109 protein-coding genes (2 of these 109 running past the window's edge) are annotated in these 115,343 nt (G+C 53.9%); 48 read left to right on the top strand and 61 right to left on the bottom strand.

What is annotated here, in order from left to right:
• On the bottom strand, positions 1-690 hold the 5' portion of the coding sequence (gene hemQ, locus C5Y44_RS07085; RefSeq protein ID WP_066793689.1) for a hydrogen peroxide-dependent heme synthase. It extends 12 nt beyond the left edge of the window; 690 of the gene's 702 nt are visible here — the first part of the coding sequence; its start codon is at positions 688-690; its stop codon lies off the left edge, out of view.
• 124 nt (positions 691-814) lie between these two features.
• Here hemQ and C5Y44_RS07080 point away from each other — a divergent pair, with 124 nt between their 5' ends.
• Together C5Y44_RS07080 and C5Y44_RS07075 are read left to right on the top strand one after the other, a co-directional pair.
• Positions 815-1,489, top strand: a complete 675-nt coding sequence (locus tag C5Y44_RS07080) for a DUF3000 domain-containing protein (protein WP_105324285.1) — start codon at positions 815-817, stop codon at positions 1,487-1,489.
• Positions 1,490-1,584: 95 nt separating this feature from the next.
• On the top strand, positions 1,585-2,820 hold the full coding sequence (locus C5Y44_RS07075; protein ID WP_105324284.1) for an HRDC domain-containing protein: 1,236 nt from the start codon (positions 1,585-1,587) through the stop codon (positions 2,818-2,820).
• A gap of 10 nt (positions 2,821-2,830) precedes the next feature.
• Here C5Y44_RS07075 and dxs read toward each other — a convergent pair whose 3' ends face one another.
• From dxs to dut, 5 genes are all read right to left on the bottom strand, one after another.
• Positions 2,831-4,732 carry a 1-deoxy-D-xylulose-5-phosphate synthase gene (dxs, locus tag C5Y44_RS07070; RefSeq protein WP_105324283.1) on the bottom strand — a complete coding sequence of 634 codons (1,902 nt, stop codon included), beginning with the start codon at positions 4,730-4,732 and terminating at the stop codon, positions 2,831-2,833.
• 210 nt (positions 4,733-4,942) lie between these two features.
• Positions 4,943-6,250 (bottom strand): class I SAM-dependent RNA methyltransferase, encoded by a 1,308-nt coding sequence (locus C5Y44_RS07065; protein WP_105324282.1) that lies wholly within the window; start codon positions 6,248-6,250, stop codon positions 4,943-4,945.
• A complete protein-coding gene (locus C5Y44_RS07060; protein ID WP_105324364.1) occupies positions 6,247-6,972 on the bottom strand; it encodes a DUF3159 domain-containing protein in 726 nt (241 codons plus the stop codon). Before C5Y44_RS07060 ends, C5Y44_RS07065 begins: the two co-directional genes overlap by 4 nt.
• Positions 6,973-7,149: 177 nt before the next feature.
• The gene (locus C5Y44_RS07055) at positions 7,150-8,178 is read right to left on the bottom strand and encodes a DUF3710 domain-containing protein (RefSeq protein WP_105324281.1); all 1,029 of its coding nucleotides are present in this window, start codon (positions 8,176-8,178) and stop codon (positions 7,150-7,152) included.
• 190 nt (positions 8,179-8,368) lie between these two features.
• Positions 8,369-8,806 (bottom strand): dUTP diphosphatase, encoded by a 438-nt coding sequence (gene dut / locus C5Y44_RS07050; protein WP_105324363.1) that lies wholly within the window; start codon positions 8,804-8,806, stop codon positions 8,369-8,371.
• 188 nt (positions 8,807-8,994) lie between these two features.
• Between dut and C5Y44_RS07045 the strand changes: the two genes are divergently transcribed.
• A complete protein-coding gene (locus C5Y44_RS07045; protein WP_199186003.1) occupies positions 8,995-9,570 on the top strand; it encodes a DUF3093 domain-containing protein in 576 nt (191 codons plus the stop codon).
• Positions 9,571-9,655: 85 nt separating this feature from the next.
• Here C5Y44_RS07045 and C5Y44_RS07040 read toward each other — a convergent pair whose 3' ends face one another.
• Together C5Y44_RS07040 and C5Y44_RS07035 are read right to left on the bottom strand one after the other, a co-directional pair.
• Entirely contained in the window at positions 9,656-9,946 is a 291-nt protein-coding gene (locus C5Y44_RS07040) for a DUF4193 domain-containing protein (RefSeq protein ID WP_066793669.1), read from the bottom strand.
• Positions 9,947-10,199: 253 nt separating this feature from the next.
• A complete protein-coding gene (locus tag C5Y44_RS07035) occupies positions 10,200-11,045 on the bottom strand; it encodes an inositol monophosphatase family protein (RefSeq protein WP_199186002.1) in 846 nt (281 codons plus the stop codon).
• 34 nt (positions 11,046-11,079) lie between these two features.
• On the opposite strand from C5Y44_RS07035, the gene ppgK reads away from it, so the two are divergent.
• From ppgK to C5Y44_RS07015, 4 genes are all read left to right on the top strand, one after another.
• Positions 11,080-11,832 (top strand): polyphosphate--glucose phosphotransferase, encoded by a 753-nt coding sequence (gene ppgK, locus C5Y44_RS07030; RefSeq protein ID WP_105324362.1) that lies wholly within the window; start codon positions 11,080-11,082, stop codon positions 11,830-11,832.
• A gap of 309 nt (positions 11,833-12,141) precedes the next feature.
• Complete coding sequence (locus tag C5Y44_RS07025; RefSeq protein WP_105324278.1) at positions 12,142-13,548, top strand: RNA polymerase sigma factor; 1,407 nt, start codon at positions 12,142-12,144, stop codon at positions 13,546-13,548.
• A 433-nt stretch (positions 13,549-13,981) separates the two neighbouring features.
• Positions 13,982-15,214, top strand: a complete 1,233-nt coding sequence (locus C5Y44_RS07020; RefSeq protein WP_105324277.1) for a 4-hydroxybenzoate 3-monooxygenase — start codon at positions 13,982-13,984, stop codon at positions 15,212-15,214.
• Between the two features lie 39 nt (positions 15,215-15,253).
• Complete coding sequence (locus tag C5Y44_RS07015; protein WP_105324276.1) at positions 15,254-16,312, top strand: biotin/lipoate A/B protein ligase family protein; 1,059 nt, start codon at positions 15,254-15,256, stop codon at positions 16,310-16,312.
• Here C5Y44_RS07015 and C5Y44_RS07010 read toward each other — a convergent pair.
• The 5 genes from C5Y44_RS07010 to C5Y44_RS06990 all read right to left on the bottom strand — a co-directional run bounded on the left by C5Y44_RS07010 (position 16,309) and on the right by C5Y44_RS06990 (position 22,321).
• Positions 16,309-17,490, bottom strand: coding sequence for a polysaccharide pyruvyl transferase family protein (locus tag C5Y44_RS07010; RefSeq protein ID WP_233189885.1), 1,182 nt, complete (start codon positions 17,488-17,490; stop codon positions 16,309-16,311). The genes C5Y44_RS07015 and C5Y44_RS07010 overlap by 4 nt on opposite strands.
• 75 nt (positions 17,491-17,565) lie before the next feature.
• A complete protein-coding gene (locus C5Y44_RS07005) occupies positions 17,566-19,287 on the bottom strand; it encodes an FUSC family protein (protein WP_105324274.1) in 1,722 nt (573 codons plus the stop codon).
• Positions 19,288-19,514: 227 nt separating this feature from the next.
• The gene (locus C5Y44_RS07000) at positions 19,515-20,111 is read right to left on the bottom strand and encodes a DUF4190 domain-containing protein (protein WP_105324273.1); all 597 of its coding nucleotides are present in this window, start codon (positions 20,109-20,111) and stop codon (positions 19,515-19,517) included.
• 180 nt (positions 20,112-20,291) lie between these two features.
• On the bottom strand, positions 20,292-22,073 hold the full coding sequence (locus C5Y44_RS06995) for a DEAD/DEAH box helicase (RefSeq protein WP_105324272.1): 1,782 nt from the start codon (positions 22,071-22,073) through the stop codon (positions 20,292-20,294).
• Positions 22,070-22,321: a DUF3039 domain-containing protein gene (locus C5Y44_RS06990; protein ID WP_066797534.1), complete on the bottom strand. Its 252-nt coding sequence runs from the start codon at positions 22,319-22,321 to the stop codon at positions 22,070-22,072. The genes C5Y44_RS06995 and C5Y44_RS06990 overlap by 4 nt, the downstream gene beginning before the upstream one ends.
• Before the next feature lie 85 nt (positions 22,322-22,406).
• Here C5Y44_RS06990 and C5Y44_RS06985 point away from each other — a divergent pair, with 85 nt between their 5' ends.
• The 6 genes from C5Y44_RS06985 (at position 22,407) to galE (ending at position 28,250) form a co-directional block, all read left to right on the top strand.
• Positions 22,407-22,913, top strand: a complete 507-nt coding sequence (locus C5Y44_RS06985; protein WP_105324271.1) for a DUF3099 domain-containing protein — start codon at positions 22,407-22,409, stop codon at positions 22,911-22,913.
• Complete coding sequence (locus C5Y44_RS06980) at positions 22,914-24,464, top strand: class I SAM-dependent methyltransferase (RefSeq protein WP_105324270.1); 1,551 nt, start codon at positions 22,914-22,916, stop codon at positions 24,462-24,464.
• 25 nt (positions 24,465-24,489) lie between these two features.
• Positions 24,490-24,954, top strand: a complete 465-nt coding sequence (locus C5Y44_RS06975) for a D-aminoacyl-tRNA deacylase (protein ID WP_105324269.1) — start codon at positions 24,490-24,492, stop codon at positions 24,952-24,954.
• Between the two features lie 133 nt (positions 24,955-25,087).
• Positions 25,088-26,092: a sigma-70 family RNA polymerase sigma factor gene (locus C5Y44_RS06970; RefSeq protein ID WP_066841069.1), complete on the top strand. Its 1,005-nt coding sequence runs from the start codon at positions 25,088-25,090 to the stop codon at positions 26,090-26,092.
• A 322-nt stretch (positions 26,093-26,414) separates the two neighbouring features.
• Complete coding sequence (locus tag C5Y44_RS06965) at positions 26,415-27,095, top strand: metal-dependent transcriptional regulator (RefSeq protein WP_105324268.1); 681 nt, start codon at positions 26,415-26,417, stop codon at positions 27,093-27,095.
• A 162-nt stretch (positions 27,096-27,257) separates the two neighbouring features.
• Positions 27,258-28,250, top strand: a complete 993-nt coding sequence (galE, locus tag C5Y44_RS06960) for a UDP-glucose 4-epimerase GalE (protein ID WP_105324267.1) — start codon at positions 27,258-27,260, stop codon at positions 28,248-28,250.
• 6 nt (positions 28,251-28,256) lie between these two features.
• On the opposite strand, the gene C5Y44_RS06955 is transcribed toward galE, so the two are convergent.
• Positions 28,257-29,423, bottom strand: a complete 1,167-nt coding sequence (locus tag C5Y44_RS06955) for a DUF4192 domain-containing protein (protein WP_105324266.1) — start codon at positions 29,421-29,423, stop codon at positions 28,257-28,259.
• Between the two features lie 268 nt (positions 29,424-29,691).
• Between C5Y44_RS06955 and C5Y44_RS06950 the strand changes: the two genes are divergently transcribed.
• Together C5Y44_RS06950 and C5Y44_RS06945 are read left to right on the top strand one after the other, a co-directional pair.
• Positions 29,692-30,666: a proteasome assembly chaperone family protein gene (locus C5Y44_RS06950; RefSeq protein ID WP_105324265.1), complete on the top strand. Its 975-nt coding sequence runs from the start codon at positions 29,692-29,694 to the stop codon at positions 30,664-30,666.
• Between the two features lie 26 nt (positions 30,667-30,692).
• Positions 30,693-33,236: an RNA helicase gene (locus C5Y44_RS06945; protein ID WP_105324264.1), complete on the top strand. Its 2,544-nt coding sequence runs from the start codon at positions 30,693-30,695 to the stop codon at positions 33,234-33,236.
• Here the strand turns inward: C5Y44_RS06945 and C5Y44_RS06940 are convergent.
• On the bottom strand, positions 33,233-33,793 hold the full coding sequence (locus C5Y44_RS06940; protein WP_233189883.1) for a carboxymuconolactone decarboxylase family protein: 561 nt from the start codon (positions 33,791-33,793) through the stop codon (positions 33,233-33,235). The two genes, C5Y44_RS06945 and C5Y44_RS06940, sit on opposite strands and share 4 nt — an antisense overlap.
• A 133-nt stretch (positions 33,794-33,926) precedes the next feature.
• Between C5Y44_RS06940 and C5Y44_RS06935 the strand changes: the two genes are divergently transcribed.
• Positions 33,927-34,892: a hydrogen peroxide-inducible genes activator gene (locus tag C5Y44_RS06935; RefSeq protein WP_105324262.1), complete on the top strand. Its 966-nt coding sequence runs from the start codon at positions 33,927-33,929 to the stop codon at positions 34,890-34,892.
• A 95-nt stretch (positions 34,893-34,987) separates the two neighbouring features.
• Here C5Y44_RS06935 and C5Y44_RS06930 read toward each other — a convergent pair whose 3' ends face one another.
• Positions 34,988-36,034, bottom strand: a complete 1,047-nt coding sequence (locus C5Y44_RS06930; RefSeq protein WP_105324261.1) for a hypothetical protein — start codon at positions 36,032-36,034, stop codon at positions 34,988-34,990.
• A 175-nt stretch (positions 36,035-36,209) separates the two neighbouring features.
• Here C5Y44_RS06930 and hrpA point away from each other — a divergent pair, with 175 nt between their 5' ends.
• Positions 36,210-40,115 carry an ATP-dependent RNA helicase HrpA gene (gene hrpA, locus C5Y44_RS06925; protein ID WP_199186001.1) on the top strand — a complete coding sequence of 1,302 codons (3,906 nt, stop codon included), beginning with the start codon at positions 36,210-36,212 and terminating at the stop codon, positions 40,113-40,115.
• 16 nt (positions 40,116-40,131) lie between these two features.
• On the opposite strand, the gene nrdR is transcribed toward hrpA, so the two are convergent.
• Together nrdR and C5Y44_RS06915 are read right to left on the bottom strand one after the other, a co-directional pair.
• A complete protein-coding gene (nrdR, locus tag C5Y44_RS06920; RefSeq protein WP_066793608.1) occupies positions 40,132-40,587 on the bottom strand; it encodes a transcriptional regulator NrdR in 456 nt (151 codons plus the stop codon).
• A gap of 146 nt (positions 40,588-40,733) precedes the next feature.
• Positions 40,734-41,120, bottom strand: coding sequence for a hypothetical protein (locus C5Y44_RS06915; RefSeq protein WP_105324260.1), 387 nt, complete (start codon positions 41,118-41,120; stop codon positions 40,734-40,736).
• Positions 41,121-41,291: 171 nt separating this feature from the next.
• On the opposite strand from C5Y44_RS06915, the gene lexA reads away from it, so the two are divergent.
• Positions 41,292-42,131, top strand: coding sequence for a transcriptional repressor LexA (gene lexA / locus C5Y44_RS06910; RefSeq protein ID WP_369831076.1), 840 nt, complete (start codon positions 41,292-41,294; stop codon positions 42,129-42,131).
• A gap of 423 nt (positions 42,132-42,554) precedes the next feature.
• The gene (locus tag C5Y44_RS06905; protein ID WP_066793593.1) at positions 42,555-43,349 is read left to right on the top strand and encodes a DeoR/GlpR family DNA-binding transcription regulator; all 795 of its coding nucleotides are present in this window, start codon (positions 42,555-42,557) and stop codon (positions 43,347-43,349) included.
• Positions 43,350-43,401: 52 nt separating this feature from the next.
• On the opposite strand, the gene ptsP is transcribed toward C5Y44_RS06905, so the two are convergent.
• Positions 43,402-45,081 (bottom strand): phosphoenolpyruvate--protein phosphotransferase, encoded by a 1,680-nt coding sequence (ptsP, locus tag C5Y44_RS06900; RefSeq protein WP_105324258.1) that lies wholly within the window; start codon positions 45,079-45,081, stop codon positions 43,402-43,404.
• A 312-nt stretch (positions 45,082-45,393) separates the two neighbouring features.
• On the opposite strand from ptsP, the gene C5Y44_RS06895 reads away from it, so the two are divergent.
• The 3 genes from C5Y44_RS06895 to C5Y44_RS06885 all read left to right on the top strand — a co-directional run bounded on the left by C5Y44_RS06895 (position 45,394) and on the right by C5Y44_RS06885 (position 48,878).
• Positions 45,394-46,359: a 1-phosphofructokinase family hexose kinase gene (locus tag C5Y44_RS06895; RefSeq protein ID WP_105324257.1), complete on the top strand. Its 966-nt coding sequence runs from the start codon at positions 45,394-45,396 to the stop codon at positions 46,357-46,359.
• 42 nt (positions 46,360-46,401) lie between these two features.
• Positions 46,402-48,498 carry a fructose-specific PTS transporter subunit EIIC gene (locus C5Y44_RS06890; RefSeq protein ID WP_105324256.1) on the top strand — a complete coding sequence of 699 codons (2,097 nt, stop codon included), beginning with the start codon at positions 46,402-46,404 and terminating at the stop codon, positions 48,496-48,498.
• A gap of 113 nt (positions 48,499-48,611) precedes the next feature.
• Positions 48,612-48,878, top strand: a complete 267-nt coding sequence (locus tag C5Y44_RS06885) for an HPr family phosphocarrier protein (RefSeq protein ID WP_066793581.1) — start codon at positions 48,612-48,614, stop codon at positions 48,876-48,878.
• 93 nt (positions 48,879-48,971) lie between these two features.
• On the opposite strand, the gene C5Y44_RS06880 is transcribed toward C5Y44_RS06885, so the two are convergent.
• The 3 genes from C5Y44_RS06880 to hflX all read right to left on the bottom strand — a co-directional run bounded on the left by C5Y44_RS06880 (position 48,972) and on the right by hflX (position 52,506).
• A complete protein-coding gene (locus C5Y44_RS06880) occupies positions 48,972-49,472 on the bottom strand; it encodes a GyrI-like domain-containing protein (protein WP_105324255.1) in 501 nt (166 codons plus the stop codon).
• A 67-nt stretch (positions 49,473-49,539) separates the two neighbouring features.
• Positions 49,540-50,823, bottom strand: a complete 1,284-nt coding sequence (locus tag C5Y44_RS06875) for a uracil-xanthine permease family protein (protein WP_105324254.1) — start codon at positions 50,821-50,823, stop codon at positions 49,540-49,542.
• Between the two features lie 87 nt (positions 50,824-50,910).
• Entirely contained in the window at positions 50,911-52,506 is a 1,596-nt protein-coding gene (hflX, locus tag C5Y44_RS06870; protein WP_105324253.1) for a GTPase HflX, read from the bottom strand.
• 104 nt (positions 52,507-52,610) lie between these two features.
• Between hflX and C5Y44_RS06865 the strand changes: the two genes are divergently transcribed.
• The gene (locus C5Y44_RS06865; protein ID WP_105324252.1) at positions 52,611-53,384 is read left to right on the top strand and encodes a hypothetical protein; all 774 of its coding nucleotides are present in this window, start codon (positions 52,611-52,613) and stop codon (positions 53,382-53,384) included.
• A 2-nt stretch (positions 53,385-53,386) separates the two neighbouring features.
• Positions 53,387-53,935, top strand: a complete 549-nt coding sequence (locus C5Y44_RS06860; RefSeq protein ID WP_105324251.1) for a hypothetical protein — start codon at positions 53,387-53,389, stop codon at positions 53,933-53,935.
• On the opposite strand, the gene dapF is transcribed toward C5Y44_RS06860, so the two are convergent.
• Genes dapF through C5Y44_RS06845 form a run of 3 tightly spaced genes read right to left on the bottom strand, consistent with a single transcriptional unit; the run spans position 53,932 to position 56,366 of the window.
• Positions 53,932-54,804 (bottom strand): diaminopimelate epimerase, encoded by an 873-nt coding sequence (gene dapF / locus C5Y44_RS06855; RefSeq protein ID WP_105324360.1) that lies wholly within the window; start codon positions 54,802-54,804, stop codon positions 53,932-53,934. The genes C5Y44_RS06860 and dapF overlap by 4 nt on opposite strands.
• 29 nt (positions 54,805-54,833) lie before the next feature.
• Positions 54,834-55,757 (bottom strand): tRNA (adenosine(37)-N6)-dimethylallyltransferase MiaA, encoded by a 924-nt coding sequence (miaA, locus tag C5Y44_RS06850; RefSeq protein WP_105324250.1) that lies wholly within the window; start codon positions 55,755-55,757, stop codon positions 54,834-54,836.
• Entirely contained in the window at positions 55,758-56,366 is a 609-nt protein-coding gene (locus tag C5Y44_RS06845; protein WP_199186000.1) for a hypothetical protein, read from the bottom strand.
• Positions 56,367-56,548: 182 nt separating this feature from the next.
• Here C5Y44_RS06845 and C5Y44_RS06840 point away from each other — a divergent pair, with 182 nt between their 5' ends.
• A complete protein-coding gene (locus C5Y44_RS06840) occupies positions 56,549-57,880 on the top strand; it encodes a DUF349 domain-containing protein (protein ID WP_105324249.1) in 1,332 nt (443 codons plus the stop codon).
• 18 nt (positions 57,881-57,898) lie between these two features.
• Positions 57,899-59,053, top strand: coding sequence for a GNAT family acetyltransferase (locus C5Y44_RS06835; RefSeq protein ID WP_199185999.1), 1,155 nt, complete (start codon positions 57,899-57,901; stop codon positions 59,051-59,053).
• Here the strand turns inward: C5Y44_RS06835 and C5Y44_RS06830 are convergent.
• A complete protein-coding gene (locus C5Y44_RS06830; RefSeq protein WP_233189878.1) occupies positions 59,050-59,685 on the bottom strand; it encodes a hypothetical protein in 636 nt (211 codons plus the stop codon). The two genes, C5Y44_RS06835 and C5Y44_RS06830, sit on opposite strands and share 4 nt — an antisense overlap.
• A gap of 36 nt (positions 59,686-59,721) precedes the next feature.
• A complete protein-coding gene (miaB, locus tag C5Y44_RS06825) occupies positions 59,722-61,293 on the bottom strand; it encodes a tRNA (N6-isopentenyl adenosine(37)-C2)-methylthiotransferase MiaB (protein ID WP_105324248.1) in 1,572 nt (523 codons plus the stop codon).
• 342 nt (positions 61,294-61,635) lie between these two features.
• On the opposite strand from miaB, the gene gluA reads away from it, so the two are divergent.
• The 4 genes from gluA (at position 61,636) to C5Y44_RS06805 (ending at position 65,023) form a co-directional block, all read left to right on the top strand.
• A complete protein-coding gene (gene gluA / locus C5Y44_RS06820; protein ID WP_105324247.1) occupies positions 61,636-62,364 on the top strand; it encodes a glutamate ABC transporter ATP-binding protein GluA in 729 nt (242 codons plus the stop codon).
• Between the two features lie 43 nt (positions 62,365-62,407).
• Positions 62,408-63,283, top strand: a complete 876-nt coding sequence (locus C5Y44_RS06815; protein WP_105324246.1) for a glutamate ABC transporter substrate-binding protein — start codon at positions 62,408-62,410, stop codon at positions 63,281-63,283.
• A 115-nt stretch (positions 63,284-63,398) separates the two neighbouring features.
• Entirely contained in the window at positions 63,399-64,085 is a 687-nt protein-coding gene (locus C5Y44_RS06810) for an amino acid ABC transporter permease (protein WP_105324245.1), read from the top strand.
• Entirely contained in the window at positions 64,085-65,023 is a 939-nt protein-coding gene (locus C5Y44_RS06805; RefSeq protein ID WP_105324244.1) for an amino acid ABC transporter permease, read from the top strand. The genes C5Y44_RS06810 and C5Y44_RS06805 overlap by 1 nt, the downstream gene beginning before the upstream one ends.
• Positions 65,024-65,031: 8 nt before the next feature.
• Here the strand turns inward: C5Y44_RS06805 and recX are convergent, their stop codons facing one another.
• The 3 genes from recX to C5Y44_RS06790 form a co-directional block, all read right to left on the bottom strand.
• Positions 65,032-65,649 carry a recombination regulator RecX gene (recX, locus tag C5Y44_RS06800; RefSeq protein ID WP_105324243.1) on the bottom strand — a complete coding sequence of 206 codons (618 nt, stop codon included), beginning with the start codon at positions 65,647-65,649 and terminating at the stop codon, positions 65,032-65,034.
• 94 nt (positions 65,650-65,743) lie between these two features.
• Positions 65,744-66,889, bottom strand: a complete 1,146-nt coding sequence (gene recA, locus C5Y44_RS06795) for a recombinase RecA (protein ID WP_066841022.1) — start codon at positions 66,887-66,889, stop codon at positions 65,744-65,746.
• A 227-nt stretch (positions 66,890-67,116) separates the two neighbouring features.
• Entirely contained in the window at positions 67,117-67,332 is a 216-nt protein-coding gene (locus tag C5Y44_RS06790; protein WP_066793526.1) for a DUF3046 domain-containing protein, read from the bottom strand.
• Between the two features lie 96 nt (positions 67,333-67,428).
• Between C5Y44_RS06790 and C5Y44_RS06785 the strand changes: the two genes are divergently transcribed.
• The 5 genes from C5Y44_RS06785 (at position 67,429) to C5Y44_RS06760 (ending at position 70,285) form a co-directional block, all read left to right on the top strand.
• Positions 67,429-67,998 (top strand): biotin transporter BioY, encoded by a 570-nt coding sequence (locus C5Y44_RS06785; protein ID WP_105324242.1) that lies wholly within the window; start codon positions 67,429-67,431, stop codon positions 67,996-67,998.
• Positions 67,998-68,693 carry an energy-coupling factor ABC transporter ATP-binding protein gene (locus C5Y44_RS06780; protein ID WP_105324241.1) on the top strand — a complete coding sequence of 232 codons (696 nt, stop codon included), beginning with the start codon at positions 67,998-68,000 and terminating at the stop codon, positions 68,691-68,693. The genes C5Y44_RS06785 and C5Y44_RS06780 overlap by 1 nt, the downstream gene beginning before the upstream one ends.
• The gene (locus tag C5Y44_RS06775) at positions 68,690-69,307 is read left to right on the top strand and encodes an energy-coupling factor transporter transmembrane protein EcfT (protein WP_105324240.1); all 618 of its coding nucleotides are present in this window, start codon (positions 68,690-68,692) and stop codon (positions 69,305-69,307) included. The genes C5Y44_RS06780 and C5Y44_RS06775 overlap by 4 nt, the downstream gene beginning before the upstream one ends.
• A 529-nt stretch (positions 69,308-69,836) precedes the next feature.
• Positions 69,837-70,031: a hypothetical protein gene (locus tag C5Y44_RS13230; protein WP_146108482.1), complete on the top strand. Its 195-nt coding sequence runs from the start codon at positions 69,837-69,839 to the stop codon at positions 70,029-70,031.
• On the top strand, positions 70,004-70,285 hold the full coding sequence (locus C5Y44_RS06760) for a hypothetical protein (protein ID WP_105324239.1): 282 nt from the start codon (positions 70,004-70,006) through the stop codon (positions 70,283-70,285). The genes C5Y44_RS13230 and C5Y44_RS06760 overlap by 28 nt, the downstream gene beginning before the upstream one ends.
• Before the next feature lie 274 nt (positions 70,286-70,559).
• Here the strand turns inward: C5Y44_RS06760 and C5Y44_RS06755 are convergent, their stop codons facing one another.
• Both C5Y44_RS06755 and arsB read right to left on the bottom strand, forming a co-directional pair.
• Positions 70,560-70,979, bottom strand: a complete 420-nt coding sequence (locus C5Y44_RS06755) for a low molecular weight phosphatase family protein (RefSeq protein ID WP_105324238.1) — start codon at positions 70,977-70,979, stop codon at positions 70,560-70,562.
• Entirely contained in the window at positions 70,976-72,094 is a 1,119-nt protein-coding gene (gene arsB / locus C5Y44_RS06750) for an ACR3 family arsenite efflux transporter (RefSeq protein WP_105324237.1), read from the bottom strand. Before arsB ends, C5Y44_RS06755 begins: the two co-directional genes overlap by 4 nt.
• 80 nt (positions 72,095-72,174) lie before the next feature.
• Between arsB and C5Y44_RS06745 the strand changes: the two genes are divergently transcribed.
• The gene (locus C5Y44_RS06745; protein ID WP_105324236.1) at positions 72,175-72,522 is read left to right on the top strand and encodes a metalloregulator ArsR/SmtB family transcription factor; all 348 of its coding nucleotides are present in this window, start codon (positions 72,175-72,177) and stop codon (positions 72,520-72,522) included.
• A 33-nt stretch (positions 72,523-72,555) separates the two neighbouring features.
• On the top strand, positions 72,556-73,551 hold the full coding sequence (locus tag C5Y44_RS06740; RefSeq protein ID WP_105324235.1) for an ArsO family NAD(P)H-dependent flavin-containing monooxygenase: 996 nt from the start codon (positions 72,556-72,558) through the stop codon (positions 73,549-73,551).
• Positions 73,552-73,935: 384 nt separating this feature from the next.
• Here C5Y44_RS06740 and C5Y44_RS06730 read toward each other — a convergent pair whose 3' ends face one another.
• The 4 genes from C5Y44_RS06730 to pgsA all read right to left on the bottom strand — a co-directional run bounded on the left by C5Y44_RS06730 (position 73,936) and on the right by pgsA (position 76,431).
• Positions 73,936-74,778, bottom strand: a complete 843-nt coding sequence (locus C5Y44_RS06730; protein ID WP_105324234.1) for a PspA/IM30 family protein — start codon at positions 74,776-74,778, stop codon at positions 73,936-73,938.
• A gap of 161 nt (positions 74,779-74,939) precedes the next feature.
• Positions 74,940-75,305 (bottom strand): helix-turn-helix domain-containing protein, encoded by a 366-nt coding sequence (locus C5Y44_RS06725; protein WP_066793481.1) that lies wholly within the window; start codon positions 75,303-75,305, stop codon positions 74,940-74,942.
• A gap of 67 nt (positions 75,306-75,372) precedes the next feature.
• Positions 75,373-75,852, bottom strand: coding sequence for a CinA family protein (locus C5Y44_RS06720; protein ID WP_105324233.1), 480 nt, complete (start codon positions 75,850-75,852; stop codon positions 75,373-75,375).
• Positions 75,853-76,431 (bottom strand): CDP-diacylglycerol--glycerol-3-phosphate 3-phosphatidyltransferase, encoded by a 579-nt coding sequence (gene pgsA, locus C5Y44_RS06715; protein ID WP_105324232.1) that lies wholly within the window; start codon positions 76,429-76,431, stop codon positions 75,853-75,855.
• Between the two features lie 69 nt (positions 76,432-76,500).
• On the opposite strand from pgsA, the gene C5Y44_RS06710 reads away from it, so the two are divergent.
• A complete protein-coding gene (locus C5Y44_RS06710; protein WP_105324356.1) occupies positions 76,501-76,794 on the top strand; it encodes a YciI family protein in 294 nt (97 codons plus the stop codon).
• 114 nt (positions 76,795-76,908) lie between these two features.
• On the opposite strand, the gene C5Y44_RS06705 is transcribed toward C5Y44_RS06710, so the two are convergent.
• From C5Y44_RS06705 to dapB, 7 genes are all read right to left on the bottom strand, one after another.
• On the bottom strand, positions 76,909-78,033 hold the full coding sequence (locus C5Y44_RS06705; RefSeq protein ID WP_105324231.1) for a TerC family protein: 1,125 nt from the start codon (positions 78,031-78,033) through the stop codon (positions 76,909-76,911).
• A 241-nt stretch (positions 78,034-78,274) separates the two neighbouring features.
• A complete protein-coding gene (locus C5Y44_RS06700) occupies positions 78,275-81,361 on the bottom strand; it encodes a DNA translocase FtsK (protein ID WP_105324230.1) in 3,087 nt (1,028 codons plus the stop codon).
• 101 nt (positions 81,362-81,462) lie between these two features.
• The gene (locus C5Y44_RS06695; protein WP_233189876.1) at positions 81,463-82,074 is read right to left on the bottom strand and encodes a TIGR03085 family metal-binding protein; all 612 of its coding nucleotides are present in this window, start codon (positions 82,072-82,074) and stop codon (positions 81,463-81,465) included.
• 53 nt (positions 82,075-82,127) lie between these two features.
• Complete coding sequence (locus C5Y44_RS06690; protein WP_199185998.1) at positions 82,128-84,248, bottom strand: ribonuclease J; 2,121 nt, start codon at positions 84,246-84,248, stop codon at positions 82,128-82,130.
• A complete protein-coding gene (dapA, locus tag C5Y44_RS06685) occupies positions 84,245-85,159 on the bottom strand; it encodes a 4-hydroxy-tetrahydrodipicolinate synthase (RefSeq protein ID WP_105324228.1) in 915 nt (304 codons plus the stop codon). Before dapA ends, C5Y44_RS06690 begins: the two co-directional genes overlap by 4 nt.
• A 74-nt stretch (positions 85,160-85,233) precedes the next feature.
• Positions 85,234-85,983 (bottom strand): FAD-dependent thymidylate synthase, encoded by a 750-nt coding sequence (thyX, locus tag C5Y44_RS06680; RefSeq protein ID WP_105324227.1) that lies wholly within the window; start codon positions 85,981-85,983, stop codon positions 85,234-85,236.
• Positions 85,984-86,730, bottom strand: coding sequence for a 4-hydroxy-tetrahydrodipicolinate reductase (gene dapB, locus C5Y44_RS06675; protein ID WP_105324226.1), 747 nt, complete (start codon positions 86,728-86,730; stop codon positions 85,984-85,986).
• A gap of 86 nt (positions 86,731-86,816) precedes the next feature.
• Here dapB and C5Y44_RS06670 point away from each other — a divergent pair, with 86 nt between their 5' ends.
• Entirely contained in the window at positions 86,817-87,203 is a 387-nt protein-coding gene (locus C5Y44_RS06670; RefSeq protein WP_105324225.1) for a VOC family protein, read from the top strand.
• A gap of 63 nt (positions 87,204-87,266) precedes the next feature.
• Positions 87,267-87,932, top strand: coding sequence for a hypothetical protein (locus C5Y44_RS06665; RefSeq protein WP_105324224.1), 666 nt, complete (start codon positions 87,267-87,269; stop codon positions 87,930-87,932).
• A 69-nt stretch (positions 87,933-88,001) separates the two neighbouring features.
• Here C5Y44_RS06665 and C5Y44_RS06660 read toward each other — a convergent pair whose 3' ends face one another.
• The 4 genes from C5Y44_RS06660 to C5Y44_RS06645 all read right to left on the bottom strand — a co-directional run bounded on the left by C5Y44_RS06660 (position 88,002) and on the right by C5Y44_RS06645 (position 92,800).
• Positions 88,002-90,278: a polyribonucleotide nucleotidyltransferase gene (locus tag C5Y44_RS06660; RefSeq protein WP_105324223.1), complete on the bottom strand. Its 2,277-nt coding sequence runs from the start codon at positions 90,276-90,278 to the stop codon at positions 88,002-88,004.
• Positions 90,279-90,479: 201 nt separating this feature from the next.
• Complete coding sequence (gene rpsO, locus C5Y44_RS06655; protein WP_040354382.1) at positions 90,480-90,749, bottom strand: 30S ribosomal protein S15; 270 nt, start codon at positions 90,747-90,749, stop codon at positions 90,480-90,482.
• 101 nt (positions 90,750-90,850) lie between these two features.
• Positions 90,851-91,777 carry a nucleoside hydrolase gene (locus C5Y44_RS06650; protein WP_105324222.1) on the bottom strand — a complete coding sequence of 309 codons (927 nt, stop codon included), beginning with the start codon at positions 91,775-91,777 and terminating at the stop codon, positions 90,851-90,853.
• A 6-nt stretch (positions 91,778-91,783) separates the two neighbouring features.
• A complete protein-coding gene (locus C5Y44_RS06645) occupies positions 91,784-92,800 on the bottom strand; it encodes a bifunctional riboflavin kinase/FAD synthetase (protein ID WP_105324221.1) in 1,017 nt (338 codons plus the stop codon).
• A gap of 45 nt (positions 92,801-92,845) precedes the next feature.
• Here C5Y44_RS06645 and truB point away from each other — a divergent pair, with 45 nt between their 5' ends.
• Positions 92,846-93,709, top strand: a complete 864-nt coding sequence (gene truB / locus C5Y44_RS06640; protein WP_105324220.1) for a tRNA pseudouridine(55) synthase TruB — start codon at positions 92,846-92,848, stop codon at positions 93,707-93,709.
• On the opposite strand, the gene C5Y44_RS06635 is transcribed toward truB, so the two are convergent.
• From C5Y44_RS06635 to rimP, 9 genes are all read right to left on the bottom strand, one after another.
• Positions 93,706-94,392 carry a 4'-phosphopantetheinyl transferase gene (locus tag C5Y44_RS06635; RefSeq protein ID WP_105324354.1) on the bottom strand — a complete coding sequence of 229 codons (687 nt, stop codon included), beginning with the start codon at positions 94,390-94,392 and terminating at the stop codon, positions 93,706-93,708. The two genes, truB and C5Y44_RS06635, sit on opposite strands and share 4 nt — an antisense overlap.
• A complete protein-coding gene (locus tag C5Y44_RS06630) occupies positions 94,392-95,216 on the bottom strand; it encodes a metallophosphoesterase (RefSeq protein ID WP_105324219.1) in 825 nt (274 codons plus the stop codon). The genes C5Y44_RS06635 and C5Y44_RS06630 overlap by 1 nt, the downstream gene beginning before the upstream one ends.
• A gap of 88 nt (positions 95,217-95,304) precedes the next feature.
• The gene (locus C5Y44_RS06625) at positions 95,305-96,606 is read right to left on the bottom strand and encodes an MATE family efflux transporter (protein ID WP_105324218.1); all 1,302 of its coding nucleotides are present in this window, start codon (positions 96,604-96,606) and stop codon (positions 95,305-95,307) included.
• Positions 96,593-97,555, bottom strand: a complete 963-nt coding sequence (locus C5Y44_RS06620; protein ID WP_105324217.1) for a bifunctional oligoribonuclease/PAP phosphatase NrnA — start codon at positions 97,553-97,555, stop codon at positions 96,593-96,595. Before C5Y44_RS06620 ends, C5Y44_RS06625 begins: the two co-directional genes overlap by 14 nt.
• 8 nt (positions 97,556-97,563) lie before the next feature.
• Positions 97,564-97,998, bottom strand: a complete 435-nt coding sequence (rbfA, locus tag C5Y44_RS06615; RefSeq protein WP_066793406.1) for a 30S ribosome-binding factor RbfA — start codon at positions 97,996-97,998, stop codon at positions 97,564-97,566.
• Between the two features lie 158 nt (positions 97,999-98,156).
• Positions 98,157-100,940, bottom strand: coding sequence for a translation initiation factor IF-2 (infB, locus tag C5Y44_RS06610; RefSeq protein WP_105324216.1), 2,784 nt, complete (start codon positions 100,938-100,940; stop codon positions 98,157-98,159).
• A gap of 90 nt (positions 100,941-101,030) precedes the next feature.
• Positions 101,031-101,294, bottom strand: coding sequence for a YlxR family protein (locus C5Y44_RS06605; RefSeq protein ID WP_088859209.1), 264 nt, complete (start codon positions 101,292-101,294; stop codon positions 101,031-101,033).
• Positions 101,295-101,406: 112 nt separating this feature from the next.
• A complete protein-coding gene (nusA, locus tag C5Y44_RS06600) occupies positions 101,407-102,429 on the bottom strand; it encodes a transcription termination factor NusA (protein WP_105324215.1) in 1,023 nt (340 codons plus the stop codon).
• 68 nt (positions 102,430-102,497) lie between these two features.
• Positions 102,498-103,037, bottom strand: coding sequence for a ribosome maturation factor RimP (gene rimP / locus C5Y44_RS06595; RefSeq protein ID WP_105324214.1), 540 nt, complete (start codon positions 103,035-103,037; stop codon positions 102,498-102,500).
• 38 nt (positions 103,038-103,075) lie between these two features.
• On the opposite strand from rimP, the gene C5Y44_RS06590 reads away from it, so the two are divergent.
• Positions 103,076-103,804: a hypothetical protein gene (locus C5Y44_RS06590; RefSeq protein ID WP_233189874.1), complete on the top strand. Its 729-nt coding sequence runs from the start codon at positions 103,076-103,078 to the stop codon at positions 103,802-103,804.
• Here C5Y44_RS06590 and C5Y44_RS06585 read toward each other — a convergent pair.
• Positions 103,799-105,547 (bottom strand): proline--tRNA ligase, encoded by a 1,749-nt coding sequence (locus C5Y44_RS06585; protein ID WP_105324213.1) that lies wholly within the window; start codon positions 105,545-105,547, stop codon positions 103,799-103,801. The genes C5Y44_RS06590 and C5Y44_RS06585 overlap by 6 nt on opposite strands.
• A 30-nt stretch (positions 105,548-105,577) precedes the next feature.
• Between C5Y44_RS06585 and C5Y44_RS06580 the strand changes: the two genes are divergently transcribed.
• A complete protein-coding gene (locus C5Y44_RS06580; protein WP_105324212.1) occupies positions 105,578-106,267 on the top strand; it encodes a YaaA family protein in 690 nt (229 codons plus the stop codon).
• On the opposite strand, the gene C5Y44_RS06575 is transcribed toward C5Y44_RS06580, so the two are convergent.
• The gene (locus tag C5Y44_RS06575) at positions 106,250-107,389 is read right to left on the bottom strand and encodes a DUF4921 family protein (RefSeq protein WP_233189873.1); all 1,140 of its coding nucleotides are present in this window, start codon (positions 107,387-107,389) and stop codon (positions 106,250-106,252) included. The genes C5Y44_RS06580 and C5Y44_RS06575 overlap by 18 nt on opposite strands.
• Positions 107,390-107,447: 58 nt before the next feature.
• Here C5Y44_RS06575 and C5Y44_RS06570 point away from each other — a divergent pair, with 58 nt between their 5' ends.
• Together C5Y44_RS06570 and C5Y44_RS06565 are read left to right on the top strand one after the other, a co-directional pair.
• On the top strand, positions 107,448-108,290 hold the full coding sequence (locus C5Y44_RS06570; RefSeq protein WP_105324211.1) for a PhzF family phenazine biosynthesis protein: 843 nt from the start codon (positions 107,448-107,450) through the stop codon (positions 108,288-108,290).
• The gene (locus C5Y44_RS06565; protein WP_105324210.1) at positions 108,287-109,474 is read left to right on the top strand and encodes a protein adenylyltransferase SelO family protein; all 1,188 of its coding nucleotides are present in this window, start codon (positions 108,287-108,289) and stop codon (positions 109,472-109,474) included. The genes C5Y44_RS06570 and C5Y44_RS06565 overlap by 4 nt, the downstream gene beginning before the upstream one ends.
• Here the strand turns inward: C5Y44_RS06565 and mqo are convergent.
• Positions 109,471-110,979: a malate dehydrogenase (quinone) gene (gene mqo, locus C5Y44_RS06560; protein ID WP_066840955.1), complete on the bottom strand. Its 1,509-nt coding sequence runs from the start codon at positions 110,977-110,979 to the stop codon at positions 109,471-109,473. The genes C5Y44_RS06565 and mqo overlap by 4 nt on opposite strands.
• Positions 110,980-111,128: 149 nt before the next feature.
• Here mqo and C5Y44_RS06555 point away from each other — a divergent pair, with 149 nt between their 5' ends.
• From C5Y44_RS06555 to C5Y44_RS06545, 3 genes are all read left to right on the top strand, one after another.
• The gene (locus C5Y44_RS06555; RefSeq protein WP_105324209.1) at positions 111,129-112,082 is read left to right on the top strand and encodes an alpha/beta hydrolase; all 954 of its coding nucleotides are present in this window, start codon (positions 111,129-111,131) and stop codon (positions 112,080-112,082) included.
• 15 nt (positions 112,083-112,097) lie between these two features.
• Entirely contained in the window at positions 112,098-113,465 is a 1,368-nt protein-coding gene (gene mtr, locus C5Y44_RS06550; protein ID WP_105324208.1) for a mycothione reductase, read from the top strand.
• 65 nt (positions 113,466-113,530) lie between these two features.
• A complete protein-coding gene (locus C5Y44_RS06545) occupies positions 113,531-114,406 on the top strand; it encodes a GDSL-type esterase/lipase family protein (RefSeq protein WP_105324207.1) in 876 nt (291 codons plus the stop codon).
• Here the strand turns inward: C5Y44_RS06545 and map are convergent.
• Both map and C5Y44_RS06535 read right to left on the bottom strand, forming a co-directional pair.
• Complete coding sequence (map, locus tag C5Y44_RS06540) at positions 114,403-115,266, bottom strand: type I methionyl aminopeptidase (protein ID WP_105324206.1); 864 nt, start codon at positions 115,264-115,266, stop codon at positions 114,403-114,405. The genes C5Y44_RS06545 and map overlap by 4 nt on opposite strands.
• Before the next feature lie 29 nt (positions 115,267-115,295).
• Positions 115,296-115,343, bottom strand: the 3' portion of a protein-coding gene (locus C5Y44_RS06535; protein ID WP_105324205.1) for a penicillin-binding transpeptidase domain-containing protein. 1,764 nt of this gene lie beyond the right edge of the window; only the last 48 of its 1,812 coding nucleotides appear in the window; the start codon falls outside the window, past its right edge; it ends in the stop codon at positions 115,296-115,298.

The following is a 115,343-nucleotide window of genomic DNA, read 5'->3' as shown; positions in this document are numbered from 1 at the left end:
CTCAATTAGCTCGGAAACATCCTGAACACGACGTCCGGTGTGGAAAGGAATTTCATCACGGACATAGAGACGGGCTTCGGTGTAGCGCATGACGTACATCAGATCAACGATGCGGTCGAGCTTTGGCGCCTCGAAAGCGAGGACCCACTCATAGTCGCCCAATGCAAAGGCAGGAACCGTATTGGCGCGAACATCCGCGTATTCACGAGCTGACATGCCATGCTCTGCCAAAATCTTGCGACGCTTTTCTTCTTCGAGAAGGTACCAATCATAGGAACGCACGAACGGGTAGACCGCGATCCACTCCTCTGGCTCTTCGCCCATAATGAAAGAAGGCAAGTGGGATTTATTGAACTCCGCTGGACGGTGCAGCGCGTTGCCAATCCAGGTCACCTCAGAGAGCTGCCCAAGGACAGTGGTGCGGCGGAAATCCGCAAAGACTTTCTGAATATCTGAAAATTCCTCTGCGTGCCACCAAATCATGAAATCTGCACTGTCGCGCATCGCAGTGAGATCGTAGATGCCGCGGATGATGACAGTGCCCGCTTCTTCAACGGACTTAAAAAACCGTTGAGCCTCAGCGATGATGTCTGCACGCTCAGTTCCCAGAGCACCAGCCGGCACCTTAAATACCGCGTGCTGTGAGTACTGCTGCTTAGAATTCAGCGCCTTATAGTCGAGCTTTGCCATGGGAATTGCCCTGCCCTTTCATCAATACGAATAGATACGATATCCATCATAAGTTGGATAATGATGAATTGCACTAAATGTGACACGGCGCGCCTAAACGCAATGACGAACTTTAAACTATAGGTTGAGACTCGTGAGCATTTCCGACGCACCTACCCAGCACACATTTGGCGCCCCCACGCCGATTTTCGGCGATGGCAACGGCACCCAAAACACGGCCGGAGAATCAGAAAAGATGACCCCACCAGCATTTTCCCAAGCTGTTGAATCCATGCACGCAGCACAGCTACGTCCAGAGATCACCTTGGGCACAATTCGACCGCCACAAAAGCTAGCTCCGTTTAGTCACGCGGTTGGACTCGAAGTGGGTAATCATAGCGCTGACGATATCGTCCCGGTCGATACCGATGGCGATGCATTCGGTCGACTCATCCTCCTCCACGATCCAGGAGCGGAAGAGGCATGGGAAGGCGCAATGCGCCTTGTTGCCTATATCCAAGCGGACATGGACTCCGATGTCGCCGGAGATCCAATGCTTCCTGACGTGGCGTGGGAATGGCTAACTGAGTCTTTAGATGAACTCGGAGCAAGCCACACCAATTTGGGAGGCACCGTTACGGCAACGGCCTCTGTTCGTTTCGGCGAAATCGGCGGGCCTCCCCGCGCGCACCAAATTGAGATGCGTGCATCGTGGACCGCCAGCGGCATTGATCTGACCAAGCACGTGGAAGCATTCTCCCGCGTATTAGCGAATGTCGCCGGACTTCCACCTGAGGGCATTACTGAGCTTTCGCGTTAAAGTTCGGCAGCATCGCTGCCTGTTGGCAAAGTAGTTCGCCAACAGGCAGGCCAAATGCACAGGTTTGTTTCAACCTTGGACTACTCTTTGAAGCTATGAGTTCAGCGCGCAGCATTCCCGAAGGTGGGATCCCCACCGTATTTCACACGCGTGCTGGAATTGCTAAAGCCGCGCGCATCCTTGCGCAAGGTTCGGGCCCTATCGCTATCGACACTGAGCGTGCGTCTTCTTTTCGCTACGACGACCGAGCCTTTCTCATCCAGCTTCGCAGGGCTGATACCCCAATTATCCTCATCGCGCCTGAAGGCGTTCGTGAAGCAGTCCGGGAGTGTTTGGCGCCTGTCATCAATGGGCTGGAGTGGGTCGTGCACGCAGCTGCAACAGACCTCACCAGTTTGGCGTGGCTCGGGCTTTATCCAGGCGCCCTTTTTGATACCGAGGTAGCTGGGCGTTTGCTCGGTATCCAAAACCCGAACTTAGCCTTTGTCACCGAAGAATTCCTCGGTATCACTCTCGACAAAGGCTACGGCGCCACGGACTGGTCTCGCTTCCCTTTATCTAAAGCCCAGCTTGCCTACGCCGCATTGGATGTAGAGTCTTTGCTTGAGCTTGCCGATGAAATGACTTATGAACTCGAACAAGATCATAAGACGCGTTGGGCACAAGAAGAATTTCGCGTGATCCGCGAACAATTTGCAGACATTACCGCGCCTGCTCCCCGCCACTGGCACCAATCACGCAGTCTACGTGGCCTTTCAGATCCGATGAGTCTGGCCGTGGCCAAAGCTGTATGGGAAGAACGCGAATACCAAGCACAAGAAACTGACGTAGCTCCGGGGCAGATCATTTCCAATGCCGCCCTAACAGATATTGCTAAGCAGATTCCGCGTTCTATCAATCAGCTGCGACGTATTCCCCAGATGCGTCGGCGTTCCGCGGTGGAGCTCAACGCCTGGGCGAACATTATTAGAGCCGCTGCGGATTCTGATCCACGCACGTGGCCGGAATTGCCCGAAAATCACCACGACTTTCCTAATAAGCAATTCCTGAAAAATAATAACCCTGAGCTTCTTGAGCTCACGAATATGGCGCGTGAGCGCCGCGATGAATTAGCCGAGGAGATCGCGGTTGTTTCTGACTCCCTCGTCAGCGTCTCAACGCTGCGCAATACTGTGTGGGCTATTCACGGTGATAGTGCTAATCCGCACTTTGGCGATCACGCGCAGATTGTTTCCACCACATTTGAGCTCAGAGAATTTTGGCAAACGCAAGGGCTGCGCAACTGGCAAATCCAGCAGCTACAGCCTGTGCTTGCCCCTAGGCTGCTCTAACGTCGCTGCGTTAGTGCAGGTTGTCAACCCATTCGGTTACGGCAGCCGCAATGCCATCGGCATCCATGCCAACTTCTTCTAGTACTTCACCCCGAGAGCCATGCTTCGGGAAAATGCTTGGAAATGCCACACGGCGAAGCGGGGTATCTACTTCAGCAGCAGAGAAAGCTTCATCGAATAGCGAGCCCACGCCTGCGCGCATCATGCCGTCTTCTGCAACCACGACAATATCGTGCTCATCGGCCATTTCAATCAAGGACGGCGCGACTGGGCACAGCCACCGTGGGTCAACGACTGAGACAGCCATGCCCTTATCTTCCAAAATCTGTGCTGCGCTGAGCGAACGAGCCGCCATCGCACCAATAGAAATAACCAAGACCTTCTTTGCCTCAGCATCAGCAAAACGCTCCTGCTCAGACTCAAAGATGATATCGACGCCATCTTCGGTCGTTGCAACTGCATCCATATCCTCCAGCAGGTTGCCCTTCGGGAAACGCACGACTGAAGGTCCCGATTTAATCTCTAAAGATTCTTGGAAAAGCTCACGCAGACGCTGCCCATCACGCGGAGCAGCAACATGAATACCAGGGATAATCGTCGTCAACGACATATCCCACACACCGTTGTGGCTAGCCCCGTCAGAGCCGGTGACGCCTGCGCGGTCTAAAACAATAGTTACGGGTTGTTTCAGCAAAGCAATATCCATCAACAGCTGATCAAATGCGCGATTGAGGAAGGTGGAATAGATTGCAACCACTGGGTGCAAACCACCGAGTGCGAGGCCAGAAGCCGAAGCCATCGCGTGCTGCTCAGCGATGCCCACGTCGAAGAAGCGGTCTGGGAACTGCTCTGCGAAAGGAATAAGCCCAGTTGGTCCTGCCATGGCTGCTGTAATTGCCACGATGTCATCGCGCTTTTTCGCAGCCTCAATCAGCTCTTCAGAAAAGACCGCGGTCCAACCCGGCTGGCTCTTACCTTTAGGCACACCAGTAACAGGGTCAATTGCACCAGTGGAGTGCATTTGGTCCTGTGGTTCATTAACCGCTGGCGCAAATCCGTGGCCCTTTTCAGTAACCACGTGCACGATGATGGGTCCCTCATAATCACGCGCATAGCTCAGCGCATGATCGAGAGCATCCAAATCATGGCCATTGATGGGGCCAATGTATTTCATGCCGAGTTCAGGGAACATCTCAGTAGGCAGAATCGAAGACTTCACGCCTTCTTTGACCGCACGCAGTGCATCAAAAGTCCGGTTGCCGACCCAGCCGAGAGACTTGAGGGTCTTCTTGCCGTGCTCCATAAGCTCGTCATAACCGTGCTGAGCGCGAATTCGGCTGAGGTTTTCCGATAAGCCACCGATAGTTGGTGAATAGCTGCGGCCATTATCGTTGACCACGATTACGGCATTGCGCACTTTATCCGCAGAAATATTATTGAGCGCTTCCCAGCACATGCCGCCGGTTAGAGCGCCATCACCGACTACCGCTACTGCATTTCGACGCGATTCTCCCTTGATACAAAAAGCTTTACTCAACCCGTCGACCACCGAAATAGCCGCGGAAGCATGGGAGGATTCAGTCCAGTCATGCTCTGATTCACCACGGTCGGTGTATCCAGAAAGCCCATCTTTTTGACGCAGGGTATCAAATTGGTCTGCACGCCCAGTCAAGATCTTGTGTACATAAGACTGGTGCGAAGTATCAAAGACAATGGGATCCCGAGGAGAATCAAAAACGCGGTGCAGCGCAATGGTCAACTCCACGACACCGAGATTGGGACCCAAGTGCCCGCCCGTAACTGAAACCTTATCGATGAGAAACTGGCGAATTTCTGCAGCCAGCTCTTCTACTTTGTCATCGGAGAGGTTTTTCAGGTCTTGCGGTGATTTCACCTTATTAAGAATTCCCATGGAGTGTTTAGAATTCCTTTGCTAACGACGGGGCTAATTGAATATGAATGTGAAAATATCACGTTCATCGCGCCATATTGTTGGAAATGAGGCAGTATTTCAGCCAGACGCACGTGCGCGATCTTTTAGGATCTACCGTACCCCGCGCACTTTAGAAAACGTGAATGCGCACCCGACAAATCCTGCGTCTGACCAACTTTATGCTACACCCTAAAGCGCAGCAGCTTCTTCAATGTCCTCATTTTCTTCCACGACACCTGGCTCTAAAAGCGCGATGACCTCAAAGTGGTGTGTTCCAGGGAAAGCATTGACCAAAGTCAGGTGTGCGACCTGGAACCCGTGTTCATTCCAATATCCGATATCACGCGCGAAAGTTGCGGGGTCACAGCCGACATGCACGACGCGCTGTGGAGATACTGAAGCAACCGTAGAAACCACATCTAGACCGGCACCGGTGCGGGGCGGATCCATGACTACTGCCGTTGGACCTGGTAGCTGCGCAGCGACTTTTTCAACGCGCTCGGAGACCACGTCCACGTCATATTGTTCAAGATCTGATTGGTTCAGTGCGGTAGCAGCCGGTGAATAATCCACGGAAATCACCCGTGCTGGTTCCTGCGGTGTGCCAAGGCTGCGCGCAATTGCAGGAACAAATACACCGACGCCGCCATAGAGGTCCCAGCCTAAAGGCTGACGACCAGGCGCTTGTGGGCAGTCTTTGAGGTAGGTACGGATTACTTCCGCATAAGTATCTGGGGCTTTCGCGTGTGCCTGCCAAAAAGCGGTGGCCGGAAAGTGAAAGTGGTGCCCATCGGCCAGTTCTTCCACATCGCCGGTGCCCTCGATAACGGTGGTCACTTTCTCCACCCGACGCCCACGTGGTGCCTTCGAGGTTTCCACCACGTGGCGGTTTCCCTTGCTGTCTAAGACAGCAATAACTTCAGAACCTGGGGTGAAGCGACGTGCATCGGGGCCCACAAGGCCATCGACAAGCCCTGGCGCTAGTTGTGAACACGCTACTTCATGCACGATGTCATTGGAGGTACGCTTCCGCCCACCAGCTCGGCCTTGGCTATCCACCCCAAGGCGCACGCGGGTGCGCCAGCCACGCTGTGGGTTGAGATTGATGGTCTCAACTTCAGGAATCTCAGAAAGCTTAGCTACACGACGCAGCTGGTCAGAGAGCACGTCGAGCTTAATCGCTACCTCCGAAGCCGGATTCAGCTCAGCGAAATCGCAGCAGCCAGCACCAAGCTCAGCAGCAGGGCACGCCGATGGAACCCGATGAGGGCCTGCCTCCACTACGCTTTCTAGCTGCGCATGTGCAAAAGACTTCTTGGCCTTGGTCACGCGAGCTTGAACTACGTCTCCGGGAAATCCGCCCTGGACGAATACCACGCGGCCATCGGGGGCATTGCCTATGCCTTCGCCGCCATGAGCCATGCGGTCAACGGTGAGCTCCAAGCTGTCTCCTGCTTTAAGCAAGCCTTGCTGTTTCGAACTATCTTCTGCGCTCATCGTTCATCCTCTTTATTTACTGTCTGTGTTGTATCGAAATTGTTTGCATCTTCGAACTGGTCGCCATCCGCCTGCTCACCATCCGCCTGCGCGTCTTTCGCTGGAGCTTCTGAAGATACTTTCGGCGTGAGGGTGATTTCACCGCGCTCAACCGCTGCTTCGACGGCCTTATTGGCGCGACGTACCATCCAAATCGTCAGTACAGTGACAACACCGGTCAAAGGCCAGCCCATCAGGATTCGCACAATGCCTAAGGTCGTTGTATCGGAAGAGTTATAAAGGTTATTTTGGACGATAAATCGGGCAATAAAAATAACAACCCAACCAAGTGTTGCAATGGCATATGCACGACGCGCAGGAGTTACTTTCTGCCACGCCATATCCTCGCCATTGATGCCTTTCCATATAACACCAACGACTGGCCATTTAAATAACACGGAGATCAACGCAATAACAGCGAATACCAGCGATGCCCAAATTCCATAGAGGAAGTACCCCTTGGCATCACCCGTGTACCAGGCAATAGCCGCGCAAAAAGCCACACCGATGAAACCTGAAATAGCAGGCTGAATGGTCTCTTTACGAGCAATTCGCCACACCAAAATCACAAATGCGACAGAAAGCGCGGCGACAAGAGCTGGGCCAAGCCCCCACCGACTGTTTACTGGCACGAGCACCACAATCGGCAAGGTCGTCGACACAAGCCCTTGCCAGCCTCCCATCTGTTCGAGCAAAGTTTGCTCTTCGATGGGCTTTTTGGCGACTTTGGTTTTAGAGTGCTCGCCATTTCCTACTGGGTTATTCACCGTTAAATATTTGCCTTCGACATCGTGCTGAAAATTAAAGCACCCAAGGCACGCAGGTATTTAGCTGGCTTGGGTGCAATCAATAGCTTTACTCTACTTGGAGTCGCCATTTCCTTCCGAGTCATCACCGGTAGTGTCATCTGGTTCGGCTGATGTATCAGCATCCTCTGGATCATTTTCAGGGTGGTGCTCAGAATTTTTCGCCGCCTGCGCTGCTGCGTTTCCTCCCAGCATCTGGAAGAGCTGACGGGCAGCTGCTTCCTGGGCAGCTTTATTAGCAGCGCTCGTATCCTGCTGGGATTGCTCCTGAGGCTTATTTTGTTCCTGCTTGCGGCGCTCCATCTCATCTTGCACCTGCTTGACCAACTGCGGAGGCATGGTCACTGGAAGAGAATTCCCCGCCAGAATCGGATCATCGCCGCGGTAAACAAAGACACGCGACGCAACCTCGCGCGCCAGTTCAGTCAAGCCTTCTTCCTTGCCGGTTGGCGCGGCGAGCGTAAGTCGCAGCAACCACCGTGGGCCTTCAATTCCGATGATGCGAATCATGCCGTTGGCGTTTTGGGCAGCAATCTCAGTTCCCCATGGGCCTTCTTCTAATTGCGTAGGCATGCCGTCGCGCTGGATATTTTCTACCAACTCATTGACGGAAGATTCCCATTGCCCAGTCGAGCGTGGGGCTGCAAAAGCTACAGGCGTAATACGACCAAACTCCGTGATGATGTGCAACATCTTCGGGCCCTGCGCGCCCATTTCGACCTGCACCTGCGAGCGCTTAGGCAGCGGGATTTTCATCGACTTCAAGTCCAAAATTCCCGTAGAGAATTCCGAGAAGTCGAAAGTTTCAATATCGACAGAGTCCCCATCAAATGGGCCCATATCCCCATTGATGGCATCGTGGCGATTAACAGTGACGTGTAATCCCTGCGCAGCTGCGGCGTCCCCCGGTGTGTCTGCGGGAGCAGGAGCATCTGCGCTTAAAGACTGTTCAGACGCAGTTGGATTCTCCGCGGCATCCGTGTGCTCAGGAGAATTAGCTCCTGGGGCCGAAGTTTCCTCTTGCTGCTCAGGTTGCTCTGCGTTGTTCTTCTTCTTGTTTTTGCCAAAAGGCCAAAGTGCCATGGTGTTTCATCATCCCTTCGGACGAATTTATGAGTCGAATTCTTCTATTTTTTAAGTTCTGCTTACCCAACCACGTGAGAGAACTTGCGGGTTAGAGGTTCTCAGAAATTAAAAGTATTTCCTTCCAGCCTAACGAAGCTGAAGGATTTTTTAAGGTGGCTAATTGGATTTCAGCCTTTTGACGAAAGTTTTAAACGCCCGTCGATCCGTATCCGCCGTCTCCACGAACAGTGCTGTCGAGCTCTTCGACCTCAACGAAATCAACTAGTTCCACGCGTTGAATGACCAGCTGCGCAATTCGCATGCCACGCGTAATTTCAATGGGCTCCTGGCGGTCGTGATTAATCAGACACACCTTGATCTCGCCGCGGTAGTCAGCGTCGACTGTGCCTGGGGTATTTACGACGCTTAGACCGTGCTTGGCAGCTAGACCCGAACGAGGATGGATGAGACCTACTGTGCCCAGTGGCAAAGCAATAGCAATGCCAGTGCCCACCAAGGCACGTTCCCCAGGCTGCAAGGTTACTGATTCCGCTGCATAAAGGTCCGCGCCAGCATCACCACGGTGGGCACGTTGTGGAAGCGGCAATTCCTTATCCAAGCGCTTAATAGCAACATTGCCCAACAGCTCAGCCCCGGCTGCGGATTCTAGGCCAGAGAGGTGATTGTCATTGATATTTTCGTTCGTATTCACGCTCCACACCCTACCGCGCTTAGCTCTTCGAGTTTCTTTCAAGGACGCTTAACACATCACTAGCGCAGTAACAGGACCGAGGTGGTTCGCGAAAAATATTGGAACAAGTACACTTATGTTTTGTGACTTCATCAGCAAATTCCACCCCCAGCAGCACTCCTTCTTCTAACCAAGCTGGCTCCAATGGCCCCTCTGCCAATGCAACCGCTGAGGTTTTATACCGTGAGCGTCAGTGGGTGCCGTGGTACTGGTGGCTCGGAGCAGCTTTCGTAGCTGCACTAACGGCTGCGACTGTAGGCCTTAACCGCCACGATTTCTGGCCGGTGATTACATTTTTTATCGTCTTCGCCTTGCTAGCGTGGGCGCTAGTATCCATGTCTAAGACGGTCATTACGGTGGAAAAAGATCCCGATAATACTCGCTGGATATTGGTTAAAGGCGCTCAGCTGCCTAGCGATGTAGTCGCGCGCAGCCTAGCGGTTCCAAAGACCGCGCGCCGCAGTGCCCTAGGACCGCAATTAGACCCCGCCGCATTCTTGGTCAGTCACCAGTGGGTGGATGAGCTTGTGATGTTAGTGCTCGATGACCCAGAAGATCCCACTCCTTATTGGCTGGTCAGCTCCAAGGACCCAGAGTCACTTCTTCGCGCTTTTGTTCCTGAGCAAGCAGAACAAGCTATCAAGGACCTGAACGCTTAAGGAAACGTTCCTAAACGCTAAAACATAAAGCAATGGCGGTCGCCCCAGTTGCGGGCGGCCGCCATTGCTTTATTACAAGGAGAAATTAAGCGCAATCGAGGCAGATTGGCTGACCATCTTCCATGTGAGAAAGGCGCTTGTTGGACTGCACGATAAAGCAGGACGAGCAAGTAAATTCGTCCTCGCGGCGTGGAACAACGGTGACGTTGAGTTCTTCACCGGTGAGATCCACTGTTGGTGGTTCGAACGGCTCTACAATCTCGCCGTCGTCGTCCATGCCGTTATTTTCGCCTTCAGCAGCCTTGAGACCTTCTAGGGAGTCAGTCTCTAGCTCGTCTTCAACTCGGCGACGGGGTGCGTCGTAATCGGTTGCCATAGATGTGTCCTTAAATAGGGTTAAACATGCGGTTTACGTTTCGTCGATCGCGCATACTAAGGCACATTTTGTCATCTGTCATTCTCGCTGCTTTGAAAAAGCCCGATCACTACCCCCGTCACGTATCTTTACAGCCGATTTAACGCCACTACCAGCAATTTCTCTAGCAGCGAACACTGGTGTGATTTTACCCCTATTTAAGCTGTGCGGCCGACGATTCGCGCAGTCTCACAACAGTAAAAATCCCGGGTTTTTAATCAATGACTTCCTTGGCCCCCGCAGAGGCCAAAAGTCGTTCAAAAGCCGGCGCTAATTCGGCAGAGGCAGCCCAGACCAATGCGCCCCGGTCATCGGATGTCCAAGATTGTGGAACATGCACTTGCGCTCCAGCTTCACGGGCGATGACAATGCCGGCGGCAACGTCCCACACCTTGACTCCGTGCTCGTAATAGGCGTCTACCGTACCCTCTGCAACGCGGCACAAATCCAGCGCCGCCGAGCCCATACGTCGAATATCACGAACCCGCGGAAGCAGCTCCTGGAGAATCTTTGCTTGTCCTGCACGGCGGGTCTCGGTGTATCCAAAACCTGTTGCTATCAAAGAGAGACGGGGATCCGTTTCTTGGCGACACCGCAACTGTGTGCTCGTACCGTCGCGGTATGTCACGGTTGCCCCATGGCCTACCGCTGCGGAATATAACGTTCCCTTGACCACATTGATCACTGCACCGGCAACGTACTGTCCATCAACCATGGCACCCAGGGATACCGCGTACTCCCCGAGTCCATACATAAAGTTCACGGTTCCATCGATGGGGTCAATAATCCAAGAAACACCGGACTGAGACGGCACATTGGCGCCTTCTTCGCCGATGATTCCATCATCGGGACGATCTTTGCGAATGCTTCCCACTACGAATTCTTCGGCAGCAGTATCAACTTCGGTTACGGGATCCACAGCAGAAGTCTTAGTCTGGCTGTGCGCACGGATATCCCCCGTCGCGGTAATCTCCGAGCGCTTAGTCGAGATAAGAGATGCAGCCTGCTGTGCTAGGTCTGCGGCATAGTCCCGTAACTTACATACATCGAATTCAGTCATACCAACCATTGTGCACTTCTATAAGATTGTGCGCATGAACACTTCCTTCGGTATTGACGTGGGCGGCTCCGGCATCAAAGGTGCTGTCGTTGATTTGGACACGGGGCAATTTGTGGGCGACCGGATAAAAATTGCGACCCCGCAGCCCGCCACACCAGTAGCGGTAGCCGCCACCGTTAAAGAAATCGTGGATCAAGCGCAGTGGGATGGCCCTATCGGCATCACAGTTCCTTCGATCGTCAAAGGCCAAATGGTGCTCTCTGCTGCAAATATTGATAAATCCTGGATTGGGATTGATGCCTACGAGCTCTTTCACCGGCACCTGGGCGCGGATAGGCATATCTCTATCCTCAACGATGCTGATGCAGCTGGCTTGGCGGAAGTGGCCTTTGGTGAGGAAAAAGCGAAGACCGGCCAGGTAATTTTCTTAACCATCGGCACCGGAATTGGTTCAGCCTTTTTGATGGACGGGCGACTGTGGCCCAATACTGAGATTGGGCACCTTGTTGTCGACGGCTTCGAGGCTGAGCACCAAGCATCCTCAGCGGTGAAAGACGCCCTTGACCTCTCATTCAAAAAGTGGGCTAAACGCGTCGATCGCGTACTTCATGAGTATGAGGCGTTGTTCAATCCAGACTTGTTCATCGTCGGTGGTGGAATCTCCCGCCGCTTTGACAAGTGGGGAAAGCATCTCACCATTAAGACCGAAGTTATACCCGCTGGCCTGCGTAATAAAGCAGGAATCATCGGTGCGGCAATGGCAGTCACCCGAGAGATTTCCCCATAAATTCGAAGCCTTACCTGTGAGTGTTAAAAGCAAAAATAATAAAAGCTGCCTATAATGGGCACAATAACGACCCGGTCTGGCGGTGATGATCCATAATCATCTACACTGGTAGGTCGACCGTTCAATATGGAGCAACTATGCACGTGGTGGATGAGCAGTTAGTGCTGCAACGCCCTCTTCTGGCAGATGAAATTAATGCGCGCACCGTGACGTTTTAATTACTATCAGCACCTTGAGGGAATGTATCCAGGTTTTATTACTGATGCGTGTTAAGTTTCAAACAAATCATGTCTAGGCGAAAGGGCGTACGTGGCAGCCACTGAATCTTCAGACCAGGCTTTCGGCGAGGGCGCAGAGGAGACTCCTGCAGTAAAGGCCCCTGCCAAAAAGACCGCGAAGAAAACGGCCAAGAAGACCGCTAAGAAGACGGCGAAGAAAACGGCCAAAAAGACAGCGAAGAAAACCGCTAAGAAAACAGCAGCGAAAAAGACTGTCCGGAAGTCTGCTGCTAAAAAGGCAACTTCCCCTGCTGAGGCTTCTGCAGAATCTAACGATGAGGAAGCATTAGAAGACCAGGACGTCGACGCTACCGAGGACGAAGATCAGGCTGAAGTCGACTTCGATCCGAATGCAGCGGATGAGGATGAATTCGGCGAGCCCGGCGAAGACCTCGAAGAAGACGAGGACGAAGAGGAAGAAGAGGATGCTGGCGCCAGCGTCTGGGATGAGGATGAGTCCGCCACCCTGCGCCAAGCGCGCAAGGACGCACAGCTCACCGCTTCTGCTGACTCTGTTCGTGCTTATCTCAAGCAAATTGGTAAGGTTGCGCTGCTTAACGCAGAGCAAGAGGTTTCTCTTGCTGAGCGCATCGAGGCCGGCCTCTATGCACAGCACCGTTTAGACGAAATGGAACGTCTGATCGCAGAAGGTGACGCTGCCGCGAAGTTGTCTCCTGCTCAAAAGCGTGACCTACGCTGGATCGCTCGTGATGGCCGCAAGGCTAAAAATCACCTCTTGGAAGCCAACCTGCGTTTGGTTGTTTCCTTGGCGAAGCGCTACACCGGCCGCGGCATGGCCTTCTTGGATCTGATCCAAGAAGGCAACTTGGGCCTTATCCGTGCGGTTGAGAAGTTCGACTACACCAAGGGCTACAAGTTCTCTACTTACGCTACTTGGTGGATTCGCCAGGCTATTACCCGCGCTATGGCTGACCAGGCTCGTACCATTCGTATTCCAGTACACATGGTCGAAGTCATCAACAAGCTCGGCCGTATCCAGCGTGAGCTGCTGCAGGATCTGGGTCGCGAGCCCACTCCTCAGGAGTTGGCTAAGGAAATGGATATCACCGAGGAGAAGGTGCTGGAAATCCAGCAATATGCTCGTGAGCCAATCTCTTTGGACCAGACCATTGGTGACGAAGGTGACTCACAGCTCGGTGACTTCATTGAAGACTCCGAGGCAGTCATCGCAGTCGATGCCGTTTCCTTTACCTTGCTGCAAGACCAACTGCAGGATGTCTTGACCACGTTGTCTGAGCGTGAAGCTGGCGTGGTTCGCCTGCGCTTCGGCCTTACCGATGGTATGCCGCGTACTTTAGACGAAATCGGTCAAGTCTACGGTGTTACTCGCGAACGTATTCGCCAGATTGAGTCGAAGACGATGTCTAAGCTGCGCCACCCATCGCGCTCTCAGGTGCTACGGGATTACCTAGACTAGATCTCAAGCTTATGGCTTAGTAATGGGGTTGTTTTCGCTTCGGTGAAACAACCCCATTTTTCTCGTTCTAATTCGCGACCTTGTGGCCGAAACATTCCACTGTAAATAAGTGGAGACACCAGGCTCGGGGGGTTGGCCTAGCGTCTCCGTGTCAGGGGGCTCGCGCCGGAACAATCGGGGGTGAAATCCCGGGGGCCACGCGCTGACAATTACGAGTATGACATATTCATAATCCCCGTGCCAACCATTTCAGGTACGTGTTTAGCTTTCTTGATCTTTTAGATCTCCGGGTGTCGCCCGAGGATTTAGCGACGTGCAGGTATTTTAAAGCAGCAGATTATTACCCTCCTCACTGCGCGTTGGAGCAGTTATCCAGGTAACCACTACTGCTACCCTAGTGACAATCCCCCATCGTCTTATCCTGAAAAGAGGCATGAAATTGCGCACCCAGGCCGCTCCCGATCACCTTCATACTCCGGTAGCAATCGTTGGAGCAGGACCTGCAGGACTCATGCTTTCGCATTTGCTGCATTTACAGGGTGTCGAATCTGTAGTACTGGAAAAGCAATCCCGCTTAGAGGTTGAGTCGACGGTACGCGCGGGCATTTTGGAGCAAGGCACCATCGACCTTTTGCGCAAGACCGGCGTCGGCGAACGCCTTGACCGGGAGGCAGAAATCGATGAAGGCATTTCAATTTCTATTGCTGGAGAAAGTCATCGCATCGATTTTGCAAAGTACACCGGCAATCAAGTCGCTGTCTATCCACAGCATGAAGTACTCATTGACCTTATTGCCCAACGCTTAAGCGATGACGGGGAAATTTGGTTCAATACCGAAGTAACGGCTATCGATGATCACGAAACAGACAATCCGAAGGTGCACTACCAAGCCGCGAATGGCACTTCTGGAGTAATCAGTGCCGATTTTGTGATCGGCACTGATGGTTCAAAGTCTTTGACTCGCAAGCTCATCACCGGCGCAGGAGGACTGCGCATGAAACATGAGTATCCATTTGCGTGGTTTGGAATCATGGTCAATGCTCCACAGACCGCACCAGAGCTGATTTATGCGACCCACCCTGCAGGTTTTGCTCTCATTTCCACGCGGAGCGAACATGTCCAGCGCTATTATCTGCAGTGCGATCCAGAAGATACACCAGATATGTGGCCGGATGAGCGGATTTGGGAACAGCTGCACCTGCGCGCCGATTCAGATGCTGTCACTGTCGCTGAAGGCGAGATTACTGATAAGGCAGTCTTGCGTTTCCGCTCCGCAGTCACCGACCCGATGCAGCACGGGCGCCTGTTTATCGCAGGCGATGCAGCACACACGGTGCCGCCAACCGGTGCGAAGGGCCTTAATCTGGCCATGGCCGATATTTGTGCACTTGCCCCACGACTAGCTCACGCTGTGAAGAAATCCGATACTTCAGCGCTAGATGACTACTCTAAGCTTGCGCTGCCGCGTGTGTGGAAGACACAGCATTTTAGTTACTGGATGTCTTCAATGCTGCATTCCGTGCCAGGTGCAGACGAGATGTCTACCCAGTTCCAAACCAATCGCCGGCTCGCAGAACTATCGACTGTTGTCACCACCGATGCTGGGCGCCAGTTGCTTGCGCAGCAGTATGTCGGCTGGGATTTCCCGTCCATCGATTCTTTTTAAGAACTCTCTTGCTCCGCAAACTTCACTAGTGTGGGGAGCATGAGCCAACATTTTGAACTAAAAGTACCGGGCGGAAAACTCGTCGTTGTCGATGTCGATACCGACGGTGACACCATCACAAACGTGAAAATTTCCGGAGATTTCTTCATTGAGCCAGATGAGGCATTTTTTGCTTTAAGCCGGGCGCTGGAGGGGGCATCGACAAGCGATTCTGCGGAGCGGCTACAAGCAAAGATGGACGCTGCTCTTGCAGCATTCAACCATGCTGAGCTGCAAGGCTTTCAAACTAGCGATGTAGCGCTAGCCGTGCGTCGTGCTGTCACAGGTGCCCAGGATTTTACTGATTTCGAGTGGGAAATTGTGCACCCGGGCGTATTGCCCACCCCGGTCAATGTTGCTCTGGACGAATTGCTTTTGGAACAAGTGGCGAGCGGCAAGCGCAAACCCACCATGCGTATCTGGGACTGGGAAGACCGCGCGACTGTCATCGGTAGCTTCCAGTCCTATGTCAACGAGCTCCACCCCGAAGGAGTCGAAGAACACGGGGTCACCGTGGTACGCCGCATGTCTGGCGGCGGTGCAATGTTTATGGAAGGTGGCAACTGCATCACCTACTCCCTCTATGCCCCTGAAACACTAGTAGCCGGGCTAAGCTACGAACAATCCTATGAATATCTAGATCGCTGGGTGCTGGCAGCATTGAAAGAACACGGCGTGGATGCGTGGTATGTGCCAATTAATGACATCACCTCTACCGGCGGCAAAATTGGTGGTGCTGCCCAAAAGCGCCGTGGCGGTGCCGTCTTGCACCACGTGACCATGTCTTATGACATTGACGCCGATATGATGATGCAAGTCCTGCGCATCGGCAAGGTGAAGATCTCCGATAAAGGTTTGCGCAGCGCGAAAAAGCGCGTGGACCCACTGCGCCGGCAAACCGGTGCTTCGCGTGAGCAGCTCATCGATACCCTCAAGTCGGTATTTTCTAGCCGCTATGGCGCCGAAGAGGCAGAACTCAGTGACTCCGATTTACACGCTGCCAAGACCTTGGTGGATGAGAAATACGCGACTGAAGGGTGGACAAAGCGCGTCCCCTAACTCCTAATCCGGCGTTTGGCTGAGCGCCCAATGGCCTTGAGGCTTTGCTTGAATTGCTGGCTTGAGGTCTTTGGGTAGATCTTTTCTGCGACCTGCTGTGCGTCTTCGTAGTTTTGTTCGACGTGCTGCGTGGTTAGTGGACCACCTGGAGTTACCGGTTCATATAAGTCAGTAATCGTCCATGCTGACCCCACTGAGGCATGCTTGACGGTGTAGTACATTCCGGCATGCGCGGATACCGCGATTCCTGAAACCCCTCTTGCTGCTGCCACCAGATGTGGGTGAAAGCGCGTGGAAATCCAAGTTTGACCTTCCCTGGTCGGCAAACCAAAAGCCCATAGTTCATCAAAGGCCACCACCCGCACGTGTTCCATCAGCTCTGGATCAAATTCGCGCAACAGGTCTAGGACCTTGTGGTCATATTCGGGAATACATTCCACATAAGCAATATTGTCGCCGGTAGCGCCTAAGTGCTTGAGCTGGCGAATAATCCTGCGTGCGAGCTCATCAACTTCAATGCCCAATAGATCGGATTGCGCAATCACGACGAAGTCGCGCTCACGCGCATCTGCATTACCCCACCCCAGGCCATGCCCTGCCGCCGGATCTGAGGCAGCTAACCACGCATCATCTAAACCACGCTCCACGTGGGCAAGGTTGGCAAAAAGCGCCTCTGAAGGCACATCACGCACCTCCACGTGATCGAAGTATTGCAGCCACTTATCCAGCTGGTCTTTGATCTCATCGCCAGGAATAAACCCTTGCCCCGTCATCACTTTATGCTTCGCGTTTAAGCTCGCGGCGGCGGCCAAAACCTTCAAGTGATGTGGCCAGGTGTCATTGAGCCAGCCGCCACCGATAACATGCACGATATCAGCGGTCTTAGCAAGGTTTAGCCCGGTGGTAAGAAGCGGCTTGGAGTAAGTATTTTTCAGCGCTTCGACTACTTCATCTTCGTCGGCGCACTGGAGCCCGAGATGCCACAAAGTATCTGTCACCGTCAGGTGCGGGTGCACATTAGCGTGCAAGATGGATGCGATTCCTGGGCTATGGCAGTCCAAGATCACCCGCGCGTGCGGACGCCTGCGATAAAGCTCGCGCAACCAGGCGGAAACAATGAATTCATCACCGAAATTAGGGTGCCCCGCGGGCGCGACAAGATAAATCGTTTCAGGCATGTTTACCATCGTTGCACAGCGTCGTTGCGAAGGCTGTAATGACTTACTTGAATTTCTAAGTCAACCCTAAGTGCCTTACTTTTGAGGACGTTCCTGCGGGCCAGCGTCCTTCGGCGCAACCTGGCGCACGGATTCAATAAGTGTGCCTAAAGCCCCGTATTCCATCATGGTATTTGGGCTCAGTGAGCAATAGTCCAGGATTTGATAACCTGCGTGCTGGATAGCACGGTGTTTAGCCCATTGCTGCTGTGCTTGTTCCGGGTGATCCATCGCCAAGCTTTGGATTGACCGACGCTCAGATAAGAGCTCGTACTGGAGATCGCGGCGCTGAACCAAAGCCTCATCCGGAGTTCCCGTGAGCAAACTGCCCAAGACGGTGGACATGGACTGGTAGGCACGCTGCTGCAGGCGCTTATTCTCACGTTCTTTGGAACCATTGCTGAAAAACCACAGCACGATGAAGGCAAAGACGACTGAAAGCCCAATTTCCATACCACGGGAGACAATAAGGCTGCCTAAAGGTTCGGAAATTCCACCCATTAATAGCGCCAAAGGCGTCGAGAAAATCACACACAGCGCATAGTTCTTAACGACCATCACTTCAGCAAAGAACTGACACAACGCTAGTGCAGCAAGCAATGACCAGCCTTCAACTCCGAAGAAGTAAAACATCGAGAAGACCACAAGTCCTAAAATCGAGCCCAGCACACGGTGGGTGCCGCGAATGGTGCCAGGGACTTTCTCGGGGCCATTTTGCAAAATCAGCAAGGCCGAGATGACACCCCAGTCGGGGCGATTAAGACCCAAGGCAATGCCCACTACCCCCGTGGCGAGTGCTGCAATCAGCACTTTCTTGGCCGTAACCATCGCGTGGCTATCTGCCGTTAAGGAGCGGTAGATTCGGTAGCGTGCGGTAGGCCGTGCGTGCGGCATAGTCGTGCGCTCAGGGTCAATGAGGTTGACCGTTTCAAAGAAAGCTTCAGCATCTGCTCCCGACCCCGCTTGATTGCGTTTTACGATAGCTTCCTGGGCGTTCAAGGTGCGCTCAACGAGCTCTTGTTGAGAAGCCATGACATTACGGCCTGCGTTGACGATGCCTGCATCTGCAAGTGCTGTCCACGCTGTGTTCAATGCCGTCTGGGCTTGGTGGTGCCGAGCAATTTCATCATCTTTCGCGTTTTGGAAAGCCTTGGTAGCGCTTTCTAGCGTGTCAACGGTTGCCCGCTCTGGGCCATGCGGATCACGCAACGCCGGAAGCATTCCCAAAATCAGGCCCGTAACAATAGCTGTCAACGGCCAAAAGGCTGCTTCTAAAGGATCCGTACCCGAACGTGCCAGCATGGTTGAGCCACCAGTGACCATGACGATGAAAAAGCCACCTGGGGGCGGAAGCCGCAGTGCATTTTGAACAAAGACAATGCCTGCCCCTAGTACCGCGACATATACCGCAGTCAGCAATAACCACGCGTGGCCGTGGCCCGGGGCAAAGACCAAAGCGCCCACCAACGCGCCTACGGTGGCACCGGTCCACAACTGTGCGCCGGCAGTTAGCATGACCTTCCAACGCTTGCGGTACACGATGCCTTCGCCGTAGATGACCGTGAAGGCACCGGCACAGATGAGCAAAATCGCATCCTTATGGCCAGTAAGCATAGCGATGCTACCCGGGATAAGGATTGCTAAGGCTGCGCGCAAGGGACCTGCCCACCGCGTGGCCGTGGAATTAATGGCGATAAAGGCGGTCCACCAATCCGACAACGTCAACTTCTTTTGAGTTGGTCCCTGAAGGTCATCCACTGCTGATTTATCCCCTTATCCTTCTTAGAGTTGTGTATTGAATTATTGAAGCACCATTGAAGCCCCCGGCAATTCACTAACAGAACAAGCGCTTAGCGCAGAATCTTTTGGTTGATTCTGCGCTAAGCGCTTCGGCGATACCGGGCAAGCTTAATTTCCTAGTATCTAGCTTTACCCTGCATTATTGCATGACGCAATTTAAACCACGCACCGCGTGATTGAGGTTTCTAAAGCGAAGATTCCAAGCAGGCTTGAAGCTCTTCTGTGTTGGCAGCAGTATTCATGCACTCTTGCACGACAGGATCCGTAAAGGCCAGCAAGATCACTCCAAAAATAACGATGGACGCGACGATGCCGATGATCGAGAAGATGAGTCCCAGCACTGACATCCACGTACGGCGAGCTTCTTTTGCCTTCTTCCGGTTGCGGACAAAAGCGATGATCGCCAAAATCACGCCAATGACGCCGGGAACAATCGCGAACCCAGTCACGGCTACCAACAAGGAAATAATACCGAGGACAAAAGCAGCTACTGCTAGAGTCGACTTCTTCTCCGGTGCCCCGCCTGATTGTCCTGCATCATAGCTCTGATACTGCTGGTATCCGGCATATCCTGAGCCTTGCTCATTGTATCCTGCTCCGGGCCCAGAACCTGGGCCAGCACCTGCATAACCTGCGCCTGGATAGCCTGCGCCTTGCCCCGCTCCGTGGGTGGATTCCCCATAGCTGGGCAGGGAGCCGCCATGTGAATCGCCATAAGGCTGATCCCCGTATTGATTAGGGTTGTTGCCCGAGTCGTACGGGTTATTCGTCGGATTGGACATAGTTGATCATCCTTAACGGTTGTTGGCTATATAGAACTAGTTAAAAATTCTACCTGAGCCAACCCTAACTTCGCCGTGGTGCGCGCCCCCCGAATGCACGCACCACATAGCCAGCAGCCGCTAACGCGCAGCCGAGGGCGCTCAGCCTATGGCGCTCAGCCCGGCGCCCTGCGCCCTGGCCTACCACTTGCGTAAGTATTCGATTCTTTCGCGCAACTGGTCAGCATTGCATAGCGCGGTTGGTGGTCCACCACATGCCTTGCGTGCTTCGGTGTGGATAGCACCGTGCGGTCTGCCTGTACGCCCTGCGGTAATCGAAACAATGGTGTTGAGTTCTTTACGCAGGTTGGTTACCTCGTCGATGGCAACGGGGCTATCGCCTTCTTGCTCAGATTGTTCCTGGGCTGTGCGTCGATTAGCAGGTGCGGACGGGAGTCCGTGAATCTTGCGGCGATGTTCTTCGGCTGCTTGTGCTGCGCGCTCTTCGCGTTCTTTCGCAGCACGGGCGTCCATCTCTTCGGCTTGTTTCTTACGCAGCAAGTCTTTGACTTGGTCGGCGTCTAAGAGCCCTGGAATGCCGAGGAAGTCAGCATCTTCGTCGGAATCGAGCGCTGCGGTATTAAATTGCGAGCCATCGTAGATAAGTGATGAAAACTCCGCCTCAGCACCAATCGATTCATAAGACGGTTCCAAGTCCGGTTCGGTTTGTTCCTTATTAGCTTGGGCTACAAGGTCTTCGTCCCAACCATCATCTTCCCTATCGGGTTTACCCAGGACGTGGTCGCGGGATTTTTCCATGTTTTCCGCAAGGCCCAATAGCCGGGGTACGGAAGGCAAAAATACCGAAGCTGTTTCACCGGGCATACGCGAACGCACGAAACGGCCAATCGCCTGTGCGAAAAACAGCGGAGTCGACGCGGAGGTGGCATAAACACCGACGGCAAGGCGGGGAACGTCAACGCCTTCAGACACCATGCGCACTGCAACCATCCACTCATCACGGCTATCAGAAAATTCCTGAATGCGTTCCGAGGAACCTGGCTCATCGGACAAAATGACCGATACAGGTGTGGAGGACAATTCCTTCAAAATCTTGGCATAGGCACGCGCTGTTGCAGTATCGGTTGCAATAACCAATCCGCCGGCATCGGGCATATTGCGACGCATCTGCATCAAGCGCGTATGCGCGGCTTGCAGGACGGAAGGAATCCAGTCACCGCGTGGATCCAGCGCGGTCTTCCACGCACGCGCGGTTTGCTCCGGGTTGAGCGGATCCCCAAGGCGTGCGGCGAATTCTTCACCGGCAGAAGTGCGCCATCGGGCTTCACCTGAGTAGGCCAAAAAGACCACCGGGCGCACGACGCCATCGGCAAGCGCATGCCCGTAGTCATAGGTGTGGTCAGAGCGCGATACTAAGTGCCCCTCCCCATCCTCTTCGTAGCGCACGAAAGGAATCTGGGAGTCATCGGAACGAAATGGCGTACCGGTTAGCGCTAGTCGATGCTCGGCGTCGTCATAAGCTTCGCGCACACCATCGCCCCAGCTTTTTGCATCGCCCGCGTGGTGGATCTCATCCAAGATCACCAAAGTCCGCCGCGCTGAGGTCACCGCGCGGTGTTTAAACGGGTGCATGCCCACCTGTGCGTAGGTGACCACGATGCCGTCAAAAGACGGGTTAACGGCAGACGAGTTGGTGAAATATGGGTCTAGTGACAAGCCAACCCGTGCGGCAGCCGCCGACCACTGCACCTTCAGGTGCTCCGTTGGCACTACTACGATAACGCGCTCAACGGTGCGAGAATCTACCAATTCTGTCGCAACACGCAGCGCGAAAGTAGTCTTACCTGCACCTGGCGTTGCCACGGCCATGAAGTCTTTGGGCTTGGTGGCTAAGAATTTATCAAGTGCCGCTTGCTGCCAGGCACGTAGTTGACCTTTGTTCCTGGACGTTTGTGCACTCACTTTCGACGCAGGCCCTTATAAATCCGTTCGCAGTCGGGGCATACCGGCGAGCCCGGCTTGGCCTGTTTGGTCACCGGGAAAGTTTCCCCGCACAACGCAACAACCATCTTGCCGGACACAGCAGAGTCCACAATCTGGTTCTTTTTGACGTAGTGAAAGAACTTCGGGGTGTCATTGTCGGTAGTGCTTACATCCTCACGGATGTCTGGTCTCTCAATAGTCTTTGTCGTCGTACTCACGCCCTCCATCTTGCCCCAAAACCCCACCGAATGAGCAAGCCGCAGGTAGGGGCGTATCGAATTTGGGTAGGTGATCGGTCTAGGCTTGAAAACCATGAGTTCCGGTCGAAGTAAAGGCAAGGGTCAATCCACCGCCAAACCATGGTGGCGCCGCAGGGAATCTGTGCTGATTACAGATGCTGAGGTATCACCTGGGCAAGACCGCCACCGACGGGAAATCGGTTATGGCATCTTGATGTTTCTGCGTGTGCCTTCGCTGCTGATTTCCTTGTGGCTGATTTATTCGTATAACGCGTGGATTATCGCTGCGTTAATTTCCGCGGTTACCATTCCTTTGCCGTGGATTGCGGTGGTCTTTGCCAATGCCCGGGGCCAAAAGCGTGATGTGCGTGAGCGCAATACCTATAAGCCGGCACTGGCTCGGCAAGCTCGGGCGGAGGCAATAGCGGCTAATAAGAAGCCGGAGCTGGAATACACTGACTCCCCGCGGAGAGAATCTGACATTATTGATCACGTCACCGACTCCCCTGACCAAAGTGATCAATCTTCCGAAACTACAGATGATTTATCCCCGTCTCCAGATTCTTCAAAGGATGAATAGATGACTGAATTTTGCCCACCGCTTAATCCCGATATTCCGTTGCATGTGCTTGCGCCAGAGTTAGTCGACGTCTTCGAAAAAGCCGGTTTCAATACCCACGGCATCGCAGCACACTTGGGCCCGCAGGCAACAGAGGCTTTATACCGTGGCGAGCCCGCTGCAGTGGAGGTTGCGACCGGCCGGGGCACCCAGATGGACTTACTCATCAGATTATTTTTGTTGCATGAGCCCATGCCGGCTACAGAATTAGCCAAGGCAGTAGGTTCGGTTCTGGCCACCAAGCTTGTCGATGCCAACATTGCGCAGACCAACGCCAGCGGGGTTGTACGTATCGCGCTTGATATTCGCTCCCATGTCATTGATGGCGCTAATCGGTGGGTCTTTTCGGATGTTGATGCCTCTGTGGTTGACCATGTTCCAGGACCTGAACATGTATTAGGTGTGGGCGCCGCGAGTCTTTCACTGTTGCGCACCACTCCAACGACACCAGTGCAGTCCGTTTTGGATTTGGGCACCGGCTCTGGTGTGCAACTACTAGGCCAAATCGACAGCGCACAGCACATCGTCGCTACCGATGTACATGAGCGCGCCCTTGCCCTTGCGCAGGCCACGATTGCCACGACGGGGGCACAGCATGTGGAGTTTCGTCACGGAAGTTGGTTTGAGCCAGTAGCGGGCGAGAAATTTGACCGCATTGTCGCTAATCCGCCTTTTGTGGTCGGCCTGCCAGAAGTTGGCCATGTCTACCGCGACTCTGGTCTCAACCTTGATGGCGCCAGTGAGTTAGTGGTCTCCCAAGCAGCTGAGCATCTCACCCCAGGCGGCACGGCGCACTTGCTTGCAGCGTGGGTGCACACCCCGGATGAGTCGTGGCAACAACGTGTTGCTTCGTGGTTGCCCAAAACTGGTGTCAGCGCTTGGGTCTTGCAGCGTGACGTCGCGGATCCTGCCTTGTATGTCTCCACGTGGCTTAAAGATGAATCCATCGATCCGCGCAGTGATGAAGGCCGCGAACGTGCCCGGCTCTGGCTTGAGCACTTCCGGGAGCACAATGTCACCGGCATCGGCTTTGGATTTGTCGCCTTGCAGCGTATCGATGACAACCTGCCGTCCGAAGTTACCGCTGAAGAAATTCCGCAGGCTTTCGAAGATGCTTTAGGTGCGGAAGTTGAAGAGCACTTCGTGCGCTCTGCGTGGCTGCGCAATCTTTTGCCCGATGAGCTGGGCGATAAACAGTTCGGACTGCGTCCAGGCGTTGCACGCGAAGATATTGCGCTGTCGAATTCAGAACTCGGCTTCGGCTTTACCCGCGCAACGATGCGCCTTACGCGCACGGAAGGACCCCGCTGGACACACGAAGTAGATGAGCACATCGCAGCAATTGTCGCAGGTCTTAACCCCCAGGGGCTCAACCTGCGCGAGACCCTGGAGCTATATGCCGTCGCTAATGACTATGATGCAGACGAGCTCTATAGTGCTGCCTTGCCCGCTATTACGGACTTGGTGCGCCACGGTTTCCTCTACCCCACCGAATTAGGCCCAGTTATCTAGCCAACCGACAAGGAGTTCTTTTCTTATGCGCGCTGTCTTAACGCGTTGTATCTCTGCATCCGTTACCGTCGATGAAGAAATAGTGGGCGCCTTCGATGCGCCGGAGACCGGTGGGCTTCTAGCTCTCATCGGAGTCTCGGTCGAAGATATCCACGCTGGTGAGCAGGATCCTGCGTTGCTGGATAATAAGATCGCCACTATGGCGCGCAAGATTGCCGAGCTTCGCATCCTTGATGGTGAAACCTCTGTGGAATCTACCGGTGCGCCAGTGTTGGTGGTTAGCCAATTCACCCTCTATGGCCGTACCGCCAAAGGACGTCGCCCTTCTTGGTCGGATGCTGCCCCAGGTCCTGCTGCCGAACCAGTTATCAACAAAGTCATTGAACAACTTCGCGCGCGGAATATTCACGTCGAAGAAGGCCGCTTCGGCGCGATGATGAAAGTCGCATCCGTCAATGACGGACCCTTTACTGTGCTCGTTGAATCTTAAACTAAGGTTACCCTTACCCCCAATCAGGGTGTCTTTTACCGGCCGGGAAGAAGCATTTCCTGCTAGCGGGAACTAATTTCGCGCGTCACCCGTTGGACATTATGTAACCGGCGATAAATTCAGGAGGCCAACGATGACCAATGCATCTGCCCAGAATTCCCATGACGCTTCAGAAAATAATGAAAAGGAAGTTGACCGGGGCTCCCGCCGCGGTCAGACCAATGACAACCCTTCCGCTGACCTAGTTCGCGTTTACCTCAACGGAATTGGTAAGACGGCACTGCTTTCTGCCGAAGATGAAGTTGAGCTTGCCCAAGCCATTGAGATTGGCTTGTATGCAGAATATAAGCTCAACACCGCAGAAAAGCTCACTCGTGCCGAAAAGCGCGACATGAAGATTTTAGTCAAGGAAGGCAAGAAGGCTCGTTCCCACCTGCTGGAAGCTAACTTGCGTCTGGTTGTTTCCCTAGCAAAGCGCTACACCGGCCGCGGCATGCCTTTGCTGGACCTTATCCAAGAGGGCAATCTGGGCCTAATTCGCGCGATGGAAAAGTTTGACTACGCCAAGGGCTTTAAGTTCTCGACTTATGCCACCTGGTGGATTCGTCAAGCAATCACCCGCGGAATGGCAGACCAGTCGCGCACCATTCGCCTACCAGTCCACTTGGTAGAGCAGGTTAACAAGCTCTCGCGCATCAAGCGGGAGATGTACCAATCACTTGGCCGTGAGGCAACGAACGAGGAATTGGCGGAAGAATCCGGCATCGAAGAAAACAAGATTGAGATGCTTCTTCGCCAGTCCCGTGACCCCGTCTCTTTGGACATGCCAGTCGGCGCGGATGAAGAAGCACCTTTGGGTGACTTCATCGAAGATGCCGAAGCAACTGATGCCGAAACTGCCGTCGTTGCGTCTATGCGCCACTCTGATATCCGGGATGTCATCGGCACTTTGGAGCAGCGTGAGCAGGACGTCATCCGTTTGCGCTATGGCCTAGATGATGGAGTCCCCCGCACTTTAGACCAGATTGGACGCAAGTTTGGCCTCTCCCGTGAGCGGGTACGCCAGATTGAGCGTGAGGTTATGGCTAAGCTCCGCGACGGCAACCGCGCCAACCGCCTTCGCGAGTACGCACTGTAGTTAGAAGTAACTCAAAGTCACTGAGTTAGATTTATCCACCGGCGCCACCATAAGTGTTGCGGCGGTGGATTTTTTCTTGCTTCAACGCAAACCCTTCCTTAAAGCCCAGCGCATTGCGCTAATGGAACAGAGTTGCCAATTTGTGCTAAATTAAAACATAATCTTTTATATCCGCCGAAACATATCATAACTTCCAATAACAGCACTTAGTCGCGAACTTTTATCCCGTGGGCGCTTAGCGCACCGTAAAGGTCTTGGCGGGAGAAATGCGCTAGTGTGTAAGTAATTAACTGTTTTTCTTTGTTGCTGAAAGGGTCGCCACGTGAGGGACTTAGTCGATACCACTGAGATGTATCTGCGCACTATCTATGAACTAGAAGAAGAAGGCATTGTTCCTTTGCGCGCACGCATTGCGGAGCGTCTCGAGCAATCTGGTCCAACCGTATCCCAAACGGTTGCGCGCATGGAGCGCGACGGACTTTTGCACGTGCGCCCAGACCGCAGTCTTGACTTGACTCCAGAAGGACGCGAGCACGCGACTTCTGTGATGCGTAAGCACCGTCTTGCGGAGCGTTTATTGACCGACGTCTTGGGGCTCGATATCCACCAGGTACACGAAGAGGCCTGCCGCTGGGAGCACGTCATGAGTGAGGACGTCGAACGCCGCGTGGTTGCAGTCATTGATGATCCATCCTTGTCCCCATTCGGAAACCCAATTCCGGGCTTGGAGAAGTTGGGTGCCAATTCCGCGCCGTTTAATGATGACAAGCGCGCGATTGATCTTCCACACGGCGAAGATGTTGAAGTAACCATTACGCAGATTAATGAAATCATCCAGTACGACGGTGATGCTTTCGAAGCCCTCTATTCTGCCGGGATGAATGTCGGCGCTGAAGTCACCGTTCGCCAAGAAGGTGGCGTAGTCACTCTCACCAACGCTGAGGGTGGACAGGTACAATTGGCAGACGATTACGCCCACGCTATTCGCGTGGCTCTGCGTTAGTCTGCGCCTATCCCAAAAGGGTTCGAACCTTTCAGTTAGGTTCGAACCCTTTTAACGCTTTTAAGGCGCTGTATTTTAGGCATCGCCTACCTACGTTTTCTCGTGGGCGAACTACGCAGCGTGATCACGTTCATGAATTTCCAAACACTTGGCAGGTCTGAGATGAAACTACTAGTTACTGGCGGCGCTGGCTATGTTGGCAGCGTGTGCGCTGCAACTTTGCTCGAAGCAGGTCATGACGTGACCATTATTGATAATTTTTCGACCGGCAACCGCGAGGCAGTGCCATCGACAGCTACTTTGGTCGAGGGCGATGTTGCCGATCTGGCAGCAGAGGTGCTGGCACAAGGCGGCTTCGATGGCGTCGTGCACTTTGCAGCCCGTTCACTTGTTGGCGAATCCGTAGAAATGCCGGCAGAGTACTGGCAGCACAATGTCGTCACCACTTTGACGTTGCTCGAGGCGATGCGCGCGAATTCCGTTGATAACTTAGTCTTCTCCTCTACCGCGGCAACATATGGTGAGCCTGAGCAGGTTCCCATCACCGAAGATATGCCGACGCAGCCGACTAATCCTTATGGCGCATCTAAGCTGGCTATTGACTACATGATCACTTCCTACGCTAAGGCTTATGGTTTCAAAGCAACGTCATTACGCTACTTCAATGTCGCTGGCGCTTATGGCTCCATTGGCGAGAACCGCGAAATTGAAACCCACCTCATCCCCATCGTCTTACAGGTAGCTCTGGGACACCGTGACAAGATTTTCATCTTTGGCGATGACTGGGACACCATCGACGGCACCGCAGTGCGCGACTATATCCATGTCCGTGACCTTGCAGATGCCCACCTGCTCGCTTTGGAAGCTAATGCTCCCGGGGAGCACCGGATCTTCAACCTGGGCTCAGGTGACGGTTACTCCGTCAAGCAGGTTATTGAAACCTGCCGCGAAGTTACCGGCCACCCCATTCCAGCCGAAGTTGCGCCCCGGCGCGCAGGCGACCCAGCTACCTTGATTGCCTCTTCCGAGCGCATCAAGTCCGAACTCGGCTGGAACCCGCAGCGTACCGACCTTCACACGATTGTTGCGGATGCTTGGGAATTCACCCGTCAATTAGGTGATCGCGCGCACTCCGCTTCGCGCATCGCAAAGTAGCTCTAGCTAGGCGGCATCGTCAAAGTTGTCGGTGCCGGCTTCATCTTCGCTCTTATCCGAACCCCTCGTTCTTTGCGCTAGTTTCCGGTAGTAATGACTGCGCGCATTGGCGCTTCCTTGGTTGATATTCTCCACGCAGTTTGTAGCTAGCCCGTTGAGATAGCACTGCAGCATCAAAGATGTCAGTGAGTGGTTGTGGTCCGCACTTTGTGAAGCGCCCAGTGCCATGCCGGCATACATAGGCATGCCGCGTTTGATTTGGGCCGCAGCGTACATGCACAGTGCGTTATTGCGGATAACTCCGCTAAAAGACTGCGAGGTAGCAAGCATAATCGCTGCGGTCTCTTCCGGATGGTCCAAATAGGTAGCTGCAGTGAGGTCACGGACATAGGTATTGCCCACCGTCATGGCAGCTGAACCCAAAAGCCCGAGATCGTGCAGGCAGCTATCAGCAGCATCAAAGCCATATGTGGATGCTTGGAATATCAGCTCCTCGCATTCTTTGAGCAAATCCTCTAGTCCATATCCATATCGGGGATTTGCAAGGCTGTCTTTATCGTGCATTATTGCTGCCGCGTGCAGTGCTTGTCCTTGTATCAGCTCCAAAGTGTCGGCATCAATGATGTGGTTGCGTCGGTGCAGTGGAGCATGTGCTTCGTCTCGGTCATATCCGGGCAAGCGCCCCTCGCGGATGAAAGGTTCCATGGTTACAGCGCTGACTACCTGGTCAATGTGTCCGTTTTTCCAATCTCTAGGCATTTCTTCAATCTCTCGTAGTTCTTCTGATATTTCACTGAGGTCACGTTCAATGGCTGCAAACGGTTCACCGTCGGCAATTTCAGCTGTGTGCCATAGCGCGGTGATGGGCATATCTAGAAGCTCTGCATGGTTAAAGATTTCCTGTGCGATGCGTTGGATGTCAGATCCAGTCGATGAGGTGATAACGAAAGGCATGATGAACACGCAGCGGTGGTGATCGATTGCTGTTAAGGCTTTGGTCAAGGTTGCGCTCAAATCGGCGATGTCGAAGCGCAGTGTTGGTCCAAGGGATAGATCGCCGTCGCTTTCTTCAAAAGCCATTAACACGATAGAGTCAGAGGGATAGAATCCGAGGATTCCAGGGATATTTGCTAGTAGTTGTCCAGGGGTTCGAAGTGTTGAAGAGTTTGTCATGACTTAAGATTCGCTGACTTTCTCTAAGCGCACTAGGGCAAAGCAACACGAGATCGAAAACCTGTGGATAACTTGGCCATTTTGCTGATGTGTCATCATAGTTATCCACAATTTGGCCCAACGCTTCGACGAATCCCCGTCAACCTGACACATCAAAGTTGGCCTTTAGCCTAGAATAGTTGGACAACCACCACGGTTAGCACGGAGCAATACCCGGAATACTTTATCCATTAAGTGTGTTGAACGTGGTAGTAAGAGGAGGTTTATCATGCAAGATAACGAACGTCGCATGTATGAGTTGGAATATCCCGCACCGTCGGTTGATGAGGGGCCAACGCTGGTAGTGGCAATGCACGGCTATGCCGATGCTGGCCTTTCGGTTGAGTCCAGCGCTGATCACCTCAAGGCAGCTTTAGAATCACGCCCGTTAGCAACATTTAATAGCGATGAGCTCATTGATTATCGCTCCCGTCGCCCTGCGGTCACGATTGATATTGACCAGCCCGTGGAAATTGAGTCTTTGGATCTAGATATTCGCGTACTCAAGGACACTGAAGGCAAGCCTTTTCTGCTGCTTTCTGGACCCGAGCCGGATCTACGGTGGGAGTCTTTTACCAAGGCCGTTGCAGAGTTAGTAACGCGCTTTGATGTTAAAAACACCATCTGTCTGTACGCTGCGCCAATGCCCGTGCCACACACACGTCCCTTGGTAGTTACTGCGCACGGAAACTCTGCTGAGTTGGTTTCACGCATGGTGCGTATGGAATCCAAGATGATTGTTCCCGGTTCTGCTTCCTTATTCATCGAAAAGGAACTTGCGCAACGTGGCCGTAATGTCGCTGGATATACCGCACATGTTCCGCATTACTTGTCTTCGTCACCATATCCTCATGCCACTCACCAGCTATTGGACGCGGTATCTGAGGCAGCTGGGCTGAACCTGCCATTGAAGTCCTTAGAGCATGACATTGAACGGGTTAATGTCCAGCTGGAAGAGCAGGTCAATGATTCTGAGGAAATTGTTCAGGTCGTTCACTCCTTAGAGGATCAATATGACGCTTATATGGAGCGTTACCGCAATGAACATCCACAGGCGATCATGCCGGGCGAGCAGCATGTGCCAAGTGGTGAAGAGCTTGGGGCAGAGTTCCAACGTTTTCTCGCGGATATAGACACCGCGGATGATTTCTTAGAAAATGAGTCTGAAGACGGCAAGGACTCTGACCCTGAGGATGACTTCTAACAAGGGACGTAGCTAAGCTGGGACGGGTGAACCTCTCCCAGATGCTGCCTGACTTGCAAGAAGTACCTGAATCCCTCGTTGATGACGCGGTTTGGGACACATTTGTCTCGTGGACCGATCAGCGAGGGATTTCTCTCTACCCCGCCCAGGAGGAGGCATCGCTTGCACTGTTAGCCGGCGATAACGTCATCCTGGCAACTCCGACTGGCTCCGGTAAATCCATGGTGGCCAATGCCGCGCACTTTATTGCGATGGCACGCGGCCAGCGGTCCTTTTATACCGCGCCGATTAAAGCTTTGGTGAGCGAAAAATTCTTTGCCCTGTGTGAAATCTTTGGCCCCGAGAATGTCGGGATGATGACCGGTGATGCCACGGTCAACGGGAATGCGCCCATTATCGCCGCTACTGCTGAAATCGTTGCCAATATCGCGCTGCGCGATGGTGCAGAAGCAAAAATCGATCAGGTAGTCATGGATGAATTTCACTACTACTCCGAGCCGGACCGCGGCTGGGCATGGCAAGTTCCATTGCTAGAGCTGCCAAAGGCGCAATTTTTGCTAATGTCCGCAACCTTGGGCAATACCGAGTGGCTAGAAAAAGATCTCACCCAACGCACTGGTCGTGAGACCACTTTCGTAGGAGGCACCACTCGCCCAGTTCCATTGGATTTCTCCTATACCTTCTTGGCGGTTCATGAAACTGTGCAAGAGCTTTTGGATGCTGGTAAAGCCCCTATTTATATTGTGCACTTCTCTCAGCGCGAGGCTTCCGAGCGTGCACAGGCGCTTACTTCCCTATCTGGGCTGATAACTCCGGAAGAAAAGCAGCGCATCGCAGAAGAGATTGGCACTTTCCGTTTCACCACCGCTTTTGGCAAGGATTTGTCCAAGTTGGTGCGCCGCGGCATTGGTGTTCACCATGCTGGCATGCTGCCTAAATATCGCCGTTTGGTCGAGCGCCTGGCACAAAAAGGCCTGCTCAAAGTAATCTGCGGTACGGACACTCTTGGCGTGGGTATTAACGTTCCCATCCGCACCGTGCTTATGACGGGCCTGGCAAAATACGATGGTCGTCGCGAACGTATCTTGAAGTCCCGCGAGTTCCACCAGATTGCGGGTCGTGCAGGTCGTGCAGGCTATGACACGGAAGGCACCGTGGTTGTAGAAGCACCCGAGCATGAGATTGAAAATGCGAAAGCTCGCCAGCGTCTCTCTTCTGACCCTGCCAAATTGAAAAAGCTCAAGAAGAAGGCCCCGCGTGATGGCACAGTGACGTGGTCAGAGAAGACTTTTGATCGCATCATTCATGCAGAGCCTGAGCAATTGACCTCACAGTTTCGGGTCTCTAACTCCATGCTGCTCAATGTCTTAGCCCGTCATGGTGATGGCTATGAGCACATGAAACATTTGCTGCGCACTAACCATGACACCCGCGTGCAGCAAAACAAGCATATTTTGACTGCATTGGACCTCTTCCGTGGCTTGCTTAACGCAGGGCTTGTGCAGCGCTCTACCAAGGGCTTGGATATCTACGGACGCCCGTACCACCTGGTGCGTGAGTTACCGCGTGACTTTGCGTTGAATCAGCCGCTGTCGCCTTTCGCACTCGCTGCACTGTCGTTGCTGGATAAGGAGTCACCGACTTTTTATCTCGACGTCATCTCCGTCTTCGAATCGATTCTGGATAATCCACGCCAGGTTTTACAAGCTCAGCAATCGCAGCGTCGTGGCGAAGAAATCGCTGCGCTCAAAGCTGACGGCGTTGACTACACCGAACGCATGGCGATCGTGGAAGATATCACCTGGCCAAAGCCGCTAGAAGAATTGCTAGAGCAAGCCTATGACACCTTTGCTGAGTCGAATCCGTGGGTAAAGGAATTTGAGCTAGCGCCTAAGTCCGTCGTTCGTGACATGCTCGAAAGCGCGATGACTTTCTCCGATCTGGTAGCTAGCTATGGGCTGGCCCGTTCGGAAGGCGTAATCTTGCGCTATCTCACCGATGCGTGGCGGACCTTGCGTCAATCGATTCCGGATGAGTACATGACCGAGGAGCTATCGGATGTCATCACCTGGCTCGGTGAGCTTATCCGCCAAGTGGACTCCTCACTGGTTGATGAGTGGGCAGAGATGACCGGGGAAGACTCCCCGATTTCTCAAGAAACACTCGATCGCGAGCTAGCTTTCGGTGTCGAGGACCCAACGCTATTAACATCCAACCGCCGCGCTTTTACGATCATGGTTCGCAACTATCTCTTCCGCATCGTGCAGCTTTTTGCCTTCGAAAAAGAAGACCGTCTGGAAGAGATGCTGGATTATCTCGAGGACATCCCTGATTTCGGAGCTGCCTTGGATGATTACTTCGATGAGTATGACGACATGGAGACCGGCCCGGAAGCACGCGGAAAGGAATTCTTCCGACTGGGAGATACCTCAGGCAGGGCTTGGGAGGTACGCCAGATTATCAAAGATCCAGCAGGCGATCATGGTTATCAGCTGGTAGCTACCGTTGATTTGGATGCTTCTGATGAAGCTGGCGAAGTTCGCCTCTCCAGGCTAAGAATCGAGTACTAGTTATCTATTACCTCGTGTACGTGCAAGATTTGCGCAAGCGAGCTAATAACAGAAGCGATCTTGACGGCTTCCCATACTTGTTCAATTTTTAGGCCTTCAACCTGACCAGTGTGGCTGTGAGCTTGAATGCACAGTTCACAGCCATTTATTGCGGAAGCTGCGATTGCCCAGACTTCATAGTCTGCCTGGCTAATACCTGGCTTTAAATCAACGGTGTTGCGCAGCCCAAATCTTAAGTCTTCAAAGTCGGTACCTAACCAGTGTTTGGTTCTAAACCCGCAATTGTTCAACGTCATTGTGGCGATACACGCCAGAGCAGCTTCTTTGGCCGTATCGCTTAGAAACTTCTGGGATTGGGCATCTATAGTCTTGAGCAAGGAAGCGTTTCTGGATAGCGCCGCGGAGACAAGCAAGCATCCCCACTTTTGCTGCGGCGTGAGCACCGAAGAATTGAGCAACACTTCTAAGTTGCGCTGTTGGCTTTTGGCATAGTGGGGAATTCTTTGCTTTAAATCCCGCAGTTCTGGATTTTCCATTGTATTCGCCGCCTTTATCAATTCTTAAAAGTTTTTACCTAATACTAATCACATGTATGAAATTAATGGCCACTTAACCTGCATATAGTTGAAACCATTATCAATAGCACCTGCATTTATAGTTTGCATATGCTGCTCGTGTAGAGTTATAGGCATGTTCGATAAAGAGTACCGTCCTACCCTGGCGCAGCTGCGGACCTTCGTTACCATTGCGGAGAATAAGCACTTTGGTACGGCCGCTCAGAAGCTGAGGATTTCTCAGCCTTCCCTCTCCCAAGCTTTGGTCGCGCTTGAGCAAGGACTCGAAATTCAGCTCATTGAGCGCTCAACTCGCAAGGTCATTGTCACTTCTGCTGGGGAGCGTCTTTTGCCTTATGCGAAAGCTACATTGGAAGCAGCTGAAATCTTCCTCACGCATGCGCGCGGTACTCATGGAGAACTCGCGGGCCCGTTGACCATCGGCATGATCCCGACGGTTACGCCCTATGTCTTGCCCCAAATCTTGACTGATATTAAGACGCAGTTTCCCGATCTTGAGCCTCGCATTGTCGAGGAACAAACCACTCACCTAACACAGAAGCTTCGTGACGGGCAGCTGGATATGGCTATTATTGCCTTGCCGGCAGAAGGCTCTGGGTTGGTCTCTGTGCCTTTGTACCGTGAGCGTTTTTCAATTGTACTTCCAGAGGGACATCCTCTATCCGGACACACTGATGTGACTTTGGCGCAGATTAAGGACCTAGAGCTTTTGCTTCTCGATGATGGCCATTGCCTGCGTGACCAGATCATGGACTTGTGTCGCCGCGCAGACCTTAATCCTTCCGATGCCACAAATTCCATTACCCGGGCATCTTCGTTGACAACGATTATCCAGTTGGTCCTGGGGGGTCTCGGCTCTACTCTCTTGCCAGAATCTGCGATTGCGACTGAGTACACCAACGATAAACTCAGCCTCGCAACATTTAGAGATGACGTTATTGCCGAGCGTGAAATTGGTCTAGTCTTCCGTGCGTCTGCAGCGCGTAGTGAAGAATTCCGCCACTTTGGTGATCTGGTCATCCAGGCCTTTGAGGCAGCAGTTGCTCGCTCCCGCAAGGTATTGGCAGAAAAAATCGGTTAAGCCAACCATCTTCATCACGCAGTGCAAATAAAACGCACTGTGGAAGTCGAATCCACAGTGCGTTTGTTTATGCGCCTATTTTTACTCGATCATTATTACTGGCGCACGATGCTATCATCTGGAACTGGTCCGCCGGCAATTTGGCGGTAGGCGTGTGCTTGCGCAAGAAGATATACCGGCAGCACAATGATGGTGCCGATGCCGAAGGTGGCCATAATGATGAAGAACATAATAATGCCCATGACTACGTTAAAGCCAAGCAAACGCAGGTAGTTCGAAGCGCCTGCTTTAAATCCTTGGACAATTGCTTGACCGAACCCGGCGCGCCCATCAGCGGCATACCAGACCATCAACTGATACAGCGGGGTGAGCAACAAAGTGCCAAAGAGCAACAGAGCAGACAGGCCAAGCAAGCTCCCCATATTCTCGTTCACGGCGTTGATCACGGCTTGTTCATCTGTTCCCGCAGCTTCTACTTGGGCGATAAAGCCATTGACTGCTTGGTCGATAAAGAGGAACGTGATCACCATGCTAATTAGCCACAACACTACGGTAATGGCGATTGCTGGCCAGTAGTGGACGTCTTTGCCAATCGAGGACCATCCGGTCGCGCGGGTATCAACTTCATGGGTTGCCAGGCGGTAAAGGAAAGGCATCAGCAGCAGGGTGAGCAATCCGACGATATTGCTTGCAATATCCGGCCCGATTTGCATGCTGCCATTCGTTGATGCAGGTGCGCTGAAAGCACCGGCAATAAAACCTAGGACTACAGACAAGGCCAGAAAAGCTAGCGCTCCCAACAACCACAGCTTGCCGTTAGAGAATGTGCGCTTGAATCCGAAACCAATGGCGCTAAAAATCTGTAGCTGGCCATTGGTTTGCACGAGGTTAGTGGAATAGCCTGCAGCATTTTCAGGCTGTCCGGAATAGCCTGGGCCGCCGAATTGGGCGCCACTGTAGCCATTTGTACCGTAGGCGGAGTCATAGCCTGAGGAATAGTTGGGCTCTGATTTGCCGTACCCAGGTTGGTCTTCAGGGTGATCGGTCGCACCATAGCGCGGCAGTTCCCCAAATCCATCATTGCCATTACCGTCAGGCTCATTGCCGTGGTCATTGTTCCCACCGTTATATGGAGTGCTCAATTTCTACTCCTTCTCCCTCGATTGTCTTTTTGCGTTGCCTGCGCGGCGCTTTCCTCCCACGCTACCGCCTCAGCCTATTTTTAATTGTTTCATACACGGAACTTTCTCGAACGCTCCCCTGCGCTTTTAGCAAGTGGGGAAAGAATCTAATTGCGGGTATCATTTCCCACTAGCCATGAGTAACTCACGAAGCGATAATTCCCCTGAATCTTCCAACGCTCCAACCCGTAACCAGTTGTATGAGCGTTTAGCGCACGTCCCTTTGACGGATGAGCGCTCTTTTCGCCGTCGCTTAAGCAAAGCACGTGCTCCCCAGGCACTTGCAGCTATTGGCGCAGATATCGATAAAGCGGTCGGACGCGTTGAGCTTATCGATGCCCACGTGCCACCCATCGAATATCCCGAAGCTTTGCCGGTTAGTGCCCGCAAGGATGACATTGCAGAAGCGATTGCTAAAAACCAAGTGGTAATCATCGCTGGTGAAACCGGTTCGGGTAAAACTACGCAGATCCCGAAGATTTGTTTAGAGCTCGGTCGCGGACGTCGCGGCTTAATCGGGCACACACAACCTCGTCGATTGGCTGCACGCACCGTCGCTGAGCGTATCGCTGATGAGCTGGGGCAAGATTTGGGCGATTCGGTCGGTTATGCGATTCGTTTTGATGACCGAGTAACAAATACCACTGCTGTGAAGCTGATGACCGACGGTATCTTGTTGGCGGAGATGCAAAGGGATCGTTTCCTGAATGCCTATGACACCATCATCATCGATGAAGCACATGAGCGTTCTTTGAATATCGACTTTCTATTGGGCTACCTCAAGCGGCTTTTGCCGCGCCGGCCAGACCTGAAAGTCATCATTACCTCTGCGACCATTGACCCAGAGCGCTTTGCTGAGCATTTTGCAGATCAAGAAGGCACGCCAGCTCCAATTATTGAGGTATCGGGTCGTACCTACCCCGTCGAGATTCGCTATCGCCCGTTGCAGTTTGAGCGTGAGGGCAAGTTAGTCGATCAAGACCCGCTCGATGGATTGTGTGAGGCTATCGCTGAGCTTATGAAAGAAGGCAGTGGAGATATCCTCTGCTTCTTCCCGGGAGAGCGTGATATCCGCGATGCCATGGAGGCTATTGAGGCACGCCACTGGCGCGGGGTGGAAGTCACTCCCTTATATGGGCGCTTGTCTAACCAAGAACAGCACCGCGTTTTTAGCCCGCATTCCTCCCGCCGCATTGTCCTAGCAACCAATATCGCCGAAACTTCCTTGACGGTCCCCGGCATTCACTATGTTGTGGACACTGGCACCGCGCGTATCTCCCGCTATTCCACGCGCACGAAGGTTCAACGCCTGCCCATTGAACCGATTTCACAAGCCTCAGCCAACCAGCGCTCGGGACGTTGTGGACGTGTCGCCGACGGCATCGCCATTCGCCTTTATTCTGAAGAAGACTTCTCATCGCGTCCGGAATTTACTGATCCAGAGATCTTGCGTACCAACCTTGCGAGCGTCATCTTGCAGATGGTCTCGCTGCGTTTGGGCGCAATCGAGAAATTCCCTTTTGTCCAACCCCCTGAGCCCAAAGCTATTCGTGATGGCCTGATGGTTTTGCACGAGCTCTCTGCTTTAGAAGACGAAGAGCAGGATGGGCTGCCGAAGCTGACCACCGTCGGCAAAGACCTGGCACGCATCCCGGTTGATCCGCGCATGGCACGCATGCTGGTCGAAGCCCACAAGCTGGGAGTGCTTAACGATGTCATGGTGATCGTCGCTGCCATGACCATCCAGGATGTGCGCGAGCGTCCCCTTGAATTCCAGACACAAGCGGATCAGGCGCACGCACGCTTTAAAGATAAAACCTCTGATTTCCTGTCCATGCTTAAGCTGTGGGATTACATCCAGGATTCCCGCGATGAAATGTCGGGCAATGCCTTCCGCAAGCGTATGAAGAAGGAATTTTTGCACTACATGCGCATTCGTGAATGGTTCGACTTGGTGCGCCAGCTGCAAGGAGTTACCAAGCAGATGGGTTGGACTGCTACAGAGACCAATCGCCGTGATGACCACATCCACCAGTCCCTGCTTTCGGGTCTGTTGTCTAATATCGGTGCCCGCGATGGCAATTCCAAGGAATTCTATGGCGCACGCAATACAAAATTCTTAATCTTCCCTGGCTCGGCTCTGGCTAAGAAACCACCAGAGTTCATTATGGCTGCAGAGCTCGTGGAGACTTCACGTCTTTGGGCACGCGATGTTGCCAAGATTGACCCGGCATGGGTGGAGTCTTTGGCTGGGAATCTCCTGCGCCACAACTATTCCGAACCAACGTGGTCCACTAAGCGTGCAGCCGCCATGGCAACGCAGCGCTCTACGCTCTACGGCGTCACAGTCGTGGCCGACCGCATTGTGCCGTATCACCGCATCGATCCGGTGGCTGCTCGCGATATGTTTATTCGAGAGGCACTGATTGGTGGCAACTGGAATACCCACCACCACTTCTTCCACGACAACGTCAAAAAGCTTGAGGATGCAAGCCAGTATGAGGAAAAAGCACGCCGTCGCGGCATTGTTGTCGACGAAGATACGCTCTTTGAGTTCTACGACAAGCGCCTGCCGGCCAAGATTACAACTGGGCGCTACTTCGACTCATGGTGGAAGAAGGAACGCCACAAAAATCCCACGCTCTTAGACTTTGACCCCGAAGAACTACTCAACGACGATTCTGCAGTTACCGAGGATGCCTTTCCTGATCATTGGAAGCAAGGCTCCATTGACTTGGAATTGACCTATCGCTTCGAACCAGGCGATGCCATGGACGGTGTCACCTTAATGGTGCCTGTTCCACTATTAGCGGGCTTAGACAAAGAGGGCTTCGATTGGCTCGTGCCGGGCTTGCGAGAAGAACTTGTCACAGAGTTGATGCGCACATTGCCGAAGGCTTTGCGCCGCTCCGTGGTCCCCGTACCAGAATTTGCGCGCCGGGCCTTGGATAAGTTGATCCCTTATCAAGGACGCTTGGTGCAGCAATTAGCTGATGTCTTGCGTGATTTAGGCGGTTCGGGGATCTCTGCTTCCGACTTCCGTCCGGAGGCTTTGCCCGCACACTTGAAGTTCAACTTCGCTGCGGTGGACAAAAAGGGCAAGGTTATTGACTCGGATAGGGACTTAGCTCAGCTGGTCAAGCGCCAAGCAGGATCCATTAGTTCTTCAGTATCGCAGCTCGGACGTGCACAAGAGTCTGCTGCTGTTAATGAATGGACGGAAGAGACTCTAGGCAGCGTGGACGAAGAAGTCGCCACCGTGGTCGATGGCCACGAGGTTGTCGCATACCCAGCACTAGTGGCCACACCAGATGGAATTGCTATAAAAGTCCACGCGACGAAAGCCGCAGCTGACTCTGCGATGATAACAACCACGCTGACTTTGCTCATGCGTGAAATCACCGTCAACACAACACAGATGATCAAGGGTTTGCCTCTACAGCAGCGTGTGGCCATTGATAACTATGGCGCTGAGGAATTGGTCAATGATGCGCGCGTTGCCGCAATCCGCGATGTCATGATGGACGCCGGCGGTCCGGTTCGCTCTCCTGAGGAGTTCAAGGCTCTAAAAGAAAAGGTTAAGCCACAGGTGCCTGGTCGTGTACGGCAATCCATCGTTGCCTTAGCTCCTGCGATGGTGCAATACTCACGCGTAGCCGATGAGCTGAAGAAGTGGACTGGGCCTGCAATTGATGACATGGTCAAGCAAATGGAATTTCTACTGCCGAAGCATGCAGTGACCATTCACGGCATTGAGCACTTGCGGCATCTCCCCCGCTATTTGCAGGCGATGCTCATCCGCTTGGAAGAAATGGGCCATGACCCAGACAAGGATGCTGACCGTCAGGCAGAGATCGACAATGCTAAGGCCTACTTGGACAATAAGCTGCGTAATCTGCCAGCTGGTCGAGCCCGCTCACGCGAGATCAAAGCTATTCGGTGGATGATACAAGAGCTACGTGTCTCCCTTTTTGCGCAGCGCCTTGGCACTGCGCATGCCGTATCCCTGCGGCGGATTCAAAAGGCTGTAGACAAACTCTAAGAAATCCCGATTCGGCTTAGACGTCGCGCTCACGCCGGCGCATGAGTCGAATCTCAGATTCGAAATCATCCGCGCTGTCGAAAGATTTATACACAGACGCAAAGCGCAGGTAAGCAACCTCATCGAGGTCCCGCAGTGGATCCAAGATCGCCAAACCAATGTCGTTGGCATTGACCTGGGAACTGCCATGACTGCGTACACGCTCTTCTACTTCTTGCGCCAAGCGCTTGAGCGCATCATCGCTAACATCGCGACCCTGGCATGCTCGGCGCACACCGCGAATAAGTTTATCGCTGCTAAAAGGCTCTGCTAAGCCATTGCGTTTAACCACTAGAAGGATGGCTTTTTCAATGGTGGTAAATCGACCGCGACATGATGCGCATTCACGGCGCCGGCGGATTGATGAGCCGGCATCGATGACACGAGAGTCAATGACACGGGATTGTTCATGATGACAAAATGGGCAGTACACCAAGCGTCCTTACGTAGAATTCCCAACACGTACTAACCGTGCGAGGGGTTTTAATACTAGAACTAGTGTACTGCCCTGCCCGAATCCACTACGGACTACCCAAATGGTCTATCAGGATGAGATGCGACCCGGCTGTAGGAAAGCTTTTAGCGAGTTTGCACGCTGTGGGAAAAAGACGAAGAGCTAACAGTTGGCGCAGGGGCTACTGGCTCATCTGAGGTATTAAAGCCAGCAAATAAAATGCTAGAAAATACTGCCGCACCGAACACAGCACCGAGAGCAAGGTTGCTTCGAACGCTTTCCCAGCGACCCATAGATTCAGGAGCTTCAACAGACTCGAAAGAACGGGCCTGTTCGAAAGTGTTTCGTTGTGGTGTTCTAGCAACCGAGTCGAGAGTTCGGACTCGGTTGACGCGAGGTTCGCGCACTGCAGGCTCCCACACAGATGCAGCAGGAGCCTGGCCGGCACGTGCGATTGACTTCAAGGAAGAACGAGTTGAATGAGCATTTCCGCGATTAAGAGCAATAGCCATGATGTTATCCTTTCGGTTACGCAAGAGACACTATCTAACTTCCTAGACACTCCAGATGTCCATTCGCGCAACTGTTCGATTATTTATCTATGTTCGATTTATAACAGGATTTCGAAACTTTGTCCACACCGGGCGCGAAATAGTCGAACATGGGTGCAAAACATGATACAAATGGAGTATCGATTAAAACAGGCAAGTTTCACCGTCTACCAAAATCTCGCAGTCACTGTTCTAAGTTCATTCGAGCTAAGCCGCCCAGTACCCAAGATTTTGGATACCGGCTTAGATATCCAAGGAGCTAAAATGGCTAAACCCCGAGGTATTACTCCCCGGCCCGACATTTCCGAACTTTCACCACGCCAACGTCGAATTCTCGAAGTCATCAAAGACGCGGTCGTACTGCGCGGCTATCCACCAAGCATTCGCGAAATCGGGGATGCGGTTGGACTGCAGTCAACTTCTTCGGTCGCCTACCAACTCAATCAGCTCGAACAAAAGGGCTTCTTGCGCCGTGACCCCAATAAGCCTCGCGCTGTCGATCTTCGCCAATTTGCTATGGATGATGAATCCAAGCCAGGCCGCAAGACTGCTGCAGAGCCGGTAGTTGAAGACACTTTGCCTGAGACCGCATCCAGCGTGAGCTACATTCCTGTGGTTGGACGCATTGCAGCCGGCGCACCTATTACCGCGGAAGAAAATGTTGACGCGTACTACCCACTGCCTGATGACATCGTGGGCAAGGGTGAGCTCTACATGCTTAAGGTAGTTGGTGAATCCATGAAGGATGCAGCAATTCTGGACGGCGACTGGGTCATTATCCGCTCCCAGCCAACAGCTGAATCTGGTGACTTTGTTGCAGCTTTGCTAGACAACGAAGAAGCCACCGTGAAGGAATTCCACCAGGATTCCAGCGGTGTGTGGCTGCTTCCACACAATGAGGCTTTTGCACCCATTCCAGGTGATGATGCCAAGATTATGGGCAAGGTCGTCTCCGTCATCCGCAAAATCTAGCTTTTTGGCAAATCTTTGACCGTATTTCCACGAAAGTGGGGATACGGTCTTTTTTATTGCCGGCAAATGTGGGATAGACATGTCACACTCCCCCCGAATGGGTAGTTTGCTTTTGCTCTCATTCACAGACAATCCCACATTGCTTTGTCGACTGTTAGTGCGCTGACCGTTAAGAATGTCGGTGTCTGTACTGGATATCGCCCTAATGAGCGACATGGTGACAGTGCGCGATCTGTGTTTAGTTCTGAATTTCATGGCATTCTGGAGGCAACACTGCCCCAATTAGGACAAGAATCCACATTTCCTTTTGCCTTACTCTCTTACACCCCAACCGAGTAGACATGACGTGGGTTTAATACCAATACGGCGCGATGTGACCTAGTTTTCAATTGACTTTCGCCCAAATGCGGGAAGGGATGCTAAATGTACGCTGAGGAGCGACGCCGACAGATTGCTTCAATGACTGCAGTTGAAGGCCGCGTCAACGTCACCGAGTTGTCCGAGCGCTTCGACGTCACGGCAGAGACTATTCGTCGTGATTTAGCTGTGCTGGACCGTGAGGGCGTTGTGCATCGCGTCCATGGCGGCGCTGTTGCCTCCCAGTCCTTCCAGACCTCGGAGCTGACTCTTGATTCCCGGCTGCGTTCGGCGACTACTGCCAAAATGGCGATTGCCCGCGCAGCGATGGAGTTTTTACCGCAGGGCACCGGCAGCATCTTCTTAGATGCGGGTACTACCACCAGCGCCGTAGCTGACCTCATTGGCCAAACCCCGGCAGCACACCAGCTATCCATTGTCTCTAATAGCCTGCCCATCGCCTTGTCTTTGGCCAATAACGGGGTGCAATATGTGCAGTTGCTCGGAGGTACGGTTCGCGCCATAACGCAGGCTGTCGTCGGTGATACTGCGCTGCGCACCATGGCTTTGCTGCGTGCTGATGTGGCTTTTATCGGCACCAATGCTTTGACGCTCGATCACGGTTTGTCCACTGCCGATGCGCAAGAGGCCGCGATTAAATCAGCTTTTGTCACCAATGCACACAAGGTCGTGGTGCTGTGTGACTCTTCCAAGTTAGGAACTGATTACCTCGTCAGTTTCGCTTCCTTGTCAGAGATTGATGTTGTCATCACTGATAGCGGTGCCTCAGAAATCTTTCTAAATTCACTACGGGATCGCGAGATCGACGTTGTTGTCGTAGACGACCTAGCCCGTAGCTAGGCCAACTTCTAAGCCGGCAGGCTCCCCCGATGCCTGCCGGCTTTATCTCACTTTAAGAGGCGTAGCCGTCTAACAACGCGCGAACAGCTTCGCGCGCCTCTGGTGCGCCGGGGGCCTTGATGGCAGCTTCAGCCATTTCCTGGCACTGTTCAAGAGTTACTTCAGCCAGTTGTGCGCCCACTCCCGCAATGGCGGTGGATGCTGCCGATAGCGAGTTCACGCCTAGGCCCACAAGCACGCAGGCCAAAATAGGATCGGCTGCTGCTTCACCACACACTCCGACTGGCACGTTGTTATCCGCGCCGCCGATGCAGGTGTGCTGGATCAAACGCAACACTGCTGGCTGCCATGGGTCAGTGAGATAGGCCAGCTGTGGCGACAGTCGGTCAGCCGCCATCGTGTACTGGGTTAGGTCATTGGTACCAATGGAGACAAAATCTAGGTGCGGCATGATGGTATCGGCCATCAAGGCTGCAGCCGGTACTTCCACCATCGCGCCAGGCACCAGACCACGTTCGCGGCATAGTTCAGCAAACCATTGTGCTTCTGTCGAGGTCGCGACCATCGGAGCCATGACCCAGGTTTGAGCCTTTTCATTGCGCTGTACTGCTGCTTGGGCAATGGCATCCAGCTGGCGGGTAAGCAGTGATTCGTTATCCCGCGCGATACGCAAGCCGCGCACACCGAGGGCGGGGTTTTCTTCATCGTCTAAAGTCGCATAAGAAATTGGCTTATCCGAACCAGCATCAAGGGTGCGAACTACCACCTTGGAATCTGGGAAAGCATCAAAGACCTTGCCGTAAATCTTGGCCTGCTCATCGACTGAAGGCTCACTATTGGCAGACAGGAAGGATAGTTCGGTGCGGTAGAGGCCAATGCCTTCTGCTTGGGACTGCGCTGCCAGACGTGCAGCGTTGCCATCGGCCACATTGGCAAGTACTTGGATTGCATGCCCGTCTTTGGTTTGAGCAGGACCTGTCCACTGCGCTACCTTTTCCGCGCGCTCTTTGTAGTCGGCGACGGCCTTGTGTGCTTCTGCTTCATCGGCATCCGTGGTCACGGTTCCCACCGCGCCATCGATAAAGACGACGGTGGATGATTCGATGTCGCGCAGTGATTTGCCCACGGCAACGATGCATGGAATATCCAGCTGGCGGGCAATGATTGCCGTGTGGCTGGTTGGACCACCTAGTTCGGTCACCAGGGCTTTGACGTGGTTGGTGTCCAAAGTAGCGGTATCGGCTGGGGCTAGGTCATCGGCAAAAAGGACGGCCTCGCCCTCAATATGCGGCAAGCCGGGTTCATCTTCGCCACGGAGTTGCGCAATCACGCGGTCGCGCACATCGCGCAAGTCGGTGGTGCGCTCTGCCATGACGCCACCGGCGGCTTCAAACATGGCAACGAATTTATCGGTTGCACCGACCACTGCGTATTCAGCGTTGTGTCCACCGGCAATATTTTTCTTTACTGCCTTGTGCCAGCCGCGGTCTTTGGCCATTCCCGCGGTAGCGATGAGCACTTCTTTAGCGTGGCCATCAGCATCTTCCGCACGCGTGGTCAGCCGGTCGGCGACGACTTCGGCGGCTTGTTTGAAGCGCTCGAATTCGCTGTCCCGTGCCTCTTCAGCAATTGAAGCGCCAGGTTGAGGTAATTCCGGTCGTGGACGTACCCACACAGCCGGAGCATAGGCAACGCCGGCAACAACGCCAGTACCGTTAATGGACTTTGACATGGTGTGTTCTTCTCCCTTGTCTTTGTGCGCCCTGCACACATGGTGCGCTTACGGCGCATGAGTGTGCAATGCGAACAGGTGATGCGGATTAGAGATGTGAAGTTAAATATGTGGGTTTTAATGGTGTATCCCACAAACTAACCACACAATATCATTGACAACCGGACACATTCGGGCAACAATCAACATTATTGAGTATTTTCTCGAGTATTATCCCAAGTATTCGCCATATATTCGGAAACTCAAGCTTTTTTGGCTTTTGTCCATGGCTTTGCACCCAATATAGCTAACTTTTGGAGAACCCCGCGCCTTATGATTGTGACCCTGACTCCAAATCCGAGCATCGATGCGACGATCGCTTTGGATTCCCCACTGACCCCAGGCACGGTGCACCGTGCTTCCAGTATGACCAATGCCGCAGGCGGAAAGGGCATCAATGTCGCACACGCTGTGACTTTGGCGGGAAAATCCGCTGTCGCTGTCATCCCCGCTGCGGAAAATGATCCTTTCATTTCTTTGGTCAATGACATCAATGTCGATATCTCAACCGTTGACATTGCCGAGAATATCCGCACCAACACCACAGTGACGGAAACCTCTGGACGTACCACCAAGCTCAACGGCAAGGGACCAGCGGTAGATAGCAAGGCTCAAAGCCAGCTTATCGATGCCACCTGCCACGCTGCCGCCAACGCTTCGTGGGTGGTGATGGCGGGTTCTTTGCCCAATGAAGTACCCGTTGATTTCTATGGCACGGCCATAAACGCCCTGCGGAAATCTGCACCACAGGTCAAGATTGCGCTCGATACCTCTGATAAGCCCATGGAGGAAATTGCGAAGAACCTGTCGACAGCAGCTCCCGATCTCATCAAGCCCAACGGGCTGGAGCTTGGCCAATTGGTCGGCGAAGATGGCCTGGCTTTGGAAGCGGCTGCAGAAGGTGGCGACTATTCCGGAGTTATCGCAGCTGCCCGCAAGGTCAACGCCCAGGGCGTGGGCTATGTGCTGGTGACTCTCGGTGCAGCCGGTGCCTTGCTGGTTACCGAGTCCGGGGCCTGGATCGCTAGCCCACCACCGATTGAAGTTGTTTCCACCGTCGGCGCTGGCGATAGTTCTTTAGCCGGGTTCTTACTCGCCCAAGAAGCAGGTAATGATCTTGCTGAATCGCTGCGTTACTCCGTTGCTTATGGCTCTGCGGCAACATCCTTGCCAGGCACCACCATTCCGACTCCGGATATGCTGAACTTAGCCGAGACTAATGTGCGTCAACTGAATTAAATCGCCCCTTTTTCCCCTTCTTAAATCAAGGAGAGTCCTGTCATGGCATCCGATATTATTAGAACTGACTTAGTCGCCTTAGACGCAAACTTAGGCACCTCAGTTGAATCAGTAATTACCCAACTAGCCACGTTAGTTCACGACGCTGGTCGCGCCAGTAACGTCGAAGAATTAGCGCGTCCCGCAATTGAGCGTGAATCCCAAGCTGGCACCGGCGTTCCTGGCAAGGTAGCAATCCCGCACTGCCGTTCAGCAGCAGTAAGCGAGCCAACTTTGGCTTTTGCTCGACTTTCTCAAGCGGTGGATTTCGCAGGTCCTGATGGCGATGCCGAGTTGGTATTTCTGATCGCTGCCCCAGAAGGCGGCGGCAAAGCGCACCTGAAGATTCTTTCCAAGCTTGCGCGCGCACTGGTGCGCCAGGATTTCCTCGACGCACTTCGTACTGCAAGCTCAGAAGAAGAAATCGTCGCATTAGTCAGCGATGTCGTCAACGCCGAAAAGAAAGCACCGGCCGGTGCAACCTCAGTTGCAACAGAGGGGGCGTCGACGAAAGAGGCATCGACAAGCGAAGCATCGACAAGCACTGCGAAAGCTTTGAACATTGTTGCTGTCACCGCCTGCCCCACCGGTATTGCGCACACCTACATGGCTGCCGATGCCTTGAGCCAAACCGCAGAAAAGCGCGATGACATCAAGCTCACGGTAGAAACCCAAGGCTCATCCAACAACACCCCGGTTGCACAATCGGTCATCGACGCCGCTGATGCCGTCATCTTCGCCACCGATGTGGGAGTACGCGACCGCGAGCGCTTTGCGGGCAAACCCGTCATCGAATCCGGTGTAAAACGCGCCATCAACGAACCTGATGTCATGCTGAACGAAGCCGTTGCTGCGGCGCACAACCCTAATGCGCACAAGGTTAGCGGCAGCGCAGCAAGCGCTTCGGGCACGGAAGATGCTGCTGGCCAGCTCGGCTGGGGCAAACGCATCCAGCAGGCCGTGATGACCGGTGTGTCCTACATGGTGCCCTTCGTGGCCGCCGGCGGTTTGCTGCTAGCACTGGGCTTTTTATTCGGCGGCGCCGATATGGCCAATGGCTGGCAGGCCATCTCTACCCAGTACTCACTGACCAACCTGCCAGGCCATGAGGTCGATGTCGACGGTGAGCTCCTCAGCTTTGAACGCTCTGGTCTCCTGCTGTATATCGGTGCGGTGCTCTTTGCCACCGGCCAAGCCGCCATGGGCTTTATCGTCTCCGCCCTATCTGGCTATATTGCCTACGCTTTGGCTGGCCGCCCTGGTATCGCGCCGGGCTTTGCTGGCGGCGCAATCGCCGTCACCGTCGGGGCTGGCTTCATCGGTGGTCTGGTCACTGGTTTGCTCGCTGGTCTTATCGCAATGTGGATCGGCTCCTGGAAGGTGCCACGCTGGATGAATTCCTTGATGCCGGTGATGCTCATTCCGCTGTTGACCACCCTGGTGGTTGGTCTCGCGATGTACTTCGTGCTCGGCGCACCGCTGGAAGCGTTGATGACTGGCCTGCAAAACATGCTTGGTGGCATGTCTGGTTCTTCCGCCGTGGTGCTGGGCATCGTGCTGGGCCTAATGATGTGTTCTGACCTGGGTGGCCCCATTAATAAGGCTGCTTACCTCTTTGGTACCGCAGGGCTTTCCACCGGTGATCAAGCATCCCTGGAAATCATGGCAGCGGTCATGGCCTCCGGTATGGTTCCACCAATTGCGTTGTCGATTGCAACCATCGTGCGCAAGAACCTCTTTACCCCCGCGGAGCAAGAAAACGGCAAGTCTTCCTGGTTGATGGGTCTGGCCTTCGTCTCCGAGGGCGCGATTCCATTCGCCGCCGCTGACCCATTCCGCGTCATTCCAGCGATGATGGCGGGCGGTGCAACTACCGGTGCGCTCATTATGGCACTCGGTGTGGGCTCACGTGCTCCGCACGGTGGTATCTTCGTGCTCTTTGCTATCGAGCCTATCTGGGGCTACATCGTTGCCATCCTGGTCGGTACTTTGGTTGCGGCTGTCGCCGTCATCGCTTTGAAGCAATTTTGGCCAAATAAAACCATTCAGGAAGCAGCAGCAAAAGATGCGCGAGAAAAATCAGCCCTCGCAGCTGCTTAAATGCTGATAAGCTCCGGGGACTTCGCACGAAAGTAGAACCTATCGTGGCTAAGTTTCGGATTCGACTTTAAACTGGTGTGAGTACTTTTAATCTTTGAAAGGATTTATTTATCATGGCGTCTAAGACTGTAAAGGTCGGCTCCTCCGTCGGGCTGCATGCTCGACCAGCATCCATCATCGCTGATGCAGCAGCAGAGTTTGATGAAGATATCTTCCTGGCTCTGGTTGGCGAAGAAGACGACGATGAAACTGATGCGGCATCTTCTTTGATGATCATGGCACTCGGCGCTGAACAAGGCGACGAGGTCACCGTTACCTCTGAGAACGCAGAAGCTGTAGAAAAGATTGCAGCGTTGATTGAACAAGACCTGGATGCTTAAGCGCTCAGGCTTCTAAAAAGCCTAAAGGGCTGTGGACCTTCCTCTCGGAAGATTCCACAGCCCTTTAAGTGATCATGGCTTAGTAAGCATGGATTAGCGTTCGAGATACCAATACAAGTCGGTCACTGCTGAAGAACTATCTTCGCCACCGCGGTCGACATAAACTTCAAAAGCAGGTGCTGCAACTTTTATACTTTGGCTAGCGAGCTCTTGAGAAAACTCATCCCAAGAATTACCCAGCGTGTTGTAGTTGCCGTGGTGGGTAGCGCGTGCTGCAGGACCTTCCCCAAAGGTGACTAGCTCCAGGTCATCGGCACTGCCGTCGGGGTTATCGTGCTGTGCCTTTTCAATGGCCTCACGCACGGTCTCAAGGTCTTTTTCTGCGATGACTAGTGCTGCGGCGATATCTATATCATCTGGAGAAATCGCATACGTGTAGGCACGTCCTGCGAGAGATTCTACGTTGAGGTCTTCGAGAACTGCTTCCAAACGCTCATAACTGGGTTGGAGAAACGGTGCAATCTTGGTCAATGGAACCGTAGTGCGGATACAGAAAATAGTATGGCTGGGGACAGCAACAAGGTCGAACTTCATGGCGGGCACTCCTTAAGGCTACGCCTGGAAAGTATGACGTAGCTCTCAATGCTACCACCTGTTGTACTTAGTACTTTGCCTGCTGGCCTTCACCAAGGGTTTCATATAGCTGCTTCAGAATTGGGTAGGCGATGATAATGCCTACCGAACCCCAGGCGATACCTTCCAAGGTGATGCCGAAGACCGTGAGCGTCAAGTTACCGATACCGGCCACCAAGGCGATGGCCGCGCAAGCCAAGTTCACAGGGTTGTTGAAATTGACACGATTATCCATCCAAATGCGAATACCCAGCATGCCGATGAGCCCGTAGAGCACCAGCGTCGCGCCACCGAGAACACCGGAAGGAATGGTGAAAATCAGCGCGCCGAACTTCGGGATAAACGCCAATGCAATAGCGGTTGCAGCTGCAACCCAGTACGCCGCGGTGGAGTACACGCGCGTTGCTGCCATAACGCCGATATTTTCCGCATAAGTCGTCGTTGCCGAACCACCCATGCCACCAGCCAAGGTCGTGGCCAAGCCGTCAGCTACCAAGGCGTCGCCAGCCAAGTCATCTAAGTCATGCTTGGTCATCTCACTAACAGCTTTGACGTGGCCAACATTTTCCGCGATAAGCACCACCAGGACTGGCAAAGCTACTGCGATTGCAGAGAAATTAAACTCTGGAGTGTGGAAATCAGGCAAACCAATCCATGCGGCATCAGCGATTGCTTCGGCCGCACCTTCGCTGAGATTGCCGGTCACTGCCGCAAAAATCCAGCCGATGATGACGCCAATGAGAATGCCCAAGCGCGAGATCATGCCGCGGCCAGCAATGGTGCACAGCACAATAGCGAGCAAGGTTACCGCTGCAACCACAGGCTGGGTTTGGAAATTCGAAGCGGCCGTTGGCGCAAGGTTTAGCCCGATTAAAGCCACGATAGCGCCGGTGACAGCAGGTGGCATGACGGCATCGACGACCTTGCGGCCGGCCATTTTGACGATGAATCCGATGACCATCAAACACGCGCCAGTAACCAAAATGGATCCGGCCTGTGCACCGATGCCGTACTGTTCAGAAGCCGCTAAAGGCGCGATGAAGGCAAAGGAGGATCCGAGATACGATGGCAGCCGATTGCGAGTAATCAGCAAGAACAAGATGGTGCCAACGCCGGAAAATAGCAAAGTGGTATTGACCGGGAAGCCAGTTAAGGTGGGCACCAACAATGTGGCACCAAACATGGCAATGACATGCTGCATGCCGATGCCAATGGTCCGCGGCCAATTAAGGCGCTCTTCGGGAGCAACTACTGCCCCAGGTTGAATCTTTTTACCGTCGCCGTGTATTTTCCAGCCAATTAATGAGCTCACGAAATCCTATTATGTCGCACGCACGCCTTTTCACCTAACCAAACGCGAAGCTAACTTACATGCTTTAGCCATTAATATTTCAGGAATTTAGGACGCGCTGCGCTTCGAGCCCTCATCTTCTGGGTCCTGATCAAAAATTTCTTGGGCCTGGTCTTCATCCAGCATGAATTCTGCGAGCTCACCCGCTATCTGTGCTGGCAAGCGGACATCAACAAAGGTGCCCTCTGCCCGGTAAGACTCTTCGAGCACAGTGCCTACCTCATGGACACGTGCAATAACTTCACCACGCGTAAATGGCACCAACAACTGCACGTGCGAATCCAAAGAATTCAAAAAGAGTTCAACACGCGTGGTGAGCTCACTAATGCCCTCACCAGTTGCCGCGGAAACATACACTACGTTTTCGCGGTCAAGGACGTGACGAATCTCCGCCAGCGCCAAAGGATCAGCCGCATCGATTTTGTTAACGACGATGATTTCTGGCGGTGGAGTCTCCCCCATTTCCTTAGCGATTTCGTAGATGACCTTATTAACCGCCTCAATTTGCTTGAGTGGGAAAGGGTCAGCGCCATCGACGACGTGCAGCATCAAATCGGCATTGAATACTTCTTCCAGCGTGGATTTAAACGCTTCCACCAATTGAGTAGGCAGGTGGCGGACAAATCCAACCGTATCTGTCAGTACTACGTTACGGCCATCGCCTAATTCGGCCTTGCGGGTTGTCGGATCCAACGTCGCAAAAAGCGCATCTTCGACCAAGACACCCGCGCCAGTCAACGCATTGATCAAGGATGACTTACCAGCATTGGTATAGCCAGCAATCGCAATTTGCGGGATGGTAGAGCGTTGCCGATTGGCGCGCTTAACATCACGCGCGGTCTGCATGCCCTTTAATTCTTTACGCAGACGCGCCATCTCTGTACGAATACGGCGACGATCAGTCTCAATCTTGGTCTCACCTGGACCACGAAGACCCACACCACCATTGGAGCCAGCACGGCCACCTGCCTGACGCGACAGGTTGCCGCCCCAACCACGGGTATGTGTATAGAGGTATTCCAGCTGCGCGAGTGAAACCTGAGCTTTACCCTCTTTGGACTTCGCGTGCTGGGCAAAGATATCGAGAACCAGCATGGTGCGGTCAATAACCTTGGTATTGAGCTCGCGTTCTAGGGCGTTGAGCTGACCCGGAGTTAGCTCACCATCACAAACCACAGTGTCAGCACCGGTTGCTTCAATAATGCTCTTAAGCTCTTTGACCTTGCCTGAGCCAATAAAGGTTCCGGCATCTGGCTTATCGCGCTTTTGATAAAGCATCTCTACAATCTCGGCGCCGGCAGTTTCCGTCAGAGCTGCGAGCTCTGCCATAGCTGCTTCTACTTCAGCGATGGTGCCTTCAATCCACACGCCGACCAAGATAACGCGCTCTAGGCGCAGCTTTCGGTACTCAACCTCATAGATGTCTTCAGCATCTGTGTGTCTAATCTCCGTGCGGTGGGTAACCCGACGGAATGCATTTCTTTCGGCCAGCTCGAGCTCGCCGAGAGTGAGATCTTCTTCATTTTCGCGCTCACCTGCAGACGAATGTCCTGGCAAGGGCTGCGGAGTATGGTCTGAAAAAGCGCGTGCCAAAAGTTCGTCACGTTCTTTTTCACTATCAAATCGTTTTGAAAAATCTGTCATTGTCCTCCCAGTATCGCATGAACTAACCACCCTTGGCTAGAAGTCACAGGTAAAAGACACTGACACATTTTCCCTAACGCACTATAGGGTCTAGAATCAAATCCATGACTACCGCCCAAACCCACTCAGAAATGCTTGCGATTGGTTTCGATTTCGAACACTGGCAAGACGTTGTGGAAGCAGCCATCGCCACCAACCAGCTCACCGTGACTGGTGAAATCCGTGGTGGCCAGCTGATTCAGTTTGCTGATGCTTCCGGCGCACAGCTGAACATCCTTGCTGTGGAACCATTTTCGACCTACATCGGCTTTGAAGGTATTACCCAAGCCTTTGCACACGTGTCGATGGTCAACGATGTCTTAAGCTACATGAACATCATCACCCCAACCGGTGACACGATTGCGGAAATCACTGCGAACCTCGCACAAGGACCGCTGCTGGCTGAAGTTGAAGAGCAACAGTGGCAGCAAGTCGGGATTACTGCGATGGGTCTTGCTGTGCAGTCTTATGAATCAACCGCTGCATTCGAGGAATCTGAAGGCGTCTTTCCAGCACTCTTTGAATCCGAAGGTGCAGAAATCGTCAACTCTGGAAACGGCGCAGCAGCCCCAACTCCTGGTGCGCGCTTTGCAGCACGCGTTTTGGAATCTGGTTGGCGTCATAACCAGCTCAGCGGCAAGCGCTTTATCCACGTTGTACTTGATGGCGCATTCCCCTTCGATCTGTGCCTTCCTGAATCCTTCGGGGATCTTCCTGCCAAGGATTCAGTACTTGCAGGTACCGCTTTGATGACCGCCAGCGTTTTGACCCCTATGTCGGGTGGCTGCGGCTCGGGTGGCGGCTGTGCATGTGGCTCAGGCGGCTGCGGCGGACATTAATTATGCAGTGGAGCACTAAAGGATTTTCAGCACGACAACGCACCATTTTTGGCGTCATCGCCATTGTGGCTGCGGTCTTTGTCGTGCTCAGCGCGCTGCGTTTTACTGGACTGATCATCTGCCTCATCATCCTTCCGCTCGCGCTGTTTATGCTCTATTCACGCCCTGATGCTTCTGAGCAAAAGACCTTGAAGTCATCAATTTCTTTATCGGCAGACGATATTGAAGATGTCGTCGAGGAATATGAGCACTTCGCTCATTCCCCAGAGGCAGAAGCTATTGCGGATCGCACGCTGCATCGACCAGCGTTGCTGGATCCCGAATGCGAAGAACCAGCAATTGAGAAATTCCACTACGAACTCTCAACTGCCAAGCGTTTTGTGCGCCGTTTAGATGCTCGGTTGGCTAAGCCCAAGATGGAGACCAGCGAGATTGAGCAGCTTTTAAAGATTACGGATCAGCGTGCCTTTGACCTCAAAGAGTCATGGCTTGCAGCCCGCCGCGCCGCATTGGCGCTCGGGCCGAAATATGATCCAAATTCTCGCGACTAAAGGGCCGCAAGTCCAGTTGCGATAATCTCAGAAGGACCGCGCAAAGTAGAGCCATCCTCACGTACTTCTACTTGCACCTGACCACCAGGTACGTTGACTTTGACCTCGCCGGTTACCGCGCCCGCATCAGCTAATGCTGATACTGCGGCAGCGACGGTACCCGTGCCACACGAACGGGTCTCTCCTACTCCGCGCTCAAAGACACGCATGTGCACTTCACCGTTCTCGAGTGGAGTAACCACTTCGAGGTTCAATCCATTCGGGAAAAATTCCGAATCAAACTCCGGCTGCTTGAAGTCCAGCTGTGCAAGTGCTTGAGAATCTAATCCCGGAATGGTGGCCGCTAGGTGCGGATTGCCCATGTCCACGCCCAAACCGGCATAGGACTGTCCAGCCATCTTCGCGGTAGAAAGCCCCATGACTTCGGGTGCTCCCATTTCAACGCTGATATCTGCATGGCGGGCATCAAAGGCATGCACGACAACTGGCTTAGCGCCAGCGCGAGTGCCCACGGTGAAAGAAATTCCTTCTCCGGCGAGACCTTCGGGCGGAATTGGAATCAAGCCCTGGGCAATTACCCAGTGCGCGAATACACGGGTGCCATTGCCACACATTTCCGCAATCGAGCCATCCGCGTTGCGGTAGTCCATAAACCAGTCATCACCGTCGATGCCGACCGCTAGCTTGTCTAGCTCTCCATTATCCACCAGCGCCTGGGCACGAACAACGCGCAAAAGGCCATCGGCCCCAAGGCCCGCTCGACGATCGCACAATGCAGCAACACGCGATGGCTCAAGCGATAGATCACCATCCGGGTCATTGATGATAAGGAAATCATTTTCAGTGCCATGGCCCTTGGCAAAGGGCAGCGAACCAGTGGAAATATTAGACATGCCTTCTATTCTATAGCCCCAAGCAAACTCAGTACTTGCGGCAGGGTTGGCTGCGCTGCATCAATCCACGAAATTCTCTTATCGCGGTGAAACCATGAGCGCTGCCGGCGAACATAGCGCCGTGTCCCGATGATCGTTCGCTCTAGGGCCTCATCCCACTCTAATTCGCCATCCATGGCTTGGAGTACTTGCGCGTAGCCAATCGCTCGGCCAGCAGTGGAGTCGCGTACCAAGCCCTTTTCTAATAAGGCTTCGACTTCCTCCACGAGACCTTGCTCGAACATCAATTTCGTGCGCAGCTCAATGCGCGGGTTCAGCCAATCAGAGTTTGTTTCCAGTCCTACCAAGTGTGCATTCCACCGCGGCGGAGCATCCTTAGGAGGCTGGCTTGCTTGAAAGGGTTTGCCGGTCAATTCAATGACCTCCAATGCTCGCACGGTTCGCCGCGGGTCATTGTCTTCAATAATCGACGCAGCTTGCGGGTCGATCTCTGCAAGTTTGGCGTGCATCGCAGCTACCCCGACCTCGTGCAGTTGCGCTTCATATTTGGCACGGACGTCCGCATCCGTCGGCGGGAAAGCCCACGCATCAACCAAAGACTGCACATACATCATGGAGCCACCTACGATGATGGGCCTTTTGCCGCGCGCTGCGATGTTTTCAACATCGCCGACGGCATCTTCTTGATAGCGCGCGACTGAGGCGGTCTCAGTTATATCCCACACGTCTAGTTGATGGTGCGGGATGCCTTGGCGCTCAGCGACGGTCAATTTCGCAGTACCAATATCCATGCCACGGTAAAGCTGCATGGAATCACAGTTGACTATTTCACCATCGAAGTGATGCGCGAGCTCTAAAGACAGCGCTGACTTGCCCGATGCAGTTGGGCCAACCACCACGATGGGCCTTAAATCTTTATCTTTCACCATCTACACCTTCCAAGCGGCAATAAAGCGGCCAACCCCAAGGGTTGCATCACTATCAACTATTTGCGCTTCTTCGGGGGCAAGCTGTGCCAATTCCAACCACAGCTCTGGTTCGATCACGCCGGCATCGATAAGCTTATTCGCGTCCATCGGACCAGCTTGGCCTTGCAATGCTTGCGAACACCACTGATGAGCCGACTCTGCGGTATCAAGCAAGGCCAGTGGTGCGCGCTGCGTCAACCCCGCACTGCCATCGAGAACCACGACGGTTAAAGCTAGGGGATCTATGTGGCCAATATTTGCCCGGCATTCGGTAATACTTTCTGCAGGAGCGCCCGCAGCCTGCAAAATATAACGTGCTACCAACTCACCTAGAAAATGTCCCTTAGCGACATTGACCCGGGGCGCTCCCCACGCCCGAAAACTTCCCTCATGCGCGGTATACCAGCGCTTGTCGTGCGAGAAGACTACATGGATTGGCCCATTGTGCTGTTTAATCAAAGGAGCCAGCAGCTGGGTAGCTGAATTAAGCAGCCTTTGGGATGGTTCATCACTGGGCGATAGCTCGGTAACTAGAGCTGGCGAGCCGGGGAGAAAGACCACATTGTTCATTGTGTATTCCATCCTAAGCCTGTACTTAGAAATTCGTGTCTTTAACCCTGACAATGATGGTCATATCGCGCTATTGTGTAACAAGATACGTGCGCATTGCTAAAAACGGTGCGCTGTTTAGTTAATTTCTCGGCAGCCGTGTCGCGCGGCACAGCCTTCACTTTAAGGACGGAGTTCATCTCATGGCTACTTCTACCCCCTCCCCTGCCAATATGCCCAAGCCAGGCCCACGGCCCGGAGCACAGCCGAAGGCTGCACCTGCACAACCGGCTGTGGTGACGATGAATGCCCCAGTTAAATCAGATCCTGCCAAGTGGGGCCGCGTTGATGAACAAGGTACGGTTTTCGTCCGCACAGCTGATGGCGAGCGCGAAGTTGGCAGCTGGCAGGCAGGTACCCCCGAAGAAGGCCTAGCGCATTTTGGTGCCCGCTACGATGACCTCGCGACCGAAGTAGAGCTTTTGGAAGCTCGTCTGAAAGCACATCCTGATGAAGCTGAGGCCATTAAGAATACGGCTGCTGAATTGAAGCAGACGGTACCTACCGCGGCGGTCGTGGGTGATCTCGCTGCATTAGAACAGCGCCTCGAGGCGATTCAAGAACACTCCGTCAAAGCTGGTGAACAAGCGGCTGCTGATAAGGCACGTCGCCGTGAGGAGGCCATCGCCGCTAAGGAAAAGCTGGCTGCCGAGGCAGAAGAAATCGCCGAAAACTCCACCGAGTGGAAAGTCGCCGGTGACCGCATCCGCGAAATTTTGAACGAGTGGAAGCAGATCAAGGGCATCGACCGTAAGACCGATGATGGTCTGTGGAAGCGTTACTCCCGTGCACGTGATGCTTTCAACCGTCGCCGGGGTGCACACTTTGCTGAGCTAGACCGCGGACGTGCTGCCGCACGTAAGAAGAAGGAAGAGCTGGTTGAGCGTGCGGAAGCTTTGAAGACTTCTACCGATTGGGGTGCTACTGCGCGCGCCTACCGCGATTTGATGGCGGAATGGAAAGCTGCTGGCAGAGCACCGCGCGAAGTCGATGACAAGCTATGGGCGGCATTCCGTGGTGCTCAAGACCACTTCTTTGCTGCCCGTGATGCCGTCAATAATGAGCGTGACCAAGAATTCGCTGAGAATGCGAAAGCCAAAGACGCTCTTATTGCTGAGTACGACTCGCAAATCGATCCTGCCAAGAACGTCGAGGCTGCTAAGGCAAAGCTGCGTGAGTTGCAGGATAAGTGGGAAGAAATTGGATTCGTTCCGCGCGACCAGGTTCGCCAGTACGAGGACAAGATTGCGGCTCTGGAAAAGCGCGTGGCCGATGCCGAAGAGTCCAATTGGCGCCGCACCGATCCAGAAGTCCAGGCACGTGTAGACCAGTTCAAAGCAAAAGTTGACGAGTTCAACGCACAGGCTGAAGCTGCCCAAGCTAAGGGTAAGACCGCAGCGGCTGAGAAGTTGCGTGAGCAGGCTGCGCAGTGGGCCGAATGGGCCAAGACCGCAGAAGCTGCTGTAGAAAGCTAAGGATTAAAGTTACCTCTCGTGGATAATCTGCACCTCGCGCAGCTTGCACCACCACACTTTCCCTCCGGACCTGCTGCCACCGCAGCTAGGACGGAGGGATTGTCTCCTACGCCTTCTGATGCCGTTCGCACCTTTGCGTTTATGGCTAATCTCTATGCGCAGGAAGTCAGTGGTGACCCGGCTGCATCTGCTTCCCCCGAACGCGTGCTCTATCGACTACGCGGATCCAGTGAATCACAGACCTATATTTTTGCCCTCATTGAAGGTGCTTCCCCACTGGGTGAAGTCTCTTCTCTGGGGCTACCGCTTATCCCTTCCACCGGGGAGTGTCCTGACTATGACTATGCGGGGTTTATCCAACTTAGCGTCGCACTACTGGAAGAAAAAGAGACTGCTGATATAGATTTCATCCTCGATGCGGGATATCTTCCGCTGCCAGGCGAACCGGTGGATGCAGAAACCCGCGCCGTTGCGACGACCCTGGTGAACCACGGTTTGGACTTGGCAAAGAAATTAGGCCGCACCACGTGTCAGGTTAGTTCTTTGCATTCCGATGACACTGCTGCGGAAGCGGATCCCTTTTCCAGCGCTTATCAAAAAGCAGGCTTTGCAATTAAAAATGCTGAACGCCAAATTAAGGTAGATGTACCTGAGCAACCAGCGACGGTTTTAGTTCCTGCAGGATTAAGTACCGAAGCGTGGCTTGACTATGGCATCCCGGAGCAATATCTGGATGATGTGATCAATCTTCTTACCGTCGCCTCGGAAGATTCACTTACGGGCGATTTAAGCGTAGAACCCATCAAGTGGAACCGCACTCGCCTGAATGAAGCACATGCTAGGCTGCGCGCACGCAAAGCGCATACGCTCATGGTGGCGCTGATTGATGACACTACCCACAAGGTTGTGTCCTTGACAGAACTCGGGCGCCATGCTGGCTCTGACCCGGAAGTTGCTGAATGGACCTTAACGGTCACCGCGCGTGAGCATCGGGCCCAGCAGCTGGCGAGCAAGGTCAAGCTTTTAGCTTTGACTGCGTTGCGTGAGCGCTGGCCCGACGTGGAGCGCACCTACGCCTCTATCGGAGCCAGCGATGTCGCTATGAATCGTATCTTTAACGAGCTTGGAGCCCAAGGCATTTCGCGCTCCGAGTCATGGGAGTTGCGGCTTTAATCCTGCGGTGACTGTTTAGCCTGATCGGTATTGCGGTGGCGTCGCGCAGCGCGAGCGCGACGGTCATCGACTAGCAAAGGATTAACCTTGGGTGCTGCTTCGCGACGAATATCCATTTGGGCCTGGCCGACTGCATCGAGCTGCGAGGCCGCCTCACGTGCTTGCTGTGCTGCTTCCAACTGCTCAGGGCTACGACGCAACGCCACCAGGGAAAAGGACACGGTGGCAATAGCTACAGCAACGATGCCGCACCATAGGCCAATTTCCGCGCTATCTGCACGCGCTCCTCGCATCCACACCATAAACAACGAATAGGCAAAACCTACGGTAACGAGCATCCAGCCAATGAGCCCAAATATCGCGCGGCGGGTTACCAGGGTCAAGGTCGTGCACACACCGACGCCCAAAGTCGCAAGAATGGCGAAGACGAACTCCGCAATCGACATGCTCTCTCGTGCGTCGGAGCTAAAGGTAATGATTTCATAACCGCGGATCCCCGCCGAATGCGGCAAGATTAGCCACGCAACGTAGAACACGACCGCGACAATGAGTGGAATAACTTGGTTTCTTAAATCCATGGTCCGCGCACTGCGGCGCTCCGCTTGGATTGGGTTTTCTTGCTGCTTAGACACAATTACCTAGCATAGTCGTTTCGAATTTTCGGGGCCTTAGAGACCACACGCTGGCGCTGGGGCTGGTTCTTCCGCTGGCTTACCGATGCGTGGAAGGCCCAAGCCCACACCGATGGGCTGGGTGGTTGGGGTCTGCCCCGCCGCCGACATATCGCCTGCCTTAGTGCGGCGATGAGCGGTCACACCTTCATCAGCAATGAGGAAGAAGGAACCCGAATCCGTCACGGTGGTGTGCACAATATCGCCGGGACGGATTTGGGAAGTGATATCTTCGCCATTCATGACCGGGGTAAAGTGCACCAGACGTCCATCGCGGGCGCGACCACTAATACGGTGGGTCTCGCTATTTTTACGACCGTCAGCCTGCACAAGTAGTTCTACATCCGTGCCCACCAGCTTCGCGTTCTCTTCTGCGCCGATGTCATCTTGCAGCTTCACAAGGCGCTCAAAACGATCCTGCACGATATGCTTTGGCAGTTGATTTTCCATAGTTGCCGCAGGGGTGCCTGGGCGCGGGGAATATTGGAAGGTATAAGCCGCCGCAAAACGCGCACGGCGCACAATATCCATGGTGCCCTGGAAATCTTCTTCAGTCTCTCCTGGGAAACCAACGATGATATCCGTGGTGATGGCCGCGTGCGGCATCTTTTCACGGACTTCATCAAGAATGCTTAAGAACTTCTTCGTGCGGTAAGAGCGACGCATGTCCTTGAGAATCTTGTCTGAACCGGACTGCAAGGGCATGTGCAATTGTGGGCACACCGCTGGGGTCTCTGCCATTGCCTCGATAACGTCAGAGGTAAATTCCGCTGGGTGTGGCGAGGTAAAACGCAGACGTTCCAATCCTTCGATCGCGCCCACAGCACGCAAAAGCTTAGAGAAGGCAAACTTGTCGCGTGGCAGATCGGGGTCTGCAAAATTCACGCCATAAGAGTTTACGTTTTGGCCCAACAGGGTTACTTCAGTAACACCTTGGTCCACCAACGCCTGCACTTCCGCCAAGATATCGCCGGGGCGACGGTCTTCTTCCTTGCCACGCAAGGAAGGGACGATGCAGAACGTACAGGTGTTATTGCAGCCGACAGAGATTGAAACCCAGCCTGCATAGGAAGATTCACGCTTCGCCGGAAGCACCGAAGGGAATGCTTCCAATGAATCCACAATCTCAATCTGTGCGTTGTCATTGTGACGCGCGCGCTCAAGCAAAGTAGGCAATGCTGCCATATTGTGCGTGCCAAAGACTGCGTCAACCCATGGGGCGTTGGAGATCACGGTGTCTTTATCTTTTTGCGCCAAGCAACCACCAACGGCAATCTGCATTCCAGGATGGTTTTCTTTGGTCTTTTTCAATGCACCGAGTGAGCCATAAAGACGCTTATCCGCATTTTCACGCACAGCACAGGTATTAAATACGACAAGATCGGGTTCAGATTCCTGCTCCGCTGCGACATAACCGGCTTCTTCCAACAGGCCGGAGATGCGCTCAGAGTCATGAACATTCATCTGACAACCGAAAGTCCGAACCTCGTAGGTACGGGCATTTTCTACTACTGCAGCAGGGGCGGCTGCATTTGAGTTTTCATTGGGGTATTCGCGCTTGGTTTCCACGTGGAGTCATTGTAGTGGCGCTATGCACCAGCGCCTAACCATATAAAAGTTCCAGGAAGCCGCCCGTGCGCTTGGCGAACACAGTATGACGGGGGCAACATTGGGGGTTATTTCAGCGGCGCAAGAAACCGGTTCGCAAAAATTGGCTTCATTTGCGAAAGTATATGAAACCATTCCCTAGCTGGCACTACTGAACGAAACCTTTCGAATTCCTTTGCAAAAGCTGCAAAGGTTATCAATTTGTTACTTCAAGCTTTGCGTACAAGCGAAGATTACCGCCTAAAGTTTCTTATATGTTGCAAAACACAGGCGAAAGGAGAAAGTGAAGTGACAGACACTCCGATGATTCGCATGAGCGGCGTCCAGAAGTATTTTGATGACTTCCAGGCGCTCAAAGATATTGACTTAGAGGTTGCACACGGCGAAGTTGTAGTAGTCCTAGGGCCTTCTGGCTCCGGTAAGTCAACGCTCTGCCGAACCATCAACCGACTGGAAACAATTGAAGAAGGAACCATCGAAATCGATGGCACCGTTCTCCCCGAAGAAGGCAGCCAACTAGCTAAGCTGCGCGCTGATGTGGGAATGGTATTTCAGCAATTCAACCTGTTTCCCCACCTGACCATTTTGGACAACGTCACTTTGGGTCCGATCAAAGTTCGCAAGATGAAGAAATCTGCTGCCGAAGCACGCGCAATGCAGCTTCTTGACCGCGTGGGCATCGGCAATCAAGCTTCCAAGTATCCAGCACAGCTTTCAGGCGGTCAGCAGCAGCGCGTTGCTATCGCTCGCGCATTGGCTATGAACCCCAAGATCATGCTTTTCGATGAGCCAACGTCGGCGCTTGACCCAGAAATGGTCAACGAGGTGCTCGATGTTATGGCTTCGCTGGTTAAAGAAGGCATGACCATGGTCGTGGTTACCCACGAGATGGGCTTTGCCCGCCGTGCCGCTGACCGAATCCTATTCATGGCTGATGGAGAAATCGTCGAAGACACCGATCCATCAAGCTTCTTTGATAATCCACAAACGGACCGCGCCAAAGACTTCCTGGGCAAAATCCTTTCTCACTAGATTCAAAAATCTACGTCCCTATCTTTTATTTAAAGGAGAACACATGTCACGCTCTATCACTCGTATCGCAGCCATCATCGGAACCGTCGCTGTCTCGGGCAGCCTGCTTGCCGCTTGTGGCGGCTCCTCCGGAGACTCCGATGGCCTACTCAGCTCCATCGAATCCGGCAACGTCACCTTGGGCACCAAGTTCGACCAGCCTGGTCTGGGTCTTCGCGAACCAGACGGATCCATGACCGGTCTAGACGTCGAAGTTGCAACCTACGTGGTCAATTCCATTGCCGCTGAAAATGGTTGGGATGAACCTTCCATTGACTGGCGCGAAACCCCATCGGCTCAGCGTGAGACTTTGATTCAAAACGGCGAAGTCGACATGATTACTGCGACCTACTCGATTAACCCGGGTCGTTCCGAGTCCGTTAACTTCGGTGGTCCGTACCTGCTGACCCACCAGGCGCTTTTGGTTCAGGACTCCAACAACGAAATCAACGGTTTGGAAGATCTTGAAGGCAAGATCTTGTGCTCGGTAACCGGTTCTACCCCAGCGCAGAAGGTTAAGGAAGCACTGCCTACCGTTCAGCTGCAGGAATACGACACCTACTCCAGCTGTACTGAGGCACTGCGTCAGGGCAATATCGACGCCATGACCACAGACGCAACCATTCTTAATGGCTACGCTGCTCAGTCCCCTGGCAACTTCCGCGTTGTTGAGTTGGAAAAGGATGGCGAGCCATTCACCAATGAGTACTACGGCATTGGTTTGGCCAAGGATGACACCGAAGGCACTGACGCCATCAACACTGCTCTCGAAGCAATGTTTGAAGACGGCTCCTTCGACAAGTTCATCTCTGACAACCTCGGCGAAGGTGAAGCAATCACCCAGGGCACCCCAGGCGACTTGTCCTTCATGGATGAATAAATTCATCTATTGAGGCCCACGAATACCTAGCGAAAGCCCCGCGATAAGCATTGTGCCGCAGGGCTTTTCCACCCACTATTCACAATAAGCGTTTGATAAGTATGCAAGGAGAACTATGAACGCCATGTGGGATCAGCTATTACCTGGCTTATGGCCAGCGTTTTGGCTCACCATCCAACTGACTTTTTGGTCGGCGATTGGTTCGACAATCCTCGGAACCATCCTCACTGCCATGCGCGTCTCCCCGGTTGCGATTTTGCGCACCATATCCACGTTCTATATTTCCGTGGTCCGCAATACTCCCCTGACGCTCATCGTCCTATTCTGTTCCTTCGGTCTATACCAGAACCTAGGAATGGCTCTAGCGAGCCGCGAATCCGCTAGTTTCCTGGTAGATAATAACTTCCGCCTCGCTATCGTGGGCTTTATCTTGTACACCTCAGCCTTTGTCGCCGAGTCCTTACGTTCTGGTATCAACACCGTGGATTTCGGCCAAGCAGAAGCAGCCCGCTCACTGGGATTGAGCTTTTCTGACATGTTCAGGAAAATCGTCTTCCCCCAAGCAGTTCGCGCGGCTATCGTGCCTTTGGGAAATACGCTTATCGCGTTGACCAAGAACACCACCATTGCTTCAACAATTGGTGTCGCAGAAGCGTCCCTGTTGATGAAGTCGACAATCGAAAACCATGCGAATCAGCTCTTCATCATCTTCTTTGTTTTCGCGCTTGGTTTCATCATCCTCACCCTGCCCATGGGCCTTGGGTTAGGCAAACTTTCTGAAAGACTGGCGGTGAAGAAGTAATGGCTGTACGCGCTACCGTCCTCTATGACGCACCGGGGCCTAAGGGCCGTCGCAATAACCGTCTCTACTCCGTCATTGCCGGGTTAATCTTCCTCGCTATCATCGGGTGGGTTGCCTGGACTCTAAACAACAATGGCCAATTTGAAGGCCGCCTGTGGACTCCGTTCCTCCAAAGCCAAACGTGGACCACCTACCTGCTACCGGGTCTTCGCGGCACATTATTCTCAGCGTTTGCTTCGATTGTTCTCGCTTGTATCTTCGGCGTGGTCTTGGGCTTGGGCCGTCTTTCGGAAAATCGCTTTGTGCGTTGGATCTGCGGCATCATCGTGGAATTCTTCCGCGCTATCCCCGTGCTGTTGCTGATGATTTTCGCGTACCAGCTCTTCGCGGTCTACGATCTCGTTCCATCGCAGCAACTGGCTTTTTCTGCCGTGGTCTTCGCATTAACTTTGTACAACGGTTCCGTCATCGCGGAAATCCTCCGCTCCGGCATCCGTTCCTTGCCAAAGGGTCAGACCGAAGCAGCCAAGGCTTTGGGCCTCTCGCATCGCCTGACGATGTACCGGGTCTTACTCCCGCAGGCAATCGCTTCGATGCTTCCGGCATTGATTGCACAGATGGTCATTGCTCTGAAGGACTCGGCTTTGGGCTACCAGATTGGTTACGTCGAAATCGTGCGTTCTGGTATTCAGTCTGCTTCTTACAACCAGAACTTCCTGGCCTCGCTGGTTATCGTCGGTATCATCATGGTGCTCATCAACTGGGGTCTTACCACTTTGGCACAGCGCATCGAACGTCAGCTTCGTGCTGGACGTGCGCGACGCAATATCATCGCCAAAGTTCCAGAGCAGCCAGACCAAGGCATTGACACCAAAGACAATGCCAACGTTGACTGGCGTGCTCCTGGATATAAGGAAATTACTAACCCCTCGGAGTAAATAACCAGTTACTCCTGTGATGTCCCCAACTCTTCACACCGCTGCTCTAGGGCACGGCGTGCAAGGTTGAGGGACATTCCTTCGTTAAAGCCCCTGCGCGCAAGCACCCCGACAATGCGCCGCAGGGCCTTATCGCGTTCTGCACGGTCGGATGGCGGATGTTTAATCGACTTTGCTTTCTTGACCGCCAATGTCCACGCCATGGCTTCTTCATCATCGTCATCGATTTGCTCCAACGCCTGCGCACGCACTGACGAAGAAATACCTTTACGGATAAGCTCCTGGTTCAACGCGCGCGCAGATTTTCCGCGGCGCGCATGACGCTGCCTTACCCATTCTGAGGCAAAGAGCTCATCATTAATGAGCCCAACTGACGCCAGATCGTCTAAGACATCCTCGATGACTGGCTTAGCGAATTCCAGCTTCACCAGCCGTTCACAAAGCTCATGCCGGGACCTTGCGCGCTCATCCAGCAAGCGCAGGGCACGCGCGCGTACCTCGGCTTTAGCTTCCTCCGCTTCATGGTCAAACAGCGGATTGTCTACAGCACCTTCCGCATAGTCTTCTAATGCCTGGCGCAACTTCGCCAGCTTCTCTGCACTCGGCTCCTGTGCCGTCACGTCCATCCCCTATTTGTGCTCATCAAACCCAGCCTAGAAAAATGCGCGGAGCCAGTTTAAAAAAACTGACTTCCGCGCACATCGTGGGGGCTAAATATTTCTACTCTTCATCTTCGTCATCAAAATCAACATTCGGTACAAAGCCTGCTGGATCATCAGTCAAAGGGTCCTCTGCACCAGGAACATCCATGGCTGCACCATCGTCATCGGTGGTCTTGGCATACTCACCGACGCCGAGCTTTTGGAAGATCTTCTTTTCAATCTCATCTGCCAGCTCTGGATTGCTCTTGAGGAAGTTGCGGGCTTTTTCTTTACCCTGGCCCAACTGGTCACCTTCATAAGTAAACCAGGAGCCGGACTTCTTGATGAAGCCGTGTTCCACACCCAAGTCGATGATGGAAGACTCACGCGAGATTCCCTCACCGTACATGATGTCGAACTCCGCAATCTTAAATGGCGGGGAGACCTTATTCTTTACGATCTTGATGCGGGTACGGTTACCAATCGCGTCCTGGCCGTCCTTAAGGGTCTGGATACGGCGGATGTCACAACGCACCGAAGCATAGAACTTCAGCGCCTTACCACCGGTGGTGGTTTCAGGAGAACCGAACATCACGCCGATCTTCTCACGCAGCTGGTTAATGAAGATAGCCGTGGTGCCGGAGTTGTACAGTGCACCGGTCATCTTACGCAGTGCCTGGGACATCAAACGTGCCTGGAGACCCACGTGCGAGTCACCCATTTCGCCTTCAATTTCAGCCTTTGGCGTCAACGCCGCAACCGAGTCAATAACGATAATGTCGATAGCACCTGAGCGCACCAACATATCTGCAATCTCCAGTGCCTGTTCACCAGTGTCAGGCTGTGAGACCAACAAGTTATCGGTGTCTACACCCAAAAGACGTGCATATTCTGGATCCAATGCGTGCTCAGCGTCGATGAACGCCGCAATGCCGCCTGCCTTTTGAGCTTCAGCAATAGCATGCAGCGCCACAGTGGTCTTACCGGAAGACTCTGGGCCATAGACTTCAACCACACGACCACGCGGGAAACCGCCAATGCCTAAAGCGATGTCGATCGCGGTATTGCCAGAAGAAATGGCCTGAATCGGCGGGCGCTTTTCTTCGCCCAAACGCATAACAGCGCCCTTGCCGAAGTCCTTTTCAATCATGGACATTGCGGCATCTAGGGCCTTCTTGCGGTCATCCCCCGGCTTGGTTGCCGTTGCTTTCTTCTTTGCAGCCATGTGTATTCCTTAAAGTTAAAATCACGTGCGGGGTATCAAAATCCCACTGATTATTATCCACTGTAGTTTCTAGACTCCAGCGACTGACATTTAGTTCCCGCGTTGAAGATTATTACGCGGTTGAGACTATCTCTTGCCTTCGACATTTCGAATCCTACACATCTTTTTATTCGATTGCACATTCGAATACGGCAAGTCGCACAAGAAACACATCAATAGATAATTCTCTATTTTCCAGGGCGATCGATACCTAAGCGGTCAGCTTCTGGCACAGAGAAGTCATCACATAGCTCACGCCAGACCTGGGCCAAATCGTATCCATTTTCGATTAAGTTATCGGGAGTTTCACCCAAGGTCGACACCACATGCGAGTGCGCTATCCACCTGCCCTGCGGGGAACCAAATACATCCTGCAGCAGTTGCTCAAACTCCGTTAATCGCATGGGGACATCATAGCGCAGCGCAGCAAAACGCCTGCTTAAACACTGTTCAAAAGATGGGTTTGCCAGCAATAATAACTTTGCCCTACAGTAACTTGCATGAAACAGAAATCCCTAGCGACAGACCTAGCGTACGTAGCGGTCTTCACAGCACTCGTTATTGTCCTTGCGTTTGTCTCCATCCCTATCGGCACCGCAGGCGTGCCCATCGTCATGCAAAATGCTGCACTCATCCTGGCAGGGCTTGTCCTTGGTGGACGCCGCGGCCTATACGTTGGACTGCTCTTTCTTGTCCTCGGCCTAGCGCTTCCAGTACTTGCCGGCGGTGGCACCACTCTACGCGCACTCGCGGGCCCCACGGCCGGCTACATCATCGGCTATGTTCTCTCCCCTGCTATTTCTGGTCTCATTGCCTACCGTGCGCCACGTAAAAAGGCCGGAATGGCCATCACCTTTATCATCGCAGCGTTTGTGGGCCTCGCTGTGCAATACATCTGCGGCTCCTTCGGCCTGATGGTGCGCTCGGGCCTGGAACTCGCGCCAGCATTTGCGGCCCAGATTCCTTTCGTACTCCCTGATAGCGCGAAGGTTGTTGTCGCAATTATTATTGCACTTGGCGTTCATGCAGCGTTTCCTGACCTTATTTCCCGCAAGAGAAAGATCGTGTAGTGCCGCATATCAAGTTCGAGCACGTTGATGTCGCATTCGATGACACCCCGGTGCTCAAAGACATCAATTTAGATCTGCACGAACACCGCATTGGAATCATTGGGGCTAATGGTTCGGGAAAATCTACCATTACCCGGCTGATTAATGGTCTGGGTGAACCGAATTCAGGCACGGTGTCAGTCGACGGTTTGGATGTTGCAGAACATGCCAAGGAACTTCGCAAGAAGATCGGGTTTATCTTCTCGGATGCAGAAAACCAGATCGTGATGCCCAATGTTCGCGATGACGTGGCGTTTTCTTTGCGGCGTTTCAAGATGTCCAAGCAACGTCGCAATGAGCTTGTCGATGCAGCCCTGGCGCGCTTTCAACTCACCGACCTTGCCGATCACTCCCCGCACACGCTTTCGGGCGGACAAAAGCAGATGCTGGCGATGGCAGCAGTGCTTGTCATTGAACCGATTCTCATTCTGGCTGATGAGCCGACGACCTTGTTAGATCTGATTAATCGCAATCGCATTCGACGTGAATTCGCAGCCCTTGAGCAGCAAGTCATCGTGGTGACCCACGACTTGGACTTCATTTCGGACTTTGACCGCGTTATCTGCATTGATGATCACTCAATTGCTTACGATGGCTTGCCCGCGGATGCAATTAGCTTCTACACCGAGTTGATGGAACAACGAGCGCTGCGATGAAGACCAAAAACATCCCGCTAGCTGTCTATGTTGATAAAGACACCCCCATTCACCGCCTGCGTGCCAGCTGGAAATTACTCTTTATCATCGTCTTTGTCATCACTACTTCACTACTAGCGTCAACCCCACTGCGTGGGTTGCTAGCCTGTGGCATCGCGGTGGCTTTCTATTTTCTTGCTGCCATTCCGCCGCGCATAGCTTTATCGCAGCTGTGGCCACCGCTGCTCATCGTGATTCCATTAGCTGCTTTTCAATGGTGGGCAAAAGACTTGGACTACGCGCTGGCCATGTTCTTGTCCATTTTCTCTGCCATCCTCATCGCTTTCCTATTGACTTTGACATCGACGGTCGATGAAATTATGGACTCTGTTGAGGCCTCACTGGCACCGCTTGGTCGCTTTGGCTTTCCTGTAGAAAACGTCACCTTAGCGATGTCATTGACCATCCGGCTGATTCCTTTAATGTTTGCCACCGTGGGTGAAGTACTCGATGCCCGCAAAGCCCGCGGCGCCGGCTTTTCCATCTCGGCTTTTGGCACCCCAGTGTTGATTCGCTCTATTAGACGCGCACGCTCTATTGGCGAAGCTCTCCAAGCCCGCGGCTTTGGCGACTAATCATATTTCTCCGGCCCTGGACCAAGTTGGGTGGAGTAATCCTGTCGCCTATTCTCTAACACCATCTTGATCTGTTCCGCAGCTCCGTCACCTAAGACAAGGCGTAGCGGTCCACTTTCAGCGGCGACGTGCGTGAGGATACTACGAGCAATGTCATCCGGACTGGTTCCTCCACCCGTTGCGCCAGGTTCACTGGGCCATGGAACCGCCGCTGTCCCTAAGACTTGTTCGCGCAGTTCATCATAGTCGCGGTTCGGTCTGCTGAACTGAATTTCTGTGGTTGCCCACTGTGATTCCCAGAAGGCGTTTACTCAGAAGTCAGAAGCCATCTGCACAGACGTGTTCCACGTAGCAGAGCTTGTCGGGGTCGACCACGCAGGGCCAGCCTGCTCGTTTTCCCTTGGATTCCGCCACCATCCGAGCATGCGCTGCGCACTCACTGACGTAAGTGCGCTCCATCTGTCCGAACAGTGAGAGGATCACCACCGCCAACTGGGCCACCAGATCATCCCGATCAGAGAAATCTACCGTGCGCTACCTGATCCCCTCGCCGCTGCTCAACTCGGTCATCATCAACGGGATCTGGCTGATCTTTAACTGGCAGGCCGCGCTCAACTACGCGGTGATCATCGCGCTGCTGGCGCTGGCAGTCCCCTTGACATGGCAGAGCAGCTGTCCTAAGACGGCCTGCGCTACATGGTCACCGAAAACGGCAGATGGCTGATTCCGGTGACCACGATGAACCGCATCCCGCTGTATGTTCGGCTCGAGTCCATGCTGCCGGTCGCCCTGGCTTTATCGGGTGCCGGGGTGGCTAGCGGCCCGATATTCGCGATGATGATCGGCGGGGCGGGGGCCTCACCGCCGGAGGCCTCAATGCCGACGGCGCTGCTCACGCCCAAACTATCGGCAACGTTCGTGATCACCAATCTGCTGACGGCCATGCTGGCCGGCTACGCGATGACGATCATCCTCTAAACCACCCACCTCTACAGAAAAGTCACCCTCATGGGACTCAAGAACCTGTTTACCAAGAAAGACTTCACCTCCGACTACTGCGGTGTCGAGTTCCTCGCTGACAACGACACCGACCAGGAGAATCAGAACCAGCACGCCACGTCCCAACCCGACACACCCCGGCCTCTACCGGCGTGCCCGGCTCCCGGACGAGGACGCTGCCAGCCGGTGCAGACACCAACAACGACCCAGCGCGGGAATCGCGCGGGGCCGTTGTTGGTGTCAGGTGGGGTGGTCAGATCTCGAGCAGCTCGGCGAGGAGCCTGCGCACCCGGGTGTCGATGTCGTCACGGACCAGACGCATGCGCTCCAGGCCCTCGATCCCACGCTGGGACGGCTCATCAGTCACCCACCGCTCGCACGTACCGCGGGCACCGTCGGGTAGCTCCAGCTGGGCATCACCTCCCAGGACGATCACGCGGTCGACCTCGCGCAACAGCTGTGGATCTACACCCTTAGGGTGGCCTGCGGACATGTCGGCACCGGCCTCGGCGATAACCTCGACGGATTGGGGGTTGAGCTTCGTGCCGGGTGTCGTGCCGGCGGAGTGGATCTCGATCCGGTCACCGGCGTGCTTAGCGGCCAGGGCTGCGGCCATCTGGGACTTGCCGCCGTTACCGACGCAGACGAACAGAACTGTTGGGTGGGTGCTCATGAGGTGAAGTTCTCCTTCTCGGATACAGCAGTCTGCGAGGACGGTGTCGAGGATACAGGTAGGGTCGGATCCTGGGGGAAGAGTTTCGGCCCCAGCCACAGCATGGTGTAGACCAGGCCGACAAGCACTGGGATCTCGATCAACGGGCCGATCGTGCCGGCCAGCGCCTGTGCGGAGGTCGCCCCGAAGGTGCCGATGGCCACAGCGATGGCCAGCTCGAAGTTATTGCCCGCGGCCGTAAACGACACCGACGCCGACTGAGCGTAATTCATTCCCGACACCTTCGCGGCAATCAGTGCGATGGCGAACATGCCGACGAAGTAGGCCAGCAGCGGCACAGTCAGGCGGGCCACGGTCCACGGTTGGGAGGTAATCTGCTCCCCCTGCAGGGAAAACAGCAGCACGATGGTATAGAGCAGGCCGATCAGTGCCAGCGGGGAGATCTTCGGCAGGTAGGTGTTTTCGTACCAGGTACGGCCCTTAGTTTTTTCACCGATGATTCGGGAGGCCACGCCGGCGGCCAGCGGGATGCCGAGGAATACGAGCACGGAAACCACGATCGACCAGAAGGAAAATTCCGCCGAGGTAGTCGCCAGGCCCAGCCAGGCTGGCACGACCTGGAGGTAGAACCAGCCGAGTACGCCGAACATGATGACTTGGAACACCGAGTTGATCGCCACCAGCACGGCCGTGGCCTCCCGGTCACCACACGACAGATCACTCCAGACGAGCACCATCGCAATACACCGAGCCAGGCCGACGATGATCAACCCGGTGCGCAGTTCCGGCTGATCCGGCAGGAAGATCCAGGCCAAGGCAAACATGAAAGCCGGACCGACCAGCCAGTTGAGGACGATGGACACCGTCATCAGGCGTTTATCGGCGGCGATCTCGCCGGCCTTGTCGTAGCGAACCTTCGCCAGCGGCGGATACATCATCACCAGCAGGCCAAGTGCTATCGGCAGGGAAATTCCACCGACCTCCAGAGCGCCCAGGGCGTCACCAATACCGGGGACCACCCGGCCGATGAGCAGGCCAGCGGCCATGGCAAGAATGATCCAGACCGGCAGGAAGCGGTCCAAATTCGTCATGCGTGGGCGGTGGTCAGAATTCATACGAGCCTTTCACAGTATTGACAAGCATCAATACAAAAAGTAGCCTTGATATTGATGCTTGTCAATATAGGATGGTTGGTATGACACTCTCGCAGACTCTCCCGCTGGCGGACTTATCCGCCTGTTGCTCACTGGGTGCTGGCCCCTTGACCAGTGGTGAGGCCGAGCGCTACGCCACATTGTTCAAGGTGTTGGCCGATCCCGCCCGCCTGCGTTTGTTATCGCAGTTGTCGGCCGAAGGCTGCGGCCCGGTCAGCGTCGGGGAGCTGACAGAGACGTCGGGGTTGAGTCAGCCGACCGTGTCGCACCACCTGAAGCGGTTGACCGAGGCCGGGTTATTGGACAAGGTCCGGGTCGGCCGGATGGTGACCCATCAGGTGCGCCCGGAGCTGTTCGCGGAGCTGCGCACCGTGTTGCAGATGGACTGAACCACCACCGACGAGCAGGAGACGATCACACACGTGACTAGCAAACACTTCGAGGCGATCATTATTGGCGGTGGCCAGGCGGGCCTGGCCACCGCCTACTACCTGCTGCGAGCAGGCGTGGACACCCTGGTCCTCGACGATCAGGAGGGCGCCGGTGGGGCGTGGCGGCATGTGTGGCCATCAATGACGTTGTTTTCCACCGCGGAGTTTTCCAGCCTGCCGGGCAAGCCTATGCCAGCCTACGAGGGGTTCCCACCGTCGGACCATGTCATCGACTACCTTGCCGACTATGAGCAGCGCTACCGGATCCCCGTCGATCGCCCCGTGCACGTGGACCGCGTCGAGCGGGTGGATGGAGGCTACCGCCTCCACGCCGGTGATCGGTCGTGGACGGCTCCCCATGTCGTAGCCGCCACCGGCACCTGGTCTACTCCCTTCGTCCCGGCCTACCCGGGATTGTTTACCGGCACGCAGTGGCATTCCGCGAACTATCCCGGGGCGGGCCCCTTCCGGGGGTCGTCCGTGGCGGTGGTGGGGGCGGCGAACTCCGCCGCGCAGATCGCCGCCGAACTCACCGGTGTTGCCGAAGTCACCTGGTATACCCGCCATCCACCACGGTGGATGCCCGATGAGGTCGACGGACGGGTGCTGTTTCGCCGGAACCGACAACGCGCCCTGGCCGTCCAGCGCGGCGAGACCGATCCGGGGGCCGACTCGGAGCTCGGCGACATTGTCGTGCTGCCTGAGGTGCGCGCTGCCCGCGACGCCGGACGGTTGGCGGCGACGCCGATGTTTAACTCCCTCAACGAAGTACGGGCCAATCATCTGATCTGGTGTACCGGGTTTCGGCCGTCCCTCGGGCCGGTGCGCCGGCTCCTGGACGGCACCACCCCGAAATACCCGGGCCTACACCTAGTCGGTTACGGCGACTGGACCGGCCCCGGATCCGCCACACTCACCGGGGTAGGCCTCTACGCCAAGCAGACCGCCCGGACCATCGCGGACTCATTCGGCATGACCGTCAAGTAATCCCCGCCTGGCCAGCAACCCCGAGGGGCATTCTGTCGTCAGCACAACGAGAGGAGTAGAGTTTCGATCGCTGCAGGAAAACACCGGCACCTCATCCTCCGGGGACCGAAGAGTGTTCCACATTTTCCTGACCTGCAATCTTGCATATCGGCCGGATCGAGCTGGATCTCAACAAGACGTGGGTCTTCGATGGAAAGTGTGCTTTGACGCGTGGTTGCTACTACTTGGTGGCCAGCAGCGAGTGCGAGGTTGGTCAAAGCTGATCTGAGGCCACTACTTGTGCCGGCAATAGCCAAGTCTGCGTTGTCGTCATTCCCCCATTGAACACGAAAAAGACGATGTCGATTAACGACACCGTCTTTTTATTTACGCAGAACTTAGATTCTACTCACCGCGTAGTTCGCGCAGACGAGCTTGAACTGCGTCATCAGAAGCTGAAGGAGCTGCATCATTAGCGCCCGCTTCAATCGACTTGTTGGATGCGGAAGAACCAGATTCCACTGCCTTATTAGAGTTCATCTCAGCACGGATCTGCTCCAAGCGTGAGTGACCAGCCATCTGGATACCAGCTTGCTGAACCTCAGCCATGCGGCCTTCTACGGAGTTGGATGCCAACTCCGCCTGGCCCAAAGCCTTCGAGTAACGGCGCTCAATCTTGTCACGCACAGAGTCCAAAGAAGGACCGGAGGTGTTGGTGAGCTCGTTCATGCTCGACAGCGAATCAGATACCTTCTCCTGCATCTTCGCCTGCTCCAGCTGGCTCAGCAGCTTCGAGCGCTCAGCGACCTTCTCACGCAGGGTGCCAGCGTTGCGTTCAACTGCCTTCTTCGCCTGATCTGCCTGCTGCAGCGCCTGGTCGTGCAGACGCTTGGAGTCTTCAACTGCCTGTTCTGCGGTAACTAGCTGCGCAGCGAATGCTTCAGCTGCGTTCTCGTACTCAACAGCCTTGCTCTCATCGCCATCAGCGCGAGCCTTGTCAGCCAACTCCAGTGCCTGACGTGTATTGCCCTGCAGCTTCTCAATCTCGCCTAAGCGGCGGTTGAGCTGCATCTCCAGCTGACGCTGGTTACCAATAACTGCTGCTGCCTGCTGGGACAATTCCTGGTGCTGACGCTGTGCGTCTTGAATTGCTTGCTCGATCTGTACCTTAGGGTCAGCGTGCTCCTCAATCTTGGAGTCAAACAACGCCATGAGGTAGTTCCACGCCTTCACGAACGGGTTAGCCATAGTCCCAGGCCTTTCATTAAAAATCTTCTAGATTCAGATTGTCTGTTTACTTTAAGTCTACTAAGTCTAAAACTACCGTAGAATTCTACAGGCACAATGGTAGCTAAATCTTACTGCCAGTGCCGCGCGAATCAGGTTTAAGTTCCATCACAAAGTAAATCTTAGGCTTCAGAAGCAGCAGGAGCAGTCGAAGCTAATTCTTCATTGACTGTCGGCAGCGCCATATTGCCAGCTGCTTCAATGAGAACATCCGAGACCGAAGCTTCTAGTGCATGGCACACCGCCGCAAGCATCTCAGAGGAGACTTCCTTGCGGCCACGCTCCAACTCAGAGAGATAGCCTGGGGACACGTGCGCGCTTGCAGCAAGCTCACGTAAGGTCACGCCTTTATCAGCGCGGAAGGCACGCAGCGTTAATCCAAGTGCTTCACGCAACAGGGGCTCGGGATGACGAACACGAGCACTGTGTGATGCGGAAGCTGCATGCGAACCAGTGGTTTTTTCGAGGAGTGCAGTTGTAGTGTTCATTACTTGTTTCAACGATGCTTAACTTCTATTTGTTCCCATGTCTATAAAAATTTAACCTTCACCGAGGTCAAAGGCAGTTCAATAATAATTCCAGAGCACAATCGACAGCCTGTGCGCGAATCTCATTGCGGTCGCCGTGGAGCGATTCCTGACCATCGGAATGGTGCGCACGGATTACTTCGACACCGTCGGGTCCAGCACACCCGATAAAGACTTCCCCCACCGGATGTCCTTCTTGGGAATCTGGCCCGGCAACTCCAGTCAATGACAGTGCCCACGTTGCATCGCAGACCAAGCGAGTGCCTTTCGCCATAGCAACAGCGGTCTCTGGTGAGACCACCCCGTATTCATCGACAAGCTCTTGCGGCACATGAGCTAAAGCCACCTTGAGGTCAGTTGCATACGTTACTAGCCCACCGCGCAAAACCGCCGATGCACCTGGCACCTGCGCGATAGTGGCACTGGCCAGCCCCGCTGAAAGCGACTCACAGAAGGCAAGGGTCTCCCCGCGCGAAGCTAACTGCTGAACGACCTTCGTAGCAAGCATCTAATTATGCTTCCTGGCATCCAGCAAATACTGCACGCCAGTGACAACCGTAACGGCCACTGCAACGAGCATGACTACGTACGACGGGATATCCATCCAACCTGGCAGCGGGCACAGATAAAGCGCGACCGCGAGTGATTGCAGGACAGTCTTCAGCTTGCCACCCTTGGACGCTGGCACCACCTTGCCATTGCGCAACATCCACATGCGCCACAAGGTAATGCCGAATTCCCGAACCAAGATGACCACGGTAATCCAAATTGGCAGGGCACCGATGATATTCAAAGACACCAGCGCCGCAGTCATCAACGCTTTATCCGCGATAGGGTCCGCAATCTTACCGAAGTCAGTGATAAGCCCGCGCGCACGCGCGATGTCGCCATCAAGCTTGTCTGTGGCCATCAGTACAGCAAAAAGGCCAAAGGCCCACCACTGGTGTTCAGCGAGCACCAGCCACACGAAAACGGGGATGAATAAGATACGCAAACTGGTCAAAACATTAGGCAGGTTCCAGTTGGAAGGTTTCGCTGCCCCGGAACCTGAATTCACGCTATCTTTTGAAATGCCCACACTAGACATAATAGCGTGCTCGAATTATTCATGAACGATCCCACCGAAATCTGCGCAGTTTTCCGTACAATCAGACAGATGAAATACTTCGCAGTGCTTTATGAATACAACGCAAACCATCCTCGCCTCGCTGATGTGCGACCTGCACACCGTGAATTTATTGAAGTCTTGCACAGCCAAGAACAGATCCTGGGCTCCGGTCCTTTTACCGATTCCAAGCGCGGGGCCCTCATCATCGTCAAACTTGCTGAAGGTTCCACGGTCGAAGATGCCATCACCATCATGGACGGAGACCCTTTCTGGACCGAGGAAATTGTGCACAAGCGGGAGATTCGTGAGTGGGGTCCTGTTACCGCGTCCTTTGAAATCTAGGGCAACACACTCAGTTTCACTAGACTAGATCGCCACAAACATAGAAAAAGTCGGGCACTACTGCAGCATGCAATAGTGGCCGACTCTTTGGTTTAAAGCCCTAAAGCGACCAATCTACTTGGTGTTTGGCAATTCGCTCTCAGGAAGCTCAGAAGCATAACCAACCAGGTCACCCTTCTTGTTGCGCACGATCCGCTTGCCCTCATCGTCCCAGTCATAGTGGTTGTGAGAGATTTGGATGCCGCCTTGGGCCTCATCGCGCTTGTTTTTGATGACAGACGCGACGACGGTAATGACCAAGACACCGACGATGACGAGCAAGGAAGTAACCGTGCCGACCTCTGGGACGGTCACGTTCTCGCCACCATTGATAAATGGCAGGTTATTTTCGTGCAATGCGTGCAGCAGCAGCTTCACACCGATGAATCCCAGGATGATGCCAAGGCCGTAAGACAGGTACACCAATCGGTCCAGCAAACCGTCGAGCAAGAAGTACATCTGACGCAGACCCATCAAGGAGAAAGCATTGGTGGTGAATACCAGGAATGCTTCCGAGGTAATACCGTAAATAGCTGGGATGGAGTCAAACGCGAACATGATGTCAATCAAGCCAATAGCAACCAATGCGATGAACAATGGCGTCAGGGCCAGCTTGCCCTTCTGCGGGCCAGATTCTTCGCGGTGAGTCAGCTTGTCGCTGTGGTAGCGCGGGGTTACGTGGATAACCTTGCGCAACCACCTGATGATCAACATGTCGTTAGGGTCGGTCTCTTCTGCGCCACGAATCTCATCAATGACGAGCTTGATAGCGGTAAACAGCAGGAACAACGCGAAGAGGTAGAATACATCAGACCATGCAGCGATGACTGCTGCACCAAGCAAAATGAATACGAGGCGGAACACCAGCGCCAAAACGATGCCGATCAGTAGCACCTTTTGCTGGTACTTACGCGGAATCTTAAACGCACCCATAATCAGGGCGAAGACAAAGAGGTTATCTACTGACAGAGCCTTCTCTGTCACATAACCCGTGTAGTACTGCAGTGCGTGCTCATGGTCCCACAGGCCCCACACCAAAAGGCCAAAGAGCAGCGCAATGGCAACGTAGAAGGCAGTCCACGTACCTGATTCTTTCAGGGATGGCTCGTGCGGCGTCTTAACGTGCGAATAAAAGTCGAAAATGAAAAATCCTGCGATAACCGCACCGGTTATCAGCCAGATCCACAAAGGTACACCCATGGTTTTATCCTCCGGTCTTGTGAAAAACTTAAATTGACCGGAGGTCTCCCCCGCCCACTTCAGTGGGCCGACACGACCGGGAGCAAATAGAACACATCAATGGTGATGTGGATCAATGCTTCCGTGCTGACGATCAGTGCCGATTTATGGGGTACTCCCCTCCAATACTTGTCACATCTTACACGAAAGCCCCACCTAATCAACGTGTCAGGTTGATGGGTGGGGCTCGTGCTGATTTCAGCTAGAAAGCACCTGAGGTTGGGTTATATGTAGCTTGAACCGTGTTCGTATCTGGTTCATCGTCAGATGATGCCTCGGCTTCAGCCGCCATCTCCTCTTGGACTTCCTTCGGAGCTTCAGCAGGGTCTGCTCCCTTAATCATCCACACAATGGTTTCCAGCTCTTCCGGTTTAACCAGCACCTCACGTGCCTTCGAACCTTCGGAAGGCCCAACTACTCCGCGCGATTCCATCAAGTCCATCAAACGACCAGCCTTCGCAAAACCAATGCGCAACTTTCGCTGCAGCATCGAAGTCGAACCCAGCTGCGAGGTAACTACCAAGTCAACTGCCTCGAGCAAGTCATCCATATCCTTGCCGATGTCGTCATCGATTTCCTTCTTGGCTGCCGATGCCTTCTCCTCAGTCACACCCTCGGTGTAGTTAGGCTGTGCCTGTGTCTTCGCGGCTTCGACAACGGCCTGGACTTCCTCATCGGAGACGAATGCACCCTGGACACGCACGGGACGTCCGCCCTGCGGGATGAACAAGGCATCGCCCATACCGATAAGCTTTTCCGCACCGCCCTGGTCCAAGATAACTCGAGAGTCAGTCAGCGACGAGGTAGCAAAAGCCAAACGCGAAGGCACGTTCGTCTTGATCAAACCAGTAACAACGTCGACGGAAGGTCGCTGGGTTGCCAGTACCAAGTGAATACCTGCGGCACGAGCCTTCTGGGTAATACGCACGATGGAATCTTCAATTTCCTTCGGCGCAGTCATCATCAAGTCCGCCAACTCATCAACGACACAGACAATGAATGGGTATGGCCGCATCTCGCGTTGTGATCCAGGAGGAGCCGTCAGCTCACCAGAACGTACCTTGCGGTTGAAGTCCTTGATGTGACGCACGCGCGCGGACTTCATGTCCATGTAGCGCTGTTCCATCTCTTCTACTAACCACTGCAGGGCAGCTGCTGCCTTCTTTGGTTGGGTGATAATTGGCGTAATCAGGTGTGGGATTCCCTCATATGGTGTCAATTCCACCATCTTCGGGTCTACCAAGATCATGCGAACATCTTCTGGCGTGGCGCGCGTAAGCAAAGATACCAACATCGAGTTAACGAATGCCGATTTACCAGAACCCGTAGCACCCGCTACCAGAAGGTGAGGCATCTTCTGCACGGAAGCCGAGATGAACTCACCTTCGATATCCTTGCCCAGACCGATAAGCATCGGATCATGATCCGAGATCGTGGCAGGAGCTTCAAGCACCTCACGCAGACGTACCATTTCGCGATCTGGGTTAGGTACCTCAATACCCACCGCCGATTTACCTGGAATTGGCGTGAGAAGACGGACATTTTCGGTAGCTACGGCATAGGCCAGGTTCGACTGGAGGTTCGTAATCTTCGAAACCTTCACACCAGGGCCCAACTCAATTTCATAGCGTGTGACTGTAGGACCACGGCTGAAACCAGTGACAGCGGCATCGATCTTAAATTCCGCAAACACATCGGTGATCGCCTCAATGGTGCGATCGTTGACTTCGGTGCGTTCCTTCGATGGCGAGCCTGGAGTCAAAAGGTTCGTCTCTGGGATGTCATAATCGGGTGCTTCAAAGGCAACCGAGTCACTGCCAGCAGTCGCTGCGTCATCTTCCGACTCTGGCTCAGCTGATGGTTTTCCGGTTACTGGATCCACACCAGAGCGCGCCAAGATAGCTTGGCGCATAGCTTCTTGCGAGGAGGAAACAACATCGCTGGAATCAGATTCGGCTTCAGCAGGAGCAGGCTTGGATTTATTGATCACCTGCGTCGACTCCGGAGTCGGAGGAGAAACTGGCGCAGCAGGCTTTGGTGCTTTAGCCGGCGTAGTCATCGCGGGCAAAATCTGCGTATCGGTTTCTGATGGCTTTTCATCGACCGGATAACGGCCAGGCTCCGGCGCAGAGGTTGGATATGCATCCATAGGGCTGCGTGGCGCAGGACGAGGACTAACGCGTGGGGTAATCCTGGCAGTCCGTGGGCGCTCACGACCTCTTTCGATATCTTCGATGTCATTGCTGACGGAGCCATAAAGATCTTCGTCTTCATCATCGAAGTCTTCTTCGGTCTTTTCGCCATTAATCAGCGCCTTAATGCGTGCGCTAATAAAGTCGGCTGCTTCACGCACGGTAATCCCGGTTACGCGCAAAGCACCATACACAATGACCAAAAGCAGAAGTGGAACCGCAACATAGGAGGAGAAACCAGCTGCCAGCAGGCCACCCGTCCACGCACCGACTGCGCCGCCTGCTGCAATTCGATCGGCCCATTCACCAGGATTGCCTGCAAATAGGTGAATCAATCCGAGCATCGCCACGATAATCATGGTGCTACCAATGACCACTCGCACGGGGATGCCACGTTCTGGAGTGCTTAAATCAAGCATCAGGACTAGAGCTAAAGCAATCAATGCGATTGGCAGTACCAATGCACCTGCACCAATTACCAAGTGGATGCCTTGCGCCAAAGCTGCGCCAATAGGTCCGGCAATATCGAGCCACACAGATGCACCCACAATGGCCGCAAGCCCCAAAAGGATGAGGCCGACAGCATCGGGATTTGATACCTTCCAGCCCGCAGAATCAGGCTCGTCGATATCGTCTTCTACTTCTTCAACATCGTCGAAGTCATCCAAAGAAAGCTCTTCTTGCACGGGTTCCTGACGCGCCCTTGAAGTCACGCTTGATTTGCGGCGCTTGCGCGGGGTCGGCTTGTCGGTAATGTCGTCGAACTCCTTTTCATGTTCTAGCTGATGGTCGTGTAAATCCCGATCATTATCTCCGTCATAATCCGATGACGGTTTCAAGCTTGCCATCCCGGCCCCCAAGGAGCGAGTTACGCTTCCTAAACCTCGGGCAGTTGCACCGGCAGCCTTGCTAAGGCCTTTGCCCACCGCACCAAAGGCGCTACCAGTTCGCTGGTGCGAGTTGGTAGCGCTTGGCGTTACCTGCAACTTGGTTTCTGTAGCAGAACCGCTTCGCGCGCGGGCAGGCCGAGACCGGTTCGCACTCTTAGTGCCTGAACGTGGCCGACGTGACGAGCGGGAAGCATTCTTGACAGACATGCTTGTAACTTTAGCCGCAACAAACCCTCTCGTCACATTAGCCACACGTGAAAAAGGAGATTTTTATCAATTACTTTCGCCATGGAAGTAGTGCGGAGTGGCTATCGTGCAACCTTGGAAGCATCCCCGTTAATCGTAATATCTGCAACATCACGGCCAGAGGCCCACAACAACAACTCCCCTACTTCGCCGCTAACGCGAATGACATCACCACCATTTGCGGAAATTCCCTTTTTATCTGCGGTAACAATCCGATCAAATCCACGTGGGTGAAGCACCACCGGACTGGCGGATTTGCGAAGCGCAGAAGAAGCCAACATCTTCAGCGCAGAGTAAAGCTGTTTATTTGCAGCATCGGACAAAGGCTGCGGGTCAGTCATACCGTTAGCACGACGAACATCTTCATAGTGAATGAAGTGTTCCATCGTGTTCATCTTGGTATCAATACCCTTGAGCCAACGTGGTGGGCCGGCTGCCCATTCATTAACGACATCTTCATAATTACGGGACAGCGTCTCCTGGGTGAGATTCTCTAAGCGGTTTTCTAGCTTGGAGATAAACATTCCAGCTGCAGCGTCTACGCGGTTCTCGCGGATCCATAAATGCGCCGCCATATCTTTAGTTTCCCAACCTTCGCACAGGGTTGGCGCGTCCGGCCCCAGTTCAATGAGAAGTTGCGCGAGCTTATTTCGTTGTGCGGCAGAAAAAGTCATGTCCCCCAGCATAGCGATGCTGAGGGACAAGAAGCTGAAATAGTCTTGAAAGACTACTGGGAAGGACGCGTTGCCTTTACGTCATCTTCGTCAGCCACGAGGACTTCACCGGAAGTCGCAATAATCGTTGGCAAGATAACTGGCTCGCGCTTGTACTTGGAATCCATCAGCTTAGATACCTTGCGGCGTAGACGCTGAACCATGCGGTAAGTGTCGTTTTCGCCTTCGGATGCTAGGTCGTTCATGGTGTTTTCCACCATCTCAGCGACCTCTGGAACGATTCCGCGGTCGTCATCGCTAAAGCCCGTGGTTGCTACCGATGGGTGCTCAAGCAGACGAGAGGTGCGGTTATCAATGACACAGGTAATGGAAACCACGCCGCCGGAACCCAGGTTGGTGCGGTCCGCGAGAGTATCCGCATCCACTTCACCCATGTTGACACCATCGACGTAGAGGTGGCCGACGGTCAGTTGTCCGACTACCTGTGCGCGACCATTTTGGAGGTCAACAACCACACCGTTTTGTGCCAGAACTACGCGATCGCGGTCGACACCGGTGGAGATTGCCAATTCCTTATTCGCACGCAAGTGACGCCATTCGCCGTGGACCGGCATGGCGTTTTTCGGACGCGCTGCGTTGTAGAGGAAGAGCAATTCGCCGCCGTAGCCGTGACCAGAGGCGTGAACCTTAGCTTCCTTATTGGTAATAACTTCAGCTCCGATTTGCGAAAGCATGTTCATGACGCCATAGACAGCTTCTTCGTTACCTGGAATCAGGGAGGAAGAGAATACAATCATGTCGCCATCACGAACCGTGATTTGACGGTGCTCACGACGTGCCATACGCGACAGAGCAGCCATTGGCTCGCCCTGTGTACCAGTCGTAATCAGTACAACCTTGTGCGGAGCCATCTTCGCAGCGTCTTCAATCGACACAATGGTGCCGCGTGGAACTCGCAAGAAGCCCATCTTCTCTGCGATTTCCATGTTGCGCATCATCGAACGACCGTTGAAAGCAACCTTCCGGCCGGCATTTACAGCGGCATCGATGGCAGCCTGCACACGGTAAACATTCGATGCAAAGGACGCGATAATAACGCGCTGGCGAGCACTAGCTACCAAACGGTTGAAGGTAGCTGGGATATCACCTTCAGATGCAGAAACACCTGGGATATTTGCATTCGTCGAGTCACACAGCATGAGGTCAACGCCCTCATCGCCGTAACGAGAAAGCGCTGGCAAGTCAGTTGGACGGCCATCCAGTGGAGTCTGATCCAGCTTGATATCACCAGTGTGGATGACATTGCCTGCTGGGGTGCCCAGCATGACGCCAAGCGCGTCTGGAACGGAGTGGTTCACTGCCCAGAAGCGTGCACGGAATGGACCGTAGCTGACGTCCGACTTTTCGTTCACCTCAATGAACTTTGGGCGCTGACGGTGTTCTTTACACTTTGCAGCGATCAAGGCAATGGTAAAGCGCGAAGCAACAATCGGGATGTCGGAACGCAGCTTCAACAGCCATGGGATAGCACCAATGTGGTCCTCGTGGGCGTGGGTGATGATGAGTGCTTCGATCTTGTCGAGCTTATTCTCGATCGGACCGAAGTCAGGCAGGATCAGGTCAACGCCTGGCTCACCGGAGGATGGGAACAGCACACCACAGTCGATGACCAAAAGCTTGCCGTCGTATTCGAAGACGGTCATGTTGCGGCCGATTTCAGAGATGCCGCCCAGTGCGTAAATACGCAGGGATCCCTTGGCCTGCTTTGGAGGCTGCGGAAGGCGCTTGGTCAGATCCGCGCCCTGCATGGACTTTGGAACATTGCGACGATTGTTATTGTTGCCGCCACGACGGTTGTTGCGTCCACCTTGGCTTCCGCCGCCCTGGTTGTTATTGCCGCCTTGGTTGTTTTGGCCATTGTTGCCACCACGGCCGCGTCCGCGGGAGCCGCGGGAGCGGTTGCGACGATTGGTGTTCTCACCTTGGTTTTTATTTTCCGAGCTCTTCTCGGAGTTACCGGAATTTTCTTTCTTCTGCGCTGCAGAATTAGCTGCAGAATTGTCCGGTGCCTGGAAAACAGGCGAAGCCGCCTCATTCGAAGCGGTTTCCTGCGCCTCCGCAGGTGGACCCGCCTTTCGGGTTACCTTACGGGGGCGGTTTCGGGATTCATTCATTCTTTAAGGACTCCAGCCTTCTTCATCGTCTCACGAAGACCCTCAAGCTCGTCGGCGTCTGCGCCGAGTACTGGCAATCGAGGATCTCCAACTTCAATGCCCTGCATCCGCAGGGCTTCCTTTGCAAGTGTTACGCCTCCGAGACGGGCTTGTTGCTCCGCCAGAGGGATAAGAGTTTGTGCGTTAATTTCCCGTGCGCGCTCAATATCACCACGGTCAAAAGCATCCCACAGCTCTGCTAGCTCGCGTGGAGCTGCATGGCCAACTACTGAAATGAATCCGGATGCGCCGACAGACAACCATGGAAGGTTGAGAGGGTCATCACCGGAGTACCACGCCAGGTCAGTTTCTGCGATAATACGCGAAGCTGCTGCAAAGTCGCCCTTTGCGTCTTTTACGCCTTTCACGGTGGGAAGTTCTGACAACCGCAGCAAAGTTTCTGTTTCAACAGGGATCGCTGAACGGCCAGGGATGTCATAGACACAGATAGGTAAGTCTGTGGCATTAGCTATCGCTGCAAAGTGCGCGTAGACGCCTTCTTGTGAGGGCTTTGAATAGTACGGCGTCACAATCAAAAGGGCATCCGCGCCCGCCTCAGCACTCGCCTTGGCTAGCTCAATTGAGCTTGCGGTGTTATTCGTACCTGCTCCGGCGGTGAGCTTAGCGCGGTCGCCTACTTCGTCCTTTACAGCTTTGAGCAATTCCAGCTTCTCATCCACGGTAGTCGTGGGTGATTCTCCGGTGGTGCCCGACAAGATTAGTGAATCAATGCCGTTGTCCACCAGGTGTGCGGCTAGCTGCCGAGCCTTCTTAACGTCGAATGCGCCGTTACTATCAAAGGGAGTAACCATCGCGACACCGACGCGGCCAAAGTACTCGACACCTGTCCTTGCTGTCATACCTGTGCTCATGGCTACCAAGATTACCTGTTGCGTGCACTTTTCGGTACATCACTACCCGTGTGTACCGAAAATCGCCTCTTTAACTAGGCATATGGAGACGACGCCATCTCCGTGCCATCCGACAAAGTGGAGATATTGAAGTCATCGAAAAGCACTGGCGCTTGTGCCTTGAGCAGCCTTAAACATGCAATAGCTACGCTGCGGATTTCCACGTCGGCGTACTCTGTTGCGCGCGCTGCAATAAAATGCCGCCACGCGCGGTAGTTGCCGGTAACGACAATCCGTGACTCAGTGGCATTGGGCAAAATTGATCGTGCAGCTTGACGCGCCTGTTTCATCCGCAAAATAGCATTGGGTTCATCGGCAAGCTTTTCTTCTAAAGCATTCAACAACTCGTCATAGACAAACCGGGTCTCATCTACTGCCCCCAGCAAGAGCCTAGAAAGCTGCTCATCGTCAGCAATAGCTTTGGGAATAACTACCTGTGCATCCTCAGGATGGACAAAGCGCTGCGAAAGCTGCGAGAAGGAAAAATGGCGATGGCGCACCAATTCATGACATGCAGAGCGCGAAATACCTTGAATATAAAGCGTGGCCGTAGCGTGCTCTAATAACGCGTCATGGCCAACTTCTAACAGGTGGCGCAAATAGGACTCATTAGTCCGGGTCCGCGGATTGGGCTTATCAAAGGAGTCATAGCACGCGCGTCCAGCGAATTCGACGAGTGCTTCCGCATCCGTCGCTGCTTCATCCCTTTCCCAATCCGGCTGCGGTGGTTGGTGAAATTGTGTAGCAGCAATCAGCTGCACATCCAGTTGTACTTGCTCGGCCATCTACAGCCCCAAGTACTCTTCCAGACCATAAGTAAGACCTGGGAACTTCTCAATCTCACGAATTCCCAGCAGTACGCCCGGGGTAAAGGAATTACGGTCATAAGAATCTTGACGGATGGTCAGCGATTGCCCCTCCGCACCGAAGATGACTTCCTCGTGTGCGACCATGCCGCGGGTACGCACAGCATGCACTGGAATGCCATCGACTAGAGCACCGCGCGCGCCTTCCAAGCTTTGCGCAGTTGCGTCTGGCATCGCACCAAGCCCTGCCTTTGCACGCGACTCTGCAATTCCCTGTGCAGTGTGAATGGCGGTGCCAGAAGGAGCATCGAGCTTCGTCGGGTGGTGGAATTCCACGACCTCTGCGGTTTCAAAATATGGCGCAGCTTGACGCGCAAAAACCATAGTCAACACGGCGGAAATGGCGAAGTTGGGAGCAATCAAAACGTGTCCCGCACCTTCTTGCTGGGTCCACTCCTCTACCTGCTTCAAACGCTCCTCGGTAAAGCCGGTGGTTCCCACAACGCAGTGCATGCCCTGAGCAATGCAGTACTCCAAATTGCCCATCACGGAATCCGGCTGCGTGAAATCCACGACGACTTCCGCACCGTTGAGCGATAGCAGCTCCAAGGAGTCGTCGCGGCCGATGGTAGCAACAAGCTCCAGATCATCACTTGCTTCTACACCTTCGACAACTGCTTGTCCCACGCGGCCCTTTGCGCCTAAGACACCGACTTTAATAGTCATAGATATTTTCTCCTTGTTCGCATTTTCACCGAAAAATTGTTCTTCAGCCCTCAAGTGTAGCGAGATGCGCTGCTAAGGTATTAACCATGCGCATATATATTGCTTCAGTATTTGTTGATGACCTTCAAAAAGCCCACGATTTCTACGTAGATAAGCTTGGTTTCGTAGTCAAAGATAGCGTCAAAAATGAGCACTACTGGTGGCTTACGGTCACCAATCCAGATGGTGGCACGGAGCTTTTGCTAGAGCCAAATGCTCACCCCGCAGCCCAGGCTTACACAGCGGCATTGCGAGCAGACGGCATCCCAGCCACTCAATTTTTGTCCGAGGATGTTGAGGCCGAAACCGCCGCGCTGAAGGAAAAGGGCGTGGAGTTTGTCACCGAACCAACTGACTATGGGCATTCGGTTGTCTCAGCTTTCGATGACACCTGCGGCAACATCATTCAATTGGTCCAATTGAAAAGGCCGTAACGGACACCTCACTGTTACCAAATCGTCTCAGTTGTCACTCTAAAACACAGGTAAACTGGTGTTATGAAAACGCAACGCCTTACCCTCTCTGCCCTAAGTATTCTCACCGCCGCTACCTTGCTTGCCGCTTGTTCCTCTTCTGTTGATGACACAACGGCTGACTCTTCCGTGGCCGTAGATCCAGCGCCCCAGTCAACAACGTCTGATTCCACAGGCTCTGAAGGTACTGAGAGCACTGAGGCTGCTGATACCGTCGAAGCAACGACAGAAGGTTCCAAAGCGCTTTCACCTTTAGGTAATCCGACGACAGAAGATAAGCAGCAAAGCCCTGGGATAGGAACTGATCTTGTCCCCGTCGGCGTACGCGTTGCGGATCATGATTCCTTTACTCGCGTCGTCTTGGATTTTGAAGGCACTGGTACCGCTGGCTGGTATACACAGCTAGGCCCTGAGCCGACCCAGCAGGCCTCCGGCTTCCCTATTGAGTATGAGGGTGAGACAGCCATCAACATTGGCGTGGAATCCACGCCTTGGCCTTCAACGCCAGAATTAGAAGAGGCCTACATGGACTTCGGCACAGTCCCTGGCGCGGGTGTCGTTACCGGCGTGGAATTTGTCACGACCTTTGAAGCACAGTCGCAATATGTCATCGGCCTGGAAAAGGAATCCCCTTACTCGGTGACCTTCTTAAACGACCAACCCCGCGTGGTCATCGACATCTTGCATTAGATACCTAGGGAAAATAAAAGCAGTGCCCCTCACAGGGAGCACTGCTTTTATTTTATGAAGAGGGTTTAATTAAGCCTCAACTGGAACCAGGGAGATCTTGCCGCGGTTATCGATATCAGCAATTTCAACCTGAATCTTGTCGCCAACCTTGACTACGTCCTCAACCTTTTCGATGCGCTCGTCGCCACCGAGGTTAGAGATGTGAATCAGTCCGTCGCGACCCGGAGTAATCGACACGAAAGCACCAAAGGCTACAGTCTTGACTACTGTGCCCAAGAAGCGCTCGCCCACCTTAGGCAGCTGCGGGTTTGCAATGGCATTGACCTTTTCAATTGCTGCATCCGCTGCTTCACCGGAAGTCGCGGAAACGTACACGGTGCCGTCATCTTCGATGGAGACATCAGCGCCGGTTTCTTCCGTGATGGTGTTGATTGTCTTGCCCTTAGGGCCAATCAGCTCACCAATCTTCGATACTGGGATCTTGATGGAGGTGATCTTTGGCGCCTGCGAGGACATCTCATCTGGGCCGTCAATACCTTCAGCCATGATGTCGAGGATCTCTTCACGGGCATTGCGTGCCTGCGACAAAGCACTAGCCAGGACCTCAGAAGGGATACCGTCAAGCTTGGTATCGAGCTGCAGTGCGGTGATGTAGTCACTTGTGCCTGCAACCTTAAAGTCCATGTCGCCGAATGCATCTTCTGCGCCCAAGATGTCAGTCAAGGCTACGAAGCGTTCCGTGCCTTCAACCTCACCAGAGACCAAACCCATAGCGATACCAGCCACAGGAGCCTTCAGTGGAACACCTGCGTTGTACAGAGACATCGTCGAAGCACAAACGGAACCCATCGAAGTCGAACCGTTGGAGCCCAGCGCCTCAGAGACCTGGCGAATGGTGTACGGGAAGTCCTCACGGGAAGGAATGACTGGCAACAGTGCACGCTCAGCCAATGCACCGTGACCAATTTCGCGACGCTTTGGAGAGCCAACGCGTCCGGTCTCACCGGTGGAGTATGGCGGGAAGTTGTAGTGGTGGATGTAACGCTTGGACTCTACCGGAGTCAAAGAATCAATCGTCTGTTCCATCTTGAGCATATCCAAGGTGGTTACGCCCAGAATCTGGGTCTCTCCACGCTCAAAGAGTGCGGAACCGTGGACGCGCGGGATCAGACCGATTTCTACGCCGAGGTCACGAATGTCTTCTGCTGCACGACCGTCGATGCGGAAACCTTCGGTGAGAATCTTCTCACGCACAATTTCCTTCATCAGCTGGTTATAAGCTGCGCGAATCTGCTTGGAAGCATCTTCTTCAGTGAATACCTCTAGAAGCTGCGCTTCTACTTCTTCCATGTGTGCATTGGTTGCGTCGTCGCGCTCCTGCTTTGCAGCAATGGTGAGCAACTTGCCCAGCTTCTTTTCAGCCTTGCGTGCAACCGCATCATAGATTTCATCTGCATAAGCTGGGAAGAGCGGGAATTCTTTGGTCTTCTTACCAACACGCTCAGCAAGACCTGCCTGTGCTTCACACAGGGTCTTGATGAATGGCTTTGCAGCTTCCAGGCCTTCTGCCACGGTGGATTCCTGTGGTGCAGGTGCGCCTTCCGCGATGCGCTCGTGCACGTGCACGCCAGCGCCAGCTTCAACCATCATGATGGCGACGTCATCGACGTTCTTGCCCTTTTGCTTGCGGTTAACAATTCGGCCAGCAACGACCATTTCAAACAGTGCGCGCTCATGCTGTTCAGCATTCGGGAACGCTACCCACTGTCCCTTTGGGTGCTTATCATCAGCCAGCAGCGCCATGCGTACGCCACCGACTGGGCCAGAAACTGGCAATCCGGATAGCTGGGTTGCTGCGGACGAGCCATTGATAGCAATGACGTCGTAGTATTCTGCCGGATCCAGGCTCAACACGGTGTTGATGACCTGAACTTCATTACGCAGGCCCTTAACAAAGGTTGGGCGCAGCGGACGGTCAATCAAGCGACAAGCCAAAATTGCTTCGGTTGAAGGACGTGCTTCACGGCGGAAGAAAGAGCCAGGAATCTTACCGGCTGCGTACATGCGCTCTTCTACATCCACGGTCAGTGGGAAGAAGTCAAAGCCTTCGCGTGGCTGGTTCGATGCAGTCACGGTGGTCAATAACATGGTGTCATCATCGAAGTAAGTGGTGACAGATCCATCAGCTTGACGGGCTAGTTGGCCAGTTTCAAAAGTGATGGTGCGGGTGCCAAAGTCACCATTATCCAAAACGGCGGTTGCCTCGAGGATGTCAAAGTCTTCATCTTTTGCGAAGCTGACCTGGTTATTTGGGGTTTGTGATTTCCCGCTATTGCGTGGACTCATTAAGAGGGGATCTCCTTCGTAGAGTATCTGGCGATCATCGGTGCCGCCATCGAGAAGTGTTCAATTACGTATTTTTCACGTACAACATTGCAGAGTCTACCAAACTAGCTGCTCTAATACACTGTGAGAAGAAGTACCCCTAGAAAACAAGTATCACCGCTACTTAGTTGAACCAAGTAGCGGTGATAAAAGCTTTAAACCTTAGCGACGCAGACCCAGACGGGAAATCAGGTCACGGTAGCGGTCGATGTTGTTAGCAGCCAAGTACTTCAGCAGGCCACGACGACGACCAACCATCAGCAACAGACCACGACGGGAGTGGTGATCGTGCTTGTGGAACTTCAGGTGCTCGGTCAAGGTGTTGATACGAGAGGTCAACAAAGCAACCTGTGCTTCTGGGGAACCAGTATCGGTCTCGTGCAGGCCGAATTCCTTGAGGATTTCGGACTTCTTCTCAGCGGTCAATGCCATGAGATTATCTCCTATTAGTTATTTCAGTCCGCATGAAAAAAGCAGCTTGCGCCACTACTTCACAACTGCTGCGAACTGCAGTCATAAAGCGATAGCTTATCTTACTGGTTTTGGGCCAATCGTCCAAATAGTTGCGCCAGCTTGTCGATGAAATCCGGCACGAAACTATCCACGTCTACCCCAACGGCAACGCGGGTTTCTACCTCAGAGCCATCCCACCGTCCGATTGTGCGACCAATGGTGGGTCCTTCGGTATCGACCTGCAGGGGAAGAATCAAACAATCAACCAAGTCAGGGTCAGCTGCAACCGCCACGGCCAACGGGTCATGCAAGGCGCAGCCATCCATGTGCGGATTATTTTCCTGATAAGCATCAATGTAATAGCCGGCCATATCAGCAAAGACATCTCCAGCTGGCGTTCCCCGCCACGAATCCGCTTCAGCACGCGTGAGCTGTGTTTGCATCGTGACATCCAGGCCCACCATGGTCATATCCTCAGCCAACTGGTACACAGTGTTAGAAGAGACTGGGTCCTGGGAGATATTTGCCTCAGCCGCTGGCGAGACATTACCCGGAACGGTTAAGGCGCCGCCCATGCTGACCATGCGAATAGCTCGCAATGCAGGATCTTTTTCTAAAGCGAGAGCCAACGTGGTTTGTGCGCCGGTGGGAACGATCACCAAATCATCGCCGTATTTCGCCGCTGCTTCGCTTAAAAATTCAAGTGCATCGCCAGCAGATTGTGCATCACCTGCAGCGATATCTACCTCGCCCACGCCATTGCGCCCGTGAATACGGGCAGAGGCTTCAGATACCTCAAAGCCATCGATAGCGCGTCCAGCATATACGGGCACATCGGCTGCGCCCAGGAGCTCCAACAGTGCCTGGGTATTGGCCATGCCCTGTTCAATGGTGACATTGCCATAGGTACCGGTGACACCAATCAAATCGATATCCGAGTGCGCGATGGCATAGGCCAACGCAAAGGCATCATCGATACCGGTGTCTAGATCTAAAAACATCTTCATTGGCTTTTAGCTTTCTGCTTGTAGAAAGTAGGTCTCAGGCGCCATCTTATGTGCTTGCACATCCTGAGCTAACAAAGTGCGGGTTTTCTGCACGTCTTTAGCCATAACTTCCAAAAGCTGCTCGACGGAGTCAAACTTTTCCATGGCCCGCACGTGGTCAACAAATTCCACTTTGACGTCGTGACCATAAAGATCAGCATCTCTATCGAGCACAAAAGACTCCACGGAGCGCTGCTCATCGCCAAAAGTCGGGTTGGTTCCCACCGAAATAGCGGCGGCATAAGCCACCTCTGGTTCCATGTTCCCGCTCACGGGTGCCTCAGTGGGCAAAATGGTCAACCAGCCGGCATAGACACCATCGGCAGGCAAAGCGACTGTGTCGTGAAAGTACTGATTAGCCGTGGGAAAGCCCAGCTCCTTGCCTCCGCGGCCAGCACCACGGACTACCGGGCCTGTGACATAAAAGTGCCGTCCCAAAGCCCAGTTGGCGCGCGCCACATTTCCTTCAGACAGAAACTCCCGCACGGTCGTGGAAGAGATCCTCACGCCTTCATCGTCAAGCAAGTCGATGACATCAACGGTCAAGCGCGACTGGCAAATCTGCCGCAAGGAATCTGCGGTGCCGGCGGCATTTTCCCCAAAAGTAAAGTTAGCTCCGACCACCACGTGTGAGGCATGCAGCGTATCTTCGAGAAGAAATTCCACGTACTTCTCCGGCGAAGTACCAGAGAGCTCGCGGGTAAAATCAATAACTAGCACGGCATCAATGCCAAAGCTTTCCGCCAGCGCGAAGCGCTCGCCTAAGGTAGTGATCCCCAGCGGCGCACGGCGCGGGAGAAACACGGACACTGGGTGCGGGTCAAAAGTAACCATGATGGCTTTCGCGCCCACCTCGCGTGCTTTATCAACAGTGGCATTAATCAATTTCTGATGCCCGCGATGCACGCCGTCGAAGACACCAATGGTGACTGCACTGTTGTCTAAGTCCTTCGGGACTGCTGCTGTTCCGTACCAAATATCCACGCCTTACATGCTAGATCATTTGCTTGCCGATTAGACTATGGCCTCATGACTGACTCAGGACTTGTTGTTGTGGATAAACCGGCCGGGATGACCTCTCATGATGTGGTCTCCCGCGTACGGAGGGAGTTTGGCACTCGCAAGGTGGGACATGCGGGCACCTTAGATCCCATGGCCACCGGCGTTTTGATCCTGGGGATTGAACGCGGAACCAAGTTCCTTGCACACATGGTAACTGCGACAAAGGCCTATAATGCCACGATTTTGCTAGGTGCTTCAACCACCACCGATGACTTTGAAGGCGAGATTATCTCCCAAACTTCCGCCGCACACATCACCGATGAACAAATTCTTGCCGGGATTGCGGATTTAACCGGCGATATCATGCAAAAGCCTGCGAAGGTCAGCGCGATCAAGATCGATGGAAAGCGTGCCTATCAGCGAGTTCGCGATGGTGAAGACGTTGATATCCCCGCACGTCCCGTCACCGTCAGCCGTTTTGAGGTGCTAGAAAGCCGTCAAAGCCCACGTGAAGTCGATGTCGTGGTGGAATGTTCTTCGGGAACCTATATCCGGTCTCTCGCGCGCGATTTAGGCGAGGCGCTTGGCGTAGGTGGGCACCTTACTGCTCTTCGGCGCACTGAGGTTGGGCCATTTTCGCTTGACGATGCCTCCCCGTTGGACAACATGGAGCTCTCCCTGAATCTAGATGAGGCTCTCGTGCGGTGCTATCCCCGCCTTGATGTCACCGCTGAGGAATCGCATAAGCTCGCCATGGGTCAGTGGTTAGAGCCACGCGGGTTGAAAGGAACTTATGCTGCGGTGGGCCCTGATGGGCGATCTATCGCGTTGGTCAAAGAAAAGGGCAAACGCCTCTCTACCGTCTTTGTTGCGCACCCTTCAACACTTTAATACGCCAGGCGCTCGTGTCCGACGCCTGCTTCTACCGTGGTGGAGACAATGATGTAGCCATCGCGGACCATCCAGCGTCCACAAATAAATGGCACAGGTGTCGGGCGAACCAGCAAGTATGAAATTAAGGTTCCATCTTCGCGAATGTCCACTTCTGCTTGCTCAAAGCCCAACCAACGATGGGTCATGGGAAACCATGCCTTATAGGTTGCTTCTTTGGCGCAAAATAACAGGCGGTCGGCAAAAGAAATTCCTGCCTTGCGCAGCCGGTTTATCTGCGGGATTTCACCTGAGCGCGCAATCATCTCTAGCACGCCTTCTGGCAGGGGCTCTGCTACTTCAACATCGAGTCCTAGGGACACCACTTGCGAGGTAGGTGCAACAACCGCTGCACGAAAACCCGGGGTGTGTGTTAGAGAGCCAACATAGCCAGTTGGCCATAAGGGCATTCCACGTTCCCCGCGCAAGATTGGTTCTTCTCCGCGGTAGCCCAATTCTTTCAAAGCTTCATGAGCGCACCAACGAGCATCCCCGAATTCGGCCTTGCGGGTAGCCACCGAATGCGCAGCTACAGATTGCTCCAGCGGGTGCAGGTTATTGAAATTAACAAGGTCCGCCGCTTGCGGGTCGGTCTTGACGTAGCAAAATCGCGCGACGTCAGGGAAAAGAGATTGCTGAATCATCATTGCGCACCCTCCCCCATTGTCAACACGGGATAGGGCCACAGTTGATGACCTTGATGAGCCATCCACTCGCGTGGGTATCCTAAAGAAACTTCAATGTGGTCTACCCCATCAATCTTATCGACAGATGGCATGTGAAGGTGGCCATAAATTACTGCTTCAGCGTTATAACGGGTTGGCCAATGCCGAGTATGCCGAGATCCACACCACAGACCAATTTCTGGCCAGCGCATTTTCAGCGTTGGTTCTTGCACTAGCGGCCAGTGATTAATCAGCACGGTCGGACCAGTTATGCGTGACAAACGCTTAATCGAATACGCCAAGCGGTCCCAGCACCATGCGCGCACATCCACGAACGGAGCAATCGCAATTTCATCTGTCATCATGATTTGGCGGTCCACGGCAGCCGCAATTGCGTCTTCAACCGTAGTGCCCGGTGCGCGGAAAGAATAGTCGTACAAAGTAAAAAGCGGCGCGATAGTAACCCCGTTGAACACTGCAAAAGGGTCCTCCGGAGTTAGCACATCGATATCACGACAGCCTTCTACCAGTTCGTCATACTTCTCACGCCCGCGGTACCGATCCGTCGATCGGGAAAAAAGTTCGTGGTTTCCCGGTACCCAAATAACCTTGGCAAAACGCGCGCGCAGCTTGTGGAGCACACGCAGCACTAAATCCGTGCGTTCAGCGACATCTCCGGCCACGATTAACCAGTCTGAAGGATTCGTCGGCTGTATTTCATCGATGCGGCCGTTATTTGCCTTAACGGCCGCATGCAGGTCAGAAACCGCCCACAACGTCGTGTGCGATGACTTTCCAGCCATGGTTTACCCCTCGCTTAAGAAAATATTGACCCCTGAAACTTTAGCAGCAGGTACTCTTTCAGGTTTATCGTTTCTCTCCCGCAAGTCGTTAGCTCACAACTGCCCAACGCATCGAATAAAAGCGGAAGACAACAGCGACTGTACGTAGAAGGATAAATGCCGCAAGGCCTGCCCAGATACCTGCGAGTCCGAAATCTAGTGCATAAGCAATCCAGATACCTGGCAAAAAGCCGATAATTACAGAGCCAACGGTAATCGTGCGCAAGAAAGCGGCATCGCCAGCGCCCAGCAGCACGCCATCGATGGCAAAAAGCACGCCACCAGCGATAATCATGGCAATCATAATCCACCACGGAATAGCCATTGCATTTAGGACGTCCGCATCCGAGGTGAAAATGCGCGGGATAAATCCTGCGCCGAGTGCAAAGACCAACGCCAAAGCAGTGGAGAATATCGTCGAGTAGACAATGATCTTCTGCCCAGCATTGCGTGCCGTATCCACTGACTTCGCGCCCAAGGCAGCGCCGATGAGCGTCTGGGCAGCGATAGCCAAAGAATCTAGAATCAGCGTGAGGAAATTCCATATCTGCAGCATGACCTGGTGTGCTGCCAATGGAGCAGTACCAAAGCGCGCTGCTACCGCCGCGGCCGATAAAAATGCCACCTGCAGGCTCGCGGAACGGATAATCAAATCACGCCCCAGGACCAACTGACGTTTAATAACGCTGGGGCGCAACCGCCACGAGCCGGTATGCTGCTTTTTCAACTCGAGCAAAAATAGCAGTGCAATAATGCCCATGCCCAAAACATTGGCCCAGGCGGAGCCCACAAGCCCCCACCAGTGCACAAATACCGGCACGGCAATGGCACCTGGGATCAAGCCTGCGAGCGTAAAATACAATGGCCGTTTAGTATCTTGTACGCCACGTAACCAGCCATTTCCGGCCATTTCCACGAGGGTGATGGGAATCGATAATGCAGCGACGTGCAGCCACGAGGCAGCCAGACTAGCGGTGTCGGGATTACCCGTCATCCACAAAGCAATCTGTCCGCCAAATAGCCACATGATGCACGCCAGCCCGAAGCCGACGATCAGCGCAACATAAGTCGCCTGCACGCCTTCGGCGATTGCCCCTTGCCTATCCCCTGACCCAAACAGCCGCGAGGACCGCGCGGTAGTGCCATAAGACAAGAAAGTCAGCTGGGTAGTCAGGACCGACTGCACCGCCGCAGCAGCGCCCAAAGCCGCTAACTGGGATGCACCTAGGCGCCCGACCACCGCTGTATCCAGCAAAAGATACAGCGGCATCGCCGCTAATACCCCGAGCGCAGGTAGCGCAAGCCCAAAGACCCGCCGCGCAGATACTTGGGAATCTTTAGAACTGACCAACGATATCCACTAGTTCCGCGATAATGTCTTCTGGTTCTCCCGAGGTGGAGTAACCTGCTGCAGGAACATGTCCCCCGCCACCGAGGCGGCGTGCAACCTGCGAGCAGTTGACGTCATTAGAGCGCAGTGAAACAGCCCAAAAACCTGGCACCTGTTCCTTAAACACCACGCCTAAATCCGTGCCATCTAAAGCGCGCACGAAATCAACCATGGTCTCCACCGCAGAATCCGAATGCCCGGAGATGACATCATAGCGACCAACCAGCACCGCCATGGTGTGCTTGCCGGCCGGAACAATCTGCACATTAGCCAGCACTCGACCCAGCATCTGCAAATCTTCTGCAGTGTTGGAGTCCATCAGATCTACGGCAATCTGCTTAGTATCTAGCCCATACTCCATCAGCTTTCCAGCAAAGCTGTGCATCTGGGGCCGGCCCCAACGGAAACTTCCAGTGTCAGTAACCAGACCTGCATACATTGCATGCGCTATCTCAGAGTTGAGAGTCACACCAAGTTCTTCCAGTACCGGCGCTAGCACCGTCGTCGTTGACTCACACGAGACATCAACCAAGTTGATATTGCCAAAGCCGTGATTAGAGGCATGGTGGTCAATACAGACCACGTTGCCCCGTCGAATGGCCTTGGCCAAATCGCGTGCAAGCAATCCGGTGCGATCCAACGAACCGCAATCCACCGTGACATATAGGTCATAGCCGGTGGGCAAACTCGTTGTTACTTCCACGGTGTCAGTACCTGGAATGGTAAAAAGATTCTCTGAAATGGGCCAATCTTGGCCAATTACACAACGGGTCTTTTTACCTAGCTGCTCAAGCCCCAGGCGCAACGTAGCCATCGAACCTAAAGCATCTGCATCTGGACGGAGATGGGCCACGATGCACACCGAGTCAGCTTTCTGGAGTGCTCCCACCACTTCTGAAATAGAGGACATGGACAGGCTTATTCCCCATCCGTCTTATACGGATTAGCTTCGCCAGCCGGCTTAGCGTTTTCCTTGAGCTTCGCCAGCTCTTCATCACGTGCGCGTGCACGTGCAAGCAATGCTTCCATGTGAGCTGATGCTTCTGGAACAGCATCGAACTCGAAAGCCAAGGTCGGGGTAAAGCGCACCTGCAGCTGATCGCCAACGATCTTGCGCAGCTGACCCTTGGCACGGTTTAGAGCTTCAGCAGCCTGATCCAGATCTGGCTCTGAGTCAATGTCAACGCCGCGCACGGTGTAAAACACGGTTGCGTCATGTAGGTCACCGGTAACACGGGTATCAGTAATGGTGACAAGTTCAAGCCTGCGATCTTTAATTTCGCGCTCGATGGCGGTTGCCACAATAGTTTGAATGCGCTTTGCCATCCGGGCCGCGCGTGCATGATCAGCCATGATATCCGCCTCTACTTTTTCTCAACTAGCTTTGGACAATCCTAGTGTACTTTTTAGGATTCGAAAACACTTGCTTAAGGGCTAAAGAAGCCGGGCACAAGGCCCGGCTTCAATAGCAATCTAATACGAATTGCTACACGATGTAGCTCATACCTTAATTAGGTACGTGGTACTTCAACCTCTTCGTATGCCTGGATGAAGTCGCCAACCTGGATATCTGGGTAGGACAGAACCATACCGCACTCGTAACCAGCGTTGATTTCGTTTGCGTCGTCCTTCTCGTGACGCAGGGACTCAATCTTGGCATCGGAGGTGATGACATTGCCGTCGCGGACAATACGTACCTTGCCGTTGCGCTTGACCTTGCCCTCGGTGACCATACAACCAGCGATGGTACCGATAGCGGAGGACTTGAACAGGGCACGGATCTCTGCCACACCGGTGTCGCGCTCTTCGTAGATTGGCTTGAGCATGCCCTTGAGTGCCTGCTCAACTTCTTCGATTGCACGGTAGATAACGGTGTAGTAGCGAACGTCGACGCCTTCAGCGTTAGCTTCTTCAGTTGCCTTGCCTTCTGCGCGAACGTTGAAGGCAATGATGACAGCATCAGAGGCAGCAGCCAAGGAGACGTTGGTCTGAGTAACTGCACCAACACCACGGTCGATGATGTTGAGCTGTACCTCGTCATCAATCTCAATATCAAGCAGTGCGTCTTCCAGTGCTTCAACAGAACCGGCGTTGTCACCCTTGAGGATGAGGTTGAGCGTCGAAGTTTCCTTAAGTACTGAATCCAGATCCTCAAGGGAAACACGCTTACGGGACTTAGCCTGCAGTGCAGAACGCTTACGTGCATCACGCTGCGCTGCAATCTGACGCGCCACGCGGTCATCTTCAACAACCAAGAGGTTGTCGCCAGCACCAGGAACACCGTTAAGGCCCTGAACCTGGACTGGACGGGATGGACCAGCTTCTACGACGTCCTGACCGAACTCATCGACCATGCGGCGTACGCGACCGAAGGAGTCGCCGACGACGATGGAGTCACCCACGCGCAAAGTACCGCGCTGAACGATAACAGTTGCGACTGGACCACGACCACGGTCGAGGTGAGCTTCGATGGAAACACCCTGTGCGTCCATGTCTGGGTTTGCGGTTAGTTCCAAAGCCGCATCAGCGGTTAGGACTACAGCTTCCAATAGTGCGTCGATGTTGGTGCCAGCCTTCGCCGAGATGTCGACGAACATGGTGTCACCACCATATTCCTCTGGGACCAGACCGTATTCCGTCAGCTGACCACGGATTTTATCCGGTGCAGCTTCTGGCTTATCGATCTTGTTCACAGCAACCACGACTGGGATATCCGCTGCCTTGGCGTGGTTGATTGCCTCGACGGTCTGCGGCATAACGCCGTCGTCTGCAGCAACAACCAGAATTGCCAAGTCAGTGGACTTTGCACCACGGGCGCGCATGGCGGTAAACGCCTCGTGACCTGGGGTATCCAGGAAGGTGATGGTGCGCTCGCCACCGTCGATATCAACCTGGGTCTGGTATGCACCAATCCCCTGGGTAATACCGCCGGCCTCGCCCGCGCCTTCGTTGGTACGACGAATCGTATCCAGAAGGCGGGTCTTACCGTGGTCAACGTGACCCATGACGGTAACAACTGGAGGACGCTTAGCAAGGTCTTCCTCAGTGCCCTCATCATCACCGAACTGCAGGTCAAAGGACTCCAGCAGTTCACGGTCTTCGTCTTCTGGGGAAACAACCTGAACGTCGTAGTTGATTTCAGCGCCCAGCAACTGCAAGGTCTCTTCCGAAACCGAAGCAGTAGCAGTCACCATTTCACCGAGGTTAAACAGTGCCTGTACCAATGCTGCTGGATCTGCACCGATCTTCTCGGCGAAGTCAGCCAAGGATGCGCCACGACGCAGGCGAATTGATTCGCCCTTGCCGTCTGGAAGGCGTACGCCACCAACTACGTTTGGTGCGCGTAGCTCTTCATATTCATTCCTCTTCTGACGCTTCGACTTCTTACCACGACGTGGTGCGCCACCTGGACGACCGAATGCACCAGCGGTGCCACCGCGACGTCCGCCGCGTCCACCTGGACCGCTGCGGAATCCGCCGGGTGCACCAGCGCCGGTACCAGCACCTGGTCCACCCTTGCCTGGACGCCCGCCACGACCGCGACCACCTGCAGCTGCTGCCTTTTGAGGCATTGCTGCTGGGTTCGGGTGCGAAGGCATCATCGCTGGCGATGGACGGCGACCACCGGACTGGCCACCAGACTGTGGCTTGTTTTCACGGTTATCTGGACGCTGGCCATCACGCTTGCCACCCTGTGGCTTTTGACGTGGACCCTTTGCTCCACCTGGGCGAGGAGCAGGACGATCGCCTGAACCGCCACCGGAAGAAAATGGGTTATTAGCCACGCGGCGTGAACCGCCAGGCTTTGGCATAGAGCGTGGAGTTGGGCCGCCCTCAGCACCTGGCTTCGGAGCGCCAGGCTTCGGTGCTGCCGGCTTAGGAGCTGCTGGCTTAGCTGCCTCTGGCTTCGGCGTTGCCGGCTTAGGTGAAGCCGGTTTCGGAGCTGCTGGCTTTGCAGCTACAGGCTTAGCCGGGGTTGGCTTTGCTGCCGCTGGCTTTGCTGCCGCTGGCTTAGCAGCTGCAGGCTTAGGTGCTGCTGGCTTCGGCGCGCCTGGTTTCGGAGCGCCTGGCTTTGCAGCTGGCTTTGCTGGAGCAGCATTAGTTGGGGCCTCGGCGTTATCTTTGCCGATCCCCTGTGCTTCATAGTGTGCACGCATCTTCTTAACCACCGGTGGTTCGATGGTCGATGATGCGGTCTTTACAAACTCGCCTTGCTCTTTCAGCGTGCCGAGTAGTTCTTTACTGGTAATTCCGAGCTGTTTCGCCAGCTCATGAACGCGTAGCTTACCTGCCACTTGTCTCCTCTTAGTTTCCCTAGAGGCGACAAGGCGCCCCTAGGATCAGTTACTGACTTTCATCGCTGATGCTTCATCGTTGTGTGCTCATCAGTGTTCGGTCTTCCTTACAATCTCGAAGGTCTTGGATATGTACTCTCGTACTTGACCTGTATCCACGGGTGCGGACAGCCGGAGTGCGCGAGCAAAAGCCCGACGCTTCTCCGCAAGCTCATATGCAGCTAAATCTGGAGTAATCCAGGCTCCCCTGCCGGGAAGCCGCCTGCCAGGATCGGGGATGATACAACCTTGCGTATCAGCCACCACACGCAATAGCTGCGTATCCGGTAGACGTTGTCGTGTTGCTATGCACATTCGAAGTCGGCTCAAAACCAACTCCTTCCTGCTGCACTTGGGCCGTTGTCAATCCTACTTGAAACATCGCCAAAATTGAACTCACGACATTACAACGATGTGACCCGGGAATTTATTCCACCTTGTCAGCATCCGAGTGGATGTCGATCTTCCATCCAGTCAGACGCGCGGCAAGGCGAGCATTTTGTCCTTCTTTACCAATGGCCAAAGACAATTGGTAATCCGGAACGGTAACGCGTGCCAGCTGAGCTTCCGCGTCGAGCACTTCTACTCGCACGACCTTTGACGGTGCCAAAGCATTGCCGACATACACGCTCGGATCTTCATTGAAATCAATGATGTCGATCTTTTCTCCGCCGAGCGCCTGCATCACATTGGTTACGCGCTGTCCGCGTGGGCCAATGCAGGCACCCTTAGCGTTGAGACCTTTGACCTGGCCTGTCACGGCAACTTTCGAACGGTGACCAGCTTCACGCGCGATGGCAACAATTTCTACTGCCCCATCAAGAACTTCTGGTACTTCCAATTCAAACAGGCCACGGACCAATTCAGGGTGTGTGCGTGACAGAAGAACTTGGACACGCGCGCCTTCTTTTTGCACTCCTACGACATAAGCACGCACGCGGGTGCCGTGACGAAGACGCTCGCCTGGGATTTGCTCAGCAGGGAGCAAGATTCCGTCTTGGGTTTTGCCTTCTTTGATGTCAATTTCGGTACCCAACTGCACAACTACGATGCCACGGGAATTGGCATGTGCGTCCTGATGAACCACGCCAGAGACAACGGTGCCCTGCAGTTCTGCATAGGAATCATATGCGCGGTCTGCTTCTACTTCACGCAGGCGCTTGTAGATAGCGTCGCGGACAGCAGGTGCCGCAACTCGCCCAAAGTTGGTGGGAGTGTCATCAAATTCGGTGATGACTTCGCCGCTTTCATCGATTTCGGTAACGACGACAGAAACTTCGCCGGTATCAGCATCAATATCTACGCGGGCCTTATGGTCTTCCTCGATGTTGCCGTCGCGGTATTCGGTGTAGGCATACAGCAAGCCACCGGCCACTGAAGTCAGCAAATCATTTACTGGAACACCGCGCTCGGTTTCGATTGCACGTAACGCGTCGATATCAATATTCACTTATTCATCCTTTAAACGATTCCAACAATTACTGCTTTGCAAGCAAGCAGTCAGCCTATTTGGCCAGCTTAGTCTTCCGCCGCCAATTCCTTGGCAGCTTCGAAGCTGAGCTCGACGATATCCTGCTCTACGGTGGGAGCAGGTGCGAATTCAATTTCTACCACTGAACCCACAAGGTTTTCCAATCGCTGTACCTGTGCCTTGGCTATATCTTTGGCGCTTGTTACAACAATCACGTTTAGTTCATCTTCGCTTAAAGCGCCGATGCGCAGCTCACCGAGTGATGATTTAATCTTTCGGCCACGGTTGCGTCGAAAGTGTCGCGCAGCAGTCAGCGGAAGGTCTACCCCTGGAGTAGAGATTTCGAGGGTGTAACCGGCACCGAAGTTGAGCTCACCGGATTCTTCTGCGGCATCGAAGGCTTCGCCAATGATGCGCGACATCTGTTCAAGTACATCCGAGGATGGACGATTCTCACCATCGATTCGGATGACTACCTGGGACTTCTTGCCTGCCTTGGTAGTTTTGATCTGTTCCACATCGAGTTGGTGCTCAGCTAAAATCGGGGTGAGGAATTCTTCTAATTTTTGTTCACTTGGGAAAGCCATAACTTCTAGCTTAACGGTGAGCGGGTAAGGTCTTCCACGTGAATCGCCGACTTTCTCTTGTAGCGCTTCTTGCGTGCGTCCCTGTGCTGTCTTCCTGTGCCGTTGTGGATTTCTTTGGCCCACGGCCAGATTCCGCCTTAGTGGAGCTTGCGCAAACCGCGCGCGCTGATGCCGATGACTCCAACTACGGGAAATTGCGCCTGAAGCAATCAGAAGAGCTCTTTGCAGAGGTCAACCGGATCTGCGGTGTGGAAGAAAATGGTGAGGTTCCGCAAACCTGCCACATCGATGAAGAAGATCCGGCTGGACCCAGCACGTCAGCCCAAGCTGCAGTCGCGCAGTTAGTCGAGCTGATGGATAAGGCTCCACAAGAATCCCACCCGCTGCTTGCCCGCCAAGCCGTCCAATTAGCTAGCGGTGACGCACCGCTTCCCGATGCCCCCGGTGAAGATACGCTCGCCCAAGCGACAGAACTTTTAGAGTTTGAATACGCCACGGTTTATGGACTCGATGTTGCCGAGGCCCATGGCGCAGGCGTTGACACGCAAGCGCATGCGGAGCTGATTTTAGAACTGCAAAACCTACTCGGTGAAGATGCCCCCGCATCTTCACCCGCGTATTCCGCAGACTGGCCAGATGATTCTTCAGCAGAACAATTCGCTGAGGAACTAGTGCAATCTAGCCGAAATCACTTCGAAGCCGCCGCGGCCACCGCGAAAGATTCGCAGTGGCGCAACTGGCTCATTCACGCAGCCGCGAAACTATAGTCGCGCGAGCAGCTCTTCCACGATGGAATCTGCTGGTACTTCCAAGGTTTCGCCGCCACGAATGCGCAATTCGATGATGCCGTCTTTGAAAGAACGGCCCAAGATTGCGCAGAATGGCATGCCGAGCAATTCGGCATCCTTGAATTTGACGCCAGGAGAAACCTTCGGACGGTCATCGAAAAGCACCTCGACACCGGCCTTGTCCAGTGCTTCCACCAGCTTATTTCCGGCTTCAATCGCATCCTGGTCCTTGTTCGCAACCGCCACATGCACCTGGTAAGGAGCAACATCGAGCGGCCAATTCAGGCCCTTTTCATCATGGCGCTGCTCAGCGAGTACCGCCATCATGCGCGAGACACCAATGCCGTAAGAACCCATGGTAGGTACAGTACGCTTGCCGTTTTCATCCAGAATCTGCACATCGAAAGCTTCGGTGTACTTACGGCCCAGCTGGAAGATGTGGCCAAGCTCAATGCCGCGCTTCAGAGTCAAAGTGCCCTGTCCTTCTGGAGCTGGGTCGCCCTCATGAATCTCAGAAGCTTCAACAACCTCATCAATCTGGAAATCACGGCCTGCAACCAAACCAACCACGTGGTGGTTCTTATTATCAGCACCGGTGATCCAAGAAGTACCGGAGACCACGCGTGGATCAGCGTAGACCTTAACGCCATTGGCGTTGAGGCCACGCGGGCCAACATAGCCCTTGACCAAGAAGGAATTCTCCTGGAAGTCGGCGTCGGTAGCTAGCTCAAAGGTCGCAGGCTCCAGCGCTGCTTCCAGACGCTTAGGTGCCAATGCGCGGCTGCCCGGAATCAAAACGCCAGCCAGCTCCGGCTCCTCGCCTGGCTGGGTGATCTTGACCATCATGCACTTTAAGGTGTCCTCGGCGGTGACCTCGCGGTCATCGATAGTAATGCCCTCTGCACGCGCCCACTCGACCAAGGTATCGATGGTCTCTGAATCTGGGGTTTCGTAGACCTTTGCCTCAGGCAAGTTGGTGAAGTCAATTTGCGCAGGAACAGGAGTAACCACGGCTTCGACATTCGCTGCGTAATCACCATCGGTGGCACGCACGAAGGTGTCCTCGCCAACCTCCGAGACCGCAAGGAACTCTTCGGAGGCTGAACCACCCATGGCACCCGAAGTCGCGCGGCAAATCGCGTACTCGATACCTAAGCGGTCAAAGATATTTTGATACGCCTTGCGGTGGCGTGCGTAGGACTCTTCGAGGCCTTCATCAGACATATCGAAGGAGTATGAGTCCTTCATGATGAACTCACGGCCGCGCAAGATACCCGCGCGTGGACGCTCTTCGTCACGGTACTTGGTCTGGATTTGGTACAGGGTAACCGGAAAATCCTTGTAGGAGGAGTACAAGTCTTTAACCGTTTGGGCAAACATTTCCTCATGGGTTGGCCCCAGCAGCATGTCCGCGCCCTTGCGGTCTTTCAGGCGGAACAAGTTATCGCCATATTCGGTCCAGCGATCCGTAAGCTCATATGGCTCACGTGGCAAAAGCGCTGGGAATAGCAGCTCTTGGCCGCCGATCGCATTCATTTCTTCGCGCACAACATCTTCAATCTTGCGCAGGGTGCGAAGCCCCAACGGCAACCAGGAATAAACACCGGGTGCGGCACGACGCAGGTAACCTGCGCGAACAAGTAGCTTGTGGCTTGGAACTTCAGCTTCTGCGGGATCTTCCCGCAAAGTACGCAAAAACAGCTCAGAAAGGCGAGTAATCATGATCCTAAAATACACGGCTAATGTAAAAGCATGCTCATTATCCTCCCTCCTAGTGAAACAAAAGCTTTTGGCGGCGACGGGCCAACCTTAAATTTGGCCTCGCTGTCCTTTCCCAGTTTGCAAGAGAATCGGGAAAATATAGTCGATGTACTGCACAATTATGATGTTGACGAAGCAATGAAGGCGTTAAAGATATCGGAAACTCTGCGCCCGGAGGCGGAAGAAAACACAAAGCTTCTCACCGGCCCCACCATGCCGGCACTGTATCGCTACACGGGCGTTTTATACGACGCATTAGATGCCAAAACCCTCTCCGAAAAAGCATGGGATCAGCTGGCAATCGGCTCAGCACTGTTCGGGGTTGTCCGCGCGCGGGACATGATTCCGTTTTATCGGCTATCCGGCGGCACAAAGCTTGACGATGCCACCATGAAGTCACGCTGGGGAAAATCGATCACGCAAGCACTTGAGGCCGAAAATGACTTCATCATCGACCTGCGCTCAGGTACTTATCAAACACTCGGCAAGGTCAAAGACGCGGTAACGGTGCGCGTGGAAAATTCCGAAGGCAAAGTGATCTCACACTTCAATAAGTTTTATAAAGGCCAACTCGCGCGCGAAATCGCCCACAAAGACATCACCAGCATTGATGACATCATGGATACTCCGGGCTTTAAGTTCACCGAAGTCAACGGTAAGCAGCTAACGATGGTTGTCTAGCGCTGCCAAGATCTTATCGCGCAGATCCCACGGGGAAATGGTGTTGATGTAGATATGCGTGCCACCTTCAAACCCCGCGAGCGTGGACACGCGTAGTTTCAGGTTGATTCGCCATGGCATCGCACAGCTGACATCTGCCGGCTGGTGGTGCCATTCTTCGTTGCAGGCAACATTGCTGCCAATCGCTACGTGCGCGGTATGCAAAACATCACTGAGCCCCCGAATTTGCTCTTCACTGTGTTCCCACGGGCGCCCTGGATGCTTCGAATAGACCTCCAGTGTCGGATACCTGTGCCCGAAGCCGGCAAAAAGCACCGCATGCTCATTTTCTTCGATAATCAGGTCATGGCGCCGCGCGACATCAAGACCCTTGTCCTGGAAGATATTCGGGTTTTCTAGCACCAGGGCTTCAAGATTGCGCAGCGCCCGGCCGCGGTCATCAATGGCGACTAGTTGCTTGTGCAAGTGGTCAAAAGATGCCCCGGCAGGTTTGAGCCAATTCTGAAAAGCCACCACATAATTGGCATGCGGGTTTCGCTCATAAAGTTCTCGCATCGAATCGGCGGTAAAGGCGATAAAGCGCGCGTGCTCTTCTTTGGACATCTCTCCGGAAGATTTGGTGTGACTGCGCGCCACAACCACATCATGCCCACCGGAGAAAAATCCGCGGGCTGTGAATGCGAGCTCCTTTCCTTCGAGCCGCCGTTTAGTCTTTGCCTCCACCACTTGCTGGACATGCTGATAGCCAGCAGCATCCCCCAAGTAGGCATCGATAAGCGCATAATCTGCGTCCAGCCCGTAGTTGGCGTGCCAGTAATCAAAGCTGACTATCTCAAATAGATTCGGGATGCGCCGAAAATCCGGGTCCGTGGCATCCAGCTGGGATACAGGCACGTTACGCACGATGGTGGCATTGGAAAGCATGCGTGCTTTCTCCGGCGGAGTATCTAGTTTCCGGTCCCAGCAAAAAGCACACGAGGACGCCTTGGATTCTGGTGCTACTTCGTCGAAAGGGCGATGTGCCCGCCCCGGCACGGTCCAGACCTCAGTGCCTGAAAAGGGATTGATTTGTTTCAAAGTACCGTCAGCCATTTGCGTAAATGGGGAAAATTTTGAGGTCATGAACCTAAATACTAAATCCCTTGCAGTCCCCTGGTGGCAGTGACCTAGACTATGAGGCATGGAGCACGAGTATTTTGAAGTTGATGTTTTTGCCACCACGCCCTTTTCCGGCAATCCTTTGGCGGTAGTCGCGAATGCCGGTGAATTAGACACCGAGCAAATGCAATCCATCGCCGCATGGATTAATTTCTCCGAGACTTCCTTCCTGCTTCCACCTACAGAGTCTTCTGCCGACTATCGCGTCCGCATTTTCACGCCCTTTGAAGAGCTCCCCTTTGCCGGCCATCCCACCCTAGGAAGCGCGCGTGCCTGGCGCTCTTTGGGCATTGAACCGCACAAACATGGTCGCATTGTCCAAGAGTGCGCGCTGGGACTGGTTACTATTCAAGAAGAGGCCATCCGCAACGACGAAGGGGAAAAGCAGAAAATCTTCTCTTTCGCGACACCTGAGCTGCTCAAGTCTGCCCCCCTTTCCGCCGACGAGCTAGCAAGTGCTTGCGATGCGCTCAATATTTCTTCAGATGAAGTTATCGACCACGGCTGGGGTGATAACGGCCCCGGCTGGAAAATCCTGCAGATGCGCGATGCCAACGCCGTGAAGCAGCTAAAGCCAAAAAGCCAGCACCAAGAAAAAGTGGGCGTCGTGGGCACCTATGACGGGCAAGGCCCCGCTTATGAAGTCCGCGCCTTCATGTTCGGCCTCGAAGACCCTGTAACCGGTTCTTTGAATGGATCAGTGGCGCAGTTTATGCGCGAACGCGGACACGTTCCAGACACTTATACGGCCAGCCAAGGTAGCCAGATCGGCCGTGATGGCATCATCCACGTCTTCGATGACGGCAAAGAAATCTGGATCGGCGGCAGCGTACACATCCGCGTCGCCGGGAAGTTAACCTCATGAAATTAGAACACAGCTATGCCGAAGCCTTGCCAGATATGGTCCGCGCGGCCCACGGTGAAGAACAACCGGATCCGCAACTGGTCCTGCTCAATGAACCATTAGCAGAAAGCCTCGGTCTTGACGTCGACTTTCTCAAGTCTGATGAGGGCTTAAAATTCCTGCTTGGCCACTCAGGAACAGCCTACGCGCAAGCCTATTCTGGGCATCAATTCGGCCAGCTCTCCCCTGTCTTAGGTGATGGCCGAGCGCTTTTGCTCGGCGAAATAGGCGGCCACGACATCCACGCCAAAGGAATTGGACGCACGCCATTTTCCCGCCCTGGTTCCGATGGCCGCGGTGCGCTCGGGCCGATGCTGCGCGAATACCTGGTGTCCGAGGCCATGCACGCGCTACGGGTTCCCACCACGCGCGGGTTGGCGGTTATCAGCACGGGCCGCAAAATCCAGCGTGACAGGGTTGTTCCCGGTGCGATTGTCGTGCGTACTGCCGCAAGCCACCTGCGCGTGGGCACCATGCAATACGCGGCGATGACGGATCAGATTAAACCAGTGGCCGATTATGCCATCGCTCGGCATTATCCCGGCGAGGACTATCAAGGCCTCTTCCGCCAGGTCATGCGCGCACAGGCGAATACAGTCGCAAAATGGCAGCGGTTAGGGTTTATCCACGGCGTCATGAATACCGATAACACCACTTTATCGGGTGAGACCATCGATTATGGCCCTTGTGCTTTTATGGAGCAGTTTGATATCAACACCTATTTCTCTTCCATCGATACGCAAGGCCGCTATCGCTACGGCAATCAGCCAAGCATTTTAGGCTGGAACTTGGCACGGCTAGCAGAGACGCTTTTGCCGCTTTTCGATGAAGATCCGAACCACGCCATCGATATCGCCAACTCCACCATGGCCGAATTCACCGACATCATGAACGAAGCTTTAGAAGCAGAAGATGTCCAAGAAGTTGATGGCGATATCACCGTGGAAAACCATAAGCGAAATCCCGACTCCCCCATCACCGTCCCACGCAACAAACCACTGGATAAGGCTCTCAAACAGGCAACTGATGGGGATCTCTCCTACTACTTGGAGCTGCTGGAGGCAGTAAAAAAGCCCCAGGAGTATCACCCGGATTTATCCAACCCGGGCGACCTCGAGGGGTTTTTAACCTTCTGCGGAACTTAGAACTCGGGAGCGTTTTCCAGCTGCAGAGTCTTCTGGGTGATCTCCCAGATTTCTTCGAAGAGCTTCGGGTTCTTGCCCAGCTTCTCGCCGTAGGAAGGAATCATTTCGTACAGCTTGTCGGCCCAGCCGATCATGTGCTCGCCGAAGCAGCGCTCCAAGAGCTCCAGCATGACTGCTGGCGCAATCGATGCACCAGGTGATGCGCCGAGCAGACCAGCGATATTGCCTTCTGGGTTGTTGATCAAGGTGGTGCCGAATTCCAGGGAACCGAAACGAGGAGCAGCTGCAGGCTTGATAACCTGTACGCGCTGACCTGCAATAACAGTCTCCCAATCGGCGCCGTCTGCGTTAGGGACATACTCACGCAGTGCTTCTACGCGGTCATCGAAGTCCTTGAGAACTTCTTGGACTAGGTACTTGGTTAGACCGAACTCTTGTGCCGCAACGCCCAAATAGGACGGGATATTGGAAGGGCGAATGGACTTGAACAGGTCGAGGTAAGAACCCTGCTTCAAGAACTTCGGGCTCCAGCCGCCGTATGGGCCAAAGAGCAAGCTCTTCTCACCGTCGATGACGCGGGTATCCAAGTGCGGAACAGACATTGGTGGCGCACCAACAGCTGCCTTGCCGTATACCTTGGCGTTGTGCTCTTCTACCAAGTCCTTGTTGGTAGAACGCAGCCACAGACCAGAGACTGGGAAGCCAGCGTAGCCAGCAACCTCACGCACGCCAGCCTTGCGCAGCAAGTCAAGCGCGTAGCCACCAGCGCCAACGAAGACGAACTTCGCGTTGACGATCTGGGTGTCACCAGTGTGAACATTCTTGGTATAGACCTTCCAGCCAGCGCCGTCACGCTTGATGGTGGTTACTTCGTTGCCATAGCGAATTTCAGTGCCTGCGGCGCGTGCAGCGGTCAAGAACTGCTTGGTCAAAGCACCGAAGTTGACGTCAGTACCGATATTGGTCCAGGAGATAGCAACCTTGCTGTCTGCCGAACGACCACGGCCCATCAATGGCAGGTGCTCGTTGAAGACCTCGCGGTCATCGGTGAACTCCATACCTGGGAACAGGTGGTTGTCCTTGAGCATGTCGAAGCGACGCTTCAGGTAATCCACCTGGATTTCGCCCTGTGCGAAAGACACGTGTGGGACTGGGTTAATGAATTCGCGTGGGTCTGCCAGGATGCCGTTGTTGACCTGGTGGGTCCAGAACTGGCGTGCCACCTGGAACTGCTCATTGATGGCCATTGCCTTGGAGACATCAATCTTGCCGCCCTTTTCAGGCGTGTAGTTCAACTCGCACAATGCGGAGTGGCCGGTACCAGCATTATTCCACGGGGAAGATGATTCCAGAGCTGGGCCATCAAGACGCTCAAAAATCATCTGCGTCCAACTTGGTTCCAGCTCCCTGAGCATCGCACCCAGGGTCGCGCTCATGACGCCAGCACCAATAAGTGCGACGTCGACGGTATCAACTGCTTGGCCTGCATTCTTTGCGGGGGACACCAGACATTACCTCTTCGTCATCGAATAAAAGTTATAAATTTAAAGTCGCGCACACAGCACGCATCTCTTATAACCATACGCCTAAGGGTGCCTAAAAGTAGATTCAGCCTAGGCAGCACGATGAATTCAGATTCGTTATATTTGTGTTTATGGAACAACTACACAATTGGCGGCCCGATACCTTGGGAGAAGACTTTGAAGCTCTTACACTTCCCATGGGCAAAGATCCAGACGGTTCCGGGGACGTCCAAGCTGTACTGGTTCGCTATCAGCCAGAACCGATAGCCGGCCGTCCGGCGCTATTGTGGGTTCATGGAATGACCGATTATTTCTTCCAAGCACACGTTGCGCAGTATTTCCACCAGCAAGGTTATGCCTTTTACGCAGTCGATCTGCGCAAAAGCGGCCGCGCTCATCAGGACGGCGAACTGTGGCACTATGCCTCCAACTTCGAGTATTACTTTGAAGACTTAGACGCAGCCCTGGGGGTCATCGAAAAGCAGCACCCCAGCGTGGTTCCCCTCGCCCACTCCACTGCTGGGCTCATCGTATCGATGTGGCTGAACCAATCATCCAGTACCAAAATCCCCGCGCTAGTACTCAATAGCCCCTGGTTGGATTTGATGAACTTCAACCACTGGCAAGTGGGCATTCTGCGCCGGGTAGTTAATGTTGTCGGGAAGATTTTCCCCCACCTCGCAGTGCCCGGCGGTGGACTAAAATCCTACGGTCAGTCCATACATGCCGACTGGGACTATGACATGACTTTCAAACCCTTAGGTGGGCACTTGAAATATTTAGGATGGCTGCGCGCTGTACTAAACGGACAACACCTCGTCCACACTGACCGCATCGATGTCGGAGTGCCCACATTGGTGATGACATCCTCACGCTCGCATCTAAACCAGCCTTATACCGCGGAAACGGATACGGCCGATGCGGTGCTGGATGTACAGCAGATTCAACACTGGGCACCGCACCTCGGCAAAGATGTTGACGTGTACACTATTTTGGGAGCGCGGCACGACGTATTCTTATCGCTTCCTCGCGCGCGTGAGGAAGCATTCGACATAACCGCAAAATTCCTGCAACAACACATTTAAAAACTAAGGACAACAATGACGCACTATGACTTGATCATCATCGGAGCCGGTTCGGGCAACTCTATCCCCACACCGGAGCATGACGATATCTCCATCGCCATTATCGAAAAAGGTAAATTCGGCGGCACGTGCATGAATGTTGGCTGCATCCCTACCAAGATGTACGTCTATGCCGCCGATGTCGCTTATCAAACCACGCATTCGCAAAAATTAGGGATCACTGGTGAGGTAACCAACGTCGACTGGGATTCCATCGTTGATCGAGTCTTTACCAACCGCATCGACAAAATCGCCGAGGGCGGCGAGGCTTATCGTCGCGGTGATGAAACTCCGAATATTACTGTCTACGACCAGCATGCAGAATTCATTGGGCCGAAAACCATCAAAACTGGTGATGATGTTATTACTGGCGATGAAATCGTCATTGCGACTGGCTCTCGCCCACACGTTCCTTCTGCGATTGCTAATTCCGGCGCCACCTATCACACCAATGAAACCATCATGCGCCTGCCAAAGCAGCCACGCAGCCTGATTATCGTCGGCGGTGGGTTCATCGCGATGGAATTCGCGCATGTTTTTGATGGCCTGGGCACCGAAGTCACCGTGGTCAACCGCTCCGAAACCTTACTGCGCTTCCTCGATACGGATCTGTCTGCACGCTTTAATAAGCAAGCGCGCGAGCGCTTCAACGTTATTACCCACGTCAATGTCCGCGACTTGGAAGATACCGCCACCGGCGTCAAGGCGACTTTGGACAACGGTGTCGAATTAGAAGCAGATGCAATCTTGGTTGCAACCGGCCGCATTCCCAATGGCGACCAGATGAATTTGGATGCCGCAGGAGTTGAAATGCACGAGGATGGCCGCGTCAAGGTCGATGACTATGGCCGCACCACCGCGCAAGGCATTTGGGCGCTTGGCGATGTTTCCTCACCGCACATGCTCAAGCACGTCGCCAATGCAGAGACCAAGGCAGTTCGTCACAACATGCTAAATCCTGATGATATGGTGCCGATGCCGCATGAGAATGTCCCTGCGGCTGTCTTTACGCACCCACAAATTGCGACCGTTGGCCTTACCGAAGAAGAAGCCCGCGAGCAAAATTTCGACATCACCGTCAAGGTTCAAAATTACGGCGATGTTGCTTATGGCTGGGCTATGGAAGACAACGATGGAATCTGCAAACTTATCGCTGATAAAAAGACCGGAAAACTCCTCGGTGCTCACTACTACGGCCCGCAGGCATCCACGCTTATCCAGCAGATGATTACCGTCATGGCCTTCGACATTGACGTGCGTGACTTCGCTCAAAAGCAATACTGGATTCACCCAGCTTTGCCTGAGGTCACCGAAAACGCTCTCTTGGGCCTCGACTTCAGCTAGAGGCCTACGCCATGTGGTAATTTGACAGGGTTCAGTAATCATTCCCTACGAAAGCCCTGTCAATAATGAAAAAGTTCCTCGGCGTGATTGCCACAACCGTTGCTGCTTTGTCCTTATCTACAACTGCTGCCAACGCTGCCCCTGCAGGCAACGTGGTCATGTTCGGCGATTCCTTCTTCGCCAACCCCACCTATGCACAGGTAGGCGGCGTCCAAGCCGCGCCAGGTTCTAGTGACATCTTCTATCAAGGCCAGCCGGGTTCCCCTTCCCCACAAGGCTGCCCACAGGGTCAATCCAATATTGGCAATGAGCTCAAGAAGTTCGGCCACAACGTCGTCAATATGGCGTGCTCTTCGGCAAAAGCTGGTGGCACCTCCAAGCGCAGCAACATGCAGTCGCAGGTTAGCCACGCGCTAAACCGCAACACGCTCAACGCCAACACTGACAGCGTGCTCATCCAGTTCGGCGCTAACGACGCCCCGAGCCTCATCACTGACAATCCCGTCACCGGGGCCAGCTCTGATGCCATCCTCGGCGAGGACTACTTCAAGGGCATGCGCGACAACATCAGCCGCATTAAGCGCGCTGCACCTAACGCAAAAATCACGGTAGTTTCCTACCCCGCGCTGTCCGCCCCCAACGGCGCGCTGTGCCCAGTTCGTACCCAAGGCTTTGGCCCTGGCTTTAACCTAGATTTCCTCTCGGTTGCACATAACACCGAGAAATTCATCAACAGCAACATGCACCGCGCGGCACGCGCTAATAACGTGAACTTCTACAATCTCAACGCTGCAACGAAGTACAACAACATGTGTGCGAATAACTCCCAGCGCTATGTGGCTGGTCTAGTAGAAACTGGGGTTCCTCACAACCTCAGCACCCACATCACCCACAAGGGCAACCGGGAGATCGCACGGATGCTCAATAACTCTGCGCTTTAATCAGGCAGGGTCAAGATCTCATTACCGTCTTCGGTAATGACGATGGTGTGCTCAAACTGCGCGGTAAATTTGCCGTCGCGGTTTTGCACGGTCCAGTCATCTGGCCAAATATCGTATTCCAAAGAGCCGAGATTCAACATGGGCTCAATAGTCAAGGTCATACCTGGCTCCAGCACATTGCGGTAAGCCGTGGAGTCATAATGCAAGACGACAAGCCCATTGTGGAACGTCGGCCCCACGCCGTGGCCGGTGAAGTCTCGGACCACGTTGTAGCCAAAGCGGTTGGCATAAGACTCAATAACTCGGCCGATGACGTTAATCTCGCGGCCTGGCTTTGCCACCTTAATGCCGCGCATCATCGCTTCCTTGGTTCGCTCCACCAGCAAGCGGTGCTCTTCTGAAACGTCGCCCGCCAAGAAGGTTGCGTTGGTATCGCCGTGCACGCCATTTTTGTACGCCGTGACGTCAATGTTGACGATATCGCCTTGTTGAATAACGGTGCTATCCGGGATGCCGTGGCAAATAATCTCGTTCAAAGACACACAGCTGGACTTAGTAAAGCCCAGGTATCCCAGCGTCGAAGGATAGGCGCCATGGTCACACATGTACTCGTGTGCCACGCGGTCTACTTCATCGGTAGTCACGCCAGGTGCAACTACTGCACCTGCTTCCTTCAGAGCATTCGCTGCAATCTTGGAAGCCTCACGCATTGCTTCAATAGTTTCTGGGGTTTGCACAAAAGGCTCACCCATCGCTTCTTGCACAGTGTCTTTCCAGACATATTCTGGACGTTCAATATGGTCAGGAACCTTGCGGACAGGAGTTGGCTTTCCAGGCTTTAGTTTTTCACGAGTACTCATGCCCTACATCGTAGTCCCGCTAAATGAAACTATTCGCGTTGGGGTTCGGCTCGGTTCTTATCCAGGTTTTGGAAGAA

It is taken from the genome of Corynebacterium sp. J010B-136, assembly GCF_002967075.1.
Lineage (GTDB): Bacteria > Actinomycetota > Actinomycetes > Mycobacteriales > Mycobacteriaceae > Corynebacterium.
The sequence above is the reverse complement of the archived record's forward strand: the minus strand, read 5'-3'. Positions and strand labels throughout refer to the sequence as shown.

Coding starts and splice junctions, on each gene's coding strand:
- C5Y44_RS07075 (WP_105324284.1), top strand. CDS start 1,585: ATGAGTTCAGCGCGCAGCATTCCCGAAGGTGGGATCCCCACCGTATTT.
- dxs (WP_105324283.1), bottom strand. CDS start 4,732: ATGGGAATTCTTAATAAGGTGAAATCACCGCAAGACCTGAAAAACCTC.
- C5Y44_RS07065 (WP_105324282.1), bottom strand. CDS start 6,250: ATGAGCGCAGAAGATAGTTCGAAACAGCAAGGCTTGCTTAAAGCAGGA.
- C5Y44_RS07060 (WP_105324364.1), bottom strand. CDS start 6,972: ATGGGAGGCTGGCAAGGGCTTGTGTCGACGACCTTGCCGATTGTGGTG.
- C5Y44_RS07055 (WP_105324281.1), bottom strand. CDS start 8,178: ATGGCACTTTGGCCTTTTGGCAAAAACAAGAAGAAGAACAACGCAGAG.
- C5Y44_RS07040 (WP_066793669.1), bottom strand. CDS start 9,946: ATGGCAACCGATTACGACGCACCCCGTCGCCGAGTTGAAGACGAGCTA.
- C5Y44_RS07035 (WP_199186002.1), bottom strand. CDS start 11,045: ATGACTGAATTCGATGTATGTAAGTTACGGGACTATGCCGCAGACCTA.
- ppgK (WP_105324362.1), top strand. CDS start 11,080: ATGAACACTTCCTTCGGTATTGACGTGGGCGGCTCCGGCATCAAAGGT.
- C5Y44_RS07020 (WP_105324277.1), top strand. CDS start 13,982: ATGAAATTGCGCACCCAGGCCGCTCCCGATCACCTTCATACTCCGGTA.
- C5Y44_RS07015 (WP_105324276.1), top strand. CDS start 15,254: ATGAGCCAACATTTTGAACTAAAAGTACCGGGCGGAAAACTCGTCGTT.
- C5Y44_RS07010 (WP_233189885.1), bottom strand. CDS start 17,490: ATGCCTGAAACGATTTATCTTGTCGCGCCCGCGGGGCACCCTAATTTC.
- C5Y44_RS07000 (WP_105324273.1), bottom strand. CDS start 20,111: ATGTCCAATCCGACGAATAACCCGTACGACTCGGGCAACAACCCTAAT.
- C5Y44_RS06990 (WP_066797534.1), bottom strand. CDS start 22,321: ATGGAGGGCGTGAGTACGACGACAAAGACTATTGAGAGACCAGACATC.
- C5Y44_RS06985 (WP_105324271.1), top strand. CDS start 22,407: ATGAGTTCCGGTCGAAGTAAAGGCAAGGGTCAATCCACCGCCAAACCA.
- C5Y44_RS06980 (WP_105324270.1), top strand. CDS start 22,914: ATGACTGAATTTTGCCCACCGCTTAATCCCGATATTCCGTTGCATGTG.
- C5Y44_RS06975 (WP_105324269.1), top strand. CDS start 24,490: ATGCGCGCTGTCTTAACGCGTTGTATCTCTGCATCCGTTACCGTCGAT.
- C5Y44_RS06970 (WP_066841069.1), top strand. CDS start 25,088: ATGACCAATGCATCTGCCCAGAATTCCCATGACGCTTCAGAAAATAAT.
- galE (WP_105324267.1), top strand. CDS start 27,258: ATGAAACTACTAGTTACTGGCGGCGCTGGCTATGTTGGCAGCGTGTGC.
- C5Y44_RS06955 (WP_105324266.1), bottom strand. CDS start 29,423: ATGACAAACTCTTCAACACTTCGAACCCCTGGACAACTACTAGCAAAT.
- C5Y44_RS06950 (WP_105324265.1), top strand. CDS start 29,692: ATGCAAGATAACGAACGTCGCATGTATGAGTTGGAATATCCCGCACCG.
- C5Y44_RS06935 (WP_105324262.1), top strand. CDS start 33,927: ATGTTCGATAAAGAGTACCGTCCTACCCTGGCGCAGCTGCGGACCTTC.
- hrpA (WP_199186001.1), top strand. CDS start 36,210: ATGAGTAACTCACGAAGCGATAATTCCCCTGAATCTTCCAACGCTCCA.
- C5Y44_RS06915 (WP_105324260.1), bottom strand. CDS start 41,120: ATGGCTATTGCTCTTAATCGCGGAAATGCTCATTCAACTCGTTCTTCC.
- lexA (WP_369831076.1), top strand. CDS start 41,292: ATGGAGTATCGATTAAAACAGGCAAGTTTCACCGTCTACCAAAATCTC.
- C5Y44_RS06905 (WP_066793593.1), top strand. CDS start 42,555: ATGTACGCTGAGGAGCGACGCCGACAGATTGCTTCAATGACTGCAGTT.
- ptsP (WP_105324258.1), bottom strand. CDS start 45,081: ATGTCAAAGTCCATTAACGGTACTGGCGTTGTTGCCGGCGTTGCCTAT.
- C5Y44_RS06895 (WP_105324257.1), top strand. CDS start 45,394: ATGATTGTGACCCTGACTCCAAATCCGAGCATCGATGCGACGATCGCT.
- C5Y44_RS06890 (WP_105324256.1), top strand. CDS start 46,402: ATGGCATCCGATATTATTAGAACTGACTTAGTCGCCTTAGACGCAAAC.
- C5Y44_RS06885 (WP_066793581.1), top strand. CDS start 48,612: ATGGCGTCTAAGACTGTAAAGGTCGGCTCCTCCGTCGGGCTGCATGCT.
- C5Y44_RS06880 (WP_105324255.1), bottom strand. CDS start 49,472: ATGAAGTTCGACCTTGTTGCTGTCCCCAGCCATACTATTTTCTGTATC.
- hflX (WP_105324253.1), bottom strand. CDS start 52,506: ATGACAGATTTTTCAAAACGATTTGATAGTGAAAAAGAACGTGACGAA.
- C5Y44_RS06865 (WP_105324252.1), top strand. CDS start 52,611: ATGACTACCGCCCAAACCCACTCAGAAATGCTTGCGATTGGTTTCGAT.
- C5Y44_RS06860 (WP_105324251.1), top strand. CDS start 53,387: ATGCAGTGGAGCACTAAAGGATTTTCAGCACGACAACGCACCATTTTT.
- miaA (WP_105324250.1), bottom strand. CDS start 55,757: ATGGTGAAAGATAAAGATTTAAGGCCCATCGTGGTGGTTGGCCCAACT.
- C5Y44_RS06845 (WP_199186000.1), bottom strand. CDS start 56,366: ATGAACAATGTGGTCTTTCTCCCCGGCTCGCCAGCTCTAGTTACCGAG.
- C5Y44_RS06840 (WP_105324249.1), top strand. CDS start 56,549: ATGGCTACTTCTACCCCCTCCCCTGCCAATATGCCCAAGCCAGGCCCA.
- gluA (WP_105324247.1), top strand. CDS start 61,636: ATGATTCGCATGAGCGGCGTCCAGAAGTATTTTGATGACTTCCAGGCG.
- C5Y44_RS06815 (WP_105324246.1), top strand. CDS start 62,408: ATGTCACGCTCTATCACTCGTATCGCAGCCATCATCGGAACCGTCGCT.
- C5Y44_RS06810 (WP_105324245.1), top strand. CDS start 63,399: ATGAACGCCATGTGGGATCAGCTATTACCTGGCTTATGGCCAGCGTTT.
- C5Y44_RS06805 (WP_105324244.1), top strand. CDS start 64,085: ATGGCTGTACGCGCTACCGTCCTCTATGACGCACCGGGGCCTAAGGGC.
- recX (WP_105324243.1), bottom strand. CDS start 65,649: ATGGACGTGACGGCACAGGAGCCGAGTGCAGAGAAGCTGGCGAAGTTG.
- recA (WP_066841022.1), bottom strand. CDS start 66,889: ATGGCTGCAAAGAAGAAAGCAACGGCAACCAAGCCGGGGGATGACCGC.
- C5Y44_RS06790 (WP_066793526.1), bottom strand. CDS start 67,332: ATGCGATTAACGGAGTTTGAGCAACTGCTGCAGGATGTATTTGGTTCC.
- C5Y44_RS06785 (WP_105324242.1), top strand. CDS start 67,429: ATGAAACAGAAATCCCTAGCGACAGACCTAGCGTACGTAGCGGTCTTC.
- C5Y44_RS06775 (WP_105324240.1), top strand. CDS start 68,690: ATGAAGACCAAAAACATCCCGCTAGCTGTCTATGTTGATAAAGACACC.
- C5Y44_RS06760 (WP_105324239.1), top strand. CDS start 70,004: ATGGTCACCGAAAACGGCAGATGGCTGATTCCGGTGACCACGATGAAC.
- C5Y44_RS06755 (WP_105324238.1), bottom strand. CDS start 70,979: ATGAGCACCCACCCAACAGTTCTGTTCGTCTGCGTCGGTAACGGCGGC.
- arsB (WP_105324237.1), bottom strand. CDS start 72,094: ATGAATTCTGACCACCGCCCACGCATGACGAATTTGGACCGCTTCCTG.
- C5Y44_RS06745 (WP_105324236.1), top strand. CDS start 72,175: ATGACACTCTCGCAGACTCTCCCGCTGGCGGACTTATCCGCCTGTTGC.
- C5Y44_RS06730 (WP_105324234.1), bottom strand. CDS start 74,778: ATGGCTAACCCGTTCGTGAAGGCGTGGAACTACCTCATGGCGTTGTTT.
- C5Y44_RS06725 (WP_066793481.1), bottom strand. CDS start 75,305: ATGAACACTACAACTGCACTCCTCGAAAAAACCACTGGTTCGCATGCA.
- C5Y44_RS06720 (WP_105324233.1), bottom strand. CDS start 75,852: ATGCTTGCTACGAAGGTCGTTCAGCAGTTAGCTTCGCGCGGGGAGACC.
- pgsA (WP_105324232.1), bottom strand. CDS start 76,431: ATGTCTAGTGTGGGCATTTCAAAAGATAGCGTGAATTCAGGTTCCGGG.
- C5Y44_RS06710 (WP_105324356.1), top strand. CDS start 76,501: ATGAAATACTTCGCAGTGCTTTATGAATACAACGCAAACCATCCTCGC.
- C5Y44_RS06705 (WP_105324231.1), bottom strand. CDS start 78,033: ATGGGTGTACCTTTGTGGATCTGGCTGATAACCGGTGCGGTTATCGCA.
- C5Y44_RS06700 (WP_105324230.1), bottom strand. CDS start 81,361: ATGTCTGTCAAGAATGCTTCCCGCTCGTCACGTCGGCCACGTTCAGGC.
- C5Y44_RS06695 (WP_233189876.1), bottom strand. CDS start 82,074: ATGACTTTTTCTGCCGCACAACGAAATAAGCTCGCGCAACTTCTCATT.
- C5Y44_RS06690 (WP_199185998.1), bottom strand. CDS start 84,248: ATGAATGAATCCCGAAACCGCCCCCGTAAGGTAACCCGAAAGGCGGGT.
- dapA (WP_105324228.1), bottom strand. CDS start 85,159: ATGAGCACAGGTATGACAGCAAGGACAGGTGTCGAGTACTTTGGCCGC.
- thyX (WP_105324227.1), bottom strand. CDS start 85,983: ATGGCCGAGCAAGTACAACTGGATGTGCAGCTGATTGCTGCTACACAA.
- dapB (WP_105324226.1), bottom strand. CDS start 86,730: ATGACTATTAAAGTCGGTGTCTTAGGCGCAAAGGGCCGCGTGGGACAA.
- C5Y44_RS06670 (WP_105324225.1), top strand. CDS start 86,817: ATGCGCATATATATTGCTTCAGTATTTGTTGATGACCTTCAAAAAGCC.
- C5Y44_RS06665 (WP_105324224.1), top strand. CDS start 87,267: ATGAAAACGCAACGCCTTACCCTCTCTGCCCTAAGTATTCTCACCGCC.
- C5Y44_RS06660 (WP_105324223.1), bottom strand. CDS start 90,278: ATGAGTCCACGCAATAGCGGGAAATCACAAACCCCAAATAACCAGGTC.
- rpsO (WP_040354382.1), bottom strand. CDS start 90,749: ATGGCATTGACCGCTGAGAAGAAGTCCGAAATCCTCAAGGAATTCGGC.
- C5Y44_RS06650 (WP_105324222.1), bottom strand. CDS start 91,777: ATGAAGATGTTTTTAGATCTAGACACCGGTATCGATGATGCCTTTGCG.
- truB (WP_105324220.1), top strand. CDS start 92,846: ATGACTGACTCAGGACTTGTTGTTGTGGATAAACCGGCCGGGATGACC.
- C5Y44_RS06635 (WP_105324354.1), bottom strand. CDS start 94,392: ATGATTCAGCAATCTCTTTTCCCTGACGTCGCGCGATTTTGCTACGTC.
- C5Y44_RS06630 (WP_105324219.1), bottom strand. CDS start 95,216: ATGGCTGGAAAGTCATCGCACACGACGTTGTGGGCGGTTTCTGACCTG.
- C5Y44_RS06620 (WP_105324217.1), bottom strand. CDS start 97,555: ATGTCCTCTATTTCAGAAGTGGTGGGAGCACTCCAGAAAGCTGACTCG.
- rbfA (WP_066793406.1), bottom strand. CDS start 97,998: ATGGCTGATCATGCACGCGCGGCCCGGATGGCAAAGCGCATTCAAACT.
- C5Y44_RS06605 (WP_088859209.1), bottom strand. CDS start 101,294: ATGTGCATAGCAACACGACAACGTCTACCGGATACGCAGCTATTGCGT.
- rimP (WP_105324214.1), bottom strand. CDS start 103,037: ATGGCTTTCCCAAGTGAACAAAAATTAGAAGAATTCCTCACCCCGATT.
- C5Y44_RS06585 (WP_105324213.1), bottom strand. CDS start 105,547: ATGATTACTCGCCTTTCTGAGCTGTTTTTGCGTACTTTGCGGGAAGAT.
- C5Y44_RS06580 (WP_105324212.1), top strand. CDS start 105,578: ATGCTCATTATCCTCCCTCCTAGTGAAACAAAAGCTTTTGGCGGCGAC.
- C5Y44_RS06575 (WP_233189873.1), bottom strand. CDS start 107,389: ATGACCTCAAAATTTTCCCCATTTACGCAAATGGCTGACGGTACTTTG.
- C5Y44_RS06570 (WP_105324211.1), top strand. CDS start 107,448: ATGGAGCACGAGTATTTTGAAGTTGATGTTTTTGCCACCACGCCCTTT.
- C5Y44_RS06565 (WP_105324210.1), top strand. CDS start 108,287: ATGAAATTAGAACACAGCTATGCCGAAGCCTTGCCAGATATGGTCCGC.
- C5Y44_RS06555 (WP_105324209.1), top strand. CDS start 111,129: ATGGAACAACTACACAATTGGCGGCCCGATACCTTGGGAGAAGACTTT.
- mtr (WP_105324208.1), top strand. CDS start 112,098: ATGACGCACTATGACTTGATCATCATCGGAGCCGGTTCGGGCAACTCT.
- C5Y44_RS06545 (WP_105324207.1), top strand. CDS start 113,531: ATGAAAAAGTTCCTCGGCGTGATTGCCACAACCGTTGCTGCTTTGTCC.
- map (WP_105324206.1), bottom strand. CDS start 115,266: ATGAGTACTCGTGAAAAACTAAAGCCTGGAAAGCCAACTCCTGTCCGC.